Source organism: Photobacterium makurazakiensis, from assembly GCF_050336715.1.
In the GTDB taxonomy this organism is placed as follows: domain Bacteria; phylum Pseudomonadota; class Gammaproteobacteria; order Enterobacterales; family Vibrionaceae; genus Photobacterium; species Photobacterium makurazakiensis.
In genome coordinates this window covers 115,343-211,352 of the sequence record NZ_JAKJSJ010000013.1, presented here as the reverse complement: position 1 = coordinate 211,352, position 96,010 = coordinate 115,343, and the positions used below count along the sequence as shown (strand labels likewise).

Below are 96,010 nucleotides of genomic sequence, written 5' to 3'. Positions count from 1 at the left end.
AACATAGATTTCTGAAGTGAAAGTAGTGTGTGGAGTGATTGAACCTGGCTTAGCAAGAACTTGGCCACGCTCAACTTCGTCACGCTTAGTACCACGTAGAAGAACACCAACGTTCTCACCAGCACGGCCTTCGTCAAGAAGCTTACGGAACATCTCAACACCAGTACAAGTAGTTGTAGTAGTGTCTTTGATACCGATGATTTCTACTTCGTCACCAACGTTGATGATACCTTGCTCAACACGACCAGTTACAACAGTACCACGGCCTTGGATTGAGAATACATCTTCGATTGGAAGGATGAATGGTAGATCGATTGCACGCTCTGGCTCTGGGATGTAGTTATCTAGAGCTTCAGCTAGTTCAACAATCTTGTCTTCCCACTCTTGCTCGCCGTTTAGCGCGCCTAGAGCAGAACCCATGATTACTGGGCAATCATCACCTGGGAAGTCGTACTCAGAAAGAAGTTCACGAACTTCCATCTCTACTAGTTCAAGTAGCTCTTCATCATCAACCATGTCACATTTGTTCATGAATACGATGATGTAAGGAATACCAACCTGACGACCAAGAAGGATGTGCTCACGAGTCTGTGGCATAGGACCATCAGTTGCAGCAACAACTAGGATACCACCATCCATTTGAGCAGCACCAGTGATCATGTTTTTAACATAATCGGCGTGTCCAGGACAGTCAACGTGTGCGTAGTGACGAGTTGGAGTATCGTACTCTACGTGAGAAGTAGAGATTGTGATACCACGCTCGCGCTCTTCTGGAGCGTTATCGATAGATGCGAAGTCTTTAGCGTCACCGCCGTATACTTTAGCAAGAGTAGTACAGATAGCTGCAGTTAGAGTTGTTTTACCGTGATCGACGTGGCCGATAGTACCAACGTTAACGTGCGGTTTTACGCGTTCAAATTTTTCTTTAGACACAATCGTGTTCCTTCCTAGTTAAGATACGCCCCCTACTAGGTTAGGGGACGCGTCCGAAGTTGCTATTTTATGCGCCAACCGAAATTGACGCAATATAGATATAGTGATTAACCGCGTTCAGCAATAATCGCGTCAGCAATATTCTTCGGAATTTCAGCGTATTCACTGAACTCCATAGAATATGATGCACGACCTTGGGTTGCTGAGCGTAGGTCAGTTGCGTAGCCAAACATCACAGATAGTGGTACTTGAGCACGAATGATTTTCAGTCCCGCAGGGCCATCATCCATACCTTCGATCATGCCGCGACGACGGTTAAGGTCGCCAACAACATCACCCATCCAATCTTCTGGAGTCGTTACTTCAACTTTCATCATTGGCTCTAGGATAACAGGGTTAGCATCAAGTGCGCCCTTCCTGAAAGCCATAGAACCGGCAATCTTAAATGCCATTTCGTTGGAGTCAACGTCATGGTACGAGCCGTCGAACAATGTTGCTTTGACATCCAATACAGGATAGCCAGCAAGCACACCATTGTTCATCTGCTCTTCGATACCTTTAGAAACAGCACCAATGTACTCTTTCGGCACCGAACCACCGACGATTTCATCCACAAACACGAAGCCTTCATTTGGTTCTGAAGGTTCGATTTTCAGCCATACGTGACCATATTGTCCGCGACCACCAGATTGGCGTATAAATTTACCTTCCACTTCCGTTTTGCCACGGATAGTTTCACGGTAAGCCACCTGAGGTTTACCCACGTTACATTCCACGCTAAATTCGCGCTTCATACGGTCAACGATGATATCTAGGTGAAGTTCACCCATGCCTGAAATCAGAGTCTGTCCAGATTCCTGGTCGGTTTCGACGCGGAATGATGGATCTTCTGCCGCTAGTTTACCTAGTGCAATACCCATTTTTTCTTGGTCAGCTAGAGAACGAGGCTCAACAGCGATTTGAATAACTGGCTCAGGGAATTCCATACGCTCAAGGATAACGCGGTTATCTTGATCACACAGAGTGTCACCTGTAGTTACGTTTTTCAAACCGATTGCAGCTGCGATATCACCTGCACGGATTTCTTTAACTTCTTCACGTTTGTTTGAGTGCATCTGTACGATACGCCCGAAACGTTCGCGTTTTTCTTTTACGGAGTTGTAAACAGAATCACCTGTATTAACAACACCAGAATAAACACGCATGAAGGTTAAGCTACCAACGAATGGGTCGGTCGCGATTTTGAACGCTAGCGCTGAGAATGGTTCATCATCGCTTGCATGACGCTCAACTTCGTTACCGTTTTCGTCTTCACCACGAATCGCTTTCACTTCCGTTGGTGAAGGCAGGAATTCAATCACTGCATCAAGTACAGCTTGAACACCTTTGTTCTTAAATGCTGAACCACAAGTTGCAACAACGATTTCGTTTGCGAGAGTACGCTGACGAAGGCCGCTCTTGATCTCTGCTTCAGACAGTTCACCTTCTTCAAGGTACTTATCCATTAGCTCTTCAGAAGCTTCAGCCGCAGATTCAACCATGTTCTGATGCCATTCTTCTGCCAGTTCTTGCATATCAGCTGGAATGTCTTCATAGGTAAATGACATACCCTGATCATCTTCATTCCAGTTGATTGCCTTCATCTTGATCAGATCGACAACACCATTAAAATCTTCTTCAGCACCAATATTCAATTGAATAGGTACTGGAGTCGCCCCAAGACGGTTTTTGATCTGGTCGACTACGCGTAGGAAGTCGGCACCAGCTCGGTCCATCTTGTTGACGAAAACCATACGTGGAACTTCATATTTATCAGCCTGACGCCATACAGTCTCAGACTGAGGCTCAACGCCTGAAGAACCACAGAACACAACAACAGCACCATCAAGTACACGTAGAGAACGTTCTACTTCGATAGTGAAGTCAACGTGTCCCGGAGTATCAATGATGTTTACGCGGTGCTCTGGAAACTGTGCTTCCATACCACGCCAGAATGTTGTAGTAGCAGCAGATGTGATAGTAATACCACGCTCTTGCTCCTGCTCCATCCAGTCCATGGTCGCTGCGCCGTCGTGAACTTCACCGATCTTGTGAGACAAGCCTGTATAAAACAGGATACGCTCGGAAGTCGTTGTCTTACCGGCGTCAACGTGAGCGACAATACCAATATTTCGGTAGCGCTCGATAGGCGTTTTACGTGCCACAGCGGTATCCTCTTACTAAGGAGATCCTTAGAGTATGGTTTTGGCGCAGCAAGCCAAAAGCTCGCTGCGCCGATTTTTTTATTACCAGGAGGTAAGTGATTACCAGCGGTAATGTGCGAACGCTTTGTTCGCGTCTGCCATACGGTGAACGTCTTCACGTTTCTTAACAGCAGAACCTTTGTTGTCAGCCGCATCAAGCATTTCGCCTGCTAGACGCTGAGCCATAGATTTTTCACCACGCTTACGCGCAGCTTCAACTAACCAACGCATAGCTAGTGCATTACGACGTACTGGACGTACTTCTACAGGCACCTGGTAAGTTGAACCACCCACACGGCGAGATTTAACTTCTACCGCTGGACGTACATTTTCAAGAGCTTTTTCGAATACAGACAAGTGTTCTTCACCAGAACGCTCAGCCATAGTTTCTAGTGCAGAGTAAACAATTTTTTCTGCAGTAGATTTTTTACCGTCAACCATTAGGATGTTGACGAATTTTGCCAGCAGCTCAGATTTGAACTTAGGATCTGGAAGGATCTTACGCTGACCAATTACGCGACGACGTGGCATGGAAATCTCCGTTGTGTCTTCAGGTTATCCAAAACTTTACAGTTTCTTCAAAATTAAATAATTTTAGTGTTTGGCCTTACTTAACGGAATCCATTAAGACTTAGGACGCTTCACACCGTACTTAGAACGACCTTTCTTACGGTCGTTAACGCCAGCACAGTCAAGTGCACCACGAACGGTGTGGTAACGCACACCTGGTAAATCTTTAACACGACCACCACGGATAAGAACAACTGAGTGCTCCTGAAGGTTGTGACCTTCACCGCCGATGTATGATGTTACTTCGAAACCGTTTGTTAGACGAACACGACATACTTTACGTAATGCTGAGTTAGGTTTCTTAGGAGTAGTAGTATATACACGAGTACATACACCACGTTTCTGTGGGCACGCTTCTAGTGCAGGCACGTTGCTTTTTACAACTTGCTTTGCACGTGGCTTACGTACCAACTGGTTAATAGTTGCCATTAAATAGCTCCTGAAATATTACTTTCGTAAAGATGAAAAATCTGCCTCCCAACAACAGGAGGACGCGAAATTTTATGCATCGCACCCAAGGGTGTCAAGATGTAAGCAACGATCAATCAAATGATTATTTCTTAGACACCCTAAATTTAGCTCAATTTCTTAATATTGAAGTGGGTATTTAGCCCCATTTCATCTGTGTTTCATGCTCGACCGTTAACGCCACAAACCCTTTGTAATCAACAGGTTCTACATCAGGATTTATTCTACCCCCTAAACCTCTGGCAGATAAATCAGACACTAGTAAATAAATTTTTACGCCTGATTTTTTTATTCCATCAAGACTCGAATTTTGTCCGGTCGCAGCGACTACTGCGTCTTGGATCAGTAAAATTGCATCATTTTTGGCGATTAACGGTAAGCATTGTTGGAAAATTTGGCTTTGAAAAGGAGAGCTGGAAATGATGTGGAGCATAATCACCTCAAAAAGTCAGAACACGTTGGCAACCATGAAGGTGCTGTGAAAATGTATGGGGATCACAAACCGTCACCTCGATCAGTAATTCTGACGCTGTTAGTCCGCGCTCTTCTAAGGATTTAGAACACACGTAGACATTCTCGATATCGTATAAATCGAACATCTTAAATGTCTGACTATAATCACGCGATAGTACCTCAGCAGGCTGTTGTGTTTTCAATAACTGAAATACACCATCACCAATAAAAAACACGTGAATATCTTCACTATAGGCGGAGGTTGCTAATACAGCATCTAAACCTTCACGCCCAGCGGCGGTGCCATGGGGCATAGAACGAAAAATAAAGCCAAGAGATTTCATAGTGCTTACGCCCTAAAACTGAATAACACGATCTGCGGTAAGCATAGCTTCAGCCAAACCACCAAGCCCTGCTTGCTCAAAACCAGTGGCAAGGTTATGGCCTAACAATTGATTTTGTTCAGCTTCTTGCTCACTGACAACACCACGACGCAGCGCTGCTGCAACGCAAGTTTGTAATTCAATGTCATGCTGCTTGGCTAATGTTTGCCATGCTGCCACCAAATCGAATTCATCCGAGGCCGGAGCCGTTAACGATGAGCCGTTGTAAACACCATCTTGATAAAAAAAGATACGTGAAAGGCGGTGACCTTCTTCGAGTAATGCTTCGGCAAACAAATAAGCGGTACGTGCTGACTGATCACCGTATGCCGGCCCTTCAATGATCAGCACGTAATTTAAGCTCATTTTTCACCGTCCTCGGTTTTACGCTGACGGATATAAAGGTATACCGTGTGTTTTGAAATATTCAGACGGTCAGCAACACGGTTTATCGCATCTTTAATATCAAAAATACCTTTGTCATATAACTCCATGACAATCTGGCGATTCTTGGCATTATTCGATACATTTTTATCAGCGTTGATCTCTTCAATTGTTCGCTCGACTGTCTGGTCGACGAGTTCATCAACGTCACTTGCGAAATTCACTGTTGATGCAGCTTGCTTAGCCTCATCTGTCGGCATGAATGATTGCAATATTTGCGAGAAAGGCGCATCAAGGTTTACGTTGATGCACAACAAACCAATAATGTCGTTGTCACCGTTACGAATGGCAATGGTGATCGACTTCATTAAATCGCCACCTTTCGCGCGCGTAAAATACGCCCTGGAAAAGTTACGCTCAGAGCCTTCAATATCACGTAACATACGCAATGCTAGGTCTGTAATTGGCGACCCAACTTTACGTCCCGTATTTTCCCCATTCGCGATTTTAATCGCAGATGTGTTGAGGTCGGCTAAAGAGTGCAATACGATTTCACAAAAAGGGCCAATCAGTGCCGCCAGTCCATCTACGACAGCTTCATAAGAACGTAAAATAATGTAGTCATGCTCACTAAAAGCACGTGGCTTAGTCAGATCGTTCTCTATCATGACGTCAGAGCCAAAGTTTTCTGTAGATACCACTAGTCTTTCTTCCTTGCTCATTCCCATTGTATTTAGCTTCAGCCACTCAAGAGGGAATATTGAAAATAAATAGAATGGGCTATCGCTCGTTACTCAGCAGGGCCAATATTAAGCGCGTTATAAAAATTAAAATCTTGATAGCAAGTTTATCAGATTAATGACAACAGCCAGAACATTTCTCGTTGCATATCGAGCGCAAAAAATAAAAAAACCCAGCAAAAGCTGGGTTTTTCATGCGATTGACGAAGACTGAACAACTCAATTTTTTTTGAGTTCTACTCGTCAAATTCTAAAAAATACAATTTTTATTGTACGGCAGCGTCTTGCTCTGCTGACTCTTCTGCTTTAACGATCTCCAGTAATTCAACCTCGAAAACCAATGTCGAGTTTGCTGGAATACTTGGGTTAGCTTGCGAGCCATATGCTAGCTCAGGTGGAATAACGAACGTGAATTTCGAACCTACAGGCATTAGCTGTACGCCTTCCGTCCAACCAGGAATTACCTGATTCAGTGGGAAAGTTGCTGGCTGATTACGCTTGTAAGAGCTGTCAAACTCAGTACCGTCAGTTAGCATGCCTTTGTAATGAACTTGTACTGTATCAGTTGCAGCTGGCTTATCGCCTTCACCTTGTGTTTCAACTTGGTACAGTAGGCCTGAGTCAGTTTTAACAACACCTTCTTGTTTTTCAAACTCAGCACGGTAATCATCACCCGCCTTGATGTTTACTTCGGCATCGGCTTGGGCTTTTTGCTGAACAATTTCAGATACACGCGTATCAAGATCTTGTAATGCTTGCTGAGTTTCTTCTGGCGTTAAACGGCTCTTGTCCGCAAATACATCGCTAACACCAGCCAGTACTTGTTCACGATTAAGTTCTAAGCCCAGCTCTTTTTGCTGATCAAGGTTTGCAGCCAAGTATTGTGCCAAAGATGCACCAATTGCATACGCTGCTTTATCATCTTCAGAAGCAAATGCCACTGGTGCTGCTTCTGCTTCCGCTGCTACCTGCTCTACTTTTGCAGGCTCTGCTGGCTGTGTTTCTGCCACTTTTTCATCTTGGCAACCGACAGCAAGCAAGATTGTTGCAGCCAAAACAGACATCTTTAGAACAGGTTTCATGTATTTCTCCATCATATGCTGAGGAATGCCTCATTTTTTATTTGGCTTTTCATCTCTGTTATGAAAAGCGCTTAAATTCAATATACTAATACTGACTTCATTAATTAACGTTAGCAGGCTAATTAATAAAGTCATACCGACAATTTTAGCAAAACCAAGCGGAACTAAAACTTAATGCAAACCAAAAGATACGTACCTTGTTGCATTGTGGCACTTCTCCTTCTTACCGGCTGCTTTTTTTCTGGTTCAGAACAGCAACGTTGGATTTTAGCCCCTGAGGGGGCAACTAGCCTCAGCTTAAGCCGAGATGGCCGGTTTGCGCTCTACCATTCGGCCTTACAAGGTATCGTGCTCTGGGATTTACAGCAAAACAAAAAGTTAGCTGACTTCGGTTCTCAAGATCCACATCACAATACAGTCTTAAATGGCAAGATTTCAGACAACAGCCGTTATGCGATTACAGCCACTGCGCAGAACTTTGCCATTTGGGATTTAGCTTGGGGCCAATCCGATGGCTTATGGTCAATCTCTGACGGTATCATCCGGGATGTTGCCTTAGCGAATAATGGCCAGCATGTACTACTTGCCCTTTCTAATGGCAAAGCGCTGTACATCGACTTGGGCAGCGGAAGGCGCTTAGAGTTCCTTGCACACCGAGAAAAAGTCAACTCTGTCGCTATTTCACCCAATGGTCGCTATGCCTTATCCGGGGGAAATGACTATTTTGCTTACCTTTGGGATACACGCAGTGGCCAAATACTCCATACTTTTGAACGTGAAAGTCGGATCAGCCGAGTCAGCTTACAACGTGATGGAAAACTCGCCATGATTGCAGATGGCGGTAATGACATTACTATCTGGGATTTAACCACAGGAAAACAACAATCTTCACTGGCGATCCGGCTACGCCAGCAAAACCTATCCAGCGCTCGATTCTCTGATGATGGTACACAGCTGGTCACGGGAACTCCCTCAAGGCGCGTCGAACTATGGGATAGCAAGACAGGTGATAACATTGGCCGCTGGGAAGCAGCCCCGCAACAAGATACTCGACCACCCGCTGCGGTGGTGTATGATGTGGCCATTACACCAGAGGGGCTTGTTACCTCCGGTACTTCAGCTGGTATCGTCCAACAGTGGACAACGGATTAGAACAATGACAGAAATCGAACAACTACAGGCTCGTATTGACGAGCTAGAAATGAAGCAAGCATTCCAAGAACAAACGATCGAAGATTTAAACCAAGCGTTAACCGCGCAGCAATTTGTTCTGGATAACGTACAGACTCAGATGAAGTTTATGGTTGGGAAAGTGAAAGGTATCGAACCATCCAATCTTGCTAGCGAAGCAGACGAAACGCCACCGCCACATTATTAACTAGCCATCATGGTCGGTAATAAGTGGAATTTCAGGCATAAAAAAACGGGAAGCTTAGCTTCCCGTTTTTTGACTAATCAATGCAATGATTAGTGTGAGCAACCGCAGCCACCTTCGCCACAACCACCTTCTTCTTTATGGTCATGACCGTGGTCGTCGTCACAGCTACCACCGCCACAACAGCCACCACCTTGGTGAATGTGACCGTGAGCAATTTCTTCTTCTGTTGCTGCACGTACTGCAACAACTTCAGCGTTAAATGTTAGCGTTTGGCCAGCCAGCATGTGGTTACCATCAACAACAACGTGGTCGCCATCGACTTCTGTTACTTCAACAGGGATTGGACCTTGGTCTGTATCAGCAAGGAAACGCATGCCAACCGTAATTTCGTCAACGCCTTGGAATACGTCTGCAGGAACACGCTGAACCATTACGTCCATGTGTTCGCCGTATGCATCTTCAGGAGCAACAGTCACTTCAAGTTTTTCGCCAGCTTCACGGCCTTCAAGTGCATTTTCCAGACCTACGATCAAATTGTTGTGACCGTGTAGGTAGTCAAGAGGTGCTTCAATCGTTGATTGGTCAACAACTACGCCATCTTCTGTTTTAACTTGGTAAGCAAGGCTTACTACGATGTCTTTAGCGACTTTCATGTTTGCTCCAATATTGAACTGGGTATCAAAGGATTTCGCCCGCATGATACCGGATAAAGGCACTACGATGCCAATATTCTGTCGCGATCTTATTCGCCAGGCTTGAAGATCCCGATAACCTGTTGTTTCGTTTGTGGCGAAAGTTGCTCAGCTTGCTCAACCGACTGAGGTGCTCGCACATCAGTATGATCACATGCTACGCACTCAACACGCTCCACATCATTTTCTTGCCACCAGCGCAATGTATCTTGTTTTTTACAAGAGGGACAAATTGCACCAGCAATAAAACGTTTCTTCGCCATTTTCGCTCCTTGCCATTTCCTGATATCACGAATATTGGCTAATCCCAGCCATTGTGCCGCTCTCGCTCTCCGCGCATTTCACGGTCAAAGATATCTTCCAGCTCCTTGCGTGCTTCCTTAGCCCGCGAGGCTAAATGTACATCTTCAGAGTGCTGCGGTAATAAGTCTCGAAGTGCTGTGGTATCAAGCTTTCGAAAATGCGCTTCTGCCCGCTTTGCTTTATACGGGTGCATACCTAGAGATATAAGGGCTTGTCGCCCTAAATCAAGGGCACCCTCAAAAGTTTCACGCGAGAAATTATCAACACCATGGCTAAGCAACTGATGCGCCTCAACTCGACTGCGGGCACGTGCTAATATTTTAAGCTTAGGAAAGTACTGTTGGCACAAAGCAACCACTTCCATCACTTCATCAGGCTCATCGGTACAGATAATGATAGCCTCGGCCTTATCGGCTCCCGCCGCCCGCAGTAGATCTAACTGCGTGGCATCTCCATAATAAACTTTATAGCCAAACTTACGTAAAAACTGAATTTGACTTGGATCTCGCTCAAGTATCGTAACGCGGATTTTATTAGCAAACATCAGCCGCCCAACCACCTGACCAAATCGGCCAAAGCCCGTAATGATCACTCGAGGTTCACGGTTAATCACATCACTCTCCAAAGCGTCGTCTGCTTCTGCCCTGAACGTACGTAAAAACCATTTATCCTGTAACAACAGAATTAGCGGTGTCGTCATCATTGATAGGCTCACCACAACCAACAAGAAAGACGATAACTCTTTACCCAGTAGGCCTTCGCCTAACGCAGCAGTAAACAACACAAATGCAAACTCACCACCTTGACTCAAGATCGCCGCCATCTGACTACGTGATTTAGCACCGATGCCAAATGCCCGAGCAAGGCCATACAACAACAAGCCTTTAACCGTAATTAAACCAAGTACCGCAGCTAATATTTGCAGCGGGTATTGCAATAACAAGCCAAGATTAACCGCCATCCCCACCGAGATAAAAAACAACCCCAGCAATAATCCTTTAAACGGTTCAATCGCAATTTCTAATTCATGGCGGTATTCACTTTCAGCCAACAACACCCCAGCTAAAAAGGTGCCAAGTGCCATTGATAAACCCAGTGATTGCATGCCTAACGCTATCCCGATTACCAATAATAGCGCGGCAACATTAAACAGCTCCCGGACCTCACTCAACACCACCCAGCGGAACAGCGGACGTAATAGAAAGTGACCACCAACCAGTAAAGCCACAATGCCGCCGATCATCCAAGTGAAATCAAGCCAACTGCCCCCACCGCCACCCGCCAATACAGGTAAAATCGCCAACATCGGGATCACGGCGATATCCTGGAAAAGTAAAACGGCAAACCCTGACTGTCCGGTTTCACTGCCATCGAGGTTCTGCTCTTCTATAACCCGTAATGCGATAGCGGTTGAAGACAAGGCTAGCCCCATACCAACCACCAGCGCATCGCGCCATGTAATAGCAGGAAACCAAGCACTGAATGCCAATACCACAGCCGAAATAACCAAACTCGTTATCACGACTTGGCCGCCACCCAATCCGAGAATTGGCTTACGCATTTGCCACAGCTTTTTCGGGTTAAGCTCTAAACCAATCAAGAATAAAAGCAGCACCACCCCAAATTCCGAAAAGTGCAGTATCGCATCCACATCAGAGATTAAACGCAGGCCCCACGGTCCAATGGCAATGCCTGCTAATAGATAGCCCAATACCGAACCAAGTCCTAACCGCTGAGCAATAGGCACTGCGACAACCGCGGCAGCCAGAAAAACCACACTCACCGACAACACATCATTCGCCATGAATCACCTCCTGCGAGGGTAGCGGCATTTCCAACCACTTCCGATAAGCCCTCGCGTGCTGTTGCCGCTCTTGTTGAGGTACCCTACGCGCCCAGTGAAGTACCAAAGGCTTCAACCACTCCATACGGCACAAAGCCGCTGATAACTCAAAGGGTTTCAAAATTTCATCGATAGAGCAGCGGTTATAACCATCAGGGGTATAGGCCTCTGCGGCTCCACCGGTGGTGATCACCGAACGCCAGTACTTCCCTTGCGTGTGACGGCCATCACCATGAGCAAAACCTTTGCTCAGCACCATATCTATCCACTCCTTTAGCAAGGCAGGACACGAATACATATATAACGGGTGCTGGAACACAATGACATCATGCTGGCTTACAAGCTGACGCTCTGCGGCCACATCAATAAAGAAGTCGGGGTAGACGGCATAGAGATCATGCACGGTGACATGAGGGAGTTCGGCAATTTCCACCAGCATTTCACGATTAGCCACTGATTCAAGAGGATCAGGGTGAGCATAAACCACCAAAACGCGTGGGCATCCTTTTGTTGTCATAACATTCCTTTTCAACCCATAGGTATCGCTAATAGGCTGATATTGTTCATCACATTATTACGCTGGTATATGCACATAATACATAACTGGCTGTAAATAGGATCGTTTATTCGTCATGAGTTCGTTACCAATTAGCGGCATTAGCAGTCAACGTCGCTTTGGGTTAGACTGCCGCACAGTTTCTGGCATTTTGTATTTGCGGAGCGGGGCTTCCCCGACATAGTCGATGATCACGTTTTCTGATATCCAACTTCTTCGAGGCGGTAAAGTCCTACTCGACCAAGCAACAGCAACCATTCACCCTGGTGATAAGGTCGGCCTAGTCGGTAAAAATGGCTGTGGTAAATCAACCCTATTTGCCTTGTTGAAAAATGAACTCAGTGTCGATGGTGGTAACTGTCAATTCCCCGCGAACTGGGAGCTGGCATGGGTTGCACAGGAAACCCCTGCACTCGCACGTGCAGCATTAGACTACGTAATTGATGGCGACCGTGAATACCGCCAGTTAGAAGCCGATTTATTAGCCGCAGAGCAAGCCGACAACGGTAATCGCGTGGCTGAGCTCCATGGCAAGCTGGAAGCCGTTGGCGGTTATAGTATCCAAGCCAGAGCTGCAGAGTTGCTGGATGGCTTGGGCTTTTCACAAGAGCAAATGCAATGGCACCTCCACCAATTCTCTGGTGGCTGGCGTATGCGTCTCAACTTGGCTCAGGCTCTACTGTGCCGTTCTGACTTGCTGCTACTCGATGAGCCAACCAACCACCTCGATCTTGATGCTGTAATGTGGCTTGAAAAGTGGCTACAAAACTACCCTGGTACATTGGTTCTGATTTCACATGACCGTGATTTCCTCGATCCGGTAATTAACCGTATTGTGCATATTGAAAACCAAACCATGAACAGCTACACCGGTAACTACTCATCGTTTGAAACTCAACGTGCCGAAAAGTTAGTGCTGCAACAGGCAATGTTCCAAAAACAACAGAAGCAAGTCGCGCATATGCAGTCTTATATTGACCGCTTCCGCTATAAAGCCAGTAAAGCCCGTCAAGCACAGAGCCGGATCAAAGCCCTAGAAAAAATGGAGAAAGTACTGCCTGCTCAGTTCGACAATCCATTTACGTTTGAATTTCGAGAGCCGAGTGCACTGCCTAATCCAATCTTAATGATGGATCAGGTTGCGGCAGGCTATGACGACAATTTGATCCTCGATAAAATTCGCTTAAACCTGGTTCCGGGCAGCCGTATTGGCTTGCTGGGGCGAAACGGTGCTGGTAAGTCTACATTGATCAAACTACTCTCGGGAGAGCTTTCTGCTAAGGCGGGTGAACTTGCTTACTCTCAAGGCGTTAAGATTGGCTACTTTGCTCAGCACCAATTAGAAACCCTCTATTTAGACGATACCCCAGTTCAGCACATGGCGCGCATTGCCCCCCAAGCAACAGAGCAGCAGCTACGTGACTACTTAGGTAGCTTTGGCTTTCTGGGCGATAAGGCGCTTGAAAAAGTCGGCCCATTCTCTGGTGGTGAAAAGGCTCGTCTGGTACTGGCCCTAATCGTATGGCAACGGCCTAACCTGCTGCTACTCGATGAACCAACCAACCACCTTGATCTCGATATGCGCCAAGCTCTGACATTTGCCCTACAGTCCTATGAAGGGGCTATGGTGATCGTAAGTCACGACCGCTACCTACTCCGTGCTACGACGGATGATCTGTACTTAGTGCACGATCGCCAAGTGGTGCCATTTAACGGTGATCTCAATGATTATCACAAATGGCTAACCGAGCAGCAGCGTAACGAGCGCCGTGAACAGCAGGCGGCAAAGCCTGAAACCAATAAAGAAAACAGTGCGGCATCACGTAAAGAACAAAAGCGCCTAGAAGCTGAGTTCCGTAAGAAAACCGCGCCATTACGCAAACAAATCGACAAGCTCGACAAGCAAATGGAAAAGTTAAGTGCCACCCTTGCCGATGCAGAATCACATCTTGCCGATGCCAGCATCTACGAAGCTGATAATAAAAAGCAACTCAACGAACAGCTGCAACGCCAGGCCAAAGCCAAGTCTGAGTTAGAAGATGTCGAGATGGAATGGATGGACTTACAAGAGCAGATTGAGGCTATGGAAGCCGAGCATAATATCTAGTTTCGCCCTTTCGTCGTATTAGGCACATTGATAAGGACGTCAATTAATGCAGCAACACATTGATAGTGAAAGCTTCTGGCAATTTTGTCTGTGCCACTACTCACAGGCTGGTGTTCAACCGGCCTGCTTAACCTTTCAAGATCATTACCAAGGCAATATTAACCTTGCCCTATTGCTGCATTGGCTTGACCTACATCAGTTAACCCTCGATCCCCCTCATGGGTACAAGGCGTTACTCGACGCACTCACAGAAACGGATGCGTTACTTACCCCCTACAGAGTGCTACGTAAGCAACTCAAACCCACTATCACTAACGAGCAATATCAGCAAATGCTCGCCTTTGAGCTTCTACTTGAACGACGACAGCAACATCATTTATTAACCAGCCTAAACCTATGTCCGCTTTCCGCTCATCCATGCCCTGATAACCTCGTGACTTATGGCTGTCACCTTAATGCTCCCCTATCGCTTCTTCGCCAATTACAAGCAACCACCTAGCTAATTGACCTCCGACGACGTCGCCATCTTGTCTGTGCTAGGATCTAAACCTCATGACCTTTCGTAATTAATGGGATAGCCCCCATACCGTGCCATGAGGAATTTCGATGACCCCATTTAAACCCGCAAGCGGTTTACGCAATGCCCATGTTCAAACCTTATTACCGCGCTTCTTACGCCGTAAGCCGCTGTTCACTCCAATAACACAACGCATAGAAACCCCTGACGGCGATTTTTTAGATTTAGCATGGACTGCCACACCAGAAAATAGCCATCAGAAACAGCCCGTCATGATTCTATTTCATGGTTTAGAAGGCAGCTTTCACAGCCCTTATGCACATGGATTACTTAACGCTGCACAGCAGCAAGGTTGGCTCGGGGTCATGATGCATTTTCGGGGCTGCAGTGGTGAAATGAATCGCCAGCCTCGGAGTTACCATTCCGGTGAAATCAATGATGCCCATTTTTTTATTCAGTGGCTGAGACAACAGCTGCCCACACAACCTTTCTTTGCTGTCGGGGTATCGCTTGGGGGCAATATGCTGGTTAATTACCTCGCTGAAAAAGGAAACCAGTCTGAATTGGCTGCAGCGCAAGTGATTTCTCCCCCACTAGACTTAGCTGCATGCTCAAGCCGTATCCAGCAAGGGTTTTCAAAGATCTACCAGCGATATCTGTTGGCATCGATGAAGCGCAACCTCGGAAAAAAAATTAACGCACAACCTGAAGCCATGCCACTCAAACAAGAACAAGCCGCAAGCATTCGTTCTCTTTGGCAATTTGATGAGGAAGTCACAGCCCCCCTACACGGCTTTGACGATGCTAACGATTATTACCAACGGTGTAGTGGCTTAACCAAGCTAGCTACCGTCACCATTCCGCTTCGGGTCATTCACGCCAAAGACGACCCTTTCATGACTGAAGATGTTATTCCTTCCCAGCCCTTACCGGCACATATCGAATACGACCTGTGTCATTATGGCGGTCATGTGGGTTTTGTCTCTGGCTCTTGGCATAAACCTGATTTCTGGCTTGAACGCACCGTACCGGAATGGTTTGGTCAATTCATACCACTCTACAAATAACAATAATAACAATATAATTGGCTTTTCATCTTTGATTAAAGAGCAGCCCACGATGATCATCCCTTGGCGTGATATTGACCCCGACACCCTAGTCAACTTAATCGAACATTTTGTGTTACGTGAGGGAACGGACTACGGTGAACAAGAGCTCAGTATGGAGCAGAAAGTACAGCGAGTGCGCCAACAGTTAGATAAGGGTGAAGCCGTTATCGTCTTTTCTGAACTGCATGAATCTGTCGATATCAAATTACGCCGAAATATGGGGGAATAAGTCCCCTACAGCGCTAATTTACACGGTTTTGGTGACTGCACGCACGTAGCATTTTTGGCATCCCGACTTGACCTTACCTCACCACCCTGTTACTAACTCTTTCCGTTAATGTTAACGACAGGGTTTGTCATGTCTGCAAAACATCCAATAATTGCAGTAACAGGGTCTTCAGGGGCGGGTACATCCACCACCTCTGAAGCATTTCGCAAAATGTTCAATATGATGGGCATTAATGCTGCCTGGCTGGAAGGTGATAGCTTTCACCGTTTTACTCGCCCAGAAATGGATGTCGAAATTCGCAAAGCCAAAGATCAAGGGCGACATATTAGTTACTTTGGTCCTCAAGCGAACGATTTCCCTCAGCTAGAAACCTTTTTCCGCCAGTATGGTGATGATGGAAGCGGCCAATTTCGACGCTACCTGCATACCTTTGATGAAGCCGTACCATATAACCAAATGCCCGGTTCATTCACACCATGGCAGGAATTACCAGAAAACACCGACGTATTGTTCTATGAAGGACTTCATGGTGGGGCTGTTGATGGTGAAACCAATGTTGCTCAGCATGTTGATTTACTGATTGGCATGGTACCAATCGTCAACTTAGAGTGGATTCAAAAGATTGTTCGGGATACCCGCGATCGCGGCCATTCACGAGAAGCGGTAATGGAATCGATTGTGCGATCGATGGATGACTATCTCAATTATATTACGCCTCAGTTTTCTCGTACCCATATTAACTTTCAGCGCGTACCTACCGTTGATACCTCAAACCCATTCAGCGCCAAAGCTATTCCAAGCTTGGATGAGAGTTTTGTCGTGATCCGATTTCGCGGGATCAAAAATGTCGACTTCCCTTATTTGCTATCGATGATCCAAGGATCATTTATGTCACGCCACAATACACTGGTGGTTCCGGGTGGAAAAATGAGCTTTGCCATGGAGCTAATCATGCGCCCGTTGATCCAAAAACTGATCGAAACAGGAAAAATCGGTTAAATGATAAAACTCAAGCCCCTTTTTAGGGGCTTGGATCTCTTCACCGCAATTTCGAATTAGGCGCCAATCACTTCATGAGAGTGCGTCATTTCAACACCTTCACCAAGCATCAAACACACCGAGCAATACTTCTCTAGCGAATCAGCAACAATTTTTGCTACTAGCGCTTCATCGAGATCATGACCTGTCACCACGAAATGCAAGTTCGCTGAAGTAAAAATACGGGGGGCTTGCTCACGGCGCTCAGATGAAATTCGCGCTTCACAGCCCGTAATTTTCTGCCCAGCTGATTTCAACCCATCAACCACATCAACCGAGCTACACCCCCCAGCCGCCATCAATACCATCTCCATTGGGCTTGGTGCTTTTTCTCCCCCATTGCCATCCATAACCACACTATGGCCAGAATTTGACTGTCCTAAAAAGGTCATATTCTCGACCCATTTCACTCGTGATTGCATTTGTTTTTCCTTACTACTTATAGGGTAATTAGTGACAATATAGCAACTGTGTGATCATGTGCACACTTATGACTACTAAATGACCATTCTCGATAGATCAATATCAAGAAATACATGCTGAAAAAAGATAAACTTTGAACTAATTATTCACGTGAGCTTGCAGCCCAGCTGTTGACTGAATATCCTAAGCGACGAACACCAAGTATAGGCCCAGCCCTTTTTTGATGGACGTCGTTGTTGGGCAACAAACACAGAGGAAGTTAGTAATATGGTTCCAGGTAAACCTCAAACAGATCCAACTCTAGAGTGGTTTCTTTCGCATTGCCACATTCATAAATACCCGTCAAAGAGTACTTTGATTCATGCGGGTGAAAAAGCTGAAACGCTCTACTACATTGTTAAAGGTTCTGTGGCTGTCCTAATCAAGGATGAAGAAGGCAAGGAAATGATCTTGTCTTACCTAAACCAGGGTGACTTTATCGGTGAATTAGGCTTGTTCGAAGAAGGCCAAGAGCGTACCGCTTGGGTTCGAGCAAAAACCCCTTGTGAAGTCGCAGAGATTTCTTTCAAGAAATTCCGCCAGCTTATTCAAGTTAACCCTGATATTCTGATGCGTTTGTCTGCTCAAATGGCAAACCGTCTTCAGGTTACAAGCCAGAAAGTAGGTGATCTTGCTTTCCTAGATGTGACTGGCCGTATCGCTCAGACACTTCTAAATCTTGCGAAGCAACCAGATGCGATGACGCACCCTGACGGTATGCAAATCAAGATCACTCGCCAAGAAATTGGCCAGATCGTGGGTTGTTCTCGTGAAACTGTTGGTCGTATTTTGAAAATGCTGGAAGAGCAGAACCTAATCTCTGCTCACGGTAAAACTATCGTGGTATACGGTACACGTTAATTTCGCGTGCCATCATTGATAGTAAAAAGCCGCCTCGGGCGGCTTTTTTGATCCGGGAATTCATACCGAAATGGTATTTTTGCCGTATTGCTCACTTTTTCGTCCTTGTATCCTCACCACCAAGTGCTACATTGTGCATATCTGGCGTAAGTGATAATACGTCATTCACATGGATGAAATCGATATGGACCTCGAACGCTTTTCAGCAAATGGCTTACCGGCAAGCAATACGAGCGTTATTGCTCCTCTTCCCCCAACAATAGAGATGACAGGCTTTAGCGGGCATCGTCACTATTGTGAACAACAAACGGCTTCACCATGCCATAAAGGACAACTTACTAAGCATGAATTCGGGATCACACCACTTGATAGCCTGTGCCATTAGCCTTCCCCAAACACGTTTTACTCTTATCGCATACGATAAGCCCACCGTATTTCATTACAGTGGGCTATAGGGTTAATCACCTTTAACGCCTACGGATCAGTCTTTCTTCACGTGGGTGCTTTCGAAGATTTTATCCGCCGAGGCTTCAACAAAGCCACGATATAACTCACCGTCAGGTGCAGCATAGCGCTTAGCAAATTCATAAAACCCTCCCGCGATACTAAACACCCCATCGGTAAAGCCAACATCAACGGTATCAGCAATCGTTGCCGATTGCTCTAGCATCACCTCAGGGCTGCCTTTCACATCGCCCCCCGACTCATTGATCGAAAAGCCATTATGACGAAGTAAATGATTTACCTCTTTGACCTCAGTAAACTGCTCAAGCTGATTAATACTGACTGTAAAATGGTTGGCACCAAAACCGTGCGCGGCTAACCACCCTGCATATTCGCTTTCTGCTACCAGCAACTCATAAGTGGCATAATCGAGGTCCCAACGCCGCCCACCATGCAGGAAGGCAGGATCACGCATCGCCGCTTCTGGTACTTGATCAACAAGCTCTCGTACGGTTTGCTGTAGCAACGAGCTAAACTGCCCTACTAGCAATTCACTGATGAATACTTTCGGGGCATTTGGATTTGGATGCTCAAAGTGCTCAGCATAAAGTTTCTTTGCTTCAAAGTGATACTTACCACAAGGTTTATAACCCAATGCGATAAACGGTGCCGCTAGCCTATCCAGACCCACTTTAGGCAAATTAAACGTCCGTAACGCAATATGGTCATTCAGCAACGGCTCATCTTCTGTGAGTAAATCATGCACCTGTGCAGCAGAGGGGCATAAACGCTGAGTATAGTCTTGCCATAAGCCATCAAATAATTGCACAACCCTTTCCATGAATATCACATCCTCTTAGCTGGTCGATAAAACGGAATACCTGAAAAATGTGCCTATATACAGATCCCTGGCGACAACTGCGCCGGCAATTCAGGTTGATCACCTTCCATTGATGCCATTGGGTACGCACAATAGTCAGCGGCATAATAAGCACTTGGCCGCAAGTTGCCAGAAGCACCCGGTCCACCAAAAGGTGCATCCCCACTAGCTCCCGTCAATTGACGGTTACGGTTCACAATGCCAGCCCGAATATGGTCGATAAAGTACTGCCATTCACCGTCATCAGTTGAGATCAGCCCTGCTGATAAGCCATAACGGGTATTATTTGCCTTCTCAACGGCTTGGGTTAAACCGTCATAACGCACGACCTGCAACAAGGGACCAAAATATTCCTCATCCGGTAATTCTGCGATAGTACTTACCTCAATGATCCCAGGGGTAACAATTGCCCCTTGACCTCGGGTAGCAAGCAATAATGATTCACCGCCAAGATCAATAAGCTGAGACTGGGCTCGAAGAATATTATCTGCTGCTGCATTAGAGACTTGCGCCCCCATAAAAGGGGCTGGCTCATCAAACTGTCCACCCACGCGAATAGCCGATGCAAGCTCAACTAAGCGAGCAAGTACACGGTCTCCTTCCTCACCCTTGGGTAAATACAGGCGACGAGCACAAGTACAACGCTGGCCTGCGCTAATAAACGCTGACTGAATAATAGTGTAGACAGTGGCATCAAGCTCGCCATAGTGCCGAGAAATAACCATTGGATTATTCCCCCCCATCTCAAGTGCGAGCATCTTCTCTGGCTGTCCTGCGAATTGGCGATGTAGGATCTGCCCGGTATTCGCGCTGCCCGTAAAGAGCAGGCCATCGATGCCTCTGTCACCCGCTAATGCCTCTCCCGTTTCGCGTGCACCTTGGACCAAATTTATCACGCCATCAGGCAACCCTGCCTGCTGCCACAGCTTCATGGTTTCTTCCGCGACTTTCGGCGTAAGGTCCGATGGCTTAAACACCACAGTATTGCCAGCCAATAAAGCAGGTACGATATGGCCATTAGGGAGATGCCCCGGGAAGTTATACGGTCCAAATACCGCCATGACGCCGAGGGGGCGGTGACGTAAAATAGCCTGACTGCCCGCCACTTCTTTTTGTTTCTCGCCAGTACGTTCATGATAAGCCCGCAGTGAAATGGCAATTTTCCCCGCCATAGCCCCAGCCTCTGTACGCGTTTCCCATAATGGCTTACCGGTTTCTTCGGCAATAACCTTGGCAATCATCTCACTGTTATCTTTTACCAATTCAGCAAAGCGCTCCACAATCGCTTGTCGCTTGGAAAAATCACAATGACGCCATTCAACCAACGCAGCACGTGCACTCTTCACTGCCGACGCGACTTGCACGCCTGTTGCGGCCTGCCCCTGCCAAATAACCTCTTCGGTAAAAGGATTGAACGATTGCATAACCGCCCCCTCCCCAGCCAACCATTCACCTGCGATCCATTGAGTCATTGTCGAATTCCTTATTGGGTGATCAGGCGAACTTGATCGCCATGTTGTACTTGGAGGGCTTGTGCCATTTCAGCTGAGATAACGGCGTTGTCGCCCTCAATACCAACTTTACCGGCTACTGCACGAAACTGACTGAAAGATGTATTACTCACAATACAATCCTGACTTTTCGCAGGCAGGCCCACTTCCACGTAACACAATTTTGAATGACGAACCGATTCAATATTTCTGATGTCACACTCAACTGTCGGTCCCGCATCAAAAATGTCGACATAACCACGACAGGTAAACCCTTCTTTCTCAAGTAAGCGTAACGCCGGACGTGTTTTTTCGTGTACTTCACCGATAACAGCCTGAGCTTCTGGGCTCAGTAAGTTAACGTAGATAGGAAGCTTAGGCATTAAATCCGCAATAAAGCCTTTTTTACCGATCCCCGTTAAATAATCCGCAAGGGTAAAGTCGATTGAAAAAAAGTGTTCTTTTAGCCATTCCCAAAACGGTGAGTTGCCATCGTCATCGGAGACACCGCGCATTTCGGCAATCACGGTATTATCAAACCGCTGAGGGTGCTCAGCCATCATTAGGAAGCGACATTTAGATAATAGGCGACCATTGGCTCCTTCTCGCCATTCAGGCCGTAGAAAGAGCGTACAGAGCTCACTCACACCAGTGTAGTCATTACCAAAGGTCAGTACTTTTACCGCATTATGAACGTTCAAACGTCGAGAGGAATGCACCACCGTGCTGAGATGGTAAGTATAAAAAGGGTTATCAAGGCCAATTGCCGCCTCTATCGCCGTCGTCCCTGCGATTTCTCCAGTCTTGGTATCTTCTGCAACCATCAGATACCCCTCAGAGCCAGCTTGGTTCACCGCCTTGGCAAAGCTTTCTTCCGAATGCTTGATCCGATTCGTTAAAATCTCTTCATTAACCGGTAAAGAAGTAAAGCCATGCCCTGACTCTTCGGCACACTGCATAAGTGCCGGTAGGTCGGCAGCTGTAATAGGACGTATAACCAGCATCGAATTCCCTCCTGATGCAGGTTGCAGCAAAACACTGCAACCCTAACTGTCTGATTCTGAACTAGGTCAGAAGCAGCAGTCAGGCTCCTGCCAACTGCTGCATGATTTAAGTGGATACTTAGTGGTAAATTTTGGCAATCGCGCGTTCAAGGCGTGCCATGCCTTCATCGATATCAGCCTTACTGATCACCAGCGATGGCGTGAAACGAACCACATTCGTACCAGCAACCAACACCATCACCCCTTCTTCACCCGCAGCAACCAGAATGTCACGGGCGCGCCCCTGCCATTCATCATTCAAGGCAGCCCCTAACAGCAATCCCTTACCACGAACTTCGTCAAAAATTGGGTATTTACTATTAATGGCTGCTAATGCCTCACGGAACCATTGCTCACGTTGTTTAACACCCGATAAAACTTCAGGTTTAGTCACTTCATTCACAACGGCTTCAGCAACAGCACACGCGAGTGGGTTGCCACCATAGGTCGAACCATGGGTGCCAACTTTCAAATGATTTGCCAATTCAGAAGTTGTCAACATGGCAGCAATTGGGAAACCACCCCCTAATGACTTTGCGGTACTCAAAATATCCGGTGTAACACCTAGACCTTGGTAAGCGTAGAAGTCACCCGTTCGGCCATTGCCCGTTTGTACTTCATCAAAAATCAACAGCGCGTTGTGCTTATCACACAACTCGCGGACACCTTGGATAAACTCACTCGTTGGTGAAATGATGCCACCCTCTCCTTGAAGAGGCTCCATCATGACGGCACAAGTACGTTCTGACATGTGCTCGGCAAGGGTCGATAAATCATTGTATTCCAGGTGGGTTACATCACCAGGCTTGGGACCAAAACCATCGGAATATGCGGCTTGTCCACCAACCGTGACGGTAAAGAAAGTCCGGCCGTGGAAGCCTTGTTGAAACGCAATGATCTCTGATTTTTCTGGACCAAATTGGTCAACAGCATAGCGACGAGCCAATTTCAGTGCAGCTTCATTCGCTTCTGCACCAGAGTTGGCAAAGAAAACTTTATCGGCAAAGCTATGCTCGGTCAGTAATTTAGCAAGACGTAATGCGGGTTCATTGGTCAGTACATTACTTACATGCCATAACTTTTCGGCTTGATCTTTGAGCGCATCAACCATTACAGGATGACAGTGGCCCAAGCAACTCACCGCAATCCCACCGGCAAAGTCGACATATTCTCGCCCTTCTTGATCCCACACTCGGGCACCGTCCCCCTTAACAGGGATAACTTGCATCGGTGAATAACAAGGCACCATGACCTCATCAAAAAGCTGGCGTTCTACGGTGTTTTCCTTTGCCATTGTCGTTTCCTTCTAGGTTTATTGCCTTAAGCATAGTATTTACATTTTATTAACCAATTCCAATAGCATAATATTTTTTATTGCTTATTCGCATTAGGTTAACCATCGGTTTAAAACATATTTATGCGCGTCATTGGCAATTTTATTAACCCCCAAAGACAGGAAGGTGTTTTTCCTACTAGGAAATAAAAGTCAGACTGATAAAAAAGCTGCATAATATTTCCTTAATTGCAAAATCGAAAAAAGATACAAAAATGTTAAAAAAGGTGACTAGGATCGCGGAGAGGGACACAAAAGAAGGGGGAAAAGGATCCAGAAGCAGTAAACAGCTAGCGTTATCAGCCAACCAAGATCAGAAGATTATGATAAAAAGCAGCATAAAATGCTGCTAAACGGTTGAACCTATTAGCTACGGCGAAGGAAATTAGCCAATAGTTGGTGACCTTGCTCAGTCAGAATACTTTCAGGGTGGAATTGTACGCCTTCAATCGACAATGTTTTATGGCGGATCCCCATAATTTCATCACGCTCACCGTCTATTTCCGTCCACGCTGTCACTTCAAAGCATGAAGGCAGGGTCTCGGTCTTAACAACCAAAGAATGGTAACGGGTGACGGTCAATGGGTTATTAAGCCCTGTAAAGACATCGCTATCAGTATGTACGATGGGCGAGGTCTTCCCATGCATGACCTGACGGGCACGTATAACATCACCACCAAACACCTGAGCAATAGACTGATGGCCGAGGCAAACCCCTAGAATCGGCAACTTACCGGCGAAGTAGCGAATGGCCTCTAGTGAGATCCCCGCTTCGTTCGGGGTGCATGGACCAGGAGAGATCACGAGATGGGACGGTGCTAGTGCTTCAATGCCTGCGATATCGATTTCATCATTGCGGACGACCTTCACCTCAATACCCAGTTCACTAAAGTACTGGTAAAGGTTATAGGTAAACGAGTCGTAATTATCGATCATCAACAGCATGGGTACATCAGCTCCCTGAAAATTCAGCGGCCTATTTTGCTACAGGACGGGAGAAAGGCAAGTTATAGCGAAAAAAAACCGGCTAATAGCCGGCTTCTTTTCGTTACACGACGTGTTGCTCTTATGGGCGAGCCACAAATCCAACCGCTTCAAACGCTTTTTTCAACGTTACTGCAGCACGCTCTGATGCTTTCTCGGCACCGGCTTTCATAACGGCATCCATGTAGGTACGATCTTCACGAATACGTTTGTATTCCGACTGGATTGGCTCAAGCATCGCAACAATCGACTCACCGACATCTTTCTTAAATGGCCCGTACATTTCAACACCTTGGTATTGCGCTTCAATTTCTTCAAACGTCTTACCTGATGCAGCCGAGTACAGACCCATCAAATTCGAGATACCCGCTTTATTCTCAATATCGTGAACAATGCGCGGTGGTGTCTCGGCATCGGTTTGCGCCTTATTGATCTTCTTAAGAATAGACTTCGGCTCTTCCAGCAATGTGATCACATTTTTACGGTTATCATCCGATTTCGACATTTTCTTCGTCGCGTCTTGCAAGCTCATAACACGCGCATTGACGGTTGGGATATAAGGTTCTGGCACCGTAAAGATTGGGCTTTCTGGGCTGTAAATATTATTAAAGCGGGTGGCAATATCACGCGCCAATTCTAAGTGTTGCTTCTGATCGCTACCCACAGGTACTTGATGTGCACCATACAACAGGATATCGGCAGCCATTAGTACTGGGTAACCAAACAACCCAACATTCACATCATTTGCATGGCGCTGAGATTTGTCTTTAAACTGGGTCATACGGCTTAGCTCACCCATCTGGGTGTAGCAATTAAGCAACCAGCCTAGCTGTGCGTGCTCTGGTACATGAGACTGCACAAACAAAGTACTTTTCTTAGGGTCTACGCCCACAGCCAAACAAATTGCCAATGCATCCAGCGTTGCTTCATGCAGGGCTTTAGCATCTTGGCGAACGGTGATCGCGTGAAGGTCGACTACACAGTACTGACAATCATAGTCATCCTGCATCTGTTCCCACTGACGCAGCGCACCCAAATAGTTACCAATACTTAATTCGCCAGAAGGCTGGACGCCGCTCAATACAATGGGTTTAGTCATGATGAGAATTTCCTATGTCACTCAAAGAAACAGCGGCAATTAAGCCGCTGATTGAAATTAAATTGATTGTTAGCGCAAGGCTAACCGTACTAGCTACCTAGTTTAACGGTTTCTGCCAACAGGCTAAAGTGATCCAACACAATATCTGGTTCACTTGCACTGATTGGCTGGCCATAGTTGTAGCCATACGTCAGTCCAACAACATAACATGTTGCCGCTTTTGCCGCCAAGATATCATTACGCGAGTCACCCACCATTAGCATCTCACTGGCGGCAAGCTGGTGCTTTTCCATCAACCAATGCAATGCATAAGGATCAGGCTTTTTCAGCGGGAAAGTATCGCCACCAATAACATCCACAAAGTAGTCTGCGATTTCATGCTGCTCAAGCAAGTGCGGCACAAACTGCGCGGGCTTATTGGTTACAATAGCCATTGGGATCCCAGCTTGATGGAACGCTGCTAATGTCTCTTTTACCCCATCATAAAGTGCGCTTTTTTGGTGGCCGCCTTCTTCATAAAAACGGTCAAAAAGCTGACGAGCCTGCTGATGGAGTGTTGGGTCTAGCTCTGGATCAACCTCGATACTCTGGCTAAGGGCACGGCCAATTAGAATATCAGCGCCATTGCCAATCCAGGTCGTTACCTGCTCGACCGTTACCCGAGGGCGTCCCAACGCCTGCATGGTTCTGTCTGCTGCTTCCGCTAAATCAGGCACACTGTCGAGCAGCGTGCCATCAAGGTCAAATGCAATAAACTTAATGCCTTTGAACGCTTTCATTAACGTTCAACCTTTGCCAGTTCAGCACGCATTTCATCAATCACGGCTTTATAATCTGGTTGGCTGAAAATCGCAGAGCCTGCAACAAACATATCTGCACCCGCTTCGGCAATTTCACGGATATTATCAACTTTAACGCCACCGTCGATTTCCAAGCGGATATCGTAGCCAGACTCATCAATACGCTTACGCACTTCGCGTAGCTTATCCAAGGTGTTTGGAATGAATGACTGACCACCAAAACCAGGGTTCACCGACATCAACAAAATCATGTCGATTTTGTCCATCACGTAATCTAAATGGTGTAACGGTGTCGCAGGGTTGAAAACGACCCCAGCCTGACAACCACACTCTTTGATAAGTTGCAGCGTACGATCCAAATGTTCTGTCGCTTCAGCATGGAACGTAATCATGGTTGCACCCGCCTTCGCAAAATCAGGAATAATGCGATCAACTGGCTTAACCATTAGGTGAACATCAATTGGTGCTGTAATACCGTAGTCACGCAGTGCCTTACAGATTGGCGCGCCAAAGGTTAGGTTGGGTACGTAGTGATTATCCATCACGTCAAAGTGCACAACATCGGCACCTGCTGCCAATACTTTCTCAACATCCTCGCCAAGACGAGCAAAGTCTGCAGACAGGATAGATGGAGCGATCAAAAAGTCCTTCATGTTCAGCCTCTATACGGTACAAAACGGTACAAACGAAAACGTTATCGTAAATCGGCGCAATTCTACCCGATCCAATTCGTGATGTCTTAGCTAAACTAAAAAACGGACGTGACGACGACAGGGAGAGATAAATGAAAGGTCAACGTGACAACGCGGGACATGCAGAAAAAACAAAGAAAAGAAAGGTATTACTGAGTGTAGGAGCAGCGCTTTTTGGTGTGCAGTCGGATCAGAACCGCCACCGAGACTTCAGCCAAGCAACGCCTTGGCCTTATATCATTGGCGGTATTCTATTAATTCTTCTTTTTGTTGGGTTACTGGTTATGCTCAGTCAATGGGTGGCAAGCTAAATTACTTATTCACTGCCAGCCTGAAATAACGCTAATAATTCATCGACTTTATTACGTCCGCTGCCATTACGGCTAATCGTACGCTTCACTTTAACCACAGATAGATCAGCTCCGTGATATAAACGACGAGTCAATGTGGTGTCATGATTTGAAATCAAAACCGGAATATCACGTTCACGTGCTGCTTTCTCTGCCATATCAGCCAGTGCTGCTTGATCATCTAAGCTAAATCCATTGCCCGCGTATGACGTAAAATTAGCGGTCGTCGATAATGGCGCATAAGGTGGATCACAATAAACAACACAACCCTTACGTGCGCGTGAGAATGTTTGCTGATAGCCTTCGCAAACAAATGTAGCTCTCTTGGCTTTTTCAGAAAAGTAGTACATTTCTGCTTCAGGAAAATAGGGCTTTTTATAAGAACCAAATGGCACATTAAACCCGCCTTTCTTGTTATAGCGACACAAGCCATTAAAGCCATGTCGATTCATATACAAGAAATACAGCGAACGCAGGTAAGGGTCATTCGTGCGATTAAAGGTCTCACGGATCTCTAAGTACGCTTCTTTACGATTATACTCTGGCGTGAACAGTGCTTTACTGTCTTTAATATATTGGTCAGGTTGGTTTTTGATAATGTTATACAAGTTGATCAGATCAGGATTGATATCTGCTAACAAGTACTGTTCAAAATCAGTGTTCAGAAAAACCGAGCCTGCACCAACAAATGGCTCAACCAATTTCCGCGCAGGTGGTAGGCGACGTTCAATTTCCTCAACTAGGGAATATTTACCCCCAGCCCACTTCAGGAATGCACGATGCTTTTTCATTCAGCTGACCACCAATACCGACTTTGTAACGAAAGGTGGCGGATTGTACACCATTTTATACCGCTACTGATACCGTTAACCCGGAAATATCTCTATCAATAACGTTATTTAACCCGCTCAATTTCAGTGTGGATCTGACGATAAGATTTCACCCACGGTTGAAGCGCTTGTAGCTGCTCAGGCAAATCTGTTTCTGCCTTGCGTGCGGCAACAACATTTGGGTAATCACCCGTGATAATAATAAACCATGGCACACCATTACGGCGGGTTTCATAAATATTAGAGAGTGAAGCAATATCATGTTCAGCCACAAACTTATTGGCAGCAACCAAAGACTTCATCGCTGCTAGTTGGAGCGCGTAATGGCTTTGATTAATCAGTTTTAGCTCTGCACCCAAGAGAGAGGCTCCCGTGTTTAGCGGTTGCTCATCTTCAGGTCGTACAGAAAGTGAGTTTACTTGAGCTAATTCACCTTCTTCGGCCACATTTATGCCATCAGTTTGTATTGCTGACGATTGCGCTTCAATGGCTTGTTCACCGGAGCCTCCGGTATTTTGCTCAGACATCATGGCATCAACGATATCCGAAGGCACAACAACACGTTGAGCGGTTTCGGTACGGCCAACAGTTAAGCCTTCAATTGAAACTTCTGGAGGGAGGTTTTGAGAATCATCAAGGCTCTCATCTGCTTTGTCTGACAATATTGAGTCAGCCATTTGAGTCTCATTCTCTACGCTGGCTTCAGGATCTAGCGTGGTAGGCTCTTCTGCCACATCAGCCAGCGCCTGTTCAAGTTGTACTTGATCGACGCCATCACTCACTAATGGCTCATTGTCCGGCTTAGAAGGGGATAACCAACCGATAATCACCGCGATAAGGATCACCGATAATATCGCTGCCACTATCCAAAGAGATGGCTTCTTTGAGGCTGTATTCGACATATCCATATGCTCTTCCTGTTCTAATTTCACTAACTCACCCGGCCACGGTGCAACCTGAGCCGCTTTTTCTCGAAGTAAGCGCCGCCCCTGTGCATCTAACGGTTCATCAGCAAACATCTGCTCAACAAAAGTCTGAACTTCCTGCTCTGCCAATGGTGATATTTCAACTTCGAGTGGTAATTGCCCTTTCCCGTGGGCAACCGATGCGAGGTATTTATCCAGCCGGCCAGTATGGCTGAATAATAATGTATTCACTTGCCAATCAGGCTCTGCCTGAGCATGCTGCACCAGCGCCCACAACTCGGCGATAATCGCCGAACTTAATAGGTGGGCATCATCAATCACCAGCAAGAGGTTAACAGGGTACTGATTCAAGATCCGCTCAATGCTTTGGAGCAGAGGATCATGTTCATTAAACACCGCGTTAGGTGCTAACTGCTGGAGGATAATCGCCCGATGCTGGGCATCTGTTTGACTAGGATGACATAACACGAGTGCCTGTTGTTCCGCATTTGTCCATGCTTCAAGGTAGCGCTGTGCAAGCCAGGTTTTTCCCGCGCCTTCACCACCTGTAACAGGGATAAAGTTTGAGCTAAAGCGGGTAAGAAATTGAATTCGGGAAAGGAGTTGGACTTGAGAATCCAAGTCCAATGACGTTACGTGCATGCCACTGCTCATCTTGGCCTACATTATTGTTCAGTGATCACTCGTTGCAAGACCGTTTCGGGTACACCTGCAACGACTTCAGCCTGACCGATACCCGTTGGTAAGATAAGACGAAGTTGACCTGACAATACTTTTTTATCACGCATCATATGCTTCATATAACACTCAAATGTCATTCCTTCAGGGCCTTTTACAGGTAAATTTGCCCTTTCAAGTAACTGAGTGATACGTTCAACATCTTGCAGTGATATCAAGCCTTGGTAGTGGGCGGTTAAGGCCGCCTGCACAGTACCAGCCGCAACGGCTTCACCGTGTAACCAGTTGCCATACCCCATCTCAGCTTCAATCGCATGACCAAAGGTATGACCAAGGTTTAGCAATGCCCTCACTCCCGTTTCTTTTTCATCGGCAGCAACAACATCTGCTTTGATCTGGCAACAGCGTGCAATAGCGTAGCTCAGTGCATCATTATCTAATGCTTGTAACTTCTCAAGATTATTTTCAAGCCAACTAAAAAAGTCAGCGTCGGCAATAATCCCGTATTTGATCACTTCCGCCATACCGGCAGCAAACTCACGCTCTGGTAAAGTGTTGAGGCAGTGGTTATCAATGATCACTGCTTTAGGCTGGTAGAAAGCCCCAACCATATTTTTACCCAAGGGGTGGTTCACCGCTGTTTTACCGCCGACAGATGAATCCACCTGAGACAGCAAAGTAGTTGGTACTTGGATAAAATCAACACCTCGCTGATAGCAAGAAGCAGCAAAGCCCACCACGTCGCCAATCACGCCACCGCCTAAAGCAACAATAACCACATCGCGGCCATAGTTCCCTTCAAGAAGGAAAGTCATAATTTGATTGAACGTATCGAGGGTTTTGTACTGTTCGCCATCAGGCAAAGATAGGAGTGCGACGTCGCATGGTAATGAACGGATAGTCCCGATAACCTGTTCGGCATAGAGCGGGGCTACCGTTTCATTGCTGACCACAACAACACGTCGATCTGCTGGTATTGCAGAGGAAAATAACGCCGGGTTATTAAATAACTCGGCGCCGATGGATATTGGGTAACTTCTGTCACCGAGATTGACGTTGATCCGTTCCATGGCCAGCTCTCTGTTCTAAATTAACGCTCTTCAAGCATCTTGATGATTTGGTTTGCGACAACTTTCGCACTCTGATCATCAGTACGCACCACGTAGTCTGAAACTTCTTCATACAGTGGATTACGTTCATCAGCAAGAGATACCAACACTTCACGTGGTGTATCTGTTTGCAGTAATGGACGCTTTTTGTCGCGCTGTGTACGAGCGAGTTGTTTCTCGATCGTCGTCTCTAGGTATACAACGATACCACGAGCAGATAGACGGTTGCGGTTATCTTTGCTCTTCACAGAGCCGCCACCCGTCGCCAATACGATACCTTGGTGTTGAGTTAGATCGTCAATTACCTGTTCTTCACGAACACGGAAACCTTCTTCACCTTCAACATCAAATACCCAGCTAATATCTGCACCAGTACGGTCTTCGATTACTGAATCAGAATCAAAGAACTCCATATGCAGTTGCTGTGCAAGGTGTCTACCAATAGTACTTTTGCCGGCACCCATTGGGCCGACCAGGAAAATATTTCGTTTTTCAGCCATTTTTAGCAATTTTACGCGCGGTTAATAAAACGACACCGCCCGCAGGCTTTCATTAGATAAGCCCGAGGCGCCAACTTCCTCACATTTAATTCGTGATAAGACCGAAAATTATCTCAGGTCTAGACGGCCTTTGGCAATAGCTATAACCGTTATTTATTCCATTCAGGTCGCAATGCTGTCAGCCTGAAATAGTATACATTCCAAACTTAGTCGCTATCGTCGGCAAAAAAGCACGATTAACCCTATTGGTGAACAATCTTCGGCGTAACAAAAATCAACAACTCACGCTTCGCTAATTCTTCAAGTTTATGGCTAAAAAGCGTTCCTAAGACCGGTAAATCCCCTAATAAGGGTACTTTACGCACTGAATTATTGATGGTGTGCTGGTAAATTCCCCCTAACACAACCGTTTCACCATTCTCGACCAGTACTTGAGTACCAATCCGCTGAGTATCGATAGCAATAGCTTCACCGGTTCCCGTATTGACGACGGAGCCAGGTTTATCTTGCGTTACCACCAAGTCCAACACCAACTTACCATCTGGTGTAATTTGCGGCGTTACCATTAAGCTCAGCACCGCTTTTTTAAACCCTACAGATACCGCTCCACTCGATGAGGCTTCGAGGTAAGGGATCTCTGTACCCTGTTCAATATAGGCCATCTTTTTATTTGTTGTGACTAATCTTGGGCTAGAAATAATTTCCGCTTTCTGCTCGGACTGCAGGGCTGATAATTCAAGATCGAGTAATACATCGCCTATTTTCGCCACCTGAAAGGCAATACTGGATGCCCCAGCTTTGGTTGCGGCTAAATTTACATTAAGAAAGTCATCAACGGTTGCTTCATCTTCCAGCAAACCAACAGAGTTAAGATTACTCTCAATCGAGCCGCCAACAGTATTGTTACCATTACTCGATAATATTCCCCAGCGTACTCCTAGCTCGTCAATATCGCCTTCATTAACTGTCACGATCCGTGCTTCGATCTGCACTTGCTTAACTGGCACATCCAATGCCGACACAATATCGCGAATATTCTCCAACGTATCTGGAATATCATTAATAATTAAAGAGTTGGTTCTTGCATCTACGTGCAATGAACCTCGGGGCGATAACATACTCACGCCATCATCGCTCCCTCGCAGTAACTCGCCAAGCTCGGTCGCTTTTGCATAGTTCACCTGAATAATCTCAGAGCGCAGTGAAGCCAACTCTTCCTCTTGCCGTTTGGCTTCCAAGCGATGCCGCTCACCTTGAGCAAGCTCTTCTTTGGGCGCGACCAAGACCACAGAGCCTTGCTCGCGTTTATCGAGTCCTTTTGCTTTCAAAATGATATCGAGCACCTGCTGCCAAGGCACGTCGTCCAGGCGTAGCGTTAAATTACCTTGGACTGAATCGGAGACCACTAAGTTAAAGTCATTATATTCCGCGATAAGTTGCAACACGTTACGTACTGGTACATCTTGGAAATTAATCGAGATTGGCTTGCCGTCATAAGAAATCTGCGATGATTCGACATGAGTCTTAGGGGGATTCACGGCCTGAATGACAACTTCAACGGTGTTCCCTTCGCTATTATAATCATAACTAAAGGCGCCACTCATTTTCAGTACTAAGCGTACACCTCGCTCGGTTTTAAATGTCTCCACGGTGTTTACCCGAGTCGCAAAGTCAGCAACATCTAATACATACACCATGTCATCGCTAATCCCAGTGTCATGAATATCAATGTAAAGCTGCTGCCCTGACTGTCGCATATCCACCAGCGAACGGGCTTGTGCCAATTCAATCATTAGCAGACCATGACTCTGTTTTGTACGTTTAAAATCGATCTGTGTCACTTGGTTGTCTGCTGCCTGTACAGACCACGCCATGCATAAGGTCAATAGCCCTATCCACCTCATTATATTGATAGCGGGAACCATAACCGCTTGCCACTTTGTTCGACTCGCTGCAATCCTTGCCATAGTTTTGTCTCTTCTTATACTGCGGAACCATGCTTAACAAGGGCAAGCGTGGTTACTCTTTTTAACCAGCACCCCTCGCCATCAGGCAAAATTTCTTCGATTTCTACTGTTTTCTGATCAACCCTTTTTATCTTTCCATGATTGAGTCCTAAGTAATGCCCCTCCCTCACCTTGACGAGTTTGCCTTCTGGGGTATAAATAAGGGCCCATAGCTGTTCGTTATCCCCCATCACACCACGCATACTCAGTTGGGTTAGTGGGTAACGCTCAAGCGGTGATCTTTGCGCTCGTTGCTGTGGCTGCCAGCATGCTTGCGTCATGCCTTCTCTCGCCTCGCCTAATTCTGGCTGAGGCCGCAAAAATGGGGCTCTGGTACTTGTCATCACAAACGATTCCGCAGCAAATACGGGCTGCTCTTCTAATGGTTCGACACTCGCCTTAGCCTGTTGGTGGGTATAGGTAATAAATTGCGCGACAGAATCATCATTTGCCCGGCACCCCACCAACCCGAGTAGCCCCAGCATCAACACGCCTAATTGCCGGTTCATACAGGCCCCTTAACCGAGACTTTGAATCGGTACGTTGTCGCAGAGACTTTGAGTGACAGTAGCGCTTGCCGACCTTTACGATCCGACCTTTCCAGTTCAATGTTTTTTAAGGTCACAATGCGTGAGAGCTTGGCAATGTCTTCGACAAAAAGCCCAATATCTTCATACTTCCCGGTAAGTACGATGCTCATAGGAAACTCGTAGTACAGCTCATGCTCAATGCGAGATGCCCATTCAATACGTTGAAATTCAAGTCCGTTTCGTATACCGATATCATTCACATTGGCCAACAAGCTTGCCAGTTCGTCTTCTTCTGGCAATTGTTTGACCACAAACTGGTAGCGGCCTTCGAGCACCTCAATTTGCTGCTTTACTTTCGGTAAGGCTGCGACTTGATTAGCTCGACGAACCAGTTGCTGGCGGAGATCGGTTTCAGTCTGCTTTATTTGCAGCAATTCATCTTGCAAAGGGATGACCCAATACCAATATCCAGCAAGCGACAGGGCCATCGCGAGCAATGCCGCGACAACGCATTGGGCGATGAATGGCCACTCCGTAATTTCATCAAGCTCAAGATCACGCCAATCAGTCATTCACTTGCTCTCCTTGATTTTTATTACTCACCACCAGCGCTTCTTGCGGTGTCCGCAACACAAAGGAAGCCCTAAACTCTGTTTGTTCTTGGTTTGGGTTCTGCTTCTCTTTCATTAATACGATTGAATGCATGTTCACACTACCGAGCCACTCCGACTGCTCAGCATTCGATAATAGTGTTGCTAGCCGGCCGTTTGAGTCACCAACCCCGTTAATTCTGGTATGGCTTCCCGTCATTGCCAGTGTGTTAAGGTAAACACCTTGCGGCACAACACTCGGTAATAAACTCAGTAGTCGAGTAATGTGGTTACGGCCTTTTTGAATGTCGGTAATCACCGCTAAACGCTTATTTAGCGCTTCACGTTGTTGATCCATCTGAGGTAACAACGATAATTGCTGCTCTAACGCGCTTATTTCTGCCGTTAATTGATTATTCCGCTGTGCTTGAACACTTTGCTGCTGGTTGAGAAAACTCGAAACAAGCCATAACCCGCAAAGGACCGCACCTGTGGCCGCCAAAAGTAAGGCATAAAACCGTTGCTTGTGGTGACGCTTTCTTTCCTCTCGCCAAGGCAGTAAATTCAGTTTTGCTATCATGCAGTACTCCCTCGAACTGCCAGCCCTGCTGCTACCGCATATTGGCCAAGCTGACCTTGCTCCATGGCGACATCAATTTTTTGATTGCGCTCAAATATCGCCAATGGGTGCATCCATCGAACCTCCAACCCAAGCATGCGCTGAAGCATCTCTTTCACCACCAGAGATTGGCCACCACCGCTCACCCACAACCCATGCAAAACAGCACGAGGATGGGTAGAGTTATAAAGCTGAAGCTGACGCTTCAAGTTATCGGCGAGCTGCTTGGTAAACAGTTCTCGCGCTTCAGATGATTCAGCAGTAACCTCGGTGGTAATACCGATCTGACTAGATTGATTGCCAGATGCCTCTGTACCAAATGCGAGTTCACGGTGATACGCCGCGCTGTTTGTCGGGCTGGCACAAAATGCCGTTCGGCACTTACCAATATCAATAACGCCCCACTGCCCACCAACATCATGCTGTTGTGTGACAAGGGCTTCTAGCCATAACAAAGCGTGCGTTTGCAGCTCTACGACAAGGGGCTTTAAGCCCGCTTTTCGCAGCACCTTGATCCGGCTTTCAACCGTTTCCTTACGCGCGGCAAAAACTTGATAAGGCAGCGTCAATGCCGGCTCAGAGAATGATCCCGCAGATAAAGGGAAAAAATCCGTTCTCAACTCTTCAACGGGGAAAGGAGATGAAGCACTCAATGCCTGTTCCACGGCAAATACCGCTTCATCTTCACTTAGGTTGGCATCCAGCTGGATAACCTTGCTGATCACCGCGCTATCAGGCAGAGCTAACACCACTTTTCGCGCCCAAAAAGGCAGCGCCTTTTTTAATTTACGTATCGCTGACAACAAGGAGGGGGCATTCACGCTATGCTGCTCATTGATCACAGATGCTGATAATATGACCTCTGCAAATGCGACAAGCTCTAGCTCGGTTTTCTTCTGTCGTAACACCACCGCCTTGACACTGTGGTGGCCAATATCAATCCCAATTGTTAGTGGGTTCCGAAACATACCGTGCTATGCTCCCTTGTAAGCGGAAAAGCAAATGTTTAAAAACAAACACCACGTTATGGCGTTAATTTTAATGAAGTTATCTTTATACTATCGGCAGGTAGATATTGAACGCTCGAATGTTGATGTAACGGGAATTCTCAAGTGAAGTTCATAAAGCGATTACTCATACTTGCAATGATTTGCATAATTCTTGGAGTCAGTACTATTTTTGGCTTTTACCTTTATGTGAAGCCAGAACTGCCAGATGTTGCAACATTGAAAAATGTTGAATTACAAACACCTATGCAGGTTTTTAGTTCTGATGGCAAACTCATTTCCCAGTTTGGCGAAAAACGCAGGATCCCACTCTCTCTTGATGAGATCCCCCCACAAATGATTAATGCGATCATTGCTACCGAAGACAGCCGTTACTATACCCATCCCGGTATCGACCCAATTGGCATTGCCCGTGCCGCTTTTGTCGTTGCAACGTCTGGTTCCGCCAAGCAAGGGGCGAGTACAATTACCCAGCAGCTAGCACGAAACTTTTTTCTCTCTAACGAGAAGAAGATCATGCGAAAAATCAAAGAGATTTTCATCGCGATACACATCGAGCAGCTGCTCACCAAAGACGAGATCCTCGAGCTATACCTGAATAAGATTTACCTCGGCTACCGTTCATATGGTGTAGGAGCAGCTGCACAAGTCTACTTTGGTAAAGAAGTCGGCCAGCTAACCCTTAGTGAAATCGCGGTCATTATGGGATTACCCAAAGCACCATCAACCATGAATCCAATTTACTCAGTGCGTCGTGCAACGACACGCCGTAATGTTGTACTTGGCCGGATGCTGTCAGAAGGTTACATCACGCAAGCAGAGTTCAACCAAGCACGATCTGAAGAGATTGTGGCTCGCTACCATAGCGCCGAAATCGAACTCCGCGCACCTTATTTTGCTGAGCGGGCCCGCGCTTGGATGGTTGAACGTTACGGTGAAGAGGCTGCCTATACCTCTGGTATGCGCATTTACACCACCGTTGACCCAACGCTACAACGCGCCGCGCAGCAAGCGACCATCGACAATCTGCTAGGCTACGATCAGCGCCATGGTTTCCGCGGTGCCGTCGCCACCCTTTGGGAGCCAACCCAACCGGCTTGGTCGACCGAACAGATCAACAGTCACCTCAACAACCAGCCAACCTATGGTCAGTTATTGCCAGCCATTGTGATCGCAACTGAAGGTAAAACGGCATCAGTGGCTATCAAAGGGGGACAACAGCAAACCTTAGAATGGGATGGAATGAAATGGGCTCGCCGATTCATTAGTGACACACGCCAAGGTCCGGCACCAAAAAGTGTGTCTGATATTTTTGCTGTTGGGCAACAAGTGTGGGTACAGCAAAAAGACGAACAATGGGTACTCAGCCAGGTACCCGAWGCCAATACCGCTTTTGTCGCGGTCTCGCCACAAAACGGCTCAGTGAAAGCCATGGTCGGTGGGTTTAATTTCGTCCACAGTAAATTTAACCGCGCAACCCAATCCATCCGTCAAGTAGGGTCTAGCATCAAGCCATTTATCTACTCTGCGGCGATTGATAATGGGCTGACACTGGCGTCACTGGTGAACGATGCGCCGATTAATCGCTGGGATCAGAGCATGGGCACGGCATGGCGACCTAAAAACTCACCGCCCACCTATAACGGCCCAACACGACTGCGCATTGGGCTTGCTCAATCGAAAAACGTTATGGCTGTACGCGTTCTACAAAATGTAGGCCTCGATGAAACCATTAGCTACCTGACACGCTTTGGCTTTAAACGCAAAGATTTACCGCGTGCAGAAGCGATTGCGCTTGGAGCCGGCAGCCTAACACCACTTGAAATGGCACAAGGCTTCTCGGTGTTTGCCAACGGTGGGTACTACGTTGAGCCTTACTTTATTGAACGCATAGAAGACTCATCTGGTGAAGTCGTTTATCAAGCGACGCCAAACATCGTTTGTAATAGCGAATGCCAAAGAGAGCAACAGCAATCAGGCAATGCGGTAGCTGCCAGCACTGCTGTGCTCAACGATATCGCCATTAATGAACAAGAGCTTGGCAACACTCAACTTGCAAGCGGCCAACAAAGTGAAAGCTACGCACCACAGGTCATTTCAGAGCAAAACGCCTTCTTAGTACGAGAAATGCTGGAAAGTAATATCTGGGGTGGTGGCGATTGGCGTAACGGTACAGGGTGGAATGGTACAGGTTGGCGAGGCCAGAGCCTAAAACGTCGTGACGTCGGCGGTAAAACAGGTACCACGAACGGCTCTAAAGATGCATGGTATACAGGTTTTGGCCCGGGTATTGTCGCCACCGCTTGGGTTGGCTTTGATGACCACCGTCGTGAACTGGGTAAAGTATCATGGAACAACAACCTCGACAAAAACCAGATATCAGGCGGAGAAGCTGGTGCAAGAACCGCACAACCTGCATGGGTTGGGTTTATGGACAAAGCACTGGAAGATGTGCCAGTACAGCGCAAGCAACTGCCTGATAATATCGTTAGAGTGCGGATCGATCGTGAAAGCGGAAAACTGAGTAACCGCAGTGATTTCACTTCAATGTTCGAATATTTCGAAAGAGGTACCGAGCCAACAGAAACCGCAAGTGAAAGCTCTCAGGAAAGTATTTTCTCAGAAGACAGTTCTGACGAATTATTCTAAAAGTATCATGGTATTTAAAAGAGCACCGCAAGGTGCTCTTTTTGTATGCTCACTACTGCATTTTTTCAGCTGGCAGTATGTTAGCAATATGCTGTTGGATCAGCTCTGATAGTTTTTCATAGCGCGCCTTGAGTGGCGAGCCCGGACGGTAAGCCAAGGTTATCAATCGCGTCGGGACAGGGTTTTCTGCTGTGATATAACATACCCCGTCACGCTCGCGCTCTTTGGGTGTAGCCAGTTTAGGTAACAAGGTAATTCCGCTGCCTGCCGCGACCATATTGCGCAGCGTTTCCAAACTAGTTGCTTTAAAACTGCCATCTTCAGTCGCACCTGCGGCAAAACAGAACCCCATCGCCTGATCACGCAGACAATGGCCATCACCGAGCATCAATACCGTTTCCCCACTCAGCTCCAGCATGTCGAGGCAATCAAGCGACGACCAAGGGTGATCTTCCGGTACTGCTAGCACCATCGGCTCGTGGTAAAGCGGCAACTCGATGAATGGCTCAGTCTCCTCAACGGCAGCCAAAATGATGCAATCCAGTTTTCCTTCTTCCAACTGCTTAACCAACTGATGGGTTTGTGCTTCGTGTAAGAAAAGCTCAAGCTCAGGAAAACTCGATTTTATTTGCGGAATTATATGCGGTAACAAATACGGGCCGACAGTCGGAATAAAGCCGATATGTAACGGCCCCGACATGCTTTCTCCCTGCTGGCTCGCCAATTCAGTCAGTACCTTCACCTCTAACAGCACTTTCTGCGCTTGAGCGACTAAGCTCAATCCAGCGTCAGTAAAGAGAACCTTACGACTAGTACGCTCCAACAAAGCGACACCTAGCTCATCTTCCAGTTTGCGGATCTGCCCACTCAAGGTTGGCTGACTCACAAAGCAGGATTCAGCTGCCTTACGAAAGTGCTTATGCTCAGACAGAGCAACTAGGTATTCAAGATCACGGAGATTCATCGCCAACTACTTTGATAGAAATAAACTATCAAAACCATAACAGTAAACGATTAGAACTATCAAGCGAGAAATCGCATAATCATCACATCAACAGGGAGCAATAAGTATTATGCTCCGGTTGGGAAAACAACCAATTTAACTTTGAAAAATAAAGGAAAAATCATGTTCACATCTAAAGAAGGTCAAGCAATCCCTCAAGTCACCTTTCACACTCGCCAGGGCGATCAGTGGGTAGACCTAACGACTAACGAACTTTTTGCTAACAAAACAGTCATTGTTTTCAGCCTGCCAGGGGCATTTACCCCAACCTGTTCATCAAGCCACCTACCTCGTTATAACGAGCTAGCACCTATCTTTGCTGAACACGGTGTTGATGACATCTTATGTGTTTCTGTCAACGATACGTTTGTCATGAATGCTTGGAAAGCTGACCAAGAAGCAGAAAACATCACATTCATTCCAGATGGTAATGGTGAGTTTTCAAAAGGCATGGATATGTTGGTCGACAAAGAAGACCTTGGCTTTGGTCCACGTTCATGGCGTTACAGCATGTTGGTGAAAAACGGCGTGGTAGAAAAAATGTTCATCGAAAACGACGAGCCGGGCGACCCGTTCAAAGTATCTGATGCCGACACCATGCTAAAGCACATTGCACCTAGCCACCAGCTACAAGAGTCAATCACCGTTTTCTCAAAACCTGGTTGCCCATTCTGTGCCAAAGCAAAGCAAAACCTTATCGACAAAGGTCTGCAATACGAAGAAGTCATTCTTGGTAAAGACGCAACCACAGTAAGCCTACGTGCCATTTCTGGCCGTAGTACGGTTCCACAAGTCTTCATCGGTGGTAAGCACATCGGTGGTAGCGAAGAACTAGAAGCTTACCTAGGCTAAGTTCGGTAATAAAAAAGAATAAAGGCCCAGTATCACGCTGGGCCAATAGCAAGATTTGCGTGGAGATAACAAATGAAAACTTTGAATGTTGATGTAGCCATCATTGGTGGCGGTACTGCAGGACTTGGCGCTTACCGTGCAGCGAAAGCCTATACCGATAGTGTTGTACTGATTGAAGGTGGTCCATACGGCACGACTTGCGCTCGGGTTGGCTGCATGCCATCAAAGTTATTAATTGCTGCCGCAGAAAGCGTTCATCAAATTGAAAAAGCACCAGCATTTGGTATTCACCCACAAGGTGAAGTCGTGATTAACGGCCGTGAAGTCATGGACCGTGTAAAACGCGAACGTGATCGCTTTGTTGGGTTTGTATTGGAGGGGGTCGACGAAATCCCAGCAGAAGATAAAATTGCTGGCTACGCCAACTTCATTGATAACAACACCCTAACGGTTGATGGCCACACACAAGTTTCTGCAAAGCGCATTGTTATCGCAACAGGTTCGCGCCCAGCTTATCCCGCGGTATGGAATGAATTAGGCGATCGCCTGATCATCAATGATGATGTGTTTGATTGGGACGATCTTCCAAGCTCTGTTGCCGTGTTTGGCCCTGGTGTTATTGGTCTTGAAATTGGACAAGCACTAAAACGCCTCGGTGTTGAAGTGGTCATGTTTGGCCTTGGCGGCCAAGTCGGTCCGCTGACAGATCCGGCAGTGATGGCATATGCCGATCAAGCCTTCAACGAAGAGTTTTATCTTGATGCTGATGTGAAAATAGAAAGCATGAAGCGTGATGGTGACAACGTTGAGATTAAATACCTGGATAAGTCAGGTGCTCTCCAAACCATCAATGTCGACTATGTTTTGGCAGCCACAGGCCGTCGCCCAAATGTGGACAAGCTAGCGCTTGAAAATACCCAAGTCGAGCTTGATGAGCGTGGTGTACCAGTGGCTGATCACTTTACGCTGCAGACGTCAGTTGATTCCATTTTTATTGCAGGTGATGCTAGCAACCAATTGCCGCTACTGCATGAAGCTGCTGACCAAGGCCGTATTGCTGGCGATAACGCAGGTCGCTTCCCCGATATTCGTGCTGGCCTGCGCCGCTCAAAAATATCTGCGGTATTCTCTGATCCGCAAATCGCAATGGTGGGTGAAACCTACAAGGAAATCACGACTCGCCTAGGTACTTGTGGCTGCTTTGAAACCGGGTTTGTCTCTTTTGAAAATCAAGGCCGTTCACGAGTGATGCTGCGCAACAAAGGTATTCTGCACGTCTATGGCGAACATGGTACAGGTCGTTTCCTTGGCGCAGAAATGATGGGCCCCAATGCCGAGCACCTCGCTCACCTGCTAGCTTGGGCGCACCAAAACAAAATGACCGTGGCAGAAATGCTTGATATGCCTTTCTACCACCCTGTAATTGAAGAAGGTGTTCGTACCGCACTGCGCGATTTAAACGCTAAGCTGCACCTAGGTCCAGAAATGGTCAAGCACTGTCTAGATTGTGGCCCAGGCTGTTAACAGCACACAACTTCATACTCCTTGCACTACCGACCAGCCCTCATTATATGAGGGCTTTTTTGTTTAACCCTATAACCCAAGCCTGTTAGCATATCACTATAGATTGGTTGAGATAGGCGTTGTTGATGAACTGCCATAACTGCACCTCGTCACGGATAAAACAAAAGCTTGGCCGCTGCCGCCGCTGCATGCTCCAGCTGTTACTGTTAGCACCTTTAACTTGGACTGCTTGGTGGTATTTTTACCGGACAACCCCCACGACAGTAGAATCACTGACTCTTCTTGTTGCCGCAGGTGCCTTTAGCTTTTTGCTTTGCCTACATGCTCTGGCAGCGCTCAAGATCTATTATTCTCGACACCCAATACACAAAAAGCCCGGCAATTAATGCCAGGCTCGATGTATTTAACACGCTTTAAATAACGTTGATTAAGAAGCGATTTAAGCGACGTTAACCGTGGGTATCACTTGCTCTTGATCTAAGCGTACTTCCAGTGCCACTTCATCACAAGCATGCTGGCGAGGGCAACGGTCACAATCTTTCATCACTTTCTCTGGCAACAATGACTTCGAGGTTGGTATGAAGCTTTGTTTCATGAAAAACTCGGGTACACGCGTTAGCACAAAGACTTTTTTAATCGCCATTTGGCTGGCTTTCTCGATTAAGTGATCAATAATCGCTTTACCCTGCCCTTGCTGCTGCCAGCCGGCCTCAACCCCTAAAGAGCGTATTTCGGCCAATCCTGAATCATACACATACAGCGACGCACACCCCGTGACAGTCCCATGATGCTCTGCTACCGCAAACGACCCAATATCACGCACCAGTTCATTACGCAGCCTTGGTAGGTTTTCACCCAAGCCAGCCCAGTAAGTCACCATGCCTTCAATCGCATCCAGATCAGTGAGTCGCGCACCACGCACCTTCACCCCTGGGGAATAGCGCTTCTCTAAACGCTTCTCGGCCTGCCCAATCGCATAGTCCACCTGATTTGGCGCTACGCCACCTAGCGCACAACGTTTATCCAAACAGGACTCTATGGTTAATATTGGGTAGACGTCACTATCGATGACTTCAGAGAAGGCTTTCATTTCGTCAAGTGACAACTCTTCGAGCGCACAGCCTTTGGCGATAGCGGCAACCACCGCCACCCCGACAATATGGTGCGCTTCACGGAATGGAATACCTTTTGCGACCAAGTAATCAGCAAGCTCTGTAGCATTGGAGTAGCCTTGCATTGCTGCTTCTAAGGTCCGGTCTTTATTAACTTGAATACCATCAAAGCACAATGCGGCCATTTCCATGCATTCATACCAGCTATCAAGAGCATCGAACAAGCCCTCTTTATCTTCCTGCATGTCTTTGTTGTACGCCAATGGCAGTGCTTTGACTGTCATCATCATGCCTGTCATCGCACCATAAACCCGGCCACACTTACCACGGATCAGCTCAAGCGCATCCGGATTTTTCTTTTGTGGCATCAACGAAGAGCCAGATGTCACGGTATCCGCAAGCTCGATGAAATTTGATTCGCCTGAATTATAGAAAATCAAATCTTCAGCCATTCTCGATAGGTGTAACATTGAAATAGAGGCTGTCGATAATAGCTCCATCACATGGTCACGATCCGACACCGAATCCAAGCTATTACGCGTCGCGCGTTGGAAGCCAAGACTGTGTGCCAGCATCTCTCTATCGATAGGATACGCCGTACCTGCCAGCGCACCAGAGCCCAATGGACAAGTATCAAGTCTGTCCATTGCATCTTGCAGACGCGAGTAGTCACGCTCGAACATTTCAACATAGGCTAAGCACCAATGAGCAAAAGTCACAGGCTGAGCACGCTGCAAGTGAGTGTATCCTGGCAGTACCGTACCTTGATGTTCACGAGCAACCGTTACAAGCTGGTTTTGCAGCTGATCTAACATCAACTGAAGTTGCTGCCCTTGCTGACGGCACCAAAGCTTCAAGTCTGTCGCGACCTGATCGTTACGTGAACGACCGGTATGTAACTTCTTGCCCAAGTCACCCACCTTGCTGATCAACTGCTGTTCAACCCAGCTATGGATATCTTCAGCGTCTGAACGCAAGATCTGCTCAGGATCTTCCATCACTGCCAGCTTGAGCTCGTTAAGTGCGAGCTCCAGCCTTTGTTGCTCTTCATCCGTCAGAACATCCACCTGACGTAATGCCTTTGACCAAGCAATCGAGCCTACGATGTCTTGCTCCGCCAAACGGTAATCAAAACGCAATGAATCGTTGAACTGCTTAAACCGTGTGTCAGCTGCCTGACTGAACCGTCCGCCCCAGAGTGCCATGGTACTTCTCCTATGTTTCTACTCGACTTGCTTGATACTTATGATTGCTTCGATTACTTTTTCTGTTCGTTCAAGGCACGAATACGGCTAGCGAGCGAGTACAGACGAATGAAGCCACCAGCATGGCTATGATCGTACACTTCATCTTCGCCAAACGTCGCAAACTCTTCTGAATACAAGCTGTTAACCGAACGTTTCTGAACCACGGTAGCTTGACCTTTATACAGCTTCACCACAACCTCACCGCTCACATCTTGCGCCAATTCATCGGCAGCTGCGAGTAGCGATTTACATAACGGCGTAAACCAACGGCCATCATAGATAAGGTGTGATGCTTTAAGGCCAACACTTTCACGGAACTCATAAGATTCTTTATCAAGCACAAGTTGCTCAACCGCACGCAGGGCTTCATTCATAATGGTGCCCCCAGGGGTTTCGTAGCAACCACGCGACTTCATCCCAACCAGACGGTTTTCGACAATGTCGATACGACCGACACCATGCTCAGCACCTTTTTCGTTAAGGTAAGTCAGGGCATTAAACGGTGACATAGCTTCACCATCAACGGCTACAATTTCACCCTTTTCAACTAAGATAGAAACGAGCTCCGATTGCTCTGGTGCTTGCTCTGGATCTTTTGTCCATACCCAGCACAGCTCGTTTGACTGATTCCAGGTATCTTCCAGCACACCACCTTCGGTTGAAATGTGCCATGCATTCGCATCACGAGAATAGATTTTCTCCAGCGATGCCGTACATGGAATTTTACGCTCGGCAAGGTAGTCGAGCAGCGCTTCACGGCTACGTAAGTCCCACTCACGCCACGGTGCAAGCACGGTAAGCTGTGGTGCTAACGCCGCGTAAGCACTTTCAAAACGCACCTGATCATTACCTTTACCCGTACAACCGTGACATAACGCATCGGCACCCACTTCCAGTGCACACTCAACTTGTGCCTTGGCGATGATCGGACGTGCCATTGACGTACCTAAAAGGTATTTACCTTCGTAAATAGCCCCCGTTTTAAGGCTTGGGTAAATATAATCTGCCACCATCTCTTCTTTCAGATCGGCGATATAACACGACGATGCGCCAGATGCGATTGCCTTTTCTTCAATGCCTTCAAGCTCCGCTTCGCCCTGACCTACATCAGCAACAAAAGCAACAACTTCACAGTCATAGTTCTCTTTCAGCCATGGAATGATGGCTGATGTGTCAAGACCGCCGGAATAGGCCAATACAACTTTAGATACCTTGCTCATAATACTCTCCTAGTTACCTGCTCGACGGTCATCCCGCTCAGGCGATTAATGTGTCCATATATAAATAACTTGCTCGCTGTCGCATAACGCTTACAGCGAAAATTTAGTACCGATGCTCTGGCCATCAAACAATGCTGCCAGCTTGTCGGGGTAACGCCACGTGGCCACTTCAATCGGGCGACCCAGTGCTTTTGCTGCCTCAAAAGCAGCACGAACTTTGACAATCATGCCGTCCGTGATCACCGCTTGGGTGATCAAGGCTTCAGCTTCACTTTCGGTAAGTTGGCTGATCAACTTACCTTTTCCATCCAATACGCCGCTGACATCAGACAACAACACCAGCTCAGCATCTAATGCTGCCGCTACCGCTACTGCGGCTTGGTCGGCATTGACGTTCATGAGAGCACCATTACTGTCGAGGCCAATAGAGCTCACGATAGGCAGAAAACCAGACGCCATAATTTGGCTAACCAACTGGCTGTTACCAGGTGCAGCTTTTCCTACCGCACCTAACTCAGGGTCAAGTTCACTGATCTGACACAAGCCACCATCAGCAAGGCTTAAGCCGACCGCGGCAACACCCGCTTTCTGCGCTTGTCCCTGAAGTAACTTATTGGCCGTCCCCGCCAGCGCCCCTGCGATATAGGGAATCTGTTCCGCTGGTGTCACTCGCAAACCATCTTTCTTAACCGTTTCAAGTTGTAGCTTCGCCATCAAATCATCAACAAGGTAACCACCACCATGAACCAGTAAGAGTGGTCGCTGTGCTTGTTGCTGATATTGGTTGATTGCAGCAAACAATTTTTCCAGCGTTTCTGTGCACGAGAGAACTGCACCGCCTAATTTAATAACTAAAGGAACCTGACTCATCACAATACTCCTAAACCAATGCCGTTAACTGCGGAAAACCATTTCGAATATTTATGCATTGCATCGCTTGTGATGATGCACCTTTCAATAAATTATCAATTGCCGATGTTAAAATGATGTGACTACCCTGTACCTTCCAGCCAATATCACAGAAACAGGTGTTAACAACCGACTGAAGGTTGGCGGGCTGCTCACCAAGCAACCTCACAGCATGTTGCTCGCCTTGGCTGGCATACGCTGCCACCATGGTGTTGGCAACCTGCTCAGCATCAACGCCTTCAGCTAACTTAGCGGTAATCGTTGCGAGAATACCCCGCTTGAAATTGCCCAAATGCGGCGTGAAGATGACCTCTTGGCCAAGGTGGGCTGAGATTTCAGGCTGATGGCGATGGTTAAATATGCCATATGCTTGCAAGCTTACTTCACAGAAGCTATTCGTCATGCTCGCTTTACGCCCAGCGCCTGACACGCCACTTACTGCATTTATGACAGGTAGTTGATTCGTTTCTAACAGCCCCGCTTCTAGCAAAGGCTTAAGTGCCAATTGAGAGGCCGTTGGATAACAGCCTGGTACCGCAATCAATTGCGCCTTGGCTATGTCTGCTTTATTCCATTCCGCCAAGCCATACACAGCTTCTTCTAGCCATGCTGCGTGTTGGTGTTCAAAACCATAAAACTGGGTATAAAACTCGTCGCCCTTCACCCTGAAGGCACCTGACAAATCAAATACCTGACAGCCTTCAGCAAGAAAAATAGGCGCTAAGTTATGACTGACCTCATGGGCTGTTGCCAATAGAACAACGTCAGCTTGTTTTGCAACATTTGCTGGGTCACTTAAAGGTTGTAACGGTAGATCAATAATGCCTTTTAATTGGCCGTGTAAGTCACTGATCGGCTTATCTGCATCAAGACTATTTGCAGAAACATATAAGCCTTTAAGGTTAAGCTGAGGGTGAGCCTGTACCATTTTTGCCAATTCTGCGCCTGTGTAGCCGCTGGCACCGATAATTAAGGTGTTCAACATAGTAAATCCGTTTTTGTATGTGGGTATCGTAGGTAATCAAATAGCAGTAAAACTGCTGGGGGCGCACGAGTGCACCAAGCGAGTGAGACTTAGCGTCGTCGGAGGGAATTCAGATTTTGAATATTCGCTTGGTTCATGTTAACAGCTTCCTATACAGCTAGAGTCTATCCATTACTCAGAATAAAAAGTGTGGTTTCATTTCACAAAATAGTGATTAGGTTTTTATTCATATCTTTTGAATTAATATGTTTACCGATTAATCTTATGGCTGTCAACTAGAAGTAAGAAAAAAGTTGCAATTAAATGCCTAAGACCAAATAAGTGCATATAAGCTAACCAACGATTAAAAAACAGTCTTTAGCCAAATGCTCTGCCAATCACACTGTTACCAACCCGTTAAAGAAGATCATATCATCGATAAGCCAACCTGCAGCCAACTTAAACAACAAGGTGATAAAACACGCGATTTTTGTGCTTCATATCGATATTTGATGAAATTTTGTTACAAATCCAATTTCATATCATGACAAATATCAATGTAGTGTCGTTTTCTTACCGCGAAATGCAATCCATGTTGACCTCAAAGTGGGTTCGCGGATAGATTGTAGCTATACAGCAAAGTATTTGGATGTAACAAACTTACGAGATGGATGCGATATGAACGAAAAGTACAGCGCGCTAAGAAGTAACGTTAGTATGCTTGGCCACCTGCTAGGCAATACCATTAAAGATGCACATGGTGATGATTTTCTAGGAAAAGTTGAGACCATTCGCAAGTTGTCTAAATCTGCCCGCGCAGGAAATCAAGATGATCGCGCCAAGCTGATCAACGAACTGCAGAATTTACCGGATGAACAACTATTGCCGGTTGCACGTGCCTTTAGTCAATTCTTAAACCTGACCAACATTGCCGAGCAATACCATACCGTTTCACGTCATTGTGAAGAAAATATCTGTAGTCCTGATTCGATTGATGCATTATTTGGTAAGCTCAGCAGCAAAGACATTAGTCAGTTCGATTCCATTCAAGCCGTTCGCGACCTCAATATTGATTTAGTGCTAACCGCACACCCGACGGAAATTGCCCGTCGAACCATGATCCACAAGCTTGTTCAAATAAACAAATGTCTTTCTAAACTTGAGCTTAGTGAGCTTTCAACCGGTGAACGTCATAAAGTTGAACGACGTCTTGAGCAACTTATCGCTCAGGCGTGGCACTCGGACGTGATCCGCAAGCAAAGACCAACTCCGCTTGATGAAGCCAAGTGGGGATTTGCCGTTGTTGAAAATTCGCTGTGGCAAGCTGTACCAGAATTCCTCCGTCAATTTGACGAAAAGCTCACCAACCACCTGGGCGAAGGGCTACCAATTGATGCTTCGCCAGTGAAATTTTCATCTTGGATGGGCGGTGACCGTGACGGCAACCCGTTTGTCACTTCTAAGGTCACCCGAGAAGTACTCTTACTGTCACGCTGGAAAGCCGCCGACCTTTACCTTGGTGATATTCAAGAGTTGGTTAGCGAACTATCGATGGTTAAATGCAATGATCTTGTCCGTGAACTGGCAGGTGATGAGCATGAACCTTACCGCGCGATCTTAAAGGACTTACGCACCAAGCTGACCAATACTCGCGATGTGCTAGACGCCAAAATTAAAGGACTCGATGTCCCTAACTTCGGCATTATCACCGAAGTAGAGCAGCTTTGGGATCCACTCTATGCCTGTTACCAATCACTGCACGAATGCGGGATGGGTATCATTGCCGATGGACACCTACTAGATGTTCTACGCCGCATCAAGTGTTTCGGGGTTCACCTGGTTCGTCTTGATATCCGTCAAGAAAGCACCCGTCATTCAGATGTAATTTCAGAGCTGACCCGCTACCTTGGGCTTGGCGACTACGATCAATGGAGCGAGCAAGACAAAGTTGCGTTCCTTGTGCGTGAGCTTTCATCTAAACGTCCACTGCTTCCACGCGATTGGGAGCCATCTGACGACGTACGTGAAGTCATTGAAACCTGCAAAGCGATTGCCGAACAGCCTCGTGAAGCGCTTGGGGCTTATGTCATTTCAATGGCCCGCACAGCCTCAGATGTGCTGGCTGTTCACCTGTTACTGCAAGAAGCAGGCTGTCCATTCCGCATGGATGTTTGCCCACTGTTTGAAACACTGGAAGATTTAAATAATGCTGAAGATGTTATCAAGCAATTGATGAGCATTGATTGGTACCGCGGCTTTATTCAAAACTACCAAATGGTGATGATTGGTTATTCCGATTCAGCCAAAGATGCTGGTGTAATGGCAGCAGGTTGGGCGCAATACCGCGCCATGGAAGCCTTAGTATCGGTCTGTGAAGAGGCTAATGTTGAATTAACCTTGTTCCACGGCCGTGGTGGTTCGATTGGTCGTGGTGGCGCGCCAGCGCATGCTGCATTGCTTTCTCAACCACCACGAAGCCTCAAAGGCGGCATGAGGGTGACTGAGCAAGGTGAGATGATCCGCTTTAAGCTTGGCTTACCTGACGTTGCAGTGAACAGCTTGAGTCTCTATGCGAGTGCAATTCTAGAGGCCAACCTATTGCCACCACCAGCGCCGAAACAAAACTGGCGCGAGCTAATGGATGTGCTATCAGAAGTCTCTTGTGAGGCGTACCGTGACGTTGTTCGTGGTAATGAAGAGTTTGTTCCATACTTCCGCGCAGCAACCCCTGAGCTCGAACTGGGTAAACTGCCATTGGGCTCTCGACCAGCCAAACGTAACCCGAATGGCGGCGTTGAAAGTTTACGCGCGATCCCTTGGATTTTCGCATGGAGCCAAAACCGCCTATTACTACCCGCTTGGTTAGGTGCAGGTAAAGCGATCCAGTTCTCTATCGATAAAGGACACGCGCCACAGCTGGAAGAAATGTGCCGTGAATGGCCATTCTTCTCAACTCGTCTCGGTATGCTAGAAATGGTGTTTACCAAAACCAATATCGGTATTGCAGAATACTATGACCAGCGCCTGACCGACGAATCACTATGGCCTCTTGGCCAACAGCTTCGCGATCAGCTACAGCAGGATATCAATGCTGTACTAACTGTTGAAAATAGTGCCCACCTAATGGAACAAAACCCATGGGGTGCTGAAGCCATTCGCCTACGTAATATCTACGTTGAGCCACTGAACATGCTTCAAGCTGAATTACTTTACCGCACCCGCCAGCAGCAGGAGCCGTCACCAATGATGGAAGAAGCGCTGATGGTAACCATCGCCGGTATTGCAACAGGTATGCGTAACACCGGTTAATCATTAGATTGCCATCGTTAAAAAGGCCACATTTTGTGGTCTTTTTTTTATTAATCCATTCACCGAGTGAAACACCAAAGTGACTCAATAATGATACACCCTGTAACTAGGCGCATAAGCTAATGTAATTATTAACGCTGTGAAAGCAGATGAATCAAAACAGATTGCACTGCATCAGTACTCACTAGCGTGAAATATGTAGAAGAGCATCACAATATGAGCAATTGGTTACACTAGATTTTCGCCTTAGCACTCTCTAGTGTCGATAAATAGCGCGTTGGTGTGTATGCTACGTGATCTCGATCAGGCACTGCAACGAGATGAGTGCAACAAAACGATTATAAAAACGCCAAAGAGCGAAGGGTAACGTTTGTCTGATTGATTTCTTTATTTTTGTAGTATTTTAACGGATAGAAGAGATGTCACTACCACATGTCATTTTAACCGTGCTGAGCACCCGCGACGCAACTGGTTACGATATCACTAAAGAGTTTTCACACAGTATTGGTTATTTTTGGAAAGCGAGCCACCAGCAGGTGTATCGTGAATTAAACAAAATGGCCACCAACGATCAGGTAACTTGTCAACTTGAACCACAAGAAGGTAAGCCTGACCGTAAAGTTTATTCAATCACAGATCTAGGTCGTCAGACTTTGTTCGAATGGTTCCAAGAACCAGCTCGCAACCCAACTATTCGTGATGAGTTTTCTGCAAAGCTAGTTGTTTGCAGTGTTTACAACTCAGAGCCAATGCAGCATCAGCTAGAGGCTTTAATTGAAGAGTCTCATACCCTGATCAGTCATTACAGCGAAATGGAAAAAGTACATTTTGCGGACTACCAGAATATGGACCGCCAATCTCGACTTGACCGATTAACGCTGCGCCGTGCTGTCCATAACCGTCAGGCTTGGATTGACTGGGCAGAAGAGGTACTTGTCGAACTAAAAGATATCGACGCGCCAAATAGCCCAGTCGCTCTCTAATCTACTTTTTAGGTTTCGATGGACCAAAAATGAAAAAGCCGCTAGATAGCGGCTTTTCTTTTAGCTTTATCATTGCTTAAAATTAAGCAATGCCTTCTTGGGCTCGCACGCCCAGCGTATGGCATATCGCATACGTCAGCTCAGCACGGTTCAATGTATAGAAGTGGAAGTCTTTAACTCCTTCACGACTCAATACACGCACCATATCAATCGCATTGCTCGCACCAACCATCTGGCGGCTTAGCAAGTCATCATCTAAACCTTGATACTGTTTTTCCATCCAGCTTGGGATTTTCACGTTATTAATGCCCGCAAAACGCTTGGCTTGGGTCATGTTAGAAACAGGTAAAATGCCAGGAACAATTTCAACATCAATACCCGCAGCCACACAGCGGTCACGAAAACGCAGGTAGCTTTCGACATCAAAAAAGAACTGGGTGATTGCTCGGCTAGCACCCGCGTCAACTTTACGCTTTAAATTGATTAGGTCAGCTTGAGCACTTTTGGCTTCAGGGTGCACTTCAGGGTAAGCCGCAACTGAAATATCAAAGTCTGCTTCTGCGCGTAATAGAGCAACCAAATCGGCAGCATACATATCAGGTTTAACGCCTTGTGCAGGTAGATCACCCCGTAATGCCACAATGTCTCGAATACCGTTATTCCAATAATCACGGGCAATAGTACGTAACTCATCACGGCTTGCATCGATACAAGTAAGGTGAGGTGCCGCCACTAAACCTGTTTGCTCTTTAATATCTTTAATGATTGAGTGGGTACGATCACGTTCACCAGAGTTGGCACCGTAAGTCACCGAGACGAATTTAGGCTTTAGCGTTTTCAGGCGTTGGATAGAATTCCATAGGGTCTGTTCCATTTTCTCGCTGCTTGGCGGGAAAAACTCAAATGATACGTTGATGTCACCGTTAATATCAGCAATATTCTGATTTAGCGAATCCAAGTGACTTGCGTGTGAATAGCCCATACTGCAATCCTTCCTATGTTGGCCTTGTTGGCCTCTCCCTAAAGCTGACGTCTCAAATAACCGTTTAGACGTCTATATGTCTACAGAATGTCCTGTAACCAATTTAATGTCAACATGATGATCATGAATATTTTTCAACTTCAAATTGCAAAAACTTCAACATCAGTAGATAGCAAAAAACCTGCTGATAGCAGGCTTTTTCAATTATTCGCTCACAGCTAATATCATTCACTACAAAGATAGTAAAAAGTACTAATTATGACTGGCTATCTATTTTAACACCGATAATATCGCTACTGCGAAATTGCTAAAGCATCGTTGCTAAACGGTTAATGTCAGAGAGTAAAGCGCCAGCCGTTACATCACGTCCGGCTCCCGGCCCACGGATCACCAATGGGTTGTCACGATACCATCGACTTTCAATGGCAAAGATATTGTCACATGGTAATAAATTAGCCAAAGCATGCTCTTGTGGCAAAGCTTCTACCCCTACAACAGCATTACCGTGGCGATCAAGACGAGCCACATAACGTAATACCTTGCCTTCTTTCTGCGCTTTGGTTAATCGCTCATACAACAGTTCATCCAACGCTGAAGCCTGTTCAAAAAAACCGTCCAACGTTAAGTCAGCTAGCTGCTCTGGCACCAATGTTTCCACTTTTACCTGCTCAGGTTCAAGTGGTAATCCAGACTCTCTTGCCAATATCACTAACTTGCGCATCACATCACTGCCATCAAGGTCGTGACGAGGATCTGGTTCGGTTAACCCTTGTTGCCAAGCTAGTTCAATGAGCTGTGAAAACGGTAGCGAGCCATCGTACTGCTGAAATAACCACGACAATGTACCGGAGAAAATACCAGACAACGCAATGATTGAATCACCACTTTCTGATAAATCACGTACCGTATGGTTAATCGGTAACCCAGCCCCTACCGTCGCGTTATAGAGCCAATTACGGCTACTTTTTGCAAATGCATCAATGACCCGATGGTATTGCTCGCCCGATGCAGAGCCGGCCACTTTATTAGCGGAAATCAGATGAAGACCACTTTCTGCGATTTGCGGATAACGTTCCGCCAACACTTGGCTCGCCGTAACATCTAATACAATCACATCATCATAAGAGTGAGACGCTAGGGTTGATAGCCACTCATCACCTTGATACTCAGTGGCTTCATCATCATAAGCTGATAAGGCGTTGGTTGGTTCGATGCCAGAAAAATCAATCCAGCAGCGGCGGCTATCGACCACCCCGACCAAAGTGAAGCTCATACCATGGCGTTTTTCTAGCTGCGCCTTTTCTGTTTCAAATAGCTCAAGCCAACGGCTACCGATATTGCCCTTTCCGCACAGTACTAAACCAATCCGTTTCTGTGCTTGGAAAAGGCTTTGATGTACCTGCTGGATCACATCGTCGGTATTGGCCAGTCGAAGCACCGCAACTAGGCTCAACCCCGAATCAGACTCTGTTGTGAACTCAACAGGTTGTGCTTTTAATTGCTGGTTGAAGCCATAACAATGCACGGCATTATTCACCACACCGGCACCGACAGCCGCAACCAATGAAAAGCCATCACGTAAGCGCAGCTCTGCCGCAATACCACTGTCTTGCAGTAAAGCCAGCACGCTATTAACAACCTCAGCAGTATAGGCGAGCTGAACCAAGCCTTTATCCGGCGCAGTCGACTGCGCAAGTGGCAATAACTGAGCTCGTTGCAGGGTACGTTCAAGTTCAACCACAATGGGCTCAAAATCATGAAAACGCGCAATATCAAGCTCAATCAGACAGACATCATCGAGCGAGGTAACGATCTTCGCTCCCCGACCAGAAGCCAGTACCCGCTCAACACGTGTAGATCCCGATTCAGGCTGATGACTACAGCGCAAGGTTAAGTCAATCGCACTTTGTGCCACTGGTTGTAATGTTCGGCTATGCAATACTGGCGCCGCTAAACGAGCGAGTTCACTTGCTTCATCTAAACGAAGCAATGGCAGTAGGCAGGCATCAACAACTTTTCGTGGATCGGCACTGTAAACCCCTGCAACATCACTCCAGATAGTCACGCGCGAGACTTCCGCCAAGGCACCAATCACCGTTGCCGAATAGTCAGAACCATTACGGCCAAGCAATACGGTTTCTCCGGCGATGTTTTGAGCCATGAAACCTGTGATAACAATACGGTTCTGGCAATGCTGAGCTAGCTTGCTTTTAAGCAAGGGCCATGACAGTGCACGATCAACTTCAGGTTGTGCCGCTCGCTCAGCCCGTAAAAATGTACGCGAATCGAGTGCCATCGCCGTCATTTTCTGCTGAGTTAACAATGCTGCCAGCAAGCGCGCTGACCATAGCTCACCATGACCGAGCACGTTCGCAACATCCGTCTCTGTCAGTGCCTGTTCACCAAGACGCGCAAGATCTGCAAGCTCAAGGTGTAGCTGAGTCAACAAGTCATCAGCTGCACCATCATGTAGCAAGCTTTCAATCAAGTGCTGCTGAAATTGGCGTAATGACTGTAATGTTTCATGGGCTTGGCGGCCATCTTTACCCAGCAACTCGATCCATTGGATCAGGTTATTCGTGGTTTTGCCTGCCGCTGATACCACCACTAAATCATTCTCACCAGAATACTGATTGAGGATATCAACAACGCGACGATAACATTCAGGATCAGCCAGACTACTACCACCAAATTTATGAAGTTGGCGTACTGCTAGTTGAGTCATTACACTGCCTCCGTCACTTTCTTAAATGCTTGGTCAAGATCCGCAATCAGATCATCAGCATCTTCCAGACCAACGGATAAACGCAATAAAGAAGGCTTCAAGCCCGCTTCTGCCTGCGCTTCATCCGACATTGCACGGTGAGTCATGCTGGCAGGGTGACAGATCAAACTTTCAGTACCGCCCAGCGACTCTGCCAGTGAGAAAAACTTCAGCCCGTGAACAAACTCTTCAAGCTGCGAGTAGGTTCCTGCTATCTCAAAGCTCAGCATTGAACCAAAGCCTTTTTGCTGCTTAAGCGCAATATCATGACCAGGGTGTTCAGGCTGGCTTGGGTGATAAATTTGTCCCACAAGCGGCTGTTGTTGTAGATAAGCCAGCACTTTGGCGCTGTTTTCTTCATGCATCCGCATTCTTGGTGCAAGGGTTCGTAAGCCTCGCAGTGTCAAATAAGCATCAAACGGTGCGCCCGTTGCACCAATGCAGTTAGCCCACCAAGCAATCGTCTCGGCCTGCTCCGCTTCTTTTGAGATCAATACACCACCGACAACATCTGAATGGCCATTGATGTACTTGGTTGTTGAATGGATCACAAAATCAGCCCCTAGTGCAATGGGCTGCTGAAGGATTGGTGATAAGAAAGTATTATCAACCGCAACCAATGCGCCTTCTTGCTTTGCTGATTCACACAATGCTGCAACATCTACAATTCGTAGCAATGGGTTAGACGGTGTTTCAACCCAAACCAGTTTTGGCTTTAATGCCAATGCTTGAGCCAAGGCCTCAGGGTCGGTTTGATCAACAAAACGGACCTTAAAGTCACCTTTCGTCGCTCGCGTATTAAACAAACGATAAGTACCGCCATAACAATCGTGTGGGGCAATAACCAGATCATCTGGGCCAAGCAAGGCTGATGCGAGTAAGTTAATTGCAGCAGTACCACAGCTGGTTACCACGCCACCCGCGCCGCCTTCGAGCTCTGCCAAGGCATCGGCGAGCATGTTACGGGTAGGGTTACCAGAGCGAGAGTAATCATATTGTGGAAGCTCACCCAACCGAGGAAAGCTGTAGGTTGATGTCAGGTAAATCGGCGGCACAACGGCATTGTGCTGAGAGTCTGACTCAATGCCAGTACGAACGGCTATAGTGGCAAGCTTCTTATCACTCATATTACTTTCCTTGTCGGGGCGAGCCCCTGCTGCGAATAACGTTTATGCAACAACATAACCATATTTGCAAAAGACGTCAACACTTCTAGACGTCTACATGTCTTTGCTTATGGCAGTAAATCCGGCTAGAATTCACTCCTATCATATTTATTCAATCAAACATCGCTGAGAAGGTTAACAATGGCAGAGTGGAATGGCGAATACATCAGTCCATACGCGGAACACGGTAAGAAAAACGAACAAGTAAAAAAAATTACTGTTTCGATTCCATTGAAGGTGCTTAAAATTTTAACTGATGAGCGAACTCGTCGTCAGGTGAATAATTTACGCCATGCCACCAACAGCGAGTTGCTATGTGAAGCTTTCTTGCACGCATACACGGGTCAGCCCCTGCCGACCGATGAAGATATCCGTAAAGATTGCCCTGACGACTTGCCAGCCGAAGCAAAAGCGCTGATGGAAGAGATGGGCATTAAGTACGAAGACATTAACGAGTAAGCCTCACTTTTCTCGTCAACAAAAACCAAAAAACCAGCCTGGGGCTGGTTTTTTATTGGTCAGGTAATCTAAAGCAGATTAACTTTCCATATAACCGACAGGCATCTCGATTCGAGCTACACCCGAATCAATCGCTGCTTGCGCGACTGCCTTCGCAACGCGTGGTAGCAAACGTGGGTCCATCGGTTTTGGAATAATATAGTCGGTGCCAAACTCTAGTTTATCGACACCTGCCGCTTTAACCACTTCCGTAGGTACTGGCTCTTGGGCTAGTTCACGGATCGCTTTTACCGCAGCCAATTTCATTTCATCATTAATTTCACTCGCACGCACATCCAATGCACCGCGGAAAATGAATGGGAAACAGATAACGTTGTTTACCTGATTCGGGTAATCAGAACGGCCTGTACCCATAATTAAATCATCGCGAACGGCATGGGCCAGTTCTGGTTTGATTTCTGGATCAGGGTTTGAGCAGGCAAAAACAATCGGCTGATCCGCCATGAGCTTAAGCAGTTCTGGCGCAAGCAAATCTGGACCAGATACACCGACAAAGATATCAGCACCTTCGATAACATCTTCTAATGTGCGCTTATCAGTATTGTTGGCGAATAGTTGCTTATATTCATTAATGTCGTCACGACGCGTATGGATCACACCTTTACGGTCAAGCATGTAGATCTTCTCACGCTGTGCGCCACACTTGATCAATAGCTCCATACAAGCAACCGCAGCCGCACCAGCACCTAGACAAACAATCACAGCTTCGCTAATTTCTTTGCCTTGAAGCTCAAGTGCATTAAGCATGCCCGCAGCCGTTACAATCGCAGTACCGTGCTGATCATCATGGAAAACCGGTACATGACAACGCTCAATCAAACGCTTTTCAATCTCGAAGCAGTCTGGGGCTTTGATATCTTCAAGGTTGATACCACCGAAGGTGTCAGCAATGTTCGCAACGGTATCAACAAACTCATCGATCGTACGGTGTTTAACTTCGATATCAATCGAATCTAGACCAGCGAAGCGCTTAAACAATAGCGCCTTACCTTCCATGACTGGCTTCGATGCCAATGGGCCTAAATTACCAAGACCAAGGATCGCAGTACCATTGGTGATAACAGCAACCATGTTGCCCTTACCCGTGTACTTATAAACATTCTCAGCATTCTGTGCGATTTCACGAACTGGCTCAGCCACACCTGGGCTATAAGCGAGAGCAAGATCTTCTACAGTATTAGCTGGCTTAGTGAGTTCAACGGCAATTTTGCCTGGTACTGGGTAGGCATGGTAGTGCAAAGCTTGTTGGCGAAAATCTTCAGACGACATAGTGTTCGAAATCCTGACTGGAAGTGACTTTATTTAATAATTTAGAGGTAAAGCATATTCTATAGCAGCACAAAATCCTAGCATCGAACATCTGGTCATGCCATTAATTCCCGAGCGGAATAGTCAAGTAAAGACAAAAGTGGTCAATAACTATCAATTTCATCGCTTTCAATCACGGAATATAATCGCACAGTTAAACCTATACAGAGTTATTCGTGCAGTCTTTTTGATTCAGGGCGATATAAATTAATGCATCAGCATGCACTTGATTATAAAGATACTAGTAGAAAATTAAGCAGAGATTGGTCGAGGGATGTTCAGTCTTATAATAAATAGGCATAAAAAAGGGACGCCGTAGCATCCCTCTTCTTTCAACATTTTCTGCCAATTACTTGGTAGAAAGAGCACCGAAACGCTTGTTGAATTTGTCGATACGACCACCAGTGCTAACCTGACGCTGCTTACCAGTGTAGAAAGGGTGACACTTATCGCATACATCAAGGTTGATGTCTTTGCTCATAGTAGAGTTAAATACGAAAGTGTTGCCGCAAGAACAACGAGCGTTAACTGCAGTGTACTGTGGGTGGATACCTTGTTTCATGGGATAACCTCAAAAGTAAGGCCGTGTCGCTCTCCCGATCCAAAGCCGGGCACCACACGTCGTTAATAATAATAGTGTAACGGCAGCATAGCCAATACACCGAATTCAGGCGGCGTATAGTAATCAATCATCCTCCCCAGATCAACAGATACGCTCCTTTTTTCACCGCTTTGCTGCTAGCGGCTTAGCAAGGTACACTTCTCTATCTTAGTACATGCGGATTCTGCGGTTAGATATGACGCCCAATATAGCCCGAGTGGCTCTTCCTGTTCCCCTTGATAAACAGTTTGATTATTTAATCAAACCCGAGCAAGCACCCGTCATTGGTGGACGAGTCAAAGTCCCTTTTGGGCGTCAGCAATTGGTCGGCATTGTCATCGCTATTACAGATCGCTCTGACTTTCCGCTCGCACAACTCAAACCACTTTATGCGGTATTAGACCACGCTCCGTTGTGGCACCCGCCACTGTTCAAGCTCTTAAATTGGGCGAGTGGCTATTATCAATTCCCGCTTGGCGATACGTTGGCAAACGCTATGCCTGCGCTGCTCAGAAAAGGGCGTGAAGCAGCACCATCAAGCCTGAAAATGTGGCATTTAACGGCTGCGGGGCAAGAACAGCCGATCACGGCCTTGAAGCGCGCGCCACGCCAAGTACAGGTGCTCAATGCGTTGCGCCAAGGCAAAGTCAGCCACGAAGCCTTGCTGGCAGAAGATATCACCACAGCAACCCTCAAGACCTTGAGTGACAAAGGCTGGATTGAAAGTGTGGAAGAAAAACCAGTTAGCCGTCACTGGCAGAAGCAATTTGCCGTCACTGAAGAGAAACCCAAGCTCAATGAAGAGCAAGCATTAGCCATTGCAACCGTGAATGCCAACCCTGAGTTTGGCTGCTATTTATTGGAGGGTGTGACGGGTTCCGGTAAAACCGAGGTTTATCTGAACCTGCTTGAACCTGTGTTAGCCGCAGGTAAACAAGCGTTAATCCTAGTACCGGAAATTGGCCTAACACCGCAGACCATCAACCGCTTTCGTCGTCGATTTAATGTACCACTTCAAACCATCCACTCAGGGCTTAATGACACCGAAAGGCTATCAGCATGGTTAGGCGGTCGAGATAACCAAGCAGGGATCATTATCGGGACACGCTCGGCACTGTTCACCCCCTTCGCCAACCTTGGGATCATCATTGTCGATGAAGAACATGATGCATCTTATAAACAACAAGATAGCCTGCGTTATCACGCCAGAGATCTTGCTGTTATGCGTGCAAATCGTGAAAACATTCCGATTGTATTAGGCTCTGCCACCCCTGCACTTGAAAGCCTGCATAATGCCAAAACCGGCAAATATCACTACCTGACACTCACCCGCCGCGCAGGGCAAGCGCAATCGGCACGCCACGGGGTGCTGGATGTTAAAGGCCTTTATTTAGATGCTGGCCTCTCAGCGCCGTTGATCGCCAGAATGCGCAAGCACCTTCAAGCTGGCAACCAAGTCATGTTGTTTCTCAACCGGCGCGGCTTCTCACCTGCGATTATATGCCACGAATGTGGTTGGTTAGCGGAATGTAAGCGCTGTGATGCCTATTATACCTTTCACCAGCAAAGTGGAGAGCTGCGCTGCCACCATTGTGCCACCCAGCGCCCTATCATGCCCCAATGCGGGCATTGTGGTTCGACACAACTGAATGCTGTTGGGGTTGGCACCGAGCAACTTGAGCAACAGCTCGCGACACTGTTTCCCGAATTCAAGACAGTGCGTATCGACCGCGATAGCACGCGGTTAAAAGGCAGCCTTGAAAACTACCTTGAAGCCATTCGCAAAAATGAATACCAAATTTTGATTGGCACGCAAATGCTCGCCAAAGGGCACCATTTTCCCGATGTCACTCTTGTTAGCCTCATTGATGTCGACAGTGCTTTGTTCAGCAATGACTTTCGCGCATCTGAACGATTGGCTCAGCTGTTTATCCAAGTGGCGGGACGAGCGGGTCGCGCCAGTAAGCCAGGGGAAGTTGTGCTTCAAACACACCACCCCGAGCATGCATTATTGCAATCGCTATTACACAAAGGGTACGACCATTTCGCGGTTGATGCGCTCAACGAACGAAAACAGGCATGGTTGCCCCCGTATACTTACCTGACGTTGATCCGAGCAGAAGCGAACCAGAGTGAACAAGTCGAGCAATTTTTACAGCAGATTCGCTCGATATTTGAATCGAGCCCAATCTTCAATCAAGACACCATGGTGATGGGGCCAAACCCTGCCCCACTCGCCCGCCGAGCTGGCCGTTACCGCTGGCAGCTACTGCTTCAAGCCCCCGACCGGAAAACGCTGCAACAGCTGCTTAGCGTGGCAAAACCTGCGATCCAATTGTTACCTCTTGCAAAGAAAATTCGTTGGTCGATTGATGTCGAACCTCAAGATTTAACTTAAAATGAACAATGCGACACACGTCACATGTTGGATGTAATTTATGCTATTTTAAGCATGTTTAATCCTCGGCAGACCGCCTACAATAACAAGCTCGCTGGTACAGGTATCAACCCGTTTTGGCCATGATCCTCCAGCGGCAATAGAGAGAAATATACATAGAGAGGAACTGTAATTATGGCGACAATGAAGGATGTTGCCCAGCTTGCCGGCGTCTCAACAGCCACGGTATCCCGTGCCCTGATGAACCCGGAAAAAGTGTCAGCATCAACACGTAAAAAGGTTGAACAAGCTGTCATGGATGCTGGCTATTCACCCAATTCACTGGCTAGGAATCTCCGTCGCAACGAATCAAAAACGATTGTCACTATCGTCCCTGATATCTGTGATCCCTATTTTACCGAGATCATTCGAGGCATAGAGGAAGCAGCCATGGAACATGGCTACCTTGTGTTATTAGGTGATAGCGGTCAGCAGAAAACCCGCGAGAATTCTTTTGTTAATCTGGTTTTTACTAAGCAAGCCGACGGTATGCTCTTATTGGGCACCGATTTGCCTTTTGATGTCAGTAAACCAGAGCAAAAAAACTTACCCCCGATGGTAATGGCCTGCGAGTTTGCCCCTGAACTTGAACTACCAACAGTGCATATCGATAACCTGACAGCTGCATTTGAAGCCGTCAATTACCTCACGCAAATGGGACATAAGCGTATCGCACAGATTGCAGGCCCAGATACTGCAGCGTTATGCCAATTCCGTACCCAAGGTTATCAACAAGCACTACGACGCGCAGGTATCGAAATCAACCCGGCTTATACCGCCAAAGGCGACTTCAGCTTTGCCTCCGGGGCTCGTGCTGTAACCGCATTGCTTGCATTGCCTGAGCCACCAACCGCATTGATCTGCCACAATGATGTAATGGCAATTGGTGCCATGCAGCAAGCCAAGCGCCTTGGTTTTAAAGTACCGCAAGACATTTCGATTGTCGGCTTTGATGATATTCAGTTTGCAGAATATTGCGATCCTCCCCTGACAACTGTCTCACAGCCACGTTATGAAATTGGCCGTCAGTCGATGCTAATGCTACTCGAAATGCTCAAGGGTAAAGATATCTCATCAGGTTCTCGTTTGCTGGATGCCAAACTCGTGATCCGCGAAAGTGCAGCTGCGCCACCAGCTAATTAACCTCTAACGACGTTAGTGAGCTTATGTTTTGAGCATAAGCTCACAAAAACTGTGTTATGTTTTGTCAGTATTACCTTCAACGGCGTATTAGGCACTAGTCAGTGCTAAGCCAAGTTTGTAACATAGTACTATTGTCCCTCCCAATGACCGATCATCACTGTGGCAACAAAAGATTATGTAAAGCGCAGCCGTACGCCAAAGAATACAACGCGTAACCGCCGTAAAGCTCCACCCGCCGCTGGCTTCCCATTTAAATGGGCTGTGATTGCCTTATGCTTAGTTGGTAGCCTTGGTTATGGGCTCTACTTTTTGTCAACGGCACCGGCACCTTCTACCGAAGCCCAACAATCGACTGCACCTCAAAAGCCGATTAGCACAACGCCTAAGCCTGTTGTCAAACCTCAACCAGTCGTGACACCTAAACCGGATCCTAAACCTCTTCCGCCAAAGCCTGAAGAGAAGTGGCGCTATATTGAAGAGCTCGAAAACAAAGAAATTCAGGTCGATGCGAAAAAAGAACAAGCACCTGGCCGACCTTATTTAATGCAATGCGGCGCTTACCGAAGCCAGAATCAAGCTGAAGAGCGTAAAGCCATGATCGCCTTCCAAGGCATGACAAGCCAAGTCAAAATTAGCCAAGGTGAAAAAGGCAACTGGTATCGTGTCATTCTCGGCCCATACCCACAAAAACGAAAAGCAGAGAGCGATCGTAACCAACTACGCCGAGCGGGTATTGAACCGTGTGCGATTTGGTTCTGGGAGTAACACTAAACCTAAAATGCTTTCAAGTAATTCAGCAATGCTCATAAAGGATGCTTCGGCATCCTTTTCTTTTTTCTGCCCTTGAAACTCTTTAGTGCGATCCCCAGATATTAGATATATCGGCATGAGCCGGAAAGACACAAAGAGGTAAAACCGTGACAACTATCGTATCTGTTCGTCGTAACGGTAAAGTCGTTATCGCAGGTGATGGCCAAGTATCCCTTGGTAACACCGTCATGAAAGGTAACGCTCGCAAAGTGCGCCGTTTATACAATAACAAAGTTCTAGCTGGCTTTGCTGGCGGCACCGCTGATGCCTTCACCCTATTCGAACGTTTCGAGCGCAAGCTGGAAATGCACCAAGGCCACCTGCTTAAATCGGCAGTGGAACTGGCCAAAGATTGGCGTACCGACCGCGCATTACGTAAATTAGAAGCCTTATTGGCGGTCGCTGATGAAACAGGCTCGTTAATCATCACAGGTAACGGTGATGTGGTTCAGCCAGAAAATGATCTGATTGCAATCGGCTCTGGCGGTAACTTCGCCCAGGCAGCTGCAACAGCCTTGCTGGAAAATACTGAACTAGACGCACGTGAAATTGCCGAGAAGTCGCTGAAAATTGCTGGCGATATCTGTGTATTCACCAACCATCACCACACCATTGAAGAGCTAAACGCTAAATAAGGGATCACCATGTCTGAGATGACTCCTCGCGAAATCGTTCACGAGCTTGACTGCCATATTATCGGTCAAGACAAAGCCAAGCGTGCCGTGGCGATTGCCCTGCGTAACCGCTGGCGCCGCATGCAACTACCAGAAGAGTTGCGTGTTGAAGTTACCCCTAAAAATATTCTGATGATTGGCCCAACAGGTGTGGGTAAAACAGAAATTGCCCGCCGCCTAGCTAAATTAGCGAATGCGCCGTTCATCAAGGTTGAAGCAACCAAGTTCACTGAAGTCGGCTATGTCGGTAAAGAAGTTGAGACTATCATCCGTGACCTAACGGATGTTGCAGTTAAGATGACCCACCAGCAGGCAACCAAAAAAGTCCAATTCCGCGCTGAAGAGCAAGCGGAAGACCGCATTCTAGATATCTTGCTGCCGCCCGCACGCGATCAATGGGGTCAGAATGAAGAAAGTGATAATAACTCATCGACTCGCCAATCATTCCGTAAGAAATTACGTGAAGGCAAGCTAGACGATAAAGAAGTTGAAATTGATATTGCTGCGCCACAAGCGGGTGTTGAAATCATGGCACCTCCTGGCATGGAAGACATGACCAACCAACTTCAGGGCATGTTCCAAAATCTTGCTGGTAATACCTCGAAAAAACGCAAGATGAAAATCAAAGATGCGATGAAAGCAGCAACGGAAGAAGAAGCTGCTAAGTTGGTAAACCAAGAAGAGCTAAAAGAACAAGCTATCTTCGCGGTTGAAAACAATGGCATTGTCTTCCTTGATGAAATCGACAAAATCTGTAAGCGTGGCGAGTCATCGGGTCCAGACGTTTCGCGTGAAGGTGTTCAGCGTGACTTACTGCCACTCGTTGAAGGTAGTACCGTATCAACCAAGCACGGTATGGTAAAAACCGATCACATCTTGTTTGTTGCTTCTGGTGCATTCCAAGTGGCAAAACCATCGGATTTGATCCCCGAGCTACAAGGCCGTTTACCTATCCGTGTTGAACTGGAAGCACTAACCAGTAACGACTTCAAACGTATCCTTACAGAACCAAATGCATCATTAACCGAGCAGTATAAAGCGCTAATGGCGACGGAATCGGTTGATATCGAGTTTGATGAAAGTGGGATCAACAAGTTAGCTGAAGCGGCATGGCAGGTAAATGAGCGGACCGAGAACATCGGTGCACGTCGCCTACACACAGTGATGGAGCGTCTAATGGAAGAGTTGTCTTTCGACGCAACAGAAAAGTCTGGTGACAAGCTTATAATCGACGAAGCCTACGTTAATGAACGCTTAGGTGAGCTGGTTGAAGATGAAGATCTAAGCCGCTTCATTCTATAAGTTGCAACACTATCTTTCAAAGAATCATAAAACGGTGCCAAATGGCGCCGTTTTTTTGTTCTCAAACAAACATTATGGCGATAAAGTTGCCCATTAATTCAGTTCAGCCATAATACCCCTTAATTGAGTTCACACGCTAAAGACTGACACTATGAAATCATCTTCTCTCGCAATTTGGCTAGATGCTGCACGACCTAAAACCTTGCCGCTAGCCATTGCCTCAATTGTTTGTGGCAGTGCAGTAGCAGGATGGCAAGGAAGTTTCTCTGCATTAATCGCGGGATTAGCACTGCTAACCGCACTTTTACTACAAATTTTATCGAACTTGGCCAATGACTACGGGGATGCAGTCAAAGGCACGGATAATGACCAGCGACTTGGGCCGCAAAGAGCGATCCAATCCGGCTTGGTCACACCTGCGGCAATGCGTAAAGCCATGGTGATCAACATTGCGCTAACCGCAATAAGCGGCTTGAGCTTGATCCTGTTAGCAACCAATAACCTACAGGACATGTTTGGCTTTATTCTACTTGGGTTAATGGCCATTGCGGCATCGATTGCCTATACCGTCGGCAATAAGCCTTACGGCTACCGTGGGCTGGGCGACTTATCTGTCTTAACATTTTTTGGCTGGCTGGGTGTCGCAGGTACGTATTACCTACAAGCAGGACAAATTGACTCCATTATCATGCTGCCAGCAACCGCCTGTGGCCTGCTTGCTGTTGGTGTGCTTAATATCAACAACTTGCGTGATATCGATAATGACCGAGCATGCGGCAAGCTAACATTGGCCGTACGCATGGGGCCAGAATGGGGCCGTAAATATCACCTGTTCTTATTGATCGGCAGCGTTGCTTGTTTGGCTTTATTTGCACTGCTTGAGCTACATTCACCCTTTGGTTGGCTCTTTATCCTCAGTGCGCCGCTGCTATTTAAGCATGGTAAACAAGTGATGCAATCGACTGATGGTGCTGCATTACGCCCTATGATGGCTACCATGGTGAAATGTGCTCTGCTGACAAACCTGTTGTTTGCCGCTGGGGTTGTCTTAGCTGCCGTTTAGATATCATGCTGGCGCTTCACTTCATTTTATTGTGTGAAGCGCAGCCAACTGATTATACTTTCAATAAGTTAAGCCTGTACCTCATTGCTAACCCTCTTTTCAATTGCCACAAGAAGAAGCGTGCTTATGGAATACAATACGTCCGAACTATGCGATATCTACCTCGATAAGGTCGACGTTGTCGAACCAATGTTCAGTTCTTATGGTGGTCGCAGCTCCTTTGGCGGTCAAATTACCACAGTAAAGTGCTTTGAAGACAGCGGGGTGATCCGCTCGGTGCTTGAAGAAAATGGTGTTGGCCGGGTGTTGCTTATTGATGGTGGAGGCTCACTACGTCGAGCTCTGGTTGATGCCGATTTGGCGCAACTTGCCACGAATAATGAGTGGGAAGGGCTGATCATTTATGGCTGTATCCGCCATGTTGATGATCTCGACGAACTTGAAATAGGTATTCATGCCATGGCATCAATCCCTGTAGGTGCCGATGAGCAAGGGATCGGAGAAATTGATGTGCCGGTGAATTTTGGCGGGGTTACTTTCCTACCAGAAGATCATCTTTATGCTGATAATACTGGCGTGATCCTATCACCAGATCCTCTCGATATTGAATAAATACCATAGCACTGGTCGACACATATAAAAACAGAGCCTAATGGCTCTGTTTTTTAATACTGGCTTTGAAGTGCAAATGGCTTTCAGCCAAGGTGCCACTTATTCAACGTGATCCATTTTACCTAACAGTGTACGTACACGTTCCTGCCATGCTTCATGATCGTTGCGTAGCTTGCCATTATCTTGCTCTAGTGTTTCGCGATTAGAGCGCAGCTCTTGAGCTTCATTCGCAAGACTCTCATTTTGTTCTTTTAGTTCTTCAATTTCCATTTGTAGTAGGGAAATTGTATCAACAGCTGTCTGTACTTTGGCTTCCAGCTTTTCCAGCATTTCTAATGACATATTATCCACCTGTTTTCAGCCTATCTAATTGCCCTAACCATTAAGGCAATTGTCTACAGGCATGTTTACGATTCTATACTGCCTATTCTAACGAGCCGACCGCCATCTGACATCTACAAAAACCTCGGTTTGTGGCAAATGGGTGAAAATCACTCAATTCTGATGGTTTTTTTGCTTTTCATTTTTAAATCGATAACTAGCCGATAAGCGCCACTATCATTTCGTCGAAAAAATCATCAACTTTCGCCACGGCGAGCAACAATTCTCCAGGGGCGTTCAAAAGCTTACTTCGCTTTATAGTAAATGCGTAAAATTGCGATCAAACTCTATTTTAATGCAGCGGTTGCGTGCTAATTTTTATTTCGATCGTATCTCTCTTGGATGTATCCAAGAACTTGCCAATCTGGCACATCCGACCTTTCAAGGTCGGATTTTTTCTTTGTATCCAACCAGTTACAAAGAAAAACCTTAAAACCCCCACTATCGAGCAAAAATCATTCCCTTATCAACATTTAAATTGCACTTAACAGCAATCGTTTGCGCGAACGCTCAATTTGGAATTATTTTATGCTCGAACGCACATTTTTAAATTCGATTTATTTCAATAATAAAAAGTTAGAGTAAATTACCTACCCATAAAAAATAGAAAAGTAATACCCCTACGACATTAGACAAAAGGACGAAATAATGAATAAGCAAAAACAACATACTTTGCTAGGTGAATGCCTCGCGGAGTTTATTGGGACAGGACTACTGATCTTTTTTGGCGTGGGCTGCGTTGCTGCACTCGTACTAACTGGCGCCGAGTTTGGCCAGTGGGAAGTCAGTATAATGTGGGGGCTAGGTGTTGCCATTGCCATTTACTGTACTGCTGGCGTTTCTGGTGCCCATATCAACCCTGCTGTTACCATTGCTCTTGCACTGTTCCATGGCTTTGAGAAGCGTAAAGTACTGCCATATATCGCCGCACAAATGCTGGGCGCTTTTTGTACCGCGGCACTCATCTATGGTTTATACAGCAATCTCTTCGCCGACTATGAAGCAGCCAACGGCATTATTCGCGGTAGCGAAGCAAGCCTCGCCACTGCTGGTATTTTCTCAACCTATCCCCACGCAGCGTTATCATTTGTTGGCGCTTTCGCCGTTGAGTTTGTTATCACAGCAGTGTTGATGTTCGCCATCTTAGCGATTGGCGATGAAAAGAACGGTGCGCCACGTGGTGCTATGGGCCCACTACTCATCGGTATCTTGATTGCGGTGATTGGTGGCTCTTTAGGTCCACTAACCGGTTTTGCCATGAACCCTGCTCGTGATTTTGGTCCGAAATTCTTTGCATTTCTGGCTGGCTGGGGCGACATGGCGTTGACTGGCGGTAAAGATATCCCTTATATGATTGTACCGATTTTAGCCCCAATAGCTGGCGCAGCGTTTGGGGGATGGCTATATCCGAAAGCGATCGGTACATATTTACCTGGTAACAAGTGTACATTACCAAACCAGTGCGAAGACACTGATGATAGTGCACCAGCCCAAGCTTAATACTAAAAAGAAGAATACCTCTCTACTACCCTTATATAATGACAATTAGAGGAAACCGTCATGACTACAGAGCAAAAATACATTGTTGCACTTGATCAGGGTACAACTAGTTCACGTGCCGTTGTGCTTGATCACAACGCGAACATTGTGTGCTCGTCACAACGCGAGTTTACCCAAATCTATCCAAAAGCCGGATGGGTTGAGCACGATCCTCTCGAGATTTATGCGACACAAAGCTCGACCCTAGTCGAAGCCTTGGCAAAAGCAGAGATCAGCTCTGATCAGGTTGCCGCTATCGGTATTACCAACCAACGAGAAACCACCATAGTGTGGAATAAAAATACTGGTAAGCCGGTTTACAATGCCATTGTATGGCAATGTCGCCGTACCGCTGATATCTGTGAAGTACTGAAAGAACAAGGGTTAGAAGACTACATCCGTGAAAATACCGGACTTGTGGTTGACCCATATTTCTCGGCAACCAAAATCAAATGGATCCTTGATAACGTTGAAGGCGCCCGTGAAGAAGCCGACGCTGGCAACTTACTATTTGGTACTGTTGATACATGGATGATCTGGAAGATGACCCAAGGTCGTGTCCATGTTACCGATTACACTAACGCATCACGCACCATGGTATTCAATATCAATAGCTTACAGTGGGATGAAAAACTGCTGAAAACACTAGATATTCCGCTATCTATGATGCCAGAAGTGAAATCTTCATCTGAAGTGTATGGCCAAACCAATATCGGTGGTAAAGGTGGTACGCGTATTCCAATTGCAGGTATCGCGGGTGACCAACAAGCTGCACTCTTTGGTCAAATGTGTGTCGAAGCCGGCCAAGCGAAAAACACTTACGGCACAGGTTGCTTCTTGCTGATGAACACCGGCAAAGAGAAAGTAACCTCGCATAATGGCTTACTGACAACCTTAGCATGTGGCCCGAAAGGTGAAGTGGCTTATGCCCTTGAAGGCGCAGTCTTTATGGGTGGCGCGTCCATTCAGTGGCTGCGCGATGAAGTAAAATTACTCGATGATGCAAGAGACTCCGAGTATTTTGCCGACAAAGTCGGTAGTGCGAACGGTGTGTATGTTGTACCGGCCTTTACCGGCCTTGGTGCACCATATTGGGACCCGTATGCGCGTGGTGCAATTGTCGGCTTAACCCGTGGCGTTAACTCGAACCATATTATTCGTGCAACCCTAGAAAGTGTTGCTTACCAAACCCGTGATGTGCTTGATGCCATGCAGGCTGATTCAGGTATCAAGCTCGCCTCACTGCGTGTTGATGGCGGTGCTGTCGCGAACAACTTCCTGATGCAATTCCAATCAGACATTCTTGATACCGAAGTTCACCGCCCTGTCGTAACAGAAGTAACGGCATTGGGATCGGGTTACCTCGCCGGTTTGGCTGTTGGTTTCTGGGGCAGCATTGATGAACTACAAGGCAAAGCCGAAATCAACCGCAAGTTCATTCCATGTGCTGATGATGGCAAGCGTAATCGTCGCTACCGAGGCTGGAAACGCGCGGTAGAATGCGCCAAAGGTTGGGCGGTAGAAGAAGACGATATTTAATCGCTCTTAAATCATCGTAACCCCTCTCTAAGGCCTGCTGTTGCAGGCCTTTTCTTGTATTTTACTACCACGTTAGCCACTTCTTGCACCAATTAGCCTGAACATTTTTGCTTTAGCGCAAACGTTTCACTGGAAGCTGTGTTAGAATCGCCGCCAGTATTTACAGCCCACTGATTTCTACTTCTGGAGTTACCATGAAACGCGATTTGGCGATGGCATTTTCCCGTGTCACTGAAGGTGCAGCACTAGCTGGTTATAAATGGCTTGGCCGTGGCGATAAAATTGCTGCAGACAACGCAGCCGTTGAAGTTATGCGTACCCTGCTTAACCAAACCGAAATTGAAGGCGAAATTGTAATTGGTGAAGGTGAAATCGATGACGCACCAATGCTGTACATCGGTGAGCTAGTTGGCACTGGCGGTGACGCTGTCGATATTGCGGTTGACCCTATTGAAGGTACCCGCATGACGGCGATGGGCCAGAATAATGCGCTAGCCGTACTGGCCGCAGGTGAAAAAGGTTCATTTCTAAAAGCGCCTGATATGTATATGGAAAAGCTGGTTGTTGGTCCTGCAGCTAAAGGCGCTATTGACCTTGCTAAACCGTTGACTGAAAACCTAGAAAATATTGCAACTGCGCTAGGAAAAACGCTTGATACCTTAGTGGTAACTACGCTGGCGAAGCCTCGCCATGACGATATTATTGCTGAAATGCAAGCCATGGGTGTACGCGTGTTTGCATTCCCTGACGGTGATGTTGCGGCTTCAATCCTAACCTGTATGCCAGATAGCGAAGTGGACGTTATGTACTGCATCGGCGGCGCCCCTGAAGGTGTCGTTTCTGCAGCAGCCATTCGCGCATTAGGCGGTGATATGCACGGCCGCCTTCTGCCTCGTCACGAAGTGAAAGGCGATACTGCCGAAAATCGCGAACATGGCGAAATCGAAATCGCTCGCTGTAAAGAAATGGGCATCGAGACAAATGTCGTCCTTCGCATGGAAGACATGGCCAAGAGCGATAACGTGATTTTTGCCGGTACTGGTATCACGAAAGGCGATTTGCTTGAAGGCATCAGCCGCCAAGGGAATATCGCCACAACGGAAACACTGCTGATCCGCGGTAAGTGCCGTACCATTCGTCGTATTAAATCAACGCATTACCTTGACCGTAAAGATGATGCAATTAAAGGCCACATTTTATAACGTAACCTTCCTTACGTTGCTGGCTGCTAGGCGCACAATACGTGCGCCTTTTGTTTTTTTAGCGCTTTCTCCTACTCCCTTCTTCTATCCTGTACAACTCCGCCTTATTACTTTGTAAAGTTGTTGCTTTATTTACCAAGCTGACCACATAATTAATCAACAAAGTAGGTAGCCGCTGTTATGAAAACAATCGACAAAATACTGTACCGAATGAAGCGAGAAGGGTCTGTCACCGCTAAAAAACTCGCAGAAGAATTCAATCTCACCACTATGGGTGTACGCCAGCATCTCCAAGGGCTTGAAGAGGACGGCTTGGTCGACTTCAAAGATGTCAAAGTCAAGGTTGGTCGACCTACTCGTCATTGGCACCTGACCCAGAAAGGGCACGGCAGCTTCACCGACCGTCATGGCGATCTTATTATTCAAATGCTTGATTCTGTCGAGGCGTTATTTGGTCAAGATGGTCTGCATCAAGTGGTCGAACGCCGTGAGAATCAAACCTTTGAACAATACCGCTCTCATTTGGCAACAACGTCAAATTTAAAAGAAAAATTACAAATACTGGCTACACTGAGGGAGCAGGAAGGCTATATGGCAGAGCTTCACCAAGACGGCGAGGCGTTCGTTTTAATCGAAAATCACTGCCCAATTTGCCATGCTGCGAAACGTTGCCCTTCACTTTGCCAATCTGAATTATCTGTTTTCCAGCGCTTGCTGGGTGACAACTATCAGGTCAACAGGAATGAACACATTATCGCCGGAGAGAGGCGTTGCGCTTATCGAATAATAAAATCATAACGAGGAGATGATTATGGCTGACTGGATCCCCGCAGAGGTTATTACCAACCGTCATTGGAACAATGATTTATTTAGCCTGGTGCTAAAAGCCAATATCGAACCATTCAAAGCAGGTCAATTTACCAAGCTAGGACTGGAAATAGACGGTAAAATGATACAGCGTGCCTACTCCTTTGTTAATCCACCCAACAATAACAATATCGAAGTATATGCCACCCGAGTGGCTGATGGCCTCTTGTCTCCTCGCCTCCATGCCTTAAATAGCGGTGATACGGTTTTTGTGTCGGCGCGGGCCAATGGCTTTTTCACCCTTGACGAAGTACCTGACGGTGAGCATCTGTGGCTCTTGTCGACTGGCACCGCCATTGGTCCCTACCTGTCTTTATTGAGAGAAAAAACCGTTTGGCAACGTTTTCGTAAAATCATACTGGTCCATGCCGTGCGCTTTTCTGCCGATTTGAGTTATCAAGCTGAAATCAATAGCCTTAAAGAAGCCTACCCAGAGCAGTTAATTGTCCAGCCCTTTGTCAGCCGTGAACCTGCAATGTTGTCACTGCCTGGCCGAGTCCCGCAAGCCATTGCTGATGGCATGTTAGAACGCCATGTCGGCTTGCCATTATCGCCAGAAAAAAGTCAAATTATGATTTGTGGCAATCCAGAGATGGTCAGAGAAACCAAAGCGATACTGGAAACAATGGGGTTCATTAAAAATTTGCGCCGTAAGCCCGGACAAATTACCGTCGAGCATTATTGGTAAGTCCCTCTTTCTTTTCCCAATAAAAAAATAACCGCATTGCGGTTATTTTTTTATTGTCTATCGCCTTGTCTCAGCCCTGAGCCACTTTGATTTTCCATGACTAACTAAATTTAGTGCATCACGATGACAATCTGGATCACTAAGATGCAAACATTACCCTCTTTTGATGAACTAAAAGCCATGGCAGAAAACGCCCCAGAAGAGCTTGAGGCGTTGCGCATATCAATGAGTGAAGAAGTCATCGCGAATGCCAGTGAATCAATGCAACCACGCCTACGGGCGCAAATGAGCCACATTAATCAGGTGATAGCTAAGGGGAAAAACCCTAACCATACCAATATCCTGCTGATGGCAGAATTACAGCAGCAACTTAAACGCTTCGCACAAGCGCTGAATGCCCCCGAGAGCCTTACCGAGCACTGTGCCGAGATAAAACCTTTTGTTCAACCTATCTCATCGAAGCCTATGCCATCGAGCAACACGGATACCACTAACAGCTAACCTTCAAGAAGCTTTCACGATCCATATCGCGCATGTCAATCGTCAAGCTATTAATGGCTGAGGCATGCTGTTCAAGTACAGCCATTAACTCTCGAGCTAGCTCGCGTTTCAACTCTGGGTTTCGGCCTGACAACATCGACAATTCAATATGAATAAAGCTATGGAGATCCCCTTCTTCGCCCACTAACCAGTTGTGGCAGGGATAGCTGCGAGATTTCACTGAGTCGGGCTCAAACAGTTCACAAGCCAGTAATATGTGATGAAGGTCTTCTAATAACCCAGTAATATTGACACGCTCGGCCACTGGATCGGCATATTCCATAACGAGATTTGGCACAACATCCTCCATGAATTGGCTTTCGTCGCCATCAACAACCCGCTTATCGGCTGAATTGATTTAAAATGGTCGGAAATAAAAAAGACAGAATTTTATCTCTCATTAGGCCTCACAGTAACGGATTTAACGCTAACAATCCAAGCAATCAGGCTAGATTTCAGCCATTGATCACTCTCTTTATTCGCGGCTTCGATGCTGACAAATCCACCAGCCTGAAAAATATTTCCTCACAACGGTTCACTTTTTGCGACGAAAAGGGTACAACCGAGCACAGAAATGATTTCGAACAGTAAATTAAGTACGCAAGCTGTTATATATTTACAGCCATACTCAATAGCCTAGTCATTTAAATTAGATCATTAGACTATTAAGTATTACCTTTTTACATCAAATTGATTTGGAGAAAAGCTATGCGCCATCCTGTAGTTATGGGTAACTGGAAGCTAAACGGTAGCAAGGAAATGGTATCTAACCTACTTAAAGGCCTTAATGCTGAACTTGAAGGTGTTACTGGTGTTGACGTAGCCGTGGCTCCACCAGCACTTTACATCGACCTTGCTGAGCACACGCTAACTGAAGCTGGCAGCGCAATCATTCTAGGTGCTCAAAACTCTGATCTAAACAACAGCGGCGCATTCACTGGCGACATGTCTCCAGCTATGCTTAAAGAATTCGGCGCGACTCACATCATCATTGGTCACTCTGAGCGTCGTGAATACCACAATGAATCAGATGAGTTTGTTGCTAAGAAATTTGCATTCCTAAAAGAAAACGGTCTAACGCCAGTTCTTTGTATTGGTGAATCTGAAGCACAAAACGAAGCAGGCGAAACTGTTGCAGTTTGTGCTCGTCAACTTGACGCAGTTATCAATACTCAAGGTGTTGAAGCTCTAGAAGGCGCTATCATCGCTTACGAACCAATCTGGGCTATCGGCACTGGTAAAGCAGCGACAGCTGAAGATGCACAGCGTATCCACGCGCAAATCCGTGCTCATATTGCAGAGAAATCTGAAGAAGTTGCTAAGAACGTGGTTATCCAATACGGCGGTTCTGTTAAGCCAGATAACGCTGCAGCATACTTCGCACAACCAGACATCGACGGTGCACTAGTTGGCGGCGCAGCGCTTGACGCAGCTAGCTTCGCAGCTATCGCAAAAGCAGCAGCTGAAGCGAAAAAGTAAGCATCATTTGATTGATTAGAAAGAGCTACCTTCGGGTAGCTTTTTTTATGGCTGCAATAAATGTTAATCGCATAAAAAACCGGCTAAAAGCCGGCTTTTATTCAGAACAATACGGTTTAGAACAGTTTGTCTGCTAGGGCATACAGATCTTTGCGAACTGGACGCTTCATGTTTTCAATTGCATCGATGATATCGTGGTGTACCATTTTTTCATTTTGGATACCCACACAACGACCACCTTCACCTTCCATTAGAAGTTCAACCGCGTATGCACCCATGCGAGATGCAAGGATACGGTCAAATGCCGTAGGCTGACCACCACGTTGAATATGGCCTAATACTGTTGCACGCGTTTCACGGCCAGTTTCATCTTCGATGTACTTCGCCAGCTCATTCGCATCAGTCATTAGCTCGGTAAGTGCAATGATTGCATGCTTCTTACCTTTGTAGATCCCTTCTTTGATCTTCGCTAACAACTCTTCTCTGTTCAGTCCAGTTTCTGGGGTGATGATGTACTCACAACCACCAGCAATTGCAGACATTAGTGTTAAGTCACCACAGTGGCGGCCCATCACTTCAACGATAGAAATACGTTGGTGAGATGATGATGTATCACGTAAACGGTCAATCGCATCAATAACTGTGTTCAATGCCGTTAGGTAACCAATCGTGTAATCAGTACCCGCAACATCATTATCGATAGTGCCTGGTAAACCAATACATGGGTAGCCCATTTCAGTAAGCTTCTTCGCACCCATGTACGAACCGTCACCACCGATAACAACTAACGCATCAATACCGTGTAGTTTCAGGTTTTCAATCGCCTGTGCACGTACTTTCTCATCTTTAAATTCAGGAAAGCGTGCTGAACCCAAGAACGTACCGCCCTTGTTGATCACATCTGATACGCTTGAGCGCGTCAGTTTTTCAATGCGGTTCTGGTGTAGGCCCTGATAGCCATCATAAACACCGTATACTTCTATGCCTTCAGACAATGCTGCACGTACAACACCGCGAACTGCCGCGTTCATACCAGGTGCGTCACCACCACTGGTCAATACACCAATCTTCTTAATCATGGTTACCCTCTGACGTTGGGAAATGAAAATTCAAATCCGGCACGAGTTGCCAAGGTTCCCCCTCTTGGCACCATAAGCCACTAGTAACTTATGCTCGCATAAACTGTAACGTTCTTACTAATACGGAAATATTACAATTTTGATAAAAAAATTTGTTGATTCACATCACGATAGATACCGACTTATCACTAGCATTGTAATGATATCTTTCAGGAAGCTGTCATGATATTACAAAACAATAAACGCCCTGATTCACGGGTAACTTGAATGAAATGCAGATAAAAATATCCCCATCAACCTAATACAAGTATACAACCTGCCCTCAGAGCGGCCAGTTATGCGACGGAGGGTGATAACCGCTGGTGATTGTGAATTCATCCATGATAACCACACCTGATAAAGCTGCACTAACTGAGCAATACCCCGCAGTATAGCTTTTTTATGATGAAAATTAATAACAAAAAAAAAGCAATATGATGAATTTTGATCACCCAGTGTTACTAATACACATAGAAAAACCGCCACTGATGTGGCGGTTTTCGGCAAATTGACACGTTTTCTGTTATAGCCTCAGCTTATTTGCTGCGCTTTTCATCCATGCGAGCCTGGCACTTTTCAGTTCGCTCTGCTTGTAGTTCTTGATACTTTACTTTCTGTTCCGGTGTCAGGATATTCATCATTTCATGACGCTTCTCTAGCATAACTACACGACGTTCAACCTGCTGCTCAGTCATTTTTTCTGCAAGAGCGCGTACTGCCGCTTCATCAAAGGTATCAGCTAATACCAAAGCCTGCATTTCTTGATGTTGCGCTTGCATAGCCGCTCGTTTACCGCTCTTATCATTGCGCATTTCATCACGGTTAGCGGTGCGCAGCTCTTTCATTTGTTCTTTTTGTGCATCGGTTAGATCAAGTTGACGGAAAACCTTATGCCCATTTTGCATCCCGCAAGCACCTTTTCCACCCTTTCCTTCATGGTGCTTACCACCACCGTAAGCCAGCGCTGAAGCCGAACCAAGGGCGAGAGGAAGTGCGATAACTAATGCTAGAGTCTTCTTGAATGATTTCATGATGTTCGTCTCCAATTTCACTGATTACAACGCTGTCGTGCTAACTTCGCACTGCGTTATGAGGTATGGATATATAATACGTCCTGCAAGGTAAAGCGCTGTCTGGAGAACGTAAAATTGCGTAAAGCAAGCCGGCTTTTACTTGGCTCTATCCCTGACTTTAGGGATACTTAAATCACCCGCTTGATGAATGAAGGTAAATACCATGGCGAAGATCCTACTAGTTGATGATGATACTGAACTGACTTCACTGCTGACCGATATCCTTGAAATGGAAGGTTTTGATATTGTTGAGGCCAACAATGGTGAGGAAGGGTTACGTGAGGTCAACGACAGTATTGATTTGATCTTACTGGATGTCATGATGCCTGTCATGAACGGAACCGAGATGCTGCGCAAGCTACGGGAAAAGCACACGACCCCCGTGCTAATGCTCACCGCTAAAGGTGAAGAGATAGATCGCGTGCTTGGCCTTGAGCTTGGTGCAGATGATTACTTATCGAAGCCATTTAGTGATCGGGAGTTGCTAGCTCGGATGCGGGCAATCTTAAGGCGTACCCAATCAGCAGGTACCACGTCAAAATCAAACCAAGATGATCTAAGCTATCAAGGGATCACTATTTACCCTGGCCGTCAGGAAGTGGAATGCAAAGGCGAACCTATCGACATGACAGGTACTGAGTTGGCACTGCTAAGCTACTTTATTCAGCATCCAGGAAAGATCATTGCAAAAGATGAGCTCAGCTTAGAAGTACTTGGGAAGCGACTTGCCCCGTTTGATCGAGCGATAGACATGCATGTCTCTAATTTGAGGAAAAAGCTTCCAACCAGAGATGATGGCAAAACATGGATCAAAACCTTACGCGGCAAAGGCTACCTACTGGTTGAGGATGCCTAATGCGACTGCCTCGCTTCTCAAGCCTCTATGGCCGCATTTTTGCTATTTTTTGGCTGACATTATTAATTGTCGTCCTAACGTTACTATGGCTACCAAACTTAGATCCAAGGGCGCAGCACACAATCCCGGCGCCACAGCTCAAACGCTTTGCAGATTCAGCGCAAAGTATCTCCGAGCAGATAAGCCAAGATCATGGTTCTTTAATTTACAAGCTGCAGCGTTTTACTGATCACAAGCGCCATAAGGGCTTCCAACTCTATTTTACAACCGCCGAGGGTGAAATAATCAGCCCCAAGGGACGTAACAAGGCATTACGTAACTTCATTACGATGGCTGATAGCCCAACATCACCCAAACAGAAGCTTTATGGTCGCTGGATGATGGCAGGTCCCTTCGAGGTAAGTTATCAAGACACTAGCATCTTGATGTACATTGGCCGAATTTGGCGTGAACCTCCGCCCTTTTTTATCCAAATATTAGATAAACCTTTTCAGCTTTTGTTAGTCACCATGCTCGTCAGCACCCCATTGTTACTTTGGCTAGCTTGGGCGGTTAGTATTCCTGCACGTCGTTTACAGCATGCCGCAGAGCGGGTCGCCAAAGGTCAATTTGCGGTCGATCCGAAACTAGAGTCAGGCCCTAAAGAATTCAAGCAAGCTGGGGCCAGCTTTAATCAAATGGTTGAAGCAATCAATCAAATGATTGGCGGGCAACAACGGCTGCTGTCAGATATTTCTCACGAGCTTCGCTCTCCCTTAACCCGCCTGCGAATGGCGACTGCATTAGCACAACGCAAGCAAGGTGAAAGTAAAGAGCTTGACCGAATTGATACCGAAGCTGAGCGGCTGGAGAAGATGATAAGCGAACTACTCGAGCTCTCACGTATGCAGGTTAACAGCCATGAACACCGTGAACTCTCTGATGCCAACACCTTATGGTACGACATGTTGGAAGATGCACGCTTTGAAGCAGAGCACCGGAACAAGCGCCTCAGCTATACCCCACTGCAAGCTTGGCCTATTCGCGGTAATCCAAATCTGTTGATCAGTGCATTAGAAAACGTCGTTCGCAACGCCATAAAATATGGTAATGACACCATTAAAGTTAGCTTTCACCAGCGCGACGAATGGATAGACATTGTGGTGGAAGACAATGGTGAAGGGGTGCCGGATGCGGAGTTAGAAGACATATTCCGTCCATTCTATCGCGTTTCAACCGCACGAGATCGCAGCAGTGGTGGCACAGGGCTTGGGCTCGCGATAACCGAAAGTGCGATTCGTCAGCACAGTGGCACCATTGAGGCTAACCGCAGTCAATTGGGTGGGTTAAAAGTCGCGATCAGGCTGCCTCTAGCGCGTTAATATCGACTTCACTTTATCCTCATGACAATAAAAAACGGTGGGCCTTTCGGTTCACCGTTTTTTCATCACGAATTTTGGTTACAATAACGACAACTTAACCACGATAAAAACTGACTATGTTTGATATTGCTTTATACGAACCGGAAATTGCACCCAATACAGGAAACATTATCCGCCTGTGCGCTAACTGCGGTGCCAACCTACATTTAATAGAACCACTTGGCTTTGATTTAGAAGAAAAAAAACTCCGCCGAGCTGGCCTTGACTACCATGACTTAGCCCACGTTCACCGCCACAAAGATTTAGCGGCGTTTATGGCCTACATTGGCGAACGACGCATTTTTGCCTGTACCACTAAAACCACCAACTTTCATACCAATGCCCAGTTTCAAGAAGGCGACGTACTGTTATTTGGCCCGGAAACCCGAGGCTTGCCCGCGGATCTCATCGAAAGTTTACCGCTAGAGCAACGCCTTCGGATCCCAATGCACCCAGATAGCCGTAGCCTTAACCTATCGAATGCTGCCGCCATTATTGGTTATGAAGCATGGCGACAGTTTGGTTTTAAAGGTGCGCTTTAAATTCCGTCACCTGCAATGAATGTTTGTCCAGTACCGTTAAAGCACTGATCCATATCCATCGCTGGCTTTTCAGTGCTCGGCCGGCCAACCACTTTCGCAGGTACACCAGCCACTGTCGTATGTGGAGGGACGGCATTGAGCACAACGGAACACGAACCAATCTTCGCCCCTTCACCGACCTCAATGTTACCCAAGACTTTCGCGCCAGCACCAATCATCACCCCTTCACGTATTTTAGGGTGACGATCACCACCAGCTTTACCCGTACCGCCCAACGTCACGTCTTGCAGAATCGACACATCATTCTCGATCACGGCAGTTTCACCAATCACGATCCCTGTCGCATGGTCAAACATGATCCCCTGACCAATTTTAGCCGCTGGATGAACATCAACTTGGCAAGCCACTGAGATTTGATTTTGTAAATAAACCGCTAAGGCAACTCGGTTCTGCTTCCACAACCAGTTAGCAACACGGTATCCCTGTAGCGCATGAAAGCCTTTAAGGTAAAGTAACGGTATCGAGAACATCTCAACGGCAGGGTCACGCTCGACAACTGCGCGAATATCACATGCCGCTGATTCGGTAATACAACAATCCTCGGCAAAAGCTTCTTCAACCACTTCCCTTACCGCCATGGCAGGCATAGATGGCGTGGCGAGCTTATTCGCCAAAATATAGCTCAATGCCGCTGCTAAATTATCATGCTTAATAATGGTTGCATGATAAAAGCTAGCCAACATAGGCTCTTGCTCTGATTGTTGTCGTGCTTCCTGCTTGATCGACTGCCAAACAGCCTCTTGTTGACATTCCCTCACATCACCCTCGATCTTCTTGTGTATTTATTTTAACTTTAACCTGCTCTGAAAAAAAAACAACGCAGGCGTTTCGGCCTGCGTTGTCGATAGAAACACTTCAGATACCACCTCTAGGCGCTCTGTTGTATTACTCGTCTTTTTTCTCGCGAGCCAACAAATCTTTCGCGGCTTCACTGGCTTCTTTTCCTTGATAAAGCACTTGGAAGATCTGCTCAGTAATTGGCATTTCAACGCCGACACGCTGCGATAGAACCCAAACCTCTTTGGTATTACGGTAGCCTTCAACCACCTGACCAATTTCAACCTGCGCGGTATCAACGTCTTTACCCTGCCCTAGGGCCAGACCAAAACGACGGTTACGCGACTGGTTATCAGTACAAGTCAGCACTAAGTCACCAAGACCTGCCATCCCCATAAAGGTTTCTGGTTGTGCGCCGAGTGCGGCACCCAGACGGCACATTTCAGCGAGTCCACGGGTAATGAGTGCTGTACGCGCATTGGCACCAAAGCCCATACCGTCAGAGATCCCTGCACCAATGGCGATGACATTTTTCACCGCACCACCAAGTTGCATCCCGATAAAATCATTGTTGCTGTAAACACGAAATGTCTTACTGCAGTGGATTTTATCTTGCAGATCACGCACAAAACCATCATCAGGCGAAGACACGGCGATAGCTGTCGGCATACCCGCCGCCAATTCTTTCGCAAATGTCGGGCCGGAAAGTACCGCCAGAGGCGTCTCCTCACCCAGCACTTCCACTGCCACATCCTTAAGCATGCGACCGGTTTCCGGCTCAAGCCCTTTGGTTGCCCAGCACAAGCGAGAGTCTGCGCGCAAAAATGGCTTTACATTACCCAGCACATCACCGAAGACATGACTTGGCACGACAACCAACAGATCTCGACAGGCTTCGACAGCGGCCTGTAGATCGGCAGAAACTATCAACGAGTCAGGAAACGGCACACCGGGCAAGAACGCCTCATTAGCACGATCCATCTCAAGTTGAGCCATGTGCTTAGGATCGTGACCCCACAAAATCACATTGGCACCATTACGTGCGAGTGATATCGCCAGTGAAGTACCGTACGAGCCAGCCCCCAACACAGTCATGCTAATGGCAGATTCATTGCCTGGATTCATATCGTTCACCAAGAAAATTACGCTTCAGTGTTTTCAGTGTTCGCTTGCGCTTGTTGGTTCTGTAGGTAGTTCATGAACAATGCGTCAAAGTTAACAGGCGCAAGGTTTAGTTGAGGGAACGTACCTTTAACCACTAGGCTAGAGATTGTTTCACGTGCATATGGGAACAAGATGTTCGGGCAGAATGCACCTAGGCAATGTGCTAGCTGAGGTGCTTCCATACCTGCAACAGAGAAGATACCGCCTTGCTGAACTTCACATAGGAAAGCCGTTTCTTCTGCATTTTTAACCGTTACAGTCAGGCGCAAGATAACTTCAAATACACCTTCACCCAGCTCACGGCTTTGAGTATCAAGATCCAGCTTCACATCTGGGTTCCATTCTTTTTGGAACATGTCTGGTGAGCTTGGTGCTTCAAAAGAAACGTCTTTTAGAAAAACACGCTGGATTTGGAAGTTTTGTTGTGCGTCGTTGTTTACTGCTGCTTCAGCCATTTTAGAGTCCTTTTTCTTTCATCTCACTCACGTGAGCTTAATCAATATCGCAACCATGATAACTATCACACGCTGCACAAATTTATTTACGCGATATCAGCTTTGTTAACCCCGAAAGATTACTTCTTGCCTTTTGACGACTTGCTACGGATCAGTGGCAAGTTCGCTTCGTTCCAAGAAATCAAACCGTCTTTGAGTAGGTTTACATTCTCAAAACCCGCGCTGTGTAACAGGTTTGCACTCTCTTGTGCCGTTTGACCTGTCTTGCATACAACGATGATTGGGGCGCTTTTATGATTTTCAAGCTCACCAAAGTTTTGTTCTTTAATTTGACTTGGCAAAATGTGAAGTGCACCCGCAATATGGCCTTTGCGGTACTCATCACGGCTTCGGATATCAACAAAAATACCGTCTTCACGGTTTATCATCCCTGTTGCTTCATTCGTAGTGACAATCTTATAGCCAGCAGTTTTTTGTTTAATAAACGACGTAATAATCGCCACGATTAAGCCGACCCATACCAGGGACATGATTGCGTTACTTGTTACAAAATCGATGTATTGTTGCATGATTTTCGCTCTACTTTCCTAATATCAGCCTGCGGTAACCTAGGCCAAACTCCACAAAAATAAGGATCACGAGTATACCCACGCCAGCTAGCTTGTACAGCAAAGGACGGTAATTACGCGTTACTGCTCACTCGATATAAACGCTAATAGTATAAGCCTTGAGCAATACATCCTACGGCTACTAAATATAGAAAAATGAAAAAAACTGTGATTTAGGTCTTACACTCAGCGGCATAAATGCATATATTCCTGTAGGAAGATAACAATCTATTTACAGCATAGTTTGATCTTGCCCTACAGTTTGTGACTAAAACTGTAGTAAAATTACGGTTAGTACGTTCAATTACCTTAGATATTTCCGCTTATAGCAAAATGTTTAAGGTAATTGATCTAAATTAAACTCAGATTTCTAACTTTACGAGGGACAGTATATGTCTGCTAAAAAGCCACTGGCTTTGGTTATCCTAGATGGTTGGGGTTACCGCGAAGACAACGCCAACAATGCAATTGCCAATGCCAATACACCAGTAATGGATGGTTTGATGGCAAATGAAGCCAATACTCTGATCTCGGCATCAGGTATGGATGTTGGTCTACCTGACGGCCAAATGGGTAACTCTGAAGTAGGTCACACCAACATTGGTGCTGGTCGCGTGGTTTATCAAGATCTGACTCGTATCACAAAATCTATCGCCGATGGTGACTTCTTTGAAAACGAAGCACTTGTCGCTGCAATCGATAAAGCAGTGAGCGCAGGTAAAGCCGTTCACCTTATGGGCCTTATGTCACCGGGTGGCGTTCACAGCCATGAAGATCACATCGCAGCAGCGGTTGAAATGGCCGCTAACCGCGGCGCAGAAAAGATTTACCTACACTGCTTCCTTGATGGCCGTGATACACCACCTCGTAGTGCTAAGGCATCACTTGAGCGTTTCCAAGCATTGTTCACTAAGCTAGGCAAAGGTCGTGTTGCCTCTCTTGTCGGTCGTTACTACGCTATGGACCGTGATAACAACTGGGATCGCGTTGAAGTCGCTTACAACCTACTGACAACAGCCACTGCTGAGTTTAATGCCGCTTCGGCTGTTGAAGGTCTTGAAGCTGCTTACGCTCGTGACGAAAACGATGAATTCGTCAAAGCGACGGAAATTCGTGCTGAAGGCCAAGACTCGGCAGCAATGGAAGATGGCGATGCGGTTATCTTCATGAACTACCGTGCTGACCGTGCTCGTCAAATCACTCGCGCCTTCGAAACTGATTTCGCAGGCTTCGAACGTGCTCAATTCCCAGCTCTTGATGTTGTGATGCTAACTCAGTACGCGGCTGATATTAATTTGCCTGTTGCATTTGCACCAGCAAGCCTTGAAAACACGCTAGGCGAATGGCTATCGAAAAAAGGTAAGAAGCAGCTACGTATTTCTGAAACTGAAAAATACGCACACGTTACTTTCTTCTTCAACGGCGGTATTGAAAGCGAGTTCGATGGCGAATCACGTCAACTAGTTGCCTCTCCAAAAGTAGCGACTTACGATCTACAGCCTGAAATGAGCGCACCAGAGCTAACTGAAAAGCTAGTTGCAGCGATTAAAGGTGGCGAGTTCGATACGATTATCTGTAACTACCCGAATGGTGACATGGTTGGCCACACTGGCGTTTATGACGCTGCAGTTCAAGCTTGTGAAGCGCTAGATAGCTGCATTGGCCAAGTTGTTGCAGCCATCAAAGAAGTGGGCGGTGAAATGCTGATCACTGCTGACCACGGTAATGCTGAAATGATGATCAACCCTGAAACGGGTGGCATTCATACTGCACACACAAATCTACCAGTACCACTGGTATACGTGGGTGATAAAGCACTTACATTAAAAGAAGGCGGTAAGCTATCTGATCTGGCTCCAACTATGCTGGCGCTATCAGATATGGAAATCCCTTCAGAGATGACTGGTCAGGTGCTATTTGATCTGAAATAATCAATCCCATGCGGGATATGATCAGATACCTTAACCTTTCTCTCCGCGCCAGTGCATTATGCACTGGCGCTTTGTTATGCCTGTCCGTTATCGCAACACCACAAGCACACGCCAACCAAGGCCAGCTTGACGGAGTAAAACAAGAAATTTCACGCCAGCAAAGCCAAGTTAGCGCCAATAAAAAGAAAATTGACGCTCTGCAAAAGTCATTGCGCCAGCAAGAAGTCGGGATCGCCGAAACCGCCAACGCGATTCATCAAGCACAAACCAAACAAGCAAACTTGTCGTCATCAATTGACAAGCTTGAACAGCAACAACGTCAACTTCAACAGCAACAACTCGGCCAGCAAGAGCTACTCAAAGAGCTGCTAAATGCCCAATATCGTCAAGGTAAAAATAGCCAGATTGCTTTACTGTTAAGTGACAATAATCATCATGATCTTGACCGCTATACGATTTACGCCGAGCATTTAAGCCATGCTAGAGTGAATGCATTGGATGAACTCGCCGCGACAACCACTGAGATCCAGATCAAGCAACACCAGCTCAGCACACAACGTGAGCAACAGCAAACTCTGCTGACTCAGCTGCAAAAAGAAAAGAAAAAGTTAGAAACTGAGCAAAGCCAGCGCCAGAAAACAGTGCGCACGCTGACCAACCAAGCACGCACCGACAACCAGTACCTTGCTGAACTTAAAGACAATGAGAGACGGCTGGTGACTGAAATAGCCAAGGCGGCTTTAAGAGCGAAACAAAAGGCTGCAGCAGAAGCTGCTCGCCGAGCACCAATGGATGGCCTCGCCAAACAGAAAGGCAAACTCACTTGGCCAATTAAAGGTCCCGTGCTCCATCAGTACAATTCGCAGCAGCAAGGTGAACTACGCTGGAAGGGCATGGTAATCGGTCAATCTGCGGGTAACCCCGTAAAAGCTATTTACCCCGGTAAAGTCGTGTTTGCCGATTGGTTACGAGGCTATGGGCTCATGCTAGTGATCGATCATGGTAAGGGTGATATGAGTTTCTATGGCTATAATCAAACCCTACTCAAAAAGGTAGGTGATACCGTTCAGGCAAGTGAATCTATCGCTCTTGTGGGTGATAGTGGCGGGCAAGATCGCGCTGCGCTTTACTTCGAAATCAGGCGTAGAGGCACCCCAACCAATCCGCAAAGCTGGCTGAAACGTTAATGTGCCAACTGTGGTAATTCATCAATAAAAGAATCGATAATGGACGCCCGACATGCGATGGATTGCACGCTGGTTTACCCTACTCTTTTTAAGTTCATCAATTAGTTACGCCTCTGATAGCCATGCCTCAGAAGCAAAGCTAGCGATTGTGATTGATGATCTCGGTTATCAGGCGATGCCATCGGTATTGTCAGCGTTGCCCCCTCAAGTAAGTATCTCTATATTACCTGATACACCATTCGATTTAGCCATCAGCCAACAAAGCAAACAGCAACAACGGGATGTATTACTCCACATGCCGATGGAGCCAAGTCGTCAGGCACCGCTTGAACTCTCAACACTCACCCTAGACATGGATAAAGCAACACTGCAGCATACCCTGCAACAAGCGCTGAACCGCGTACCGGCCGCTATCGCTATTAATAATCACATGGGCAGTGCATTAACACAAAATACGCAAGCAATGGGCTGGGTGATGGAGGTGCTCGCCAATGAAGGGTTGTATTTCCTAGATAGCCGCACCACCGCCAACTCTGTAGCAATGGAGCAAGCCAAGCAACAGCAGATCCCCGTGTTACGAAGGCATATCTTTCTCGACCATTATCGTACTGAAGCTTTTGTTAGCCAGCAGCTTCGCTTAGCAGTACAGCAAGCAAAGCGTAACGGTCACGCCGTTGCAATTGGCCACCCTTACCCAGTGACGCTTCACACATTGCAGCAACAGCTTCCTTTATTAAACGAACAAGGCATTACCCTTGTTCGCTTATCTGAGTTATACCTCGATTTATGAGCTACCTACTCGGTATCCAGCTCAACCTGCTCACAGTAGTGGGCTTCTAGCTGGATCACTTCCGCTTTGCCTTTTGCTGTCGTCAGAGGTCTAACGATGCTCAACATCTGCAGTACACCTTGGTAAATTACGGCTTTAGTAATTTTGGCCCCCGGCGCTTGTGTTGTTTGGTAACAAATCCAGCTTGAGGCAACCAGTTTTAATGTATTGGCCAAGCTGAGCAACTCACTATCGTCAAGTTCAAGTAAGCCACTACTGCGGAAGCTGTTCATCATCGCCATAATATTTTGATGCAAGCCTTCCTGTGCTTGCAAGTATTTATCTTGTAGTTCAGGATCACGGCGAAGAATGTCAGGTAAATTGGCATAAAAGAAGCGATATCGCCACATCAGCATAAACACAGCGTCGAGGTAAACCAATAAGTTATCTGCCGTGATCGGCGTTTCATCTAGCGGCTGAAAGCGAATGCTGAGATCGTTGGCGTATTGATCGAAAATACTGTGTATAATCTCTTCTTTATTACGAAAATGATAATACAGATTGCCGGGACTTATTCCCAGATGGGCAGCTATATGGTTTGTGGTAATGTTTGGCTCACCGCTTTCATTGAAAAGCTCCAGTGCAGCCAGAATAATTCTATCGCGGGTCTTCATTTGCTTCTCACTTTTCTGCCCATACTCTGATATCAAAATCGATTAATACTATCATAAAGATACTCCATAACGGCGGCAGTTATGCAGTCGTTTTTCTAAATAGAAGAATGGAATAGCCATGATTATTGTAACTGGTGGTGCCGGCATGATCGGCAGCAACATTGTAAAAACCCTAAACGAACAAGGTCGCAATGACATCCTTGTGGTAGATAACCTTAAAGATGGTACTAAATTTGCCAACCTGGTTGATCTAGATATTGCTGACTACATGGACAAAGAAGACTTTATCACCCAAATCATGGCGGGTGATGAATTTGGTCCAATTGATGCTATTTTCCACGAAGGCGCATGCTCTTCCACTACTGAGTGGGACGGTAAATATATGATGCTAAACAACTACGAGTACTCTAAAGAGCTACTGCACTACTGTTTAGAGCATCAAATTCCGTTCCTATATGCTTCTTCTGCCGCCACATACGGCGGCCGCGACCACGACTTCATTGAGGAAAAACCTTATGAAGGCGCTTTGAATGTATATGGTTACTCCAAGCAGCAATTTGACAACTATGTACGCCGCATTTGGCAAGATGCCCAAGAGCACGGTGAAACCTTGTCGCAAATCACCGGTTTCCGCTACTTCAACGTTTACGGTCCACGCGAACAGCACAAAGGTAGCATGGCATCCGTTGCCTTCCACTTAAACACCCAAATCAATAACGGTGATAATCCTAAGCTATTCGAAGGCTCTGACGAGCTAAAGCGTGACTTCGTTTATGTCGCTGATGTATGCAAAATGAACCTGTGGTTCTGGCAAAATAGCGTTTCTGGCATTTTCAACTGTGGTACTGGTAACGCTGAACCATTCAGCGAAGTGGCTAAAGCGGTCATCAAGCACCACGGCAAAGGCGCGGTTGAGGAAATTCCGTTTCCAGAGCACCTAAAAGGCCGCTACCAAATGTTTACCCAAGCCGACCTCACCAAGGTACGCGCAGCAGGCTACACCGAAACATTCAAATCAGTCGCCGACGGCGTGGCTGAGTACATGGCATTAATTAACAAGCAGTAACCAATGATAAATCATTACGATAAACAGGCTTATAATCCTGAATTTAAATGGTCTTTCCTACACCCAAAGTATTGGGGAACTTGGCTTGCCGTTTGTTTTGCCAGCCTATTGTGCTTGCTGCCGCCCAAAGCTCGCCATTCAATCGCAACACTCTTTGCGAAGAAGGCCCTGAAGCTCAAAAACAAAGCCAACCAACGTGCTCGCGTTAACCTTGCGATGTGCTTCCCAGACAAAACCGAGCAAGAGCGCGAAGCCATGCTGCTAGATAGCTATGTGACTGCCGGTAGCTTCTTGATGGGGTTTGCCTCTTTAAGCGTCCGTAATAAAACTTGGCTGGAAAACAATACCGTCGTCCGTGGAGAAGAGCACTTAATCACCCTGAAAGAACGTGGCGAAAATGCGATTTTATTGGTGCCACATACTTGGGCAATAGATATTCCCGCAGTGCTGCTAGCCTCCCAAGGCTTACCCGTATCAGCGATGGCCAAAAAGCAAAAAAATGAAGTGTCCGACTGGTTAATGCACAAACAACGGGTACAATACGGTGGCCGAGTTTATGAGCGAAGTGGCGGCATAAAGCCTTTTATCAAGTCAGTACGTGAAGGCTATCTGGGTTATTACTTACCAGATGAAGACTTGGGGCCAGAGCACAGCGTGTTTGTTGATTTTTTTGCTACCACGAAAGCAACAATTTCAGGCCTAGGCCGCTTGGCAAAGCTGAGCCGCGCCAAAATCGTTCCACTTTATGCCATTTATAACAGTGAAACAGGCAACTACGAGATAGATATCTATCCGCCACTCTCTCCGTTTCCGATGGAAACCGAAGAGCAAGACGCCCGTATGATGAACCAGTGTATCGAGCAGTATGTGACTGAACGTCCCGAGCAGTACATGTGGATTTTACGTTTACTAAAAACCCGACCGCAAGGCGGGGAAAATCCATATCAGAGAAACAATTAACATGAACAAAGAAAACCTTTTTAAACTTTTGATTTTGCTGCCTTATATTTGGCTTTCATCCGGGTTATTGATACTACCTAATGGCGATAAGACCATGATCGCTATGATAGTCATCGCCATTGCCGCTACCCTAATCCATCGCGGATTCGCTCCAATCAAAGAAAATCTTAAAAATGACAAAACCTTGTGGGTATTGTTGGCCTTTACTGGGTATGCATTATTCTCTCATGCTTATCACGGTATAAGCTCACGAGAAATTCGCGCCCTACTTGGTGCTTCTTTATTTTTAGTTTGCTTCCCAAGAGAACTGCTAACCCAAAGAGTCTTATTAGGGTTAACACTCTTAGCATCATCCCTATGCCTCGTATATGTGTGTTACTATAATTTATATCTTAATGATGCTCGACGTAATTGGCCTATCAATGCGATCCCCTTTGCAACCATGTGTGCCACATTCGGAATCATAGCCATTACTCAGTTATCAAGAACTGCGTCATTAAGCGTAAAATCACAAGCAACCTTAGCCTTACTGTTTAGCCTAACGGCCATCATACTCACAGAAACACGTGGTATTTGGCTAGGGTTTTCTACTGCAGCAATCTGTATTTTTCTCATAAAGCTAAAACGAAATGGTTGTAATTGGCGATATATAATTACAGGTGTGCTCACCTTTATAATACTTTGCATAGCTGTAAAACCACAAATTGAGCAACGTATTGAAAAAACTCAGGAAGAAGTTGAAGCCATTACATCAGGCAATTTGAGCACATCTATTGGTCTTCGCTTGCAGATGTGGCGTATATCGCCTGACATGTTAGAAAACAACTATATTCTAGGGTTAGGTAACAACCATAAATTACGATTTTCAGAACTATATAAAGAAAAAGCAATAGCAACAGGCCTATATCGCTTCAAGCCATCGCATTATCATAATCAGTACTTAGATAAGTTAATAAAGAATGGACTAATTGGGTTGCTTTTCTTACTTGCACTCCTTGCCTTTCCATTGGCACAATCTAAAAGATTAGCAACAGAAAGAAAATATCAACTTATAGGTATTAGTTGTCTTTTTGCTATCGCGGCGTTAACCGATGTACCGTTTAATCATGGTCAGACCCTAATCATATATTTATTATTGGTTTGTGGGTTAGCAAATCACCAAAACATTTCAAAGAAGAATGATTGCTAATGTTCGACACCTATATAATTAATCTTCTCTCATCGCCTGAACGAAAAGAGAGTATTGCGAATCAACTAAGCGCGATAAGTGTACCTTTTACTTTCTTTCCTGCTATTGATGGCAGAAAAGAGGAACACCCTTTGTTTAAAAAGTATGATGACCACCGCAGTCAGCTATGCCGTGGAAGATCCTTAAATAAAGGGCAATTAGGTTGCTATGCCAGTCATTATCTTTTGTGGGAGAAATGTGTAGAAAAAGGTGAACCTATCATTATTCTTGAGGATGATGCGATAATTTCTCCAATTGAATTTAAAGCTTTTTGCACTTCGGCTACATCATTAAGTCCTCAATTTGAATTTATTCGCCTACATGAACATCAGCGAAAACGTTTTTCTTCAAAAAAAATAACTGAAATGGATAAATTCGAAGTACATCGGTTTTCGAAAGGTCATATGGGAACTATCGGTTATCTTCTCACCCCTTCAGGAGCCCAAAAGCTCCTAAAGCACTCCCAGCATTGGTTTCTTCCTGTTGATATTTTTATGGACCGATTCTGGATAACAAAAGTTGATAGCTATGGCACGATACCACCATGCTTAACTCATGATGATAACTATGAGTCAAGTATTGGGTATGTGCAATATGATAAAAGGGCTAAACGCCCCCTTTATACCAAAATTCGTCGTGAAGCTTTCAACCTAAGTGAAGCAATGAAAAGAACTATCCATAACGCTATTTTCAATCTAACAAAAAAATGAAAATGAAAATTCTAATTGCCAGCTCTTACAAACACGCCAGGAACAGCGTTCGCCCTGAGGCAGAGATGTTCATTGAAATGGTCAAGCAAGGTCATGAAGTAACCGTTGTGACTCAAGGTGACGCTGATTATGTCGCTCGCTTTAAAGAACACGGCGTAAAAGTTATTGATTGCTATCCAACAAAGAAAATATGTCCAGAAACGATCAAAACAATCCACCGTGAATTGAAAAACGGCGATTATGATATTTGTTATGGCTTTAATTCTAAAACCATTCCCAATGCCGCTTTTGCCTGTATCGGTACGCGCGCCAAAATGGTCACCTACCGTGGTACAACAGGAGGGCTATATCGCCATGACCCAAGTGCTTATTTAACTCATCTTCACCCTAGAGTTAACGGTATTGTCTGTGTATCAGATGCGGTACGTAAAGATGTCAGCCAGCGAGTGTGGAATAATAAAGAGAATATTGTCACTATCTACAAAGGGCATCAACTCGACTGGTATAGCGTTGAACCCACAAAGCGCTCTGAGTTTAACTTTACCGATAACGATGTGATTGCCGTCTGTGCTGCCCATGTTAGACCTAGCAAAGGGATATCAGTACTCGTTGAAGCGACACACCATATTGAGAATCCAAATTTTCACCTATTACTGGTTGGCAGTGGATTTGAACCACACCTCGAGGAAATAAAGCAAAGCCCGATGAGCGAGCGTATCCATTTAGTTGGCCATCGCAAAGATGTTCCATCCATCATGGCAATGGCCGACTTTCAGGTACAGCCGTCTATCAGTGGCGAAGGCTTACCACGCACAATCATTGAAGCGATGGCAAATGGCACAACATCAGTAGTTACCACCACAGGCGGCTCACCAGAGCTAGTCGATGACGGAAAAACGGGGTTTATTGTACCGACTCGTGATGCCCAAGCACTTGCTGTTGCAATGAGTAAGCTTATTAAAGATAAGTCCCTTACCTCTCAATTTAGCCTTGCAGCACAACAGAAGCTTGTTGATGAGTTTAATGCAAAAGAAACAGTAAGAAAGCACATCGCCTTTTTTGAGCAACTAGTTAAAAATTAATATCGGTATCAATGATGAGCAAAAGAATCCTTTTTGTTGTACACAATTTGAAGATTGGCGGAATTCAAAAGATCACATTGGATACTGCACGCTTTCATGCAAACCAAGGTAATGATGTAACAATTCTCCTCCTAGAGGATAAAGTTGATCTGAATGTCGATTTTAACTGTAAAATTGAACACATTGCATTATCAAAATACTTACTTGCAAGGCCTTGGTTAGCTCTATTTTATGGCTTATACAAAGCTATTTTAAGAAAAGTACTACCGAAAAGCGAGTTTGTCTGGGCTGGCATACTATACAGACCTATTTTTGAAAAATTCATCAAAAAAAATAATAATTTTAACGCCATTTTCATTAATGGTGTTCGTAGTATGAACCACCTACACTCCATAGACCAAACGAATGTCGTTTATAGTCTTCATTTACCACATTCTTTAACAAAAAATTCAAACAACACCCCTTATTACAACTTTTTATTCAAAAAATTATTTTCTAATAAACGGATATTTACTGTATCAGATTTTATTAGACAGCCTATTCAGGATAAAGTTGAATCTTTAGGTGTTGATTTAAAAGCTTTAAAAACCATTTATAACCCTTGTGATATAAACAAAATATCAACGATGGCAAATGAGCCTATTGATTATCCCTCCCCCTATATTTTAGGTGTTGGGCGCTTAACCAAACAGAAAAGATTTGACCGTTTAATTGAGGCTTATAAAAAAGCTAACATTAAACCAAATCTAATCATTTTAGGTGACGGAAACCAGAAAGAAGCGTTAGAACAGCAAATTTCTCAACTTGGATTACAGAATAAAGTCTTCTTGAAGGGTTTTGATAAAAATCCATTCAGATGGATGAAAAACGCAAATTTCTTTGTACTAAGCTCTGATGTAGAAGGGTTTGTTCTTGTTATCAATGAAGCGCTCGCCTGTGGAACACCTGTTGTGGCAACAAATTGTGGTCCAGTAACAGAAATACTTTCTGGTGAATTAAGCAAAGGTATTGCTGATAAGAACAGTGATGATCTTGCAAAAAAAATCCAACTATTTTCTCACCAGCCGGTAACCCCATCATCAGAAGTAATCAAAAAACTCACTTTTGATGAAATTGTAAAACAGCAATTGAGTCTATTAAAATAATGATAACAGCTGACTTATATTGACTAAATAAGTAAATATAAGTCAGTCAGTTATACCATTACAAAACATAAACAGTTAGCCTCATAATCAGTACAACCTTTAATATGATAAATTAACCTAACATCCTCATCTGCTATATGAAAACTTAAACCAGCCACCTTAAGTTTTGATTCATAACTATCAATTAAAACACTACATATAAAGGTCTTCTAGTTACCTATATGCAATTAACCTTAAATGATAAGACTGTCATTTAAAGAGATTTTTTGATTTTCTGAATGATTTGATATTGACGTTCAGTAACTCTCTTAACATGTTCATCTTCACTTAAGATGCCATCACATTCTTGTGAAATAGAACTTAGTTTATCGGACAGTATTTTCAAATCTTTTTCAGATGCCGTAAACAAAGTCACAGGTAATCGAGCCCACTTTAATGGGCTTGGAAATATTTTACTTAAGCTACGCTTAATAAGGTTTTCAATTACCTTTCCAGCATCCATTCGCGTCTGACTCATAAAAGGCAATGAATAAAACGACAACTTTATAGACATCGATTCAGCAAAGTCATACCATTTTTCTTCATTAAACGCCGGAGAAAATTTCGCACCAACCCATGGAATACGTAATGCATCAGCAACAATCGCACCATGCATCGCCTCCGTCACCACCTTTTCACAGCTTTGTAAAGCTATCAAAAAGTCATCTACTGGTTGTTTAGCCGAAATAAACTTGACACCGGCTTGATCGCAAACCGCCTGCCAATCAATAAAATCCTCACTACGGTGGTGAGGAATAAAACCGACCCCTGATGCTTTAGACTCAGCTTGAGGTAGCACGACTTTTCTCAAGAGGTAAGCACCATCGCCTATGCCCATATCCGCTGACAGCCCCAATTTTTTTGCTGTTCTCGGCCCCCGAACGCCCAACACCTGACAACGTTCATCAAGTGTCGGTAACTCTTCATCCCAAGCTCCCGATGAAAAGATAATTAGCTTTTTAGCGTCTTTCAGTCGCTCATTCACACGCTTATTGGTTAAGATTGTACCTATCCCCAAAAAGTATGTATCACTATTGTCGTCAAGCACATCACCCAACAACTTAGGCCATAGCCACGGGTTGAGATCATCTCCGAAGTTATAGGTTTCAGAGTGACAGTATTCTAGTTTCATCAATTTACCTATTTATCGCGTTTTACTTGCCTTACTTCTTTCGCTCAAGCAACCACAACCCGACATATTTGTTAAAATTCACCTGAGCATAGGTCATGGCCATAATAAACCCGACACTGCCATCTAGAAAGCCTCGACGAAGAATATATATATGGAAGAATGTCCATATTGCCCTTATTAATGCCAAAGCTACACCGTGAGATTTTTTGCCTTTTCGGTGGTACTTCTGTGCGCCTAACCACGCATACTGTGCAGCTTTATCGAGCCCATGCCCATAGTCACGGTGAGTATAATGAAGCAAATACCCCTTCACCGTGCCAGTACTACCCTTAGTTGGGATCACGGTTTCATGCACCTCGTCCAACGTGTAGCGTGCACCTTCTCG

95 protein-coding genes (1 of these 95 only partly in view) are annotated in these 96,010 nt (G+C 46.2%); 43 read left to right on the top strand and 52 right to left on the bottom strand.

Annotation, left to right across the window (positions count from 1 at the left end):
• From tuf to fkpA, 9 genes are all read right to left on the bottom strand, one after another.
• Nucleotides 1-933 (bottom strand): elongation factor Tu (tuf, locus tag L4D09_RS06565; protein WP_428456684.1); only part of this gene is annotated, 933 nt, incomplete at its 3' end.
• 107 nt (nucleotides 934-1,040) lie between these two features.
• Nucleotides 1,041-3,137, bottom strand: a complete 2,097-nt coding sequence (gene fusA / locus L4D09_RS06560) for an elongation factor G (RefSeq protein ID WP_428456683.1) — start codon at nucleotides 3,135-3,137, stop codon at nucleotides 1,041-1,043.
• A gap of 99 nt (nucleotides 3,138-3,236) precedes the next feature.
• Nucleotides 3,237-3,707 carry a 30S ribosomal protein S7 gene (rpsG, locus tag L4D09_RS06555; protein ID WP_080158724.1) on the bottom strand — a complete coding sequence of 157 codons (471 nt, stop codon included), beginning with the start codon at nucleotides 3,705-3,707 and terminating at the stop codon, nucleotides 3,237-3,239.
• 93 nt (nucleotides 3,708-3,800) lie between these two features.
• Nucleotides 3,801-4,175, bottom strand: coding sequence for a 30S ribosomal protein S12 (rpsL, locus tag L4D09_RS06550; protein WP_005417208.1), 375 nt, complete (start codon nucleotides 4,173-4,175; stop codon nucleotides 3,801-3,803).
• A gap of 178 nt (nucleotides 4,176-4,353) precedes the next feature.
• Entirely contained in the window at nucleotides 4,354-4,647 is a 294-nt protein-coding gene (gene tusB / locus L4D09_RS06545; RefSeq protein ID WP_428456682.1) for a sulfurtransferase complex subunit TusB, read from the bottom strand.
• Nucleotides 4,648-4,654: 7 nt separating this feature from the next.
• A complete protein-coding gene (gene tusC, locus L4D09_RS06540; protein ID WP_428456681.1) occupies nucleotides 4,655-5,011 on the bottom strand; it encodes a sulfurtransferase complex subunit TusC in 357 nt (118 codons plus the stop codon).
• Nucleotides 5,012-5,023: 12 nt separating this feature from the next.
• Nucleotides 5,024-5,416, bottom strand: coding sequence for a sulfurtransferase complex subunit TusD (tusD, locus tag L4D09_RS06535; protein ID WP_428456680.1), 393 nt, complete (start codon nucleotides 5,414-5,416; stop codon nucleotides 5,024-5,026).
• A complete protein-coding gene (locus tag L4D09_RS06530) occupies nucleotides 5,413-6,102 on the bottom strand; it encodes a helix-turn-helix transcriptional regulator (protein WP_428456696.1) in 690 nt (229 codons plus the stop codon). Before L4D09_RS06530 ends, tusD begins: the two co-directional genes overlap by 4 nt.
• A gap of 338 nt (nucleotides 6,103-6,440) precedes the next feature.
• Entirely contained in the window at nucleotides 6,441-7,256 is an 816-nt protein-coding gene (gene fkpA, locus L4D09_RS06525; protein ID WP_428456679.1) for an FKBP-type peptidyl-prolyl cis-trans isomerase, read from the bottom strand.
• 174 nt (nucleotides 7,257-7,430) lie between these two features.
• Here fkpA and L4D09_RS06520 point away from each other — a divergent pair, with 174 nt between their 5' ends.
• Nucleotides 7,431-8,408: a WD40 repeat domain-containing protein gene (locus L4D09_RS06520; protein ID WP_428456678.1), complete on the top strand. Its 978-nt coding sequence runs from the start codon at nucleotides 7,431-7,433 to the stop codon at nucleotides 8,406-8,408.
• Nucleotides 8,409-8,412: 4 nt separating this feature from the next.
• Nucleotides 8,413-8,634 carry a SlyX family protein gene (locus L4D09_RS06515; RefSeq protein WP_428456677.1) on the top strand — a complete coding sequence of 74 codons (222 nt, stop codon included), beginning with the start codon at nucleotides 8,413-8,415 and terminating at the stop codon, nucleotides 8,632-8,634.
• Nucleotides 8,635-8,723: 89 nt separating this feature from the next.
• Here L4D09_RS06515 and slyD read toward each other — a convergent pair whose 3' ends face one another.
• The 4 genes from slyD to kefG all read right to left on the bottom strand — a co-directional run bounded on the left by slyD (nucleotide 8,724) and on the right by kefG (nucleotide 11,989).
• Complete coding sequence (slyD, locus tag L4D09_RS06510) at nucleotides 8,724-9,287, bottom strand: peptidylprolyl isomerase (protein ID WP_428456676.1); 564 nt, start codon at nucleotides 9,285-9,287, stop codon at nucleotides 8,724-8,726.
• Nucleotides 9,288-9,376: 89 nt separating this feature from the next.
• A complete protein-coding gene (locus tag L4D09_RS06505) occupies nucleotides 9,377-9,589 on the bottom strand; it encodes a YheV family putative zinc ribbon protein (RefSeq protein WP_428456675.1) in 213 nt (70 codons plus the stop codon).
• 38 nt (nucleotides 9,590-9,627) lie between these two features.
• Nucleotides 9,628-11,433 carry a glutathione-regulated potassium-efflux system protein KefB gene (gene kefB, locus L4D09_RS06500; RefSeq protein WP_428456674.1) on the bottom strand — a complete coding sequence of 602 codons (1,806 nt, stop codon included), beginning with the start codon at nucleotides 11,431-11,433 and terminating at the stop codon, nucleotides 9,628-9,630.
• Nucleotides 11,423-11,989: a glutathione-regulated potassium-efflux system ancillary protein KefG gene (gene kefG / locus L4D09_RS06495; RefSeq protein ID WP_428456673.1), complete on the bottom strand. Its 567-nt coding sequence runs from the start codon at nucleotides 11,987-11,989 to the stop codon at nucleotides 11,423-11,425. Before kefG ends, kefB begins: the two co-directional genes overlap by 11 nt.
• A 226-nt stretch (nucleotides 11,990-12,215) precedes the next feature.
• On the opposite strand from kefG, the gene L4D09_RS06490 reads away from it, so the two are divergent.
• The 5 genes from L4D09_RS06490 (at nucleotide 12,216) to L4D09_RS06470 (ending at nucleotide 16,989) form a co-directional block, all read left to right on the top strand.
• Nucleotides 12,216-14,135, top strand: coding sequence for an ABC transporter ATP-binding protein (locus L4D09_RS06490; RefSeq protein WP_428456672.1), 1,920 nt, complete (start codon nucleotides 12,216-12,218; stop codon nucleotides 14,133-14,135).
• 46 nt (nucleotides 14,136-14,181) lie between these two features.
• Nucleotides 14,182-14,634, top strand: a complete 453-nt coding sequence (locus tag L4D09_RS06485) for a TIGR02444 family protein (RefSeq protein WP_428456671.1) — start codon at nucleotides 14,182-14,184, stop codon at nucleotides 14,632-14,634.
• A gap of 107 nt (nucleotides 14,635-14,741) precedes the next feature.
• The gene (locus L4D09_RS06480) at nucleotides 14,742-15,719 is read left to right on the top strand and encodes a hydrolase (protein ID WP_428456670.1); all 978 of its coding nucleotides are present in this window, start codon (nucleotides 14,742-14,744) and stop codon (nucleotides 15,717-15,719) included.
• A 52-nt stretch (nucleotides 15,720-15,771) separates the two neighbouring features.
• On the top strand, nucleotides 15,772-15,990 hold the full coding sequence (locus L4D09_RS06475) for a YheU family protein (RefSeq protein WP_428456669.1): 219 nt from the start codon (nucleotides 15,772-15,774) through the stop codon (nucleotides 15,988-15,990).
• 129 nt (nucleotides 15,991-16,119) lie between these two features.
• The gene (locus L4D09_RS06470; RefSeq protein WP_428456668.1) at nucleotides 16,120-16,989 is read left to right on the top strand and encodes a phosphoribulokinase; all 870 of its coding nucleotides are present in this window, start codon (nucleotides 16,120-16,122) and stop codon (nucleotides 16,987-16,989) included.
• 56 nt (nucleotides 16,990-17,045) lie between these two features.
• On the opposite strand, the gene L4D09_RS06465 is transcribed toward L4D09_RS06470, so the two are convergent.
• A complete protein-coding gene (locus tag L4D09_RS06465) occupies nucleotides 17,046-17,450 on the bottom strand; it encodes an OsmC family protein (RefSeq protein ID WP_428456667.1) in 405 nt (134 codons plus the stop codon).
• Between the two features lie 268 nt (nucleotides 17,451-17,718).
• Between L4D09_RS06465 and crp the strand changes: the two genes are divergently transcribed.
• The gene (gene crp, locus L4D09_RS06460; RefSeq protein WP_068330579.1) at nucleotides 17,719-18,351 is read left to right on the top strand and encodes a cAMP-activated global transcriptional regulator CRP; all 633 of its coding nucleotides are present in this window, start codon (nucleotides 17,719-17,721) and stop codon (nucleotides 18,349-18,351) included.
• 184 nt (nucleotides 18,352-18,535) lie between these two features.
• A complete protein-coding gene (locus L4D09_RS06455; protein WP_428456666.1) occupies nucleotides 18,536-18,736 on the top strand; it encodes a hypothetical protein in 201 nt (66 codons plus the stop codon).
• 96 nt (nucleotides 18,737-18,832) lie between these two features.
• On the opposite strand, the gene L4D09_RS06450 is transcribed toward L4D09_RS06455, so the two are convergent.
• From L4D09_RS06450 to rpe, 8 genes are all read right to left on the bottom strand, one after another.
• Nucleotides 18,833-19,636 carry a DUF1338 domain-containing protein gene (locus L4D09_RS06450; protein ID WP_428456665.1) on the bottom strand — a complete coding sequence of 268 codons (804 nt, stop codon included), beginning with the start codon at nucleotides 19,634-19,636 and terminating at the stop codon, nucleotides 18,833-18,835.
• 53 nt (nucleotides 19,637-19,689) lie between these two features.
• Nucleotides 19,690-21,147, bottom strand: a complete 1,458-nt coding sequence (gene astD / locus L4D09_RS06445; protein ID WP_428456664.1) for a succinylglutamate-semialdehyde dehydrogenase — start codon at nucleotides 21,145-21,147, stop codon at nucleotides 19,690-19,692.
• Between the two features lie 11 nt (nucleotides 21,148-21,158).
• A complete protein-coding gene (gene astA / locus L4D09_RS06440) occupies nucleotides 21,159-22,169 on the bottom strand; it encodes an arginine N-succinyltransferase (protein ID WP_428456663.1) in 1,011 nt (336 codons plus the stop codon).
• Nucleotides 22,170-22,287: 118 nt separating this feature from the next.
• Nucleotides 22,288-23,502, bottom strand: coding sequence for an aspartate aminotransferase family protein (locus L4D09_RS06435; protein WP_428456662.1), 1,215 nt, complete (start codon nucleotides 23,500-23,502; stop codon nucleotides 22,288-22,290).
• Nucleotides 23,503-23,907: 405 nt separating this feature from the next.
• Nucleotides 23,908-24,486, bottom strand: coding sequence for an aminodeoxychorismate/anthranilate synthase component II (locus L4D09_RS06430; RefSeq protein WP_428456661.1), 579 nt, complete (start codon nucleotides 24,484-24,486; stop codon nucleotides 23,908-23,910).
• A gap of 121 nt (nucleotides 24,487-24,607) precedes the next feature.
• Entirely contained in the window at nucleotides 24,608-25,624 is a 1,017-nt protein-coding gene (gene trpS / locus L4D09_RS06425) for a tryptophan--tRNA ligase (protein WP_428456660.1), read from the bottom strand.
• Between the two features lie 89 nt (nucleotides 25,625-25,713).
• Nucleotides 25,714-26,403: a phosphoglycolate phosphatase gene (locus L4D09_RS06420; protein ID WP_428456659.1), complete on the bottom strand. Its 690-nt coding sequence runs from the start codon at nucleotides 26,401-26,403 to the stop codon at nucleotides 25,714-25,716.
• A complete protein-coding gene (gene rpe, locus L4D09_RS06415; RefSeq protein WP_428456658.1) occupies nucleotides 26,403-27,077 on the bottom strand; it encodes a ribulose-phosphate 3-epimerase in 675 nt (224 codons plus the stop codon). The genes L4D09_RS06420 and rpe overlap by 1 nt, the downstream gene beginning before the upstream one ends.
• A 131-nt stretch (nucleotides 27,078-27,208) precedes the next feature.
• Between rpe and L4D09_RS06410 the strand changes: the two genes are divergently transcribed.
• Entirely contained in the window at nucleotides 27,209-27,427 is a 219-nt protein-coding gene (locus tag L4D09_RS06410) for a DUF2970 domain-containing protein (protein ID WP_428456657.1), read from the top strand.
• Nucleotides 27,428-27,432: 5 nt separating this feature from the next.
• Here L4D09_RS06410 and dam read toward each other — a convergent pair whose 3' ends face one another.
• The 9 genes from dam to pilM form a co-directional block, all read right to left on the bottom strand.
• Nucleotides 27,433-28,257: an adenine-specific DNA-methyltransferase gene (dam, locus tag L4D09_RS06405; RefSeq protein ID WP_428456656.1), complete on the bottom strand. Its 825-nt coding sequence runs from the start codon at nucleotides 28,255-28,257 to the stop codon at nucleotides 27,433-27,435.
• Nucleotides 28,258-28,361: 104 nt separating this feature from the next.
• Nucleotides 28,362-29,876, bottom strand: coding sequence for an SPOR domain-containing protein (locus L4D09_RS06400; RefSeq protein ID WP_428456655.1), 1,515 nt, complete (start codon nucleotides 29,874-29,876; stop codon nucleotides 28,362-28,364).
• Between the two features lie 11 nt (nucleotides 29,877-29,887).
• Nucleotides 29,888-30,970: a 3-dehydroquinate synthase gene (gene aroB, locus L4D09_RS06395; RefSeq protein ID WP_428456654.1), complete on the bottom strand. Its 1,083-nt coding sequence runs from the start codon at nucleotides 30,968-30,970 to the stop codon at nucleotides 29,888-29,890.
• 20 nt (nucleotides 30,971-30,990) lie between these two features.
• Nucleotides 30,991-31,509 (bottom strand): shikimate kinase AroK, encoded by a 519-nt coding sequence (aroK, locus tag L4D09_RS06390; protein ID WP_428456653.1) that lies wholly within the window; start codon nucleotides 31,507-31,509, stop codon nucleotides 30,991-30,993.
• 242 nt (nucleotides 31,510-31,751) lie between these two features.
• Nucleotides 31,752-33,413, bottom strand: coding sequence for a type IV pilus secretin PilQ (locus L4D09_RS06385; RefSeq protein ID WP_428456695.1), 1,662 nt, complete (start codon nucleotides 33,411-33,413; stop codon nucleotides 31,752-31,754).
• Between the two features lie 77 nt (nucleotides 33,414-33,490).
• Nucleotides 33,491-34,024, bottom strand: a complete 534-nt coding sequence (locus tag L4D09_RS06380) for a pilus assembly protein PilP (protein ID WP_428456652.1) — start codon at nucleotides 34,022-34,024, stop codon at nucleotides 33,491-33,493.
• A complete protein-coding gene (locus L4D09_RS06375; protein ID WP_428456651.1) occupies nucleotides 34,021-34,617 on the bottom strand; it encodes a type IV pilus inner membrane component PilO in 597 nt (198 codons plus the stop codon). The genes L4D09_RS06380 and L4D09_RS06375 overlap by 4 nt, the downstream gene beginning before the upstream one ends.
• Entirely contained in the window at nucleotides 34,610-35,215 is a 606-nt protein-coding gene (locus L4D09_RS06370) for a PilN domain-containing protein (RefSeq protein WP_428456650.1), read from the bottom strand. The genes L4D09_RS06375 and L4D09_RS06370 overlap by 8 nt, the downstream gene beginning before the upstream one ends.
• Nucleotides 35,212-36,222, bottom strand: a complete 1,011-nt coding sequence (pilM, locus tag L4D09_RS06365; protein ID WP_428456649.1) for a type IV pilus biogenesis protein PilM — start codon at nucleotides 36,220-36,222, stop codon at nucleotides 35,212-35,214. Before pilM ends, L4D09_RS06370 begins: the two co-directional genes overlap by 4 nt.
• A gap of 144 nt (nucleotides 36,223-36,366) precedes the next feature.
• Here pilM and L4D09_RS06360 point away from each other — a divergent pair, with 144 nt between their 5' ends.
• Complete coding sequence (locus L4D09_RS06360; protein WP_428456648.1) at nucleotides 36,367-38,910, top strand: penicillin-binding protein 1A; 2,544 nt, start codon at nucleotides 36,367-36,369, stop codon at nucleotides 38,908-38,910.
• Between the two features lie 52 nt (nucleotides 38,911-38,962).
• Here the strand turns inward: L4D09_RS06360 and oxyR are convergent, their stop codons facing one another.
• Nucleotides 38,963-39,874, bottom strand: coding sequence for a DNA-binding transcriptional regulator OxyR (gene oxyR / locus L4D09_RS06355; protein ID WP_428456647.1), 912 nt, complete (start codon nucleotides 39,872-39,874; stop codon nucleotides 38,963-38,965).
• A gap of 162 nt (nucleotides 39,875-40,036) precedes the next feature.
• Here oxyR and L4D09_RS06350 point away from each other — a divergent pair, with 162 nt between their 5' ends.
• From L4D09_RS06350 to L4D09_RS06340, 3 genes are all read left to right on the top strand, one after another.
• On the top strand, nucleotides 40,037-40,765 hold the full coding sequence (locus L4D09_RS06350) for a glutathione peroxidase (protein ID WP_428456646.1): 729 nt from the start codon (nucleotides 40,037-40,039) through the stop codon (nucleotides 40,763-40,765).
• 72 nt (nucleotides 40,766-40,837) lie between these two features.
• Nucleotides 40,838-42,289, top strand: a complete 1,452-nt coding sequence (locus L4D09_RS06345) for a dihydrolipoyl dehydrogenase (RefSeq protein WP_428456645.1) — start codon at nucleotides 40,838-40,840, stop codon at nucleotides 42,287-42,289.
• Nucleotides 42,290-42,414: 125 nt separating this feature from the next.
• Nucleotides 42,415-42,675, top strand: a complete 261-nt coding sequence (locus L4D09_RS06340) for a DUF3624 domain-containing protein (RefSeq protein WP_428456644.1) — start codon at nucleotides 42,415-42,417, stop codon at nucleotides 42,673-42,675.
• 53 nt (nucleotides 42,676-42,728) lie between these two features.
• Here the strand turns inward: L4D09_RS06340 and argH are convergent, their stop codons facing one another.
• From argH to argC, 4 genes are all read right to left on the bottom strand, one after another.
• The gene (gene argH / locus L4D09_RS06335; protein ID WP_428456643.1) at nucleotides 42,729-44,606 is read right to left on the bottom strand and encodes an argininosuccinate lyase; all 1,878 of its coding nucleotides are present in this window, start codon (nucleotides 44,604-44,606) and stop codon (nucleotides 42,729-42,731) included.
• Between the two features lie 53 nt (nucleotides 44,607-44,659).
• Nucleotides 44,660-45,868 carry an argininosuccinate synthase gene (locus tag L4D09_RS06330; RefSeq protein ID WP_428456642.1) on the bottom strand — a complete coding sequence of 403 codons (1,209 nt, stop codon included), beginning with the start codon at nucleotides 45,866-45,868 and terminating at the stop codon, nucleotides 44,660-44,662.
• A 90-nt stretch (nucleotides 45,869-45,958) separates the two neighbouring features.
• On the bottom strand, nucleotides 45,959-46,738 hold the full coding sequence (gene argB, locus L4D09_RS06325) for an acetylglutamate kinase (RefSeq protein WP_428456641.1): 780 nt from the start codon (nucleotides 46,736-46,738) through the stop codon (nucleotides 45,959-45,961).
• A 10-nt stretch (nucleotides 46,739-46,748) separates the two neighbouring features.
• The gene (gene argC / locus L4D09_RS06320; protein ID WP_428456640.1) at nucleotides 46,749-47,762 is read right to left on the bottom strand and encodes an N-acetyl-gamma-glutamyl-phosphate reductase; all 1,014 of its coding nucleotides are present in this window, start codon (nucleotides 47,760-47,762) and stop codon (nucleotides 46,749-46,751) included.
• Nucleotides 47,763-48,419: 657 nt separating this feature from the next.
• Here argC and ppc point away from each other — a divergent pair.
• Both ppc and L4D09_RS06310 read left to right on the top strand, forming a co-directional pair.
• Complete coding sequence (gene ppc, locus L4D09_RS06315; protein ID WP_428456639.1) at nucleotides 48,420-51,050, top strand: phosphoenolpyruvate carboxylase; 2,631 nt, start codon at nucleotides 48,420-48,422, stop codon at nucleotides 51,048-51,050.
• 419 nt (nucleotides 51,051-51,469) lie between these two features.
• A complete protein-coding gene (locus tag L4D09_RS06310; protein ID WP_428456638.1) occupies nucleotides 51,470-52,033 on the top strand; it encodes a PadR family transcriptional regulator in 564 nt (187 codons plus the stop codon).
• 82 nt (nucleotides 52,034-52,115) lie between these two features.
• Here L4D09_RS06310 and metF read toward each other — a convergent pair whose 3' ends face one another.
• From metF to L4D09_RS06295, 3 genes are all read right to left on the bottom strand, one after another.
• Nucleotides 52,116-53,015, bottom strand: a complete 900-nt coding sequence (gene metF / locus L4D09_RS06305; RefSeq protein ID WP_428456637.1) for a methylenetetrahydrofolate reductase — start codon at nucleotides 53,013-53,015, stop codon at nucleotides 52,116-52,118.
• 307 nt (nucleotides 53,016-53,322) lie between these two features.
• The gene (locus tag L4D09_RS06300; protein WP_428456636.1) at nucleotides 53,323-55,740 is read right to left on the bottom strand and encodes a bifunctional aspartate kinase/homoserine dehydrogenase II; all 2,418 of its coding nucleotides are present in this window, start codon (nucleotides 55,738-55,740) and stop codon (nucleotides 53,323-53,325) included.
• Nucleotides 55,740-56,906, bottom strand: a complete 1,167-nt coding sequence (locus L4D09_RS06295) for an O-succinylhomoserine (thiol)-lyase (protein WP_428456635.1) — start codon at nucleotides 56,904-56,906, stop codon at nucleotides 55,740-55,742. Before L4D09_RS06295 ends, L4D09_RS06300 begins: the two co-directional genes overlap by 1 nt.
• Before the next feature lie 180 nt (nucleotides 56,907-57,086).
• Between L4D09_RS06295 and metJ the strand changes: the two genes are divergently transcribed.
• A complete protein-coding gene (gene metJ / locus L4D09_RS06290; protein ID WP_428456634.1) occupies nucleotides 57,087-57,404 on the top strand; it encodes a met regulon transcriptional regulator MetJ in 318 nt (105 codons plus the stop codon).
• Nucleotides 57,405-57,482: 78 nt separating this feature from the next.
• Here the strand turns inward: metJ and L4D09_RS06285 are convergent, their stop codons facing one another.
• Together L4D09_RS06285 and rpmE are read right to left on the bottom strand one after the other, a co-directional pair.
• A complete protein-coding gene (locus L4D09_RS06285) occupies nucleotides 57,483-58,733 on the bottom strand; it encodes a malic enzyme-like NAD(P)-binding protein (RefSeq protein ID WP_428456633.1) in 1,251 nt (416 codons plus the stop codon).
• Nucleotides 58,734-59,121: 388 nt separating this feature from the next.
• Nucleotides 59,122-59,334, bottom strand: coding sequence for a 50S ribosomal protein L31 (gene rpmE, locus L4D09_RS06280; protein WP_428456632.1), 213 nt, complete (start codon nucleotides 59,332-59,334; stop codon nucleotides 59,122-59,124).
• Nucleotides 59,335-59,569: 235 nt separating this feature from the next.
• Here rpmE and priA point away from each other — a divergent pair, with 235 nt between their 5' ends.
• The 7 genes from priA to rraA all read left to right on the top strand — a co-directional run bounded on the left by priA (nucleotide 59,570) and on the right by rraA (nucleotide 67,414).
• A complete protein-coding gene (gene priA, locus L4D09_RS06275; RefSeq protein WP_428456631.1) occupies nucleotides 59,570-61,771 on the top strand; it encodes a primosomal protein N' in 2,202 nt (733 codons plus the stop codon).
• Nucleotides 61,772-61,945: 174 nt separating this feature from the next.
• Entirely contained in the window at nucleotides 61,946-62,953 is a 1,008-nt protein-coding gene (cytR, locus tag L4D09_RS06270) for a DNA-binding transcriptional regulator CytR (protein ID WP_428456630.1), read from the top strand.
• Nucleotides 62,954-63,112: 159 nt separating this feature from the next.
• Nucleotides 63,113-63,718: an SPOR domain-containing protein gene (locus L4D09_RS06265; RefSeq protein ID WP_428456629.1), complete on the top strand. Its 606-nt coding sequence runs from the start codon at nucleotides 63,113-63,115 to the stop codon at nucleotides 63,716-63,718.
• 152 nt (nucleotides 63,719-63,870) lie between these two features.
• Entirely contained in the window at nucleotides 63,871-64,398 is a 528-nt protein-coding gene (hslV, locus tag L4D09_RS06260) for an ATP-dependent protease subunit HslV (RefSeq protein ID WP_428456628.1), read from the top strand.
• Nucleotides 64,399-64,407: 9 nt separating this feature from the next.
• Nucleotides 64,408-65,739, top strand: coding sequence for an ATP-dependent protease ATPase subunit HslU (gene hslU / locus L4D09_RS06255; protein ID WP_428456627.1), 1,332 nt, complete (start codon nucleotides 64,408-64,410; stop codon nucleotides 65,737-65,739).
• Nucleotides 65,740-65,890: 151 nt separating this feature from the next.
• Nucleotides 65,891-66,802, top strand: a complete 912-nt coding sequence (locus tag L4D09_RS06250) for a 1,4-dihydroxy-2-naphthoate polyprenyltransferase (RefSeq protein WP_428456626.1) — start codon at nucleotides 65,891-65,893, stop codon at nucleotides 66,800-66,802.
• A 126-nt stretch (nucleotides 66,803-66,928) separates the two neighbouring features.
• The gene (rraA, locus tag L4D09_RS06245) at nucleotides 66,929-67,414 is read left to right on the top strand and encodes a ribonuclease E activity regulator RraA (protein ID WP_428456625.1); all 486 of its coding nucleotides are present in this window, start codon (nucleotides 66,929-66,931) and stop codon (nucleotides 67,412-67,414) included.
• 99 nt (nucleotides 67,415-67,513) lie between these two features.
• Here rraA and zapB read toward each other — a convergent pair whose 3' ends face one another.
• Nucleotides 67,514-67,756 (bottom strand): cell division protein ZapB, encoded by a 243-nt coding sequence (gene zapB, locus L4D09_RS06240; RefSeq protein WP_428456624.1) that lies wholly within the window; start codon nucleotides 67,754-67,756, stop codon nucleotides 67,514-67,516.
• A gap of 687 nt (nucleotides 67,757-68,443) precedes the next feature.
• Between zapB and L4D09_RS06235 the strand changes: the two genes are divergently transcribed.
• From L4D09_RS06235 to L4D09_RS06210, 6 genes are all read left to right on the top strand, one after another.
• Nucleotides 68,444-69,295 (top strand): MIP/aquaporin family protein, encoded by an 852-nt coding sequence (locus L4D09_RS06235; protein ID WP_428456623.1) that lies wholly within the window; start codon nucleotides 68,444-68,446, stop codon nucleotides 69,293-69,295.
• Nucleotides 69,296-69,355: 60 nt separating this feature from the next.
• Nucleotides 69,356-70,873, top strand: coding sequence for a glycerol kinase GlpK (gene glpK, locus L4D09_RS06230; RefSeq protein ID WP_428456622.1), 1,518 nt, complete (start codon nucleotides 69,356-69,358; stop codon nucleotides 70,871-70,873).
• Between the two features lie 194 nt (nucleotides 70,874-71,067).
• Nucleotides 71,068-72,075: a class II fructose-bisphosphatase gene (gene glpX / locus L4D09_RS06225; protein WP_428456621.1), complete on the top strand. Its 1,008-nt coding sequence runs from the start codon at nucleotides 71,068-71,070 to the stop codon at nucleotides 72,073-72,075.
• Nucleotides 72,076-72,255: 180 nt separating this feature from the next.
• Nucleotides 72,256-72,873, top strand: a complete 618-nt coding sequence (locus L4D09_RS06220; protein WP_428456620.1) for a helix-turn-helix transcriptional regulator — start codon at nucleotides 72,256-72,258, stop codon at nucleotides 72,871-72,873.
• A gap of 13 nt (nucleotides 72,874-72,886) precedes the next feature.
• A complete protein-coding gene (locus L4D09_RS06215) occupies nucleotides 72,887-73,630 on the top strand; it encodes a ferredoxin--NADP reductase (RefSeq protein ID WP_428456619.1) in 744 nt (247 codons plus the stop codon).
• A gap of 144 nt (nucleotides 73,631-73,774) precedes the next feature.
• On the top strand, nucleotides 73,775-74,131 hold the full coding sequence (locus tag L4D09_RS06210) for a DUF3135 domain-containing protein (protein ID WP_428456618.1): 357 nt from the start codon (nucleotides 73,775-73,777) through the stop codon (nucleotides 74,129-74,131).
• Here L4D09_RS06210 and L4D09_RS06205 read toward each other — a convergent pair.
• Entirely contained in the window at nucleotides 74,121-74,468 is a 348-nt protein-coding gene (locus L4D09_RS06205) for a 5-carboxymethyl-2-hydroxymuconate Delta-isomerase (RefSeq protein WP_428456617.1), read from the bottom strand. The genes L4D09_RS06210 and L4D09_RS06205 overlap by 11 nt on opposite strands.
• A 410-nt stretch (nucleotides 74,469-74,878) precedes the next feature.
• On the opposite strand from L4D09_RS06205, the gene tpiA reads away from it, so the two are divergent.
• Nucleotides 74,879-75,649: a triose-phosphate isomerase gene (tpiA, locus tag L4D09_RS06200; RefSeq protein WP_428456616.1), complete on the top strand. Its 771-nt coding sequence runs from the start codon at nucleotides 74,879-74,881 to the stop codon at nucleotides 75,647-75,649.
• Between the two features lie 116 nt (nucleotides 75,650-75,765).
• Here the strand turns inward: tpiA and pfkA are convergent, their stop codons facing one another.
• Entirely contained in the window at nucleotides 75,766-76,728 is a 963-nt protein-coding gene (gene pfkA / locus L4D09_RS06195) for a 6-phosphofructokinase (RefSeq protein WP_428456615.1), read from the bottom strand.
• Nucleotides 76,729-77,303: 575 nt separating this feature from the next.
• On the bottom strand, nucleotides 77,304-77,798 hold the full coding sequence (locus L4D09_RS06190; protein WP_428456614.1) for a CpxP family protein: 495 nt from the start codon (nucleotides 77,796-77,798) through the stop codon (nucleotides 77,304-77,306).
• A 205-nt stretch (nucleotides 77,799-78,003) separates the two neighbouring features.
• On the opposite strand from L4D09_RS06190, the gene L4D09_RS06185 reads away from it, so the two are divergent.
• The 3 genes from L4D09_RS06185 to trmL all read left to right on the top strand — a co-directional run bounded on the left by L4D09_RS06185 (nucleotide 78,004) and on the right by trmL (nucleotide 80,638).
• Complete coding sequence (locus tag L4D09_RS06185; RefSeq protein WP_428456613.1) at nucleotides 78,004-78,696, top strand: response regulator; 693 nt, start codon at nucleotides 78,004-78,006, stop codon at nucleotides 78,694-78,696.
• A complete protein-coding gene (gene cpxA, locus L4D09_RS06180; RefSeq protein ID WP_428456612.1) occupies nucleotides 78,696-80,057 on the top strand; it encodes an envelope stress sensor histidine kinase CpxA in 1,362 nt (453 codons plus the stop codon). The genes L4D09_RS06185 and cpxA overlap by 1 nt, the downstream gene beginning before the upstream one ends.
• A 116-nt stretch (nucleotides 80,058-80,173) precedes the next feature.
• Entirely contained in the window at nucleotides 80,174-80,638 is a 465-nt protein-coding gene (gene trmL / locus L4D09_RS06175; RefSeq protein WP_428456611.1) for a tRNA (uridine(34)/cytosine(34)/5-carboxymethylaminomethyluridine(34)-2'-O)-methyltransferase TrmL, read from the top strand.
• On the opposite strand, the gene cysE is transcribed toward trmL, so the two are convergent.
• The 4 genes from cysE to L4D09_RS06155 form a co-directional block, all read right to left on the bottom strand.
• A complete protein-coding gene (gene cysE, locus L4D09_RS06170) occupies nucleotides 80,635-81,456 on the bottom strand; it encodes a serine O-acetyltransferase (RefSeq protein WP_428456610.1) in 822 nt (273 codons plus the stop codon). The two genes, trmL and cysE, sit on opposite strands and share 4 nt — an antisense overlap.
• A gap of 127 nt (nucleotides 81,457-81,583) precedes the next feature.
• Nucleotides 81,584-82,600, bottom strand: a complete 1,017-nt coding sequence (gene gpsA, locus L4D09_RS06165; RefSeq protein ID WP_428456609.1) for an NAD(P)H-dependent glycerol-3-phosphate dehydrogenase — start codon at nucleotides 82,598-82,600, stop codon at nucleotides 81,584-81,586.
• 17 nt (nucleotides 82,601-82,617) lie between these two features.
• Nucleotides 82,618-83,094 carry a protein-export chaperone SecB gene (gene secB / locus L4D09_RS06160; RefSeq protein ID WP_428456608.1) on the bottom strand — a complete coding sequence of 159 codons (477 nt, stop codon included), beginning with the start codon at nucleotides 83,092-83,094 and terminating at the stop codon, nucleotides 82,618-82,620.
• Nucleotides 83,095-83,213: 119 nt separating this feature from the next.
• The gene (locus L4D09_RS06155) at nucleotides 83,214-83,663 is read right to left on the bottom strand and encodes a rhodanese-like domain-containing protein (protein ID WP_428456607.1); all 450 of its coding nucleotides are present in this window, start codon (nucleotides 83,661-83,663) and stop codon (nucleotides 83,214-83,216) included.
• Nucleotides 83,664-84,094: 431 nt separating this feature from the next.
• Between L4D09_RS06155 and gpmM the strand changes: the two genes are divergently transcribed.
• From gpmM to L4D09_RS06140, 3 genes are read left to right on the top strand one after another with little or no spacing between them, the layout of a single operon-like run.
• Nucleotides 84,095-85,633: a 2,3-bisphosphoglycerate-independent phosphoglycerate mutase gene (gene gpmM / locus L4D09_RS06150; RefSeq protein ID WP_428456606.1), complete on the top strand. Its 1,539-nt coding sequence runs from the start codon at nucleotides 84,095-84,097 to the stop codon at nucleotides 85,631-85,633.
• A 17-nt stretch (nucleotides 85,634-85,650) separates the two neighbouring features.
• Nucleotides 85,651-86,820 (top strand): peptidoglycan DD-metalloendopeptidase family protein, encoded by a 1,170-nt coding sequence (locus L4D09_RS06145; RefSeq protein WP_428456605.1) that lies wholly within the window; start codon nucleotides 85,651-85,653, stop codon nucleotides 86,818-86,820.
• Between the two features lie 52 nt (nucleotides 86,821-86,872).
• Complete coding sequence (locus tag L4D09_RS06140; protein ID WP_428456604.1) at nucleotides 86,873-87,610, top strand: divergent polysaccharide deacetylase family protein; 738 nt, start codon at nucleotides 86,873-86,875, stop codon at nucleotides 87,608-87,610.
• A gap of 5 nt (nucleotides 87,611-87,615) precedes the next feature.
• Here the strand turns inward: L4D09_RS06140 and L4D09_RS06135 are convergent, their stop codons facing one another.
• The gene (locus L4D09_RS06135; protein WP_428456603.1) at nucleotides 87,616-88,263 is read right to left on the bottom strand and encodes a TetR/AcrR family transcriptional regulator; all 648 of its coding nucleotides are present in this window, start codon (nucleotides 88,261-88,263) and stop codon (nucleotides 87,616-87,618) included.
• Between the two features lie 118 nt (nucleotides 88,264-88,381).
• Here L4D09_RS06135 and rfaD point away from each other — a divergent pair, with 118 nt between their 5' ends.
• Genes rfaD through L4D09_RS06105 form a run of 6 tightly spaced genes read left to right on the top strand, consistent with a single transcriptional unit; the run spans nucleotide 88,382 to nucleotide 94,454 of the window.
• Nucleotides 88,382-89,329: an ADP-glyceromanno-heptose 6-epimerase gene (gene rfaD / locus L4D09_RS06130; RefSeq protein ID WP_428456602.1), complete on the top strand. Its 948-nt coding sequence runs from the start codon at nucleotides 88,382-88,384 to the stop codon at nucleotides 89,327-89,329.
• A 3-nt stretch (nucleotides 89,330-89,332) separates the two neighbouring features.
• Complete coding sequence (gene lpxM, locus L4D09_RS06125) at nucleotides 89,333-90,289, top strand: lauroyl-Kdo(2)-lipid IV(A) myristoyltransferase (protein WP_428456601.1); 957 nt, start codon at nucleotides 89,333-89,335, stop codon at nucleotides 90,287-90,289.
• A 1-nt stretch (nucleotide 90,290) separates the two neighbouring features.
• Nucleotides 90,291-91,478, top strand: coding sequence for an O-antigen ligase family protein (locus L4D09_RS06120; RefSeq protein WP_428456600.1), 1,188 nt, complete (start codon nucleotides 90,291-90,293; stop codon nucleotides 91,476-91,478).
• A complete protein-coding gene (locus L4D09_RS06115; protein WP_428456599.1) occupies nucleotides 91,478-92,227 on the top strand; it encodes a glycosyltransferase family 25 protein in 750 nt (249 codons plus the stop codon). The genes L4D09_RS06120 and L4D09_RS06115 overlap by 1 nt, the downstream gene beginning before the upstream one ends.
• Nucleotides 92,228-92,229: 2 nt before the next feature.
• On the top strand, nucleotides 92,230-93,309 hold the full coding sequence (locus L4D09_RS06110; RefSeq protein ID WP_428456598.1) for a glycosyltransferase family 4 protein: 1,080 nt from the start codon (nucleotides 92,230-92,232) through the stop codon (nucleotides 93,307-93,309).
• A gap of 14 nt (nucleotides 93,310-93,323) precedes the next feature.
• Entirely contained in the window at nucleotides 93,324-94,454 is a 1,131-nt protein-coding gene (locus L4D09_RS06105) for a glycosyltransferase (protein WP_428456597.1), read from the top strand.
• A gap of 253 nt (nucleotides 94,455-94,707) precedes the next feature.
• On the opposite strand, the gene L4D09_RS06100 is transcribed toward L4D09_RS06105, so the two are convergent.
• A complete protein-coding gene (locus L4D09_RS06100; RefSeq protein WP_428456596.1) occupies nucleotides 94,708-95,625 on the bottom strand; it encodes a polysaccharide pyruvyl transferase family protein in 918 nt (305 codons plus the stop codon).
• A 31-nt stretch (nucleotides 95,626-95,656) separates the two neighbouring features.
• Nucleotides 95,657-96,010: the 3' end of a glycosyltransferase family 2 protein gene (locus tag L4D09_RS06095; protein ID WP_428456595.1), read on the bottom strand. The gene runs 411 nt beyond the window's last position; only the last 354 of its 765 coding nucleotides appear in the window; its start codon lies off the right edge, out of view; it ends in the stop codon at nucleotides 95,657-95,659.

Excerpts from the sequence above, each read along its gene's own strand:
- L4D09_RS06210 (WP_428456618.1), top strand. The coding sequence starts at position 73,775 with ATGCAAACATTACCCTCTTTTGATGAACTAAAAGCCATGGCAGAAAAC.
- L4D09_RS06215 (WP_428456619.1), top strand. The coding sequence starts at position 72,887 with ATGGCTGACTGGATCCCCGCAGAGGTTATTACCAACCGTCATTGGAAC.
- L4D09_RS06380 (WP_428456652.1), bottom strand. The coding sequence starts at position 34,024 with ATGAACCGGCAATTAGGCGTGTTGATGCTGGGGCTACTCGGGTTGGTG.
- tpiA (WP_428456616.1), top strand. The coding sequence starts at position 74,879 with ATGCGCCATCCTGTAGTTATGGGTAACTGGAAGCTAAACGGTAGCAAG.
- argB (WP_428456641.1), bottom strand. The coding sequence starts at position 46,738 with ATGAGTCAGGTTCCTTTAGTTATTAAATTAGGCGGTGCAGTTCTCTCG.
- tusC (WP_428456681.1), bottom strand. The coding sequence starts at position 5,011 with ATGAAATCTCTTGGCTTTATTTTTCGTTCTATGCCCCATGGCACCGCC.
- L4D09_RS06220 (WP_428456620.1), top strand. The coding sequence starts at position 72,256 with ATGAAAACAATCGACAAAATACTGTACCGAATGAAGCGAGAAGGGTCT.
- rraA (WP_428456625.1), top strand. The coding sequence starts at position 66,929 with ATGGAATACAATACGTCCGAACTATGCGATATCTACCTCGATAAGGTC.
- pilM (WP_428456649.1), bottom strand. The coding sequence starts at position 36,222 with ATGTTTCGGAACCCACTAACAATTGGGATTGATATTGGCCACCACAGT.
- L4D09_RS06115 (WP_428456599.1), top strand. The coding sequence starts at position 91,478 with ATGTTCGACACCTATATAATTAATCTTCTCTCATCGCCTGAACGAAAA.
- L4D09_RS06135 (WP_428456603.1), bottom strand. The coding sequence starts at position 88,263 with ATGAAGACCCGCGATAGAATTATTCTGGCTGCACTGGAGCTTTTCAAT.
- L4D09_RS06250 (WP_428456626.1), top strand. The coding sequence starts at position 65,891 with ATGAAATCATCTTCTCTCGCAATTTGGCTAGATGCTGCACGACCTAAA.
- oxyR (WP_428456647.1), bottom strand. The coding sequence starts at position 39,874 with ATGAATCTCCGTGATCTTGAATACCTAGTTGCTCTGTCTGAGCATAAG.
- tusD (WP_428456680.1), bottom strand. The coding sequence starts at position 5,416 with ATGAGCTTAAATTACGTGCTGATCATTGAAGGGCCGGCATACGGTGAT.
- glpK (WP_428456622.1), top strand. The coding sequence starts at position 69,356 with ATGACTACAGAGCAAAAATACATTGTTGCACTTGATCAGGGTACAACT.
- pfkA (WP_428456615.1), bottom strand. The coding sequence starts at position 76,728 with ATGATTAAGAAGATTGGTGTATTGACCAGTGGTGGTGACGCACCTGGT.
- astD (WP_428456664.1), bottom strand. The coding sequence starts at position 21,147 with ATGACTCAATGGATCGCAGGTGAATGGTTGGCTGGGGAGGGGGCGGTT.
- L4D09_RS06505 (WP_428456675.1), bottom strand. The coding sequence starts at position 9,589 with ATGGCGAAGAAACGTTTTATTGCTGGTGCAATTTGTCCCTCTTGTAAA.
- L4D09_RS06345 (WP_428456645.1), top strand. The coding sequence starts at position 40,838 with ATGAAAACTTTGAATGTTGATGTAGCCATCATTGGTGGCGGTACTGCA.
- argH (WP_428456643.1), bottom strand. The coding sequence starts at position 44,606 with ATGGCACTCTGGGGCGGACGGTTCAGTCAGGCAGCTGACACACGGTTT.
- rpmE (WP_428456632.1), bottom strand. The coding sequence starts at position 59,334 with ATGAAACAAGGTATCCACCCACAGTACACTGCAGTTAACGCTCGTTGT.
- hslU (WP_428456627.1), top strand. The coding sequence starts at position 64,408 with ATGTCTGAGATGACTCCTCGCGAAATCGTTCACGAGCTTGACTGCCAT.
- glpX (WP_428456621.1), top strand. The coding sequence starts at position 71,068 with ATGAAACGCGATTTGGCGATGGCATTTTCCCGTGTCACTGAAGGTGCA.
- L4D09_RS06370 (WP_428456650.1), bottom strand. The coding sequence starts at position 35,215 with ATGATAGCAAAACTGAATTTACTGCCTTGGCGAGAGGAAAGAAAGCGT.
- L4D09_RS06110 (WP_428456598.1), top strand. The coding sequence starts at position 92,230 with ATGAAAATTCTAATTGCCAGCTCTTACAAACACGCCAGGAACAGCGTT.
- L4D09_RS06295 (WP_428456635.1), bottom strand. The coding sequence starts at position 56,906 with ATGAGTGATAAGAAGCTTGCCACTATAGCCGTTCGTACTGGCATTGAG.
- rpe (WP_428456658.1), bottom strand. The coding sequence starts at position 27,077 with ATGAAGGACTTTTTGATCGCTCCATCTATCCTGTCTGCAGACTTTGCT.
- L4D09_RS06450 (WP_428456665.1), bottom strand. The coding sequence starts at position 19,636 with ATGGAAAGGGTTGTGCAATTATTTGATGGCTTATGGCAAGACTATACT.
- L4D09_RS06410 (WP_428456657.1), top strand. The coding sequence starts at position 27,209 with ATGAAAGGTCAACGTGACAACGCGGGACATGCAGAAAAAACAAAGAAA.
- L4D09_RS06340 (WP_428456644.1), top strand. The coding sequence starts at position 42,415 with ATGAACTGCCATAACTGCACCTCGTCACGGATAAAACAAAAGCTTGGC.
- gpmM (WP_428456606.1), top strand. The coding sequence starts at position 84,095 with ATGTCTGCTAAAAAGCCACTGGCTTTGGTTATCCTAGATGGTTGGGGT.
- ppc (WP_428456639.1), top strand. The coding sequence starts at position 48,420 with ATGAACGAAAAGTACAGCGCGCTAAGAAGTAACGTTAGTATGCTTGGC.
- crp (WP_068330579.1), top strand. The coding sequence starts at position 17,719 with ATGGTTCCAGGTAAACCTCAAACAGATCCAACTCTAGAGTGGTTTCTT.
- astA (WP_428456663.1), bottom strand. The coding sequence starts at position 22,169 with ATGCTGGTTATACGTCCTATTACAGCTGCCGACCTACCGGCACTTATG.
- priA (WP_428456631.1), top strand. The coding sequence starts at position 59,570 with ATGACGCCCAATATAGCCCGAGTGGCTCTTCCTGTTCCCCTTGATAAA.
- L4D09_RS06140 (WP_428456604.1), top strand. The coding sequence starts at position 86,873 with ATGCGATGGATTGCACGCTGGTTTACCCTACTCTTTTTAAGTTCATCA.
- L4D09_RS06100 (WP_428456596.1), bottom strand. The coding sequence starts at position 95,625 with ATGAAACTAGAATACTGTCACTCTGAAACCTATAACTTCGGAGATGAT.
- L4D09_RS06480 (WP_428456670.1), top strand. The coding sequence starts at position 14,742 with ATGACCCCATTTAAACCCGCAAGCGGTTTACGCAATGCCCATGTTCAA.
- L4D09_RS06455 (WP_428456666.1), top strand. The coding sequence starts at position 18,536 with ATGGACCTCGAACGCTTTTCAGCAAATGGCTTACCGGCAAGCAATACG.
- argC (WP_428456640.1), bottom strand. The coding sequence starts at position 47,762 with ATGTTGAACACCTTAATTATCGGTGCCAGCGGCTACACAGGCGCAGAA.
- trpS (WP_428456660.1), bottom strand. The coding sequence starts at position 25,624 with ATGACTAAACCCATTGTATTGAGCGGCGTCCAGCCTTCTGGCGAATTA.
- lpxM (WP_428456601.1), top strand. The coding sequence starts at position 89,333 with ATGATAAATCATTACGATAAACAGGCTTATAATCCTGAATTTAAATGG.
- L4D09_RS06475 (WP_428456669.1), top strand. The coding sequence starts at position 15,772 with ATGATCATCCCTTGGCGTGATATTGACCCCGACACCCTAGTCAACTTA.
- L4D09_RS06520 (WP_428456678.1), top strand. The coding sequence starts at position 7,431 with ATGCAAACCAAAAGATACGTACCTTGTTGCATTGTGGCACTTCTCCTT.
- L4D09_RS06235 (WP_428456623.1), top strand. The coding sequence starts at position 68,444 with ATGAATAAGCAAAAACAACATACTTTGCTAGGTGAATGCCTCGCGGAG.
- aroK (WP_428456653.1), bottom strand. The coding sequence starts at position 31,509 with ATGGCTGAAAAACGAAATATTTTCCTGGTCGGCCCAATGGGTGCCGGC.
- fkpA (WP_428456679.1), bottom strand. The coding sequence starts at position 7,256 with ATGAAACCTGTTCTAAAGATGTCTGTTTTGGCTGCAACAATCTTGCTT.
- cpxA (WP_428456612.1), top strand. The coding sequence starts at position 78,696 with ATGCGACTGCCTCGCTTCTCAAGCCTCTATGGCCGCATTTTTGCTATT.
- kefB (WP_428456674.1), bottom strand. The coding sequence starts at position 11,433 with ATGGCGAATGATGTGTTGTCGGTGAGTGTGGTTTTTCTGGCTGCCGCG.
- L4D09_RS06385 (WP_428456695.1), bottom strand. The coding sequence starts at position 33,413 with ATGAGGTGGATAGGGCTATTGACCTTATGCATGGCGTGGTCTGTACAG.
- dam (WP_428456656.1), bottom strand. The coding sequence starts at position 28,257 with ATGAAAAAGCATCGTGCATTCCTGAAGTGGGCTGGGGGTAAATATTCC.
- L4D09_RS06490 (WP_428456672.1), top strand. The coding sequence starts at position 12,216 with ATGATCACGTTTTCTGATATCCAACTTCTTCGAGGCGGTAAAGTCCTA.
- rpsL (WP_005417208.1), bottom strand. The coding sequence starts at position 4,175 with ATGGCAACTATTAACCAGTTGGTACGTAAGCCACGTGCAAAGCAAGTT.
- L4D09_RS06375 (WP_428456651.1), bottom strand. The coding sequence starts at position 34,617 with ATGACTGATTGGCGTGATCTTGAGCTTGATGAAATTACGGAGTGGCCA.
- L4D09_RS06145 (WP_428456605.1), top strand. The coding sequence starts at position 85,651 with ATGATCAGATACCTTAACCTTTCTCTCCGCGCCAGTGCATTATGCACT.
- L4D09_RS06465 (WP_428456667.1), bottom strand. The coding sequence starts at position 17,450 with ATGCAATCACGAGTGAAATGGGTCGAGAATATGACCTTTTTAGGACAG.
- secB (WP_428456608.1), bottom strand. The coding sequence starts at position 83,094 with ATGGCTGAAGCAGCAGTAAACAACGACGCACAACAAAACTTCCAAATC.
- zapB (WP_428456624.1), bottom strand. The coding sequence starts at position 67,756 with ATGTCATTAGAAATGCTGGAAAAGCTGGAAGCCAAAGTACAGACAGCT.
- trmL (WP_428456611.1), top strand. The coding sequence starts at position 80,174 with ATGTTTGATATTGCTTTATACGAACCGGAAATTGCACCCAATACAGGA.
- L4D09_RS06470 (WP_428456668.1), top strand. The coding sequence starts at position 16,120 with ATGTCTGCAAAACATCCAATAATTGCAGTAACAGGGTCTTCAGGGGCG.
- metF (WP_428456637.1), bottom strand. The coding sequence starts at position 53,015 with ATGGGCTATTCACACGCAAGTCACTTGGATTCGCTAAATCAGAATATT.
- metJ (WP_428456634.1), top strand. The coding sequence starts at position 57,087 with ATGGCAGAGTGGAATGGCGAATACATCAGTCCATACGCGGAACACGGT.
- L4D09_RS06530 (WP_428456696.1), bottom strand. The coding sequence starts at position 6,102 with ATGATAGAGAACGATCTGACTAAGCCACGTGCTTTTAGTGAGCATGAC.
- slyD (WP_428456676.1), bottom strand. The coding sequence starts at position 9,287 with ATGAAAGTCGCTAAAGACATCGTAGTAAGCCTTGCTTACCAAGTTAAA.
- aroB (WP_428456654.1), bottom strand. The coding sequence starts at position 30,970 with ATGGAACGGATCAACGTCAATCTCGGTGACAGAAGTTACCCAATATCC.
- L4D09_RS06190 (WP_428456614.1), bottom strand. The coding sequence starts at position 77,798 with ATGAAATCATTCAAGAAGACTCTAGCATTAGTTATCGCACTTCCTCTC.
- L4D09_RS06155 (WP_428456607.1), bottom strand. The coding sequence starts at position 83,663 with ATGCAACAATACATCGATTTTGTAACAAGTAACGCAATCATGTCCCTG.
- L4D09_RS06120 (WP_428456600.1), top strand. The coding sequence starts at position 90,291 with ATGAACAAAGAAAACCTTTTTAAACTTTTGATTTTGCTGCCTTATATT.
- rpsG (WP_080158724.1), bottom strand. The coding sequence starts at position 3,707 with ATGCCACGTCGTCGCGTAATTGGTCAGCGTAAGATCCTTCCAGATCCT.
- L4D09_RS06430 (WP_428456661.1), bottom strand. The coding sequence starts at position 24,486 with ATGCTGTTGATGATCGATAATTACGACTCGTTTACCTATAACCTTTAC.
- L4D09_RS06420 (WP_428456659.1), bottom strand. The coding sequence starts at position 26,403 with ATGAAAGCGTTCAAAGGCATTAAGTTTATTGCATTTGACCTTGATGGC.
- L4D09_RS06350 (WP_428456646.1), top strand. The coding sequence starts at position 40,037 with ATGTTCACATCTAAAGAAGGTCAAGCAATCCCTCAAGTCACCTTTCAC.
- L4D09_RS06185 (WP_428456613.1), top strand. The coding sequence starts at position 78,004 with ATGGCGAAGATCCTACTAGTTGATGATGATACTGAACTGACTTCACTG.
- L4D09_RS06485 (WP_428456671.1), top strand. The coding sequence starts at position 14,182 with ATGCAGCAACACATTGATAGTGAAAGCTTCTGGCAATTTTGTCTGTGC.
- L4D09_RS06435 (WP_428456662.1), bottom strand. The coding sequence starts at position 23,502 with ATGGCAAAGGAAAACACCGTAGAACGCCAGCTTTTTGATGAGGTCATG.
- L4D09_RS06310 (WP_428456638.1), top strand. The coding sequence starts at position 51,470 with ATGTCACTACCACATGTCATTTTAACCGTGCTGAGCACCCGCGACGCA.
- L4D09_RS06400 (WP_428456655.1), bottom strand. The coding sequence starts at position 29,876 with ATGAGCAGTGGCATGCACGTAACGTCATTGGACTTGGATTCTCAAGTC.
- L4D09_RS06300 (WP_428456636.1), bottom strand. The coding sequence starts at position 55,740 with ATGACTCAACTAGCAGTACGCCAACTTCATAAATTTGGTGGTAGTAGT.
- L4D09_RS06105 (WP_428456597.1), top strand. The coding sequence starts at position 93,324 with ATGAGCAAAAGAATCCTTTTTGTTGTACACAATTTGAAGATTGGCGGA.
- kefG (WP_428456673.1), bottom strand. The coding sequence starts at position 11,989 with ATGACAACAAAAGGATGCCCACGCGTTTTGGTGGTTTATGCTCACCCT.
- rfaD (WP_428456602.1), top strand. The coding sequence starts at position 88,382 with ATGATTATTGTAACTGGTGGTGCCGGCATGATCGGCAGCAACATTGTA.
- L4D09_RS06285 (WP_428456633.1), bottom strand. The coding sequence starts at position 58,733 with ATGTCGTCTGAAGATTTTCGCCAACAAGCTTTGCACTACCATGCCTAC.
- L4D09_RS06330 (WP_428456642.1), bottom strand. The coding sequence starts at position 45,868 with ATGAGCAAGGTATCTAAAGTTGTATTGGCCTATTCCGGCGGTCTTGAC.
- tusB (WP_428456682.1), bottom strand. The coding sequence starts at position 4,647 with ATGCTCCACATCATTTCCAGCTCTCCTTTTCAAAGCCAAATTTTCCAA.
- gpsA (WP_428456609.1), bottom strand. The coding sequence starts at position 82,600 with ATGAATCCAGGCAATGAATCTGCCATTAGCATGACTGTGTTGGGGGCT.
- cytR (WP_428456630.1), top strand. The coding sequence starts at position 61,946 with ATGGCGACAATGAAGGATGTTGCCCAGCTTGCCGGCGTCTCAACAGCC.
- L4D09_RS06515 (WP_428456677.1), top strand. The coding sequence starts at position 8,413 with ATGACAGAAATCGAACAACTACAGGCTCGTATTGACGAGCTAGAAATG.